A 111,857-nucleotide genomic window follows, 5' to 3' on the forward strand; every position below is an offset into this window, starting at 1 on the left:
TGTCCTTCGCTTCTTCGCGTGGTTCGTAGAGGACTGTTATATGCTCGCCTGCGCCCTCGGGCAGAAACGTGGTGAGCCTTGGGCGGTTGATTTACTGTCACTTGGAAAGCGCGCAGGTGCGCCCGTTCCAAAAACCGGTTCAAGTGACATCCTCCCATTCCCGCTGAAACTGAGTCAATGGGGATGGATGCCGCGGTGACGGAGTGCCCGACGAGGATTACAGCGAAGAGGTAAACGGGCTCTGAGAACTGATGCCCGGGCGAACCGCCTGAGAGGCACCGCACGCACGGCTACGGGTCACCCCTACAAGAGCAGGTTCAGGTCCGGGTACTGCTCAGACTGACCGCAGGCGCGTTCACGATCCCGCACGCATCGCGGCGCCTGCCCCGGTGGGCCTGTTTCTGCGCGCCATGGCTGCGTTCAGGCCTCCGATGCGCGCCAGCAGTTCGACAACCTGATCGACCCCGGTCCGATGACGCAGGGCGGTAAATACAAAGGGCCTGTCCTTGCGCATCCTGTGCGCATCCCGCTCCATCACCTCCAGCGACGCGCCCACATGCGGGGCCAGATCGGTCTTGTTGATGATCAGTATGTCGGATTTCGTGATCGCCGGCCCGCCCTTGCGGGGTATCTCCTCGCCCGCTGCGACGTCGATCACGTAGAGGGTCACATCCGCCAGTTCCGGGCTGAAGGTGGCAGACAGATTGTCGCCGCCGCTTTCGATCAAGACGATATCCAGATCGGGATGGCGTGCGCAAAGCTCGGCCACGGCGGCCAGGTTGATCGAGGCATCCTCGCGGATCGCGGTATGCGGGCAGCCGCCCGTCTCAACCCCGATGATCCGGTCCTGTGGCAGGATCTGCATCCGCATCAGGGCCTCGGCATCCTCTTGCGTATAGATGTCATTGGTGATGACACCGACGGAACAGACGTCGCGCAGGGCCTCGGCCAAGGCGGCGGTCAGGGTGGTCTTGCCCGCGCCGACAGGTCCGCCGATGCCGACGCGCAGGGGGCCGTTCATGCTGCTCATGTTCGAAAAATCCTTGAATACTGGGTTTCGTGTTTCATCGACGCGATATCGGCCAGAAACGCGGTCGAACTCAGATCGTCCAGCCCAGCCGCAAGCGACTGTTCCGCAAGCCGCGCGCAGGGCGGTGTCAGGTCACGGATCAACCGCTGCGCCTCGGTCTGGCCCAGGGGCACAAGGCGGGTGGCGCAGGCGACCAGATTGCTCATGAAGGCCTGGAGAAAAATCTGCGTCGACAGCAAGAGCGGCAGGTTCTGCAAGCGCGCCGCATGACCCACCGCGACCGGATAGGTCAGCTGATCCAGTGCCAGATCCCAGACATCACCTGTCACGGCCCCAAACGCCTGCCCCAGGAGACGGGTTTCCATCAGCCGTTCGGACGAGGCGCAAAAAGCCCGCGCGGTGGCGTCGATCCCCGCCAGCGCGCCTGCATCTCCAGCCCGGTATGCCGCGACAAGAAACAGCGCGTCATTCCAGCCAGCTCCGAACTCCAGCACATCCGCGATCCAGGCGCCGGTGTCTTGCGCGGTGGTGACCGTGCCCCTGTCGATTGCCGCCTCCAGCCCGTGGGAATAGGCAAAGCTCCCCACCGGGTAGGCCGGAGACAACCATTGGGTCAGCGTCAGGATATCGATGTCAGTGGGCGTGACCATGGGTCCTGCCGTGGCCATAGGCCCCGCCTTCCGGGGTAAAGGGTTCGACAACCTCGCGCAGTTCGGCCCCCAGTTTCAGCAACATGTCGCGCAAGACATGATCGCGCTGGATCAGCAGCCGGGTCGGCTCGATCTGGCAGGGCGTGTGCCGGTTCCCGATATGCCAGGCCAGTTGTAACAGGTTGTCGCCGCCAACCTCGAGCAGTTCTTCGGGCGCAGCGACGATCTCGACCTCGCGCCCATCCTCCAGCACCAGCACGCCACCATGGTCGAGCGAGCGGGTCTGCGCCAGATCGACCAGAAAGGTCTCTCCCGCATCCGTGGCCAGCATCTTGCGGCGCAGAAAGCGGCCGTCATAGTCCAGCGAAACCTGGGCGCAAGCCGGTGCATGAGGGTGATCGCGGTAGATGCGGGCGGTCTTTATCGCGGTGCTCATCGGGGGTCTCCTTGCGGGCTCAGAACAGGAAATAGCGCTGCGCCATCGGCAGCACCTCTGCAGGTTGGCAGGTCAGCAACACGCCATCGGCGCGGACCTCGTAGGTTTCCGGATCGACCTCGATCCGTGGGGTTGCGTTGTTCAGCAGCAGATCGCGCTTGCCTATGGCGCGGGTGTTGCGCACGGCAACTGTCTGTTTCGCCAGCCCCAGCCTTGCGCGCACCCCATCAGCCTGTGCGGCATCGGAGACGAAGATCACGGCAGAGTGCTCGACCGAGCGGCCATAGGCGCCCCACATCGGCCGGGAATAGACCGGCTGCGGTGTTGGGATCGACGCATTGGGATCACCCATCTGGGCACAGACGATGGTGCCGCCCAGCAGCACCATTTCCGGTTTCACCCCGAAAAAAGCCGGATCCCACAGGACGAGATCGGCGCGTTTACCTTCCTCGATGCTGCCGATCTCATGCGCGATGCCGTGGGCGATGGCCGGGTTGATCGTGTATTTCGCGATATAGCGGCGGACGCGGAAATTATCGTTATCGCCAGTTTCCTCAGCCAACCTGCCGCGCTGTTTCTTCATCTTGTCGGCGGTCTGCCAAGTTCGGATCAGCACCTCGCCCACCCGGCCCATCGCCTGGCTGTCGGAGGCGATGATCGAAAATGCACCCATGTCGTGCAGAATGTCCTCGGCCGCGATGGTCTCGCGCCGGATGCGGCTTTCGGCGAAAGCCACGTCCTCGGGGATCGACTTGTCCAGGTGGTGACAGACCATCAGCATGTCGAGATGTTCCTCGACCGTGTTCACGGTAAAGGGGCGCGTCGGGTTGGTGGACGAGGGCAGAACATGGTCCTCGCCGCAGATCCGAATGATGTCGGGGGCATGTCCGCCGCCTGCACCCTCGGTGTGAAAGGCATGGATCGTCCGGCCCTTCATGGCCTTGACCGTATGTTCCACGAAACCGCTTTCGTTGAGCGTGTCGGTGTGGATCATCACCTGCACGTCCATCGCGTCCGCCACTGACAGGCAACAGTCGATCGTTGCGGGCGTGGTGCCCCAGTCCTCGTGCAATTTCAGGGCACAGGCCCCGGCCAGCACCTGCTCCTCCAGCGCGGCGGGCAACGCGGCATTGCCCTTGCCCGCAAAGGCAAGGTTCATCGGAAAGGCATCGGCGGCCTGCAACATCCGCCCGATATGCCAGGGCCCCGGCGTACATGTGGTGGCCAGCGTACCATGGGCCGGGCCGGTGCCGCCGCCCAGCATGGTTGTCAGGCCCGAATGCAGCGCATCCTCGATCTGTTGAGGGCAGATGAAGTGGATATGACTGTCGAACCCGCCAGCGGTCAGGATCCGCCCTTCGCCGGCGATGATCTCGGTACCCGGTCCGATGATGATATCGACCCCCGGCTGGGTGTCGGGGTTACCGGCCTTGCCGATCTTGAGGATACGCCCGTCTTTCAGGCCGATATCAGCCTTGGTGATGCCCGAGTGATCGACGATCAGCGCGTTGGTGATCACCGTGTCCACCGCGCCCGCCGCGCGGGTGGCCTGCGACTGGCCCATGCCGTCGCGGATCACCTTGCCGCCGCCGAACTTGACCTCTTCACCGTAAACAGTCAGGTCGCGCTCCACCTCGATGATCAGGTCGGTATCGGCCAACCGAAGCTTGTCGCCCGTGGTCGGGCCGAACATGGCGGCGTAGTCGCTGCGTTTGATCTGTGTCGGCATCACAGCGTTCCCATGACCTGTTGATTGAAGCCGTAGACCTTGCGCGCCCCGCCAATCGGGATCACCGAGACCTCGCGGCTCTGCCCCGGCTCAAAGCGCACGGCGGTCCCCGGCGCGATGTCCAGCCGCATGCCGCGCGCGGCGGCACGGTCGAACTGCAAGGCGGGATTGGCTTCGGCGAAATGATAGTGTGACCCGACCTGAACCGGGCGGTCGCCGGTGTTCGATACCATCAGGGTGGTCGCCACGGCACCCGCGTTCAGAAGGATCAGCCCCTCTGCCGGGAACAGCTCCCCCGGGATCATCTGGGCAACCGTGACAACAGGGCAATAACGATGAGGGCGATCAGGGCCAGCCCCACACCCAGTCCGGCATAGTCGGCTTCATGGACGTGTATATGGGTATCGGTATGGGCCATGGCGGGGCTTGCGAACACGAGCGCGGCAAACAGCATGCGGGTCATTGGAAACTCCTTGTCAGATCAGCGGATGGGGTTGTGTACAGTGACCAGCTTGGTGCCATCCGGAAACGTGGCCTCGACCTGAACGTCGTGGATCATCTCGGGAATGCCCTCCATGCACTGGTCGCGGGTGATGACCTCGGCCCCGGCCTGCATCATCTCGGCGACCGAACGGCCGTCGCGGGCGCCCTCGACCACCGCCTCGGTGATCAGGGCAATCGCCTCGGGGTGGTTCAGCTTGACGCCCCGCGCCAGCCGCCTGCGGGCAACCTCGGCGGCCATGGCGACCAATAGCTTGTCTTTCTCACGCGGTGTCAGGTTCATGTCAGAGCATCCAGCATCGGGGTAAGGTGTCGTCATTGAGCAGGCGCAGAACCGGCAGCAGGTCGCGCCTGAGGGTGAAGCTGCTTTCGGCCAGGATCCGCATCACCAGCAGGTCCGGCGTGATCAAACTGGCACCGGCGGTGTCGGGCAGCAGCGCGCGGACCGGGGCCAAACGCGCCTCGGCGGTTGGCGCGGCAAGAACGACCAGCGCCATTGCCCCGGCGCCATTGGCGATATGCGGCCTGGCGAGATGGGCATGCAGATCGCCAGAGAACCGCATCGCGTCCAGAAAGACCGGCGCCGCGCCGCGCCGGATCTCGACCCGGTCGCGCAGGCGGATATCGGTCAGGGTCTCTCCCATCGCCGCACGCCCAAAGACCAGCGGCTCGACCATCAGCAGGGTTGCATCCGGCGCCATGTCGATGTGCAAACGACGATCAAGCGCGCTGCGGTTGAACAGGATGGTCTCTTGCGGCAGCCAGTTCAGCCTTGCGCCGGGTTCGACGGTCAGGCTGGTAGAGACCTGCCCCCAGCTATCGGGTAGCGCCTTGTAGAGGCGTTCGCAGGCCTGCGAGGTCAGGGTCAGCGTGGTGCCAGAGGCGGCCGCGCCGGTGAACCGGAACCTGTCGCCCCCGGTAATGCCACCCGCGGTGTTCAGCAGGACCACGTCCAATCCCCGGCCCGCCGGGCGGGGAAACAGGCATTTGAACGACCCCGCCTGATGCAGGTGGTCCAGAACGGACCTTTCCCCCAAAGGCTTGGTGCGCAGTCGAATCGCGCCCTTGGCGCGCGGGGTCGCCTGTGCTTTGTCGGGCGATATGCGGGAAAGGTGAGTAATGGGGCACCTTCAACGGGTTGTTTCGCACCACCTGTTTCGCCGCTGCAGCATCAGAGCGCTATTCCACCATGCGGCCAGCCGGCCCGATTCCCTCGCCCCTGATCATCTTTTAGGCAGCAGTCCGGCCCGCAGATCAAAAAACGGGCAGACACAGCCGAAATGTGGAAATGCTGAACAGGCCGGTTGCGCAAATTGCTGCAATGCAGAAACCGTATGAATGCCCACAGCGGAGAGTCATTCCGAAGGGTGTGTGACGGCTGCGCGAATTGGACCTCGGACACAACCGCCACACGGAACGCAACAACAGTTGCGGGGATCAGGTAGTAGAAGAGCACGCCGTGACGCAAGCCCTCTCTCCCGTCCTCGCCAGGAGGATCATATGACATCTTTCAAATCCACACTTGCCGGATCGGTCGTATTTGCCGCCATGGCCACCGCCGCGCTTGCGGCCGAAGACACGATCAAGGTGGGCGTGCTGCATTCGCTCTCGGGCACCATGGCCATCTCGGAGACCACGCTGAAGGACACCATGCTGATGCTGATCGACCAGCAGAACGCCAAGGGCGGGCTGCTGGGCAAGCAACTTGAGGCGGTCGTGGTCGACCCGGCCTCAGACTGGCCGCTCTTTGCCGAAAAGGCGCGCGAATTGCTGACCGTGCACGAGGTCGACGTGATCTTTGGCAACTGGACCTCGGTCAGCCGCAAATCGGTGCTGCCGGTGATCGAAGAGCTGAACGGGTTGCTGTTCTACCCGGTGCAGTACGAGGGTGAGGAATCGTCCAAGAATGTGTTCTATACCGGCGCCGCTCCGAACCAGCAGGCGATCCCGGCCACCGACTATTTCCTGGATGAACTGGGTGTCGAGAAATTCGCGCTGCTGGGCACCGACTATGTCTATCCGCGTACCACCAACAACATCCTCGAAAGCTATCTGAAGCAGAAGGGCATCGCCGACGAGGATATCTTTGTCAATTACACGCCTTTCGGCCATTCCGACTGGTCCAAGATCGTGGCCGATGTGGTCGCCCTGGGCGCGGATGGCAAGAAGGTGGGCGTCATCTCGACCATCAACGGCGATGCCAATATCGGGTTCTACAAGGAACTGGCCGCAGCCGGTGTTTCGGCGGATGACATCCCTGTCGTGGCCTTCTCGGTGGGCGAGGAAGAACTCTCGGGTCTGGATACCACCAACCTTGTCGGCCATCTGGCGGCCTGGAACTATTTCCAGTCGGCCGATACCGAGGCCAACGCCGAATTCGTCGAGACCTGGAAGGCCACGATGGGCGAGGATCGTGTCACCAACGACCCGATGGAGGCGCATTACATCGGTTTCAACATGTGGGTGAACGCCGCGACACAAGCGGGCTCGACCGAGGTCGACGCAGTGCGGGCCGCCATGTACGGGCAGGAATTCCCGAACCTGACCGGCGGCACCGCGGTCATGCTGCCGAACCACCATCTGGCCAAGCCGGTCCTGATCGGCGAAATCCAGGCGGACGGTCAGTTCGACATCATCAGCGAGACCGACGTGGTGCCGGGCGACGCCTGGACCGATTTTCTTCCGGAATCCGCCGTCCTGAAATCGGATTGGAAGGATCTGGGCTGCGGCATGTACAACACCCAGACCCAGACCTGCGTTCAGACCCTGTCGAACTACTGATACCACTTGCAAGGCGGGCGCCCTGCCCGCCTTGCCTCAGGACATCCGGGTTTCACCACATGTTTAGACTTTTTCTCGCGAGCCTCGCACTCGTGGGCACCTGCCTGACGGCCTCGGCGCAAGAGGCCGCATTGCAGACAATCCTGCAAGAACATCGGGCGACGATTGCCGAAAGCTCGCGCAAGACGATCGGACCGGCGATTGACGCGATTGCCGCCAGCGGGTTGCCGCAGGCCCAACGGATGCTCGAGACATGGGCCGCCAAGGACATGTGGATGCGCAAATCCGACGGTCTCTTCTTTGCCGGCAGAAAGGGTGAGGGGCGCACTTATGTCCTGACCGATTTCGATACCGGCGCGACCGTCGGCAGCTTTGCCTCGTCCGAATTGACGCAGCTGAAACCCAATAGCGGCATACGGGCGATGATCGGTACCGCGCTGGTGCGGTTCCAGCTGTCCGACCCCGACCGGGCCAAGCGGCTGTCGGCGCTCAATTCGATCCAGCGCGCGCCCGAAGCGGCCCTGTTGCCCCCTTTGCGCGCGTCGATCGCAGCAGAGCCCGACGTCGATATCAGGGCGCGCAAGCAGCGGCTGGAGCGGTTGCTGACCATCGGCTACGACACCGACCCCCGCGCCCGTGTTCAGGCCATCGACGACATGTCCGACGGGCTTGGCCTCGACCTGCGCGCGGCTCTGAACCCTCTGGTCGACACGACCCGGCATGCGGCGCCCGCGCTGCCGGAAGTGGCCAACATCGCCGCCGTTCTCGAACCGGGACGAGAGGGTCTGTCCGTTGTCGACGCCTATGACCTGCTCGTCGCAAGGGATCTCGCCCCGCCACGCGTTTCGCAAGACGACATTCGAAGCGCGTTGGCGGCACATATCGTTGGCGGGCGCGTCGGCGACGTGCCGGTCGCGCAACTCGATTCCGATACCGCGCGTGCTCAGGCCTATGCCGCACTGGCCCGGGCCGGCGCGGTGCCCGCGCTGGTCACCCAGGCCGATATCGCCGCCGCAGTGGCCGGGCATGTGTTCTTTGATGCCTATGTCGAACCGTCAAAGGACGTCACCGAGGCTGCCCAACAGGCATTGGACAGGATCGACCTGAAGGTCGGCATGAACCAGACGCTCGACCTGGCGCTGGATGCGGTCTCGCTGGCGTCGATCTACTTTCTTGCGGCCATCGGTCTGGCCATCACCTTTGGCGTGATGGGAGTGATCAACATGGCCCATGGCGAGTTCATCATGATGGGCGCCTATACCGGCTATGTGGTGCAACAGGTCATTCCGGATCACACGCTCTCGATCATCGTCGCGATCCCGATGGCCTTTGCCGTCACCTTTGCCGCCGGTGTCGCGATGGAGCGGCTGGTGATCCGCTGGCTCTATGCCCGCCCGCTCGAGACCCTGCTTGCCACCTTCGGTATCTCGATCGCGCTGCAACAGCTGGCCAAGAACATCTTTGGCACCCAGGCCCGGCCGCTGACCGCGCCCGGCTGGCTGGATGGGGCATGGGTGCTCAACGACGTGGTGTCGATCAGCTATATCCGCATCGCCATCTTCGCGCTGGCGCTGATCTTTCTGGCGCTGTTTCTCTATATCGCGAAACGCACCCGGCTGGGTCTGGAGATGCGGGCGGTGACGCAGAACCCGCGCATGGCAGGATCAATGGGCATCAACCCCGGTCGGGTGAACATGCTGACCTTTGGGCTCGGCTCGGGCATTGCCGGGATCGCCGGTGTCGCCATCGGTCTCTTTGCCAAGGTCACTTCGGATCTGGGCAGCGATTATATCGTGCAAAGCTTCATGACCGTGGTTGTCGGCGGCGTCGGCAACATCTGGGGCGCGCTGGCCGGAGCGGGCATGATCGGTTTCCTGCAAAAGGGGATCGAATGGATGAACCCGTCCAACACCCTGGCCGCCCAGACCTACATGATCGTCTTCATCATCATCTTCATCCAGTTCCGGCCAAGGGGCATCATCGCCCTCAAGGGCCGCGCCGCAGGGGATTGAGCCATGAACCGCAGCTTTGTTGCAAGAAACCCGTCGGTGCTGGTCTTTCTGGCCCTGCTGTCGCTGTTCACCCTTGTCATCACCGTCCTGTCCGAAGGCTTTGGCATCGGCGTGATCTCGACCAGTTTCGTCAAGACGCTGGGCAAGACACTGTGCCTGTGCCTGATCGCGGTGGCGATGGATCTGGTCTGGGGCTTTACGGGCATCCTGTCGCTGGGCCATTTCGCCTTTTTCGGGCTGGGCGGCTACATGATCGGCATGTGGCTGATGTACGAGCGCACCCGCCTGATCGTGGTCGATGCGCTGTCGCAAGCCGAGATCCCACCGACCCCGTCCGAGGTGGTCGATGCAATCGGCAGCCAGATCTTCGGTGTGGTCGGATCATCCGAGTTTCCCTTGATCTGGGCCTTTGCCGACAGTCTGGCGCTGCAGCTGATGCTGGTGGTGCTGGTGCCCGGATTGCTGGCGCTGGTCTTTGGCTGGCTGGCCTTTCGCAGCCGCGTCACCGGCGTGTACCTGTCCATCCTGACCCAGGCGATGACGCTGGCGCTGGCGCTCTACCTGTTCCAGAACGACAGCGGTTTGCGCGGCAATAACGGCCTGTCCGGCCTACAAAACCTGCCGGGTGTCACCGCCCCGCAGGATATCGTGTCGATCTGGTTCCTCTGGGCCTCGGCGCTGGCGCTGGGTCTGGGATACCTGCTGGCCGCCTGGATCGTGTCGGGCAAATTCGGCTCGGTGATCCGCGGCATCCGCGACAACGAGGCACGGGTTCGCTTTCTGGGCTACTCGGTCGAGGTCTACAAGCTGGCCGTTTTCACCCTGACCGCCTGTCTCGCGGCCATCGCGGGCGCGCTCTACTATCCGCAGGCGGGCATCATCAACCCCGAGGAGATGGCGCCCATCGCCTCGATCTATCTGGCTGTCTGGGTGGCCATAGGCGGGCGCGGGCGTCTTTATGGGGCGGTGATCGGGGCGGCCTTTGTCAGCCTGCTCAGCACCTGGTTCACCGGCGGCCAGGCTCCGGATATCCCGCTGGGTTTCTACACGATCAAATGGGTCGACTGGTGGCAGGTGCTGCTCGGGGGATCCTTTGTGCTGGTCACCCTGTTCGCGCCGCAAGGGATCGGAGGGCTTTTCGACCTCTGGTCGAACCGGCGGCACCCGGATCGCCATGGCGCCAATCTGGGCCCCGACGCCGGATCCCTGCGGGAAAAGGAGGCAACGCAATGAGTACCCTGCTGGAAGTGAGCGGCGTCTCGGTCTCGTTCGACGGATTTCGCGCGATCAACAACCTGTCATTCCGCATCGGCAGCGCCGAGTTGCGCGCCGTGATCGGGCCGAACGGCGCGGGAAAGACCACATTCATGGATATCATCACCGGCAAGACCCGCCCCGACGAGGGCCGCGTGATCTGGGGCGAGAAATCCGTATCGCTGCTGCGCCTGAGCGAGGCCGCGATCGCGCAGGTGGGGATCGGGCGGAAGTTCCAGAAACCCACCGTGTTCGAAGACCAGACGGTGCAGGAAAACCTGCTGTTGGCGCTGCAGAACACGCGCGGCTGGCTCGGGGTATTGTTCTACCGCCCAACCGCCACCGATTTGCAGAAGGTCGATGATCTGGCGACCGAAATCGGCCTGCGGCAAGAACTGACGCGCAAGTCCGGCGAATTGAGCCATGGCCAGAAGCAATGGCTGGAAATCGGCATGCTGCTGGCGCAGGAACCGCGCCTGCTGCTGGTGGACGAACCCGCCGCCGGGATGTCCCCACAAGAGCGCGAACACACGACCGACCTGCTGGTTCAGGCCGCCAGGACCCGGGCCGTTGTGGTTGTCGAACATGACATGGAGTTTGTCCGGCGCCTGAACTGCAAGGTCACCGTACTGCACGAGGGGTCGGTTCTGGCCGAAGGCAGCCTCGACCACGTGACCTCCAATCAGGACGTCATCGACGTTTACCTGGGACGCTAGACCATGCTGAAACTGACCGATCTGACCCTGCATTACGGGCATTCGCAAATCCTCAACGGCATCTCGATGGAGGCCAGACAAGGCGAGGTGACCTGTGTGATGGGCACCAATGGCGTTGGCAAGACCAGCCTGATGAAGGCGATCTCGGGCACGCATCCGCGCTCGGGCGGTACGCTGGAACTGGATGGCGAGCAAGTCGGCACCCTGCCCGCGCATGGGATGGCCTGGAAAGGCGTCGCCTATGTGCCGCAGGGGCGCGAGATCTTTCCGCTGCTGACCGTCCGTGAAAACCTGGAAACCGGCTTTGCCTGTCTGCCCAAGGATGCGCATGTCATCCCCGAGGAGGTGTTTGACCTGTTCCCGGTGCTCAAGCAGATGCAGAACCGGCGCGGCGGCGATCTGTCGGGCGGCCAGCAGCAGCAACTGGCCATTGCCCGCGCGTTGATCACCAAGCCGCGCCTGCTGCTTCTGGACGAGCCCACCGAAGGCATCCAGCCCAACATCATCCAGCAGATCGGAGAGGTCATCCGGCATCTCAGGGCCTCGGGCGACATGGCGATCGTGCTGGTCGAGCAGTATTTCGATTTCGCCTACGAGCTTGCCGACCGGATATTGGTGCTGCGGCGCGGAGAAGTCATCACCCGCGGCAGCAAGGCAGAGCTGTCGCGAGAGGCGGTCTTGGCCGGGATCTCCGTCTGAGTGCCCGAGAGCCGCCCCGCTTGCGCTGTTCGCTGCGGCGGTTCCCTGCTGCTCTTGCTGCCGCCGTCAGAGGAAAGGCAGCTCGCAAAGGGTCCCTTCGACCGCACCGGACCCACGTCGCACCAGCACACGGTCACCGGGATTTGCCATGACCGAAACAAGGGCGAAACCGATGTTCTTCTTCATCCGGTAGGACCAGACGCAGGTGGTCAGATCGCCGATCTTCTGCCCGTTCCTCTCGATGTCGTTCCAGGTGAATTCGGCCTTAACCGGTTCGGGATCGTCCAGAATCACACCCAGTTGATGCCGTTTCGGCCCCTCGGCCGCGATGCGCCGCAGCGCAGTGATCCCGATGGTGTCGTCGGGTACATGCAGATCGACATATTTGCCCATCCGCACTTCGAACGGGTTGGTCTGCCCGTCTGAATCGCCGCCATAGGACACCAGACCGCTTTCGACCCGTTCGCACCAGTTCGGGTTCCCCGGCCCGATGCCATACGGTTGACCCGCTTCCTTGACGATGTTCCAGAGCGCGGTGCCCTTGGAGCCATCCATCAGATAAATCTCGAAACCGCCCTGTTTCGACCAGCCGGACCGGGCCACCGCGACCGGAATGCCTTCTATCTCGGTCTCGCGGAACCAGAAATACTTCAGGTCCCGCACCCAATCGCCAAAGATCGAGGCGACCACGGTTTCCGCCTTGGGTCCCTGCACCGCAAGCGGCGACACGTCCGGCTCGCTCACCTCGACATTCAGACCGCGCTCGCGCGCAATCGCCTCGGCCCAGAACCAGATGTTGCTGTCCGCGATTGAGAGCCAATAGCGTTCCTCGTCCAGCTTCAACAGGATCGGGTCGTTGATCAGCACCCCATGGTGATTGCAGAGCGGAACATATTTGCCCTGCCCAACCTTGCATTTCGTCAGATCCCTGGGCGCCAGTATCTGCGCCAGCCGCCCTGCATCCGGCCCTTTCAGCTGGACCTGGCGTTCCACCGCCACATCCCACATTGAAACGCCGTTGATGATGCGCCAGTACTCCTCTTCGGGATGACCGTAAGAGGTCGGCATCAGCATCTGGTTATAGGTCGTCATGGCGCAGACACCGTCGGCCAGCGTGGCCTCGTAAAAGGGCGACGTCCGCAGGCGGGTCGAGGGCGAGATGGAGAACATGATTGCACCGGTTGTTCGGGTGGACGCAAGAAAACGGCCGCCAGTCCGGGTCGACCGGCGGCCAGGGGTCAGTCTGCTGGTGTCACTGACGGTGAGTGATCCGGATCAGGCGAGCCAGACGTTGCGCAAGGTCTGACCAAATCCACCCATCGCACCGACCGAATGCGGCGTATAGCCCATGACGTTCTTCGCGGTCGCCTCAAGCTGGTTCTGGAAGACAGGGTTCACGAACCCGCCGTCATCATTCATCATGTGCAGCATGTCGCAATACATCTGGGCGCGTTTGCCTTCGTCCAGTTCGGCACGCGCGGCAAGGATCATGGCATCGAACGCATCCGAACCCCACATGGTTTCGTTCCAGCTGCCACCTTTCATGTGCGCAATGGTCAGAAAGGCGTCCACGGTGGGTCGCGCCTGCCAGCCCGACATGGTCATCGGCTTCTGCATCCAGATGTTCGACCAATACCCGTCCGAAGGGGTCTTGATGACCTTGATATCGGCAGCGCCCTTCGCGGATTGCTGGAAGGTCAGCGCGATGTCGTTGGCCGTGCTGCCGGCGGTCTCCGAGGTGTAGAGTTCGACAGCGTTGACCCCGGCCTTGTCGAAATAGAACTTGGCCTTGTCCAGGTCGTATTCGGCGGGCATCACATCCTTGCACCAGTACTTGTAGGTTGGTCCGATCGGCGTGTCGGCCGAAATCGTGCCGATGCCCTTGAACACCTGGTTCAGGATCAGTTCGCGATCCAGCGCATGCTTGATCCCCTTGCGGAAATCCGCGTTGTCCGTCGGCGCCCGGTCAACCATCATGACGATGTTGGTGAAGCCACCCGTGGGCGTGTTGTAAAGTGTGATCGCATCATTGCCGCTCAGTTGTTCCACCGCAAAGGCGGGCACATCGCGGATGGCGTCCACGTCACCGGCCAGCAATGTGCTGAGCGTCGCATTAGCGTCCGGAACCGGGATGAAGTCGATCCCGTCGAGATAGGGCTTGCCCTCTTCGTGGTAGTTGTCAAAGCGCTCAAGAACGACACGCTCACCCGGAATGAACTCCATCACCTTGAACGGACCGGACCCGATCGCATTGGCAAAATCGGTGTGCCCCGCCGGATGAATGGCAAGGTGATAGTCCGACATGATTACCGGCAGGTCGGCATTGCCCGAGGACAGGGTGATCTTGACGGTCGAGGCATCCGGCGCCTCGATTGCCGTAACGGTGGAAAGCAGTGCCTTGGCGGGAGATTCCGAACCTTCGGCGATATGCCGCGACAGGCTTTCGACCACATCAGCCGCTGTCACCGACTGGCCGTTGTGGAAGGTCAGGCCGCCGCGCAGCTTGAAACTCCACTCGGTCGCCTGTGCATTCACGCTCCACTCCTCGGCCGCGTCGCCCTCGACCTCCAGTGTCGGAGCGAACCGGGTGAGGCGCTGATACACGCAGTTCGAGTAAATGCCGTCATCGGTGTCGACCATACGCACTGGTTCCAGCGTATTGTCGGTGTTGCCCTGCGCGATCCGCAGCCAGCCGCCGCGCTTGGGTTCTTCGGCATGTGCCGGGCCAGCCATAGTGAGGATACTGCTTGCCGCAGGCATCAGCAGGCCAAAGGCGCCTGCGCGTTTGAAAAAGCCGCGGCGGCTGAGCGCGCCGGCCTTGTATTGCCGTACCAGGCTGTCGATGTCGGACATGTCATTACCTCCCAGATGACCGATGACGGGCAGTCCCCGCTATGCCGCAAAGAGTGCGGGGCGCGCGTGCGTGGCACAAACAACCGATTTCATGACTTTGCCATAACTGTGGTTATGCATTGCATCCGCTCCTTCAGCGAGACAGGAACGAAGCGCCCGTCATACCTTCGGGAACAGAGACCCCCATCCTCGTCAGGATCGAAGGAGCAAGCGCCAGCTGGTCCAACAGGACATCTTCGGATGGCAGAGCGCTGGTGCCGAAATAGTACGAGGCCACATCCTGCTGATCTTCTCCGGCGCCACCGTGATGGCCAAGATCGTCCTGCCCGTGATCGGCGGTGACAATGACGTCATACCCCAGCTCGCGCCAGCGGGTCACATAGGGCGCCAGGGCCGCATCCAGATAATAACAGGCATCGCTCATTTCCTTTCGTCCGTGGCCAAAGCGATGTCCCATGCTGTCGAGCGTCGACGTATGCAGCAATCCGTAATCCAGGCCATTCGCCTCGCAAAGATAGGTCAGGGCGACAAAGAGATCGGCATCCGAAGGGCTCATCTGGTTTGCATCGGTCACATCCGCCATCGTGTGAAACCGACCGTGATGTATCGGGCCAAATGCGCTGTCGCTCTCGATGTCACGCACAGGGTCAAAGGGCATCCGGTCGAACAACTCGCTCCACCAGCTCAGCGCCACGGCGCCAGTTTTTCTCCCTGCGCCCGCCAGTTCCGAGAACACGCCCGGCACCTCCAGTCGCCGCCTATGCTTGTTGCCGACAACACAATGCCGATACGGCGGCAAGCCGGTGTGCATCGAGGCATAGCAAGCCGACGACGTCGATGGCAGCACCGAATGCATGCGACTTATGCGGCCCCCCCCCGAAGCGACAAGTCCTTCGAGATTGCCGAACAACCGACGGAAGTCCCTGGAAGGAACACCGCCCAGAACGATGAGCAAGAGTTTGGCAGGCATGGTCTTGGTCCTTTGCAGGTCCACTCCGTTTTGCTGCCTCGCAAACCGCCCCGACAAACAACAAAAAACCGGTCATTGCCCCAGAAGGTCGAAAACGCATGCCGTTGCCATAACGAAAACGACCCCATTCGGGTTGCTATGGTTGTTTGTCCGAACCCGGGCTTGGGCCGAATATACCGGCAGCCTTGAAGGGAGGAACAAGGTGCACCGGATCATTCTGACCCGTCTGGCGCAGGGTGTGCTCACCTTGCTCTTGGCATCCATCATAATTTTCGGCGCCACCGAGATTCTTCCCGGTGACGTGGCCGAAGCCATTCTGGGCCAAAGCCGAACCGAAGAGGCGCTCGCGACCTTGCGTGAGGAGATGGGCCTCAACCGCCCCGCGATCGTGCGCTATTTCGACTGGCTGGGCGGCATGGTCCAGGGGGACCTGGGCACCTCGCTGGCGACGAAGCGGCCGGTGGCCGACATGATCGAAAGCCGAATGTGGAACACGCTGCGGCTGGCGCTGTTGGCGGCGGCCATCTCTGTGCCGTTGTCGCTGGCGCTGGGTCTGTGGTCGGCGATGCGCGCCGGCGGGCGGGTCGACAAGACACTGGCGATGACCACGCTCGCTCTGATCGCGGTGCCCGAATTCTTTATAGGCCTGATCCTGATGAAGATCTTTGCGGTCGAGCTGAAATGGCTTTCCGCCTCGGCCAACACACGGCCCTATTTCGACTTTTGGCAGAATTTCCGCGCGCTTGCCCTGCCCGTCGCCACACTCAGCTTTGCGGTGCTGGCACATATGATGCGGATGACACGCTCCTCGGTGATCAACATCTTCACATCTCCCTATATGGAGATGGCCGCGCTCAAGGGCCTGCCGAAACGCCGCCTTGTGGTGCTGCACGCCCTGCCAAATGCGCTGTCCCCGATCCTGACCGTGATCGCCCTGAACCTGAGCTACATGGTCTCAGGCGTGATCATCGTCGAAACCGTGTTTGGCGTCCCGGGCCTGACCCGTCTGCTGGTCGATGGTGTCACCCTGCGGGACATCCCGCTGATCCAGGCCTGCGCCATGATCTTCGGCGCCGTCTATATCCTGTTGAACCTGCTGGCCGATGTCCTGTCCATCATGGCCAATCCGCGCCTGAGGTATCCGAAATGAGCGACGCAACCGAATTCGCCAAGCCGCGTGCTTCGGTCTTTGCCGGTCTGCGCCTGACCTGGACCGCCACCATCGCGGCCTCTGTCTTGCTGTTCTGGCTAGTGCTGGCCCTCTTTGGTCCCTGGATCGCCCCTCATGGCGAGGCCGAGATCATCTCGGGAACGACCTTTGCACCAATTGGCGAAGGCGGACTCTTGGGGACAGACAAACTGGGGCGTGACGTCTTCTCGCGTCTGATCTACGGGGTGCGCACGACGCTTCTGCTTGCGCTGATCACGACGGTCATTTCCTTTACATTTGGCGTCACGCTGGGCTTTGCCGCTGCCATCCTCAAGGGCTGGTTCGACATCGTGGTCAGCCGCATCGTCGAGGCCTTCATGGCCTTCCCCTCGACCCTGCTGGCGCTGGTGGTGATCGGCGCATTCGGCACCTCGATCACGGTTCTGGTGCTGACCGTCGGTCTGGTCCTGTCCACCAGCGTATTCCGGGTGTCGCGCGCATTGGGCTATGACATCGGGGTGATGGATTTTGTCGAGGCCGCCCGTGCCCGCGGCGAAGGCACCTGGTGGATCCTGACCCGCGAGATCCTGCCAAACTCGATGGCGCCTCTGATCGCGGAATTCGGCCTGCGCTTCACCTTTTCCATCCTGTTCCTGTCTGGCCTCTCCTTCCTTGGTCTGGGCGTGCAGGAACCCGCCGCGGACTGGGGCCTGATGGTGCAGGAAAACGTGGGCGGGCTGTTCCTCGGCTCCTCCGCCGCGCTGATCCCGGCCGCCTGCATCGCCTCGCTGACCGTCGCCATGAACCTGCTTGTCGACTGGTTCCAGCAGCGCCAGCAGGGTGAAACCGTTCTGGAGAAGATCGACCAATGAGCGACATCCTGACTATCAAGAATCTGCGCGTGGAAGGTCGCCCGCCCGGGGGAAGCTATGTCCCCATCGTGAAGGGCGTGTCACTCAACGTAGCCAAGGGCGAGGTGTTGGCCTTGATCGGAGAAAGCGGGTCGGGAAAATCAACGATCTCGCTGGCCTCTATGGGCTTTGCACGTCCCGGCTGCCGCATCTCGGGCGGTGAGATCTGGCTCAATGGGCGGGACATCATGAAACTGTCTCCGCATGACCGTCACTCGCTGCGCGGTGACGAAGTCTCGTATGTGGCGCAATCGGCGGCGGCCAGCTTCAATCCGGCACTGCGGATCGGCAAGCAGGTGATCGAGGCGCCGCTCTGGCATGGCGCGGGCGATGCCGCGACCCTGACCGCCACCGCCGTCGATCTATACCGCAAGCTGGATCTGCCGAACCCCGAAACCGTCGGCGACAAGTTCCCCCACCAGGTTTCGGGCGGGCAATTGCAACGCCTGATGGCGGCGATGGCCATGTCCTGCGGGCCGGATTTGCTGATCCTGGACGAACCCACCACCGCGCTGGACGTAACCACCCAGATCGAGGTTCTGAAAGCCTTCAAGGACATCATCCGCGATCAGGGAACGGCAGCAATCTATGTCACTCACGACCTGGCGGTCGTGGCGCAGGTGGCGGATCGAATTCTTGTGCTGAAGAACGGTGAAATGGTCGAGGAAGGACCAACCGCGCAGATCCTGCATGACCCGCAGCACGAATATACCCGCACGCTGATGGATGCCGTCCGGCCCGCGCCGCATCTGGTCGACCACGTTGACGCCAGCGCGGCGCAAGCGCCCGTCATCTCCGCGCGAAACATCACGGCGGGCTACGGGGCGCTGACCATCCTGTCGGATGTATCAGTTGATGTCCCTGCGGCATCGGTCGTGGGGGTGATCGGTGAAAGCGGCTGCGGGAAAAGCACGTTGGCGCGTGTCGTCGCAGGCCTTACGCCGCTGCGAGAGGGCGAGATCAAGCTTAATGGGAAGATCGCTGCTCCCAGCGTGAAAGACCGACCCCGCGAAACGCTCAGGGATTGCCAGATCGTCTTTCAGATGGCCGACACGGCACTGAACCCGCGCCAGCGGATCGGAGATATCCTGGGCCGCCCGCTGGAGTTCTATCAGGGGCTCAAGGGACGCGCGCGGGCGGACAAGGTGGGTGACTTGCTGGAACTCGTCGACCTGCCGCGGAGCTTTGCCTCGCGCTTTCCCGGTGAACTGTCAGGGGGCCAGAAACAACGGATCAACCTCGCCCGCGCGCTGGCTGCCGACCCCAAGGTGATCCTGTGTGACGAGGTCACCTCGGCGCTGGATACCGTCGTCGCGGCGGGGGTGATCGAACTTCTGAAATCGCTCAAGGACAAACTGGGCGTCGCCTATATGTTCATCAGCCACGACCTGTCCACGGTCGCCTCTTTCGCCGACGAGGTGGTCGTGCTCTATGCTGGTCGTGTAATCGAGAAAGGACCATCCAAGGCCGTCTTCGGCCCACCGTTCCATCCCTATACCAAGCTGCTGCTTTCCTCGGTGCCCGAGATGCGGCAAGGCTGGCTGGAAGGGGTGGCCGATACCGGCGAAGCCAAGGCCGCCAGCGCCGGCAGCGTCGTCATCGGGACCAAGGGCTGTCCCTTTGCCAACCGATGCACCCATACCATCAGCGGCACCTGCGACCGCGTCGCACCGCCACTGCGGACGTTACCGGGCGGACTGTCCATCGCCTGCCATCTGGACGATGCGACCCTTCCAACAGCGAACGGCTGACCCACAGTGATTTTCGTGTTACGGTCGGCGGGATGGGCGGCAGCGAACCCCGAAGGACAGCTGCGGGAAGCCCGGAAATAGAAACAAGGAACTTACGGCAACTTATTGATATTTTGATAAAAAGGGAGGAAATACCATGACCTTGAGACCCGATCCGACATTTTACCCTTCGGCCAAGCTGGCCATGGAGGGGCCGGTCGAGAAACTGGCCTTCACCTTGATGCTCAGCCCCGATGCATCGAAGCCCGACGGCTTGGCTGTCGTCGACGTTGATCCGAGCTCGGAGAAATTCGGACAGATCGTTCACCAGTTGATCATGCCCAACAAGGGCGACGAGTTTCACCATTTCGGCTGGAACGCCTGTTCCTCGGCGCTTTCCCCCCTGACAGGCCATGCCTTCCTGGAACGACGCTACCTGATCATTCCCGGAATCCGCTCGTCCCGCATCTATGTGGTCGATGTGAAAGATCCCCTGGACGCCAAGATCCACAAGATCATCGAACCCGAAGAGGTCTTTGCCAAGACCGGCTATTCCCGCCCGCACACGATCCATTGCGGCCCCGAGGGTATCTATGTCTCGACGTTGGGCGGCGGCGGGCCGGACGGCACCGACGGTCCGCCGGGCATCTTCATCATGGATTGCGAAACCTTCGACGTGATCGGCCGCTACGAGATCGACCGCGGCCCGCAGGACAAGCAATACGACTTCTGGTGGAACCTGCCGCGCGACTACATGGTCAGTTCCGAATGGGGCCTGCCGCCGCAATTCGAAAACGGTATCGTCGCCGAGGATCTGCTGTCCAACAAGTATGGCCATAGAATTCATTTCTGGAACCTGCGCGAGCGCAAGAATGTCCAGACCATCGACCTGGGCGAAAATCACCAGATGGCGCTGGAAATCCGCCCTGCCCACGATCCGGTCAAGGAATACGGGTTCTGTGGCGTCGTTGTGGACACCACCAACCTCGAAGGCTCGATCTGGACCTGGTGGCGCGAAGGTGGCGAATGGCACGCCAAGAAGACAATCACCATTCCGCCGCAACCAGCGGATCCCGACGACCTGCCCGACCTGCTAAAGGGCTTCTCGGCGGTACCTCCGCTGGTCACCGATATCGACCTGTCGCTGGACGACAAATACCTCTACGTCGCCTGCTGGGGCACCGGCGAGATGCATCAATACGATGTGTCGGACCCGATGAACCCGACATTGGCCGGCAAGGTCGAAATCGGGGGCATCGTCAAGAAGACCGCCCATCCCAGTGGCAAAACCTTTGGCTATGGGCCTCAGATGGTCGAGATCAGCCGCGACGGCAAGCGGGTTTATTGGACCAATTCGCTGTATTCCACCTGGGACGATCAGTTCTATCCCGGCGAACGCGGCGGCGCGATGGTCAAGGCGGATGTCGGCGAAAACGGCGGTCTGACGCTCGACAAGGATTTCTTCGTCGAGTTCCCGGAAGGGTATCGCAGCCACCAGATCCGGCTTGAGGGGGGCGACTGCTCGACCGACAGCTTCTGCTATCCCTCGGCCTGATCCTTGGGAGCGATAACCGACACTGCGGCGGGTCTCTGGCTCGCCGTGGTGGGGAGCGGGCTCTATCACGGGCTCAACCCGGGCATGGGCTGGCCGCTGGCGGTCTCCGCCGCGCTGATGGAAGGCCGCAGCGGCGCGCTGGGGCGTGCCCTTGTGGCGATAGCGCTGGGGCATCTTGCGGCCATGCTGGCCATCCTGATGCCGTTCGCCGTGCTGACCTTGCTGATCGACTGGCAGCGCGAAATCCGGCTGGGCGCCGGACTTGTGGTAATTGCGCTGGGGGTCTGGATTTTCGTAAGCCAGCGTCACCCCCGGTTTCTTGCACGGGTCCGGCCGGGCCGATTGGCCTTGTGGTCCTTTCTGGTCGCGCTCGCCCATGGCGCCGCGCTGATGCTGGTCCCGATCTACCTGGGCCTTTGCCGGGCCGACGAACTGGATACCGGCCACGCCGCCGCCGGATCGCTGATGTCGCGCGGCGTAGGCATCGCGTTCACGGTTGCCCTTGCCCATACGGCCGCGATGATCGCCGCGGGTGGTGCGGCCGCATGGGCTGTCTATCGCTGGCTTGGCCTGAGCTTTCTGTCGAAAAGCTGGTTCAATCTTGACCGGGTCTGGGCGGCGAGCCTTGTTCTTGTCGGCGTTATCGCGCTGGCAACCGCCTGAGCCCGTACGCGATGCGGTTCAGATCAACGCCTGATAGCTCAGCACCCTGAGTTGGCGGCGCAGCGCATGTGCGCTGGAGGGGATCAGCTGCGTCATCAGGATCACGGTCATCTCTTCGACCGGATCCACCCAGAACGCGGTCGACGCCATGCCGCCCCACGCGAATTCGCCGGGTGAGCCGACGATCCTGGCGCGGACCGGGTCCAGCATCACCGACACGCCCAGGCCAAAGCCGATCCCTTCGAAGCTCGTTTCGCTGAAATGCGCCTGCCCCCGACTGGCCAGATCGCCGCCCATCTGGTTCGACACCATCAGGTCAAAGGTCTTGCGCCCAAGCAGGTGTCCGCCCTCATATGCGCCGCGCCGCAAAAGCATGGTCGCGAAGCGCTGGTAATCGGCCATGGTCGAAACCAGCCCGCCGCCGCCGCTTTCCAGCGTGACCGGCGCGCGGCAGCGATCCTGACTGGCCGACGGTACAAATCCCCCGTCGGCGTGATCATACAGCGTCGCCAATCGTCCTGCCTTGTCCTCGGGAACCGAAAAGCCGGTATCGGTCATGCCAAGTGGATCGAAGATCCGCGACCTGAGAAAACCGCCCAACGTCTGGCCGCTGATGACCTCGATCAGGTGCCCCAGAACATCGGTCGACAACCCATAGAACCACCGCGCACCGGGGTGAAAGGCCAGCGGGAAAGCCGCCAGCGCCTCGACCGCCTCGGCCATGGTGGCAAATCGACGGTCGAAATCGAGGCCCGCCGCCGACAAGGCCTGCTCCAACGCGTTTCCCTGCGGGTCGCCATAGACGATCCCGGCCTGATGCGTCAGCAGGTCGTGGATGGTGATCTGTCGCCGCGCGGGTTCGGTCTCGTTCAGGGCATGCCCCTCCCCCTTCCAGACCAGCGGATCGGCAAAGGCGGGCAGGAAATCGGCGACTGGCTGATCAAGCTGGAACGCCCCTTCCTCGTACAGCATCAACAGGGCAAGCGAGGTCACCGGCTTGGTCATCGAATAGATGCGCCAGATCGTATCCGGCGCCACCGCCCGCCCGATCGCCGCGTCGGCATGGCCGGCCTGCTCTGAAAAGACGACCTGCCCCCGCCGCGCGATCTGCACCGCCAGACCGCTCAGGCGCCTGTTGCGCACGTGCCCCTCCATCCAGCGCGAAATGCGACTCAGGCGGTTGGGGTCGACACCGTCGATATGTTCCTGCTGCAAGACCAGCCCTCCTCGATCCTTCGCGGCTACTCTGCGGCAGATCATTCCCGGCTTTCAAGCGACGGATAATCCCCCTATAACCACAAAAGAGTTATGCATGAGTTGGCCATGAGCACCCGACGACTTCCCCATCTGACATGGTTGCGTGCCTTCGAAGCATCCGCTCGGCATCTGAGTTTCACCCACGCCGCGCAGGAACTGAACCTGACCCAGGCCGCGATCAGCAAACAGGTCAAGCTGCTGGAGCATTACCTGCGTGAACCCCTGTTCGAGCGCAAACCCCGGAGCCTGGTGTTGACCAAGGTCGGCGCCGCCTATCTGCCGAAGGTCCGCGACGGGTTCGAACGTCTGGCGGCGGGCACCGAAGAGGTGTTCGGCCTCAGGCGGTCCGAGGTTCTGACCGTCCGTGCCCCGGTGGGCTATTCGGTCAACTGGATCGCGCCCCGGCTTCAGGGCTTCTTCGACCGTCACCCGGAGACCGAGGTGCGGCTGGTGTCCAGCGTCTGGGGCGACCAGTTCGACAACGAGCGGTTCGACCTCGACATTCAGTACGGCACCGGCAGATGGCCGGGCTACACGGCCGAGCGGCTGACATGGGAGGTGATCAAACCGGTATGCGCCCCCGCGTTGCTGGACGGGGAACGGGCGCTTCGGCAGCCAGAAGACCTTGTCCATCAACGCCTGTTGCATGTTCTGGGTTACGAGGAAGGTTGGGCCGACTGGCTACGTTATGCCCAGACGACCGGGGTGAACTCCGGTCAGGGTCTGCAATTCGATACCTCGCTGCTGGCCTTTGAATTCGCGGCGCGCGGGGGCGGGGTGGCGCTGGCGCGATCCTCGATGCTGGGCGTCGAGATCGAACGCGGGCGCCTGGTCACCCCCTTCGAGATCGAGGCCCCCCTGCAAGAGGCGTTCTATCTGATCTCACCCGAGACAGGCCGCGACCATCCTGATGCGCGCAAGTTCAGCGAGTGGCTTGTCGAGACTGCGTCGAACGACCCCGAGAACCGGAGGATACGGACAACCTATCGCACCTGAGGCGTGGCGCCCTATCGGGTTCAGTCGAGTACGACGATGCCAGAGTGTTTCTGCTTGTGCTCGGGTTCGACATGGATGGTGATCTTGGCGCCCTCCACGGCCTCTTTCAGCGCCGCTTCGACGCGGTCGCAAATCTCATGCGCATCGAACACCGTAGTCTCGCCCGGGACCACCAGGTGAAAGTCGATAAAGGTGGCCTGCCCCGCGTGCCGGGTCCTGAGATCATGCGCCTCGACCGCGCCGCCTGCCTCTCTGGAAATGATGTCGCGCACCCTGGCCAGCGTATCCTCTGACACCGCTTCGTCCATCAACCCGCTGAGCGACTGGCGCACGAGGTGAAAGCCGGACCAGAGGATGTTGACCGCGACCAGCGCCGCCATCAGCGGATCAAGCAGCCACCAGCCGGTGACGATGGCCATCAATATCCCCAGCGCCACCCCTGCCGAGGTGATCACATCGGCAAAGAGATGCTTGCCATCCGCCACCAGCGCCGGAGAGCGGGCGGCGCGACCACGCCGCACCAGAACCAAGGCCCAGACCGAATTGATCACCGTTGCGGCGCCGTTGACCAGCAGCCCCTCGATCGGCAGATCCATCGCCCGGGGGGCCAGAAACCCCGCATAGGCCTCGCGCAGGATGAGCAGCGCGGCGACGATGATCATCACCCCCTCCAGCACGGCGCTGAAGAACTCGGCCTTGTGGTGCCCGTAGGGATGAGAAGCGTCCGCCGGTCGTGCTGCGATACGGATGGCAATGAGCGCCGCGATGGCCGTTGCGACATTGACGGTACTCTCCAGCGCATCCGCAAGCAGGGCGACAGACCCCGTCAGCCACCAGGCCAGCGTCTTGATGCCCAGAACAAGAGCACCGACGAAAATGCTGGTAATGGCGATCCGGATGGTCGCGGACATCGATTCCCTCCATGGCGGCAGGTGGAGTGAGTACCCCCGTCGGCGCAGACGGGCAAGCAATGCCTCGTCCGGCTCCCAATTGATGGACCGCATTGGCCTGCCTTTGGGTGTCTCGCGCTCAGGCCAGATATTCGCAAACACGCTTCAGGCAGAATGCCACCTGGGACATATAGTCCATATCGTATCCGGAATCGTTTTCCAGCACGCTGAGCAGCGCACAGGAGGTTCCGGTTTCGCTATCGACGAGCAGGAACTGCCCGCCATAGCCGGCATGGCCCAACAGGCGCCCGTCGGTCATCAGGTGCCCCGAATAGCGCAGCCAGTCGCGCGGCGGCGCCAGCCGTGGCGCGATGCGCCCCAGACAGGCACGCAGGAACTCGGCATTCGGATAGGCGGCGTTGTCCGAAATCCCCGCAAACAGCAGCCCGAACCGCGCCAGGTCGCGGGCGCTCAGGCAACCTCCCCCGGAAAAAGCGGGCAGGTGTTCGGGACTAAGACTGATGTGAAACGCGCCCTCATATCCCGCCGCATCGGCGATTTCCTCAACCATCCGAGCCAGCGGCACCGGTGACACCGCCGCCGCAATCAGGGTCAGCACATCGGTATTGGCCGACTTGTATTCGGCGAGCGCAGGTGGCGGGCCGGGCCGGAACCCGGTGATCCCGGCGGCAAACAGGGCCAGGCTCGGCTCGGGCGCACCTTCGGGCGGCAGACGCCAGCCAAGCGCGATTTCCTCGGTATAACAATCCGATTGCGGATCAGAATAATCCTCGGAGAAATCGTTGTGTACCGCCATGTCGAGCAATGCGCCCACCGGCGCATGCGCATAGCCGCTACCGATCTCCGGCAAGTAGGCCGCAACGGGCGCATCAAGCGAAACCAGTCCCTGTGCCAACAGGCGGCCAAAGATCAGGTGGATATGCAGCTTGGTCACCGACTGGATCGAATGCGGCGCTGCCGGGCTGAAATCATCCGCTGCGTCCTCGAAGATCAGAGCGTCGCCACTCAGGCAGCAAAGGGCGGAGAAAGCCGGATGCGCCAGCAGCGCGCGCAGCTCCGGCAAGGCCGCCGGCAGGTCGATCGGAGACGGCACCAACGGCAGCACATTGCGCGACCGCACCATCAGCGTGCGCCGGAACAGGTGATGCGCATTATGGAACCCGTGGCGCCGGTGGGCGGGCCTGTTCCAGCGCTGCTTGTTGCTGTCATCGACGGCCAGATCCGGGTTTGGAATGCGCATGGCTAGTCCCCGGCCACGCGATGCAACAGCACGTCGATGGCCACCACCCGGTCAGGATAGACGAAAAGCGGGTTGATCTCGACCTCGGCGATCTCGGCGCAGTCTTGCAGATAGGCATCCGACAGGGCGTGGATAGCGCCAGCAACCTGCGCCAGATCGGCGGCAGGGCGCCCACGATATCCGCCGAGCAGCGGGGCCAGGCGCAACCCCTCTAGCCCCTGCTTCACCTCATCGACACTGCAGGGCAGAAGCAATGTCACCGCATCGCGCAGAAGCTCGACCAGAACGCCGCCGCTGCCAAGCACCAGCGCATGCCCGAACTGCGGGTCGCGCCGCAGGGTCAGGATCAGCTCGGCCAGCGGGGGCGGCGACATTGCCTCGACCAGGAAACGGTCGGTGACCGCATCCGGGTCATAGGCGGCGACCGCGCCGGGCATTTGCGCAAGCGCCGCTTGCAACTCGACCGGGTTGGCAAGGTTCAGCGCGACGGCCCCGGCCTCGGTCTTGTGGGCCAGGCGCGGGCTCATCATCTTGAGCGCGACCGGAAAGCCGATTTCCGCTGCCGCGCTCTCCACCTCCCGGGCGGTAACAGCACGGCCCTCGGGCACCGCACCCCCTGCTCCGCACAGCCAGTCCTTGCCGATATCTTCGGTCTGCCCAACCAAGTTGGCTGGGGCTTGCGGAGGCAGCAGTGGCGCGGGCTTGGCGGACAGGATCCGCGCCCGCGCCGCGCTCCAGCCTGCCGCGTCACGGATGGCGTTCAGAGCCTCGTGAATGCCCTGCATCGGGGCGACGCCCTGTTCGATCAGCATCTGGCGGGTCTCGATATCCATGTTCTCGGGAATGGTGGCCAGGATCGCGGCAGGCACCTGTTGTTCAGTGGCGGCGCGGGCAAAGGCACTGGCGTCGTTCAGATAGAATACCTTGGAATCGTCCAGCCCCAAGGCGGGGTAATCCTGTACCAGCACGGTGAAATCAGGCGCCACCGCCCTCAGCGTTTGGGAAAACACCGGATAAGTGTGTTCGGCCTGACCCCAGATCGGCGTCGTATAGTCCAGCGGGTTCGAGACTGTGGCGATCTCGGGCAGAAAGGCCTTCAGTTCGGCGCGATCTGCGCCCTCAATGGCAGGAAAGCTCAGGCCGATCTTTTCGGCATGATCGGCCAGCATCGTGGCCCCACCGCCTGAACAGGTGAACCCCGCCACCCTCGCACCGCGCGGCGCGCCGGTCACGCACAAGAGCTTGAGCGTTTCCAGAAACTGCGACGGGTTGCTTACCGAGATCACGCCGCAGCGTGCAAACAGCGCCTCGTAAAGCTCGTTCGCCCCGGACAGCGAGCCGGTATGGCTGATCGTCAGTGTCGACCCGATCCGGGAACTGCCGGATTTCAGCGCCACGACCGGCACACCGCGATCCAGCGCCCGCAGTGCTGCGCGCTCGAACCGGGCGACATCCTGCAAACCCTCGATATGCAGGCCGATGGCGCGCACCGCCGGGTCACTCGCAAAAGCGTTCAGAAAATCCTCGAGCCCCAGAACCGCCTGATTGCCCGCCGACACCATATAGGCCATCGGCAGCGAGCGCTGGCTCATGGTGATATCGGACGAGAACATGCCCGATTGAGTGATGATCGCGGCTCCGTATCCCGGCGACCAACCGCCATGTTCAAACGACCACAGCGCCGAATTGCCAACATAGTTGATCAGCCCGTAACAATTGGGCCCGATCAGCGCCATGTCGCCCGCCGCCGCGATCAGCGCCCGCTCGGCGGCCGCGTCGCCGGTTTCCTTGAACCCGGCGGAGAAGCAGACAACACCGCCCGCGCCCATCGCCGCCAATTGCCCCAGCGCGCCCGTAACCGCGGCGGCAGGGATGGCCAGATAGACCGCATCGGGGGCCTCGGGCAGATCGGCGATGGTGGGAACGCAAGCCACCCCTTCCAGCGTGTCACGTTTGGGGTTCACCGCCCACATCCGCCCGGCAAAGCCGCGCCTGCGCGCCTCGCGAATGGCAATCGCCGCATCGCGCCCGCCAACAAAGGCGATATGGCGCGGTGTCAGAAGGCGCCGGAAATTCTCACGCTGCGCCGGCCTCATGCACCAAGCGGCCTCAGCATCGCACGAGTGATGATGTGGCGCTGGATCTCGCTGGTACCGTCCCAGATCCGTTCCAGCCGGCTGTCGCGCCACAGGCGTTGAACCGGCAATTCCTCCATCAGCCCCATGCCGCCGAAAATCTGCACCGCGTCATCGGCGATCCGGCCCAGCATTTCCGAGCAGAACACCTTGACCATCGCCGCGTCCTGATCGGCCATCCGGCCCGACTGGTGGCGGGCAACCGCATCCGTCACCATCAGGTTGGCAGCGCGCAGGTTCATCGCCCCGTCGGCCAGCCGGAATCCGGTGGCCTGGAAGGACCCGATCGGCTGGCCGAACTGACGGCGATTGGCAGCCCATTCCGTCGCCATGTCCAGTATGCGCTCGGCCTTGCCACAGCAGGAAGCGCCAACCCAGATGCGCCCCATGCCCAGCCACTGACCGGCAATCTCGAACCCCCTGCCCTCTTCGCCCAGGATCTGGCCGGGGCCAAGGCGGACATTGTCGAAATGCAGCTCAAACGTCTTGTAGCCGCGATAGCTGACCGATCTGGTGCCCTCGCGACAGACGAAACCGGGTGTGCCCACATCGACCAGAAAGGCGGTGACGCGCTTGCGCGGCCCGCGCGGGGTGTCATCGGCACCGGTGGCGGCGAAGACGATGGCGAAATCGGGCATGCAGGGGCCCGAGATGAAATGCTTGGAGCCGTTCAGGATCCAGTCGTCGCCATCACGCCGGGCGTTCGATTTCATGCCCATCGCATCCGACCCGGCGTCGGGCTCAGTCAGGGCGAACAATTCGCGTTTCTCGCCGCGCACGCAGGGCAGCAGGTATTTCTCGCGCTGTTCGCCTTCGCAGGCCAGCAGGATCTCGGTCGGCCGCGCGGCCCAGCTGTGCAGGGCATGGGTGGTCTTGCCGAATTCCTGCTCGATGATGCGCTGCGCCGACAGGTCAAGACCGCCGCCGCCGACCTCTTCGGGCAGGTTACAGGCAAACAGGCCAAGCTCGTGCGCGCGCGCCTCGATCTGGCGGCCGATCTCTTCGGGGACGTGGCCCAGGCGGTCGACCTCGTCCTCGTGCGGCATCATTTCGGTTTCCACGAACTTGCGAACGGTGGCGGTCAGCAATTCATGTTCGTGGCTGGTTTCCATGTTCATGTCGGAACCTTTCTCAACTTCGGCTCTCGCCTGCATTGCGCCGCGACAGGAGGGCCGAGACGACGAAGGCGATGATCGTGATGGCGATCAGAACCACGGCCGCGGCGGCCACGGTCGGGTCGGTGTTCTCGCGGATGCCGTTCCACATGCGGCGCGGCAGGGTGTAGACGCTGAACTTGGAGATGAAGAGCGTCACGACGATCTCATCCCAGCTCAGGATGAAGGCAAAGAGTGCCCCGGCAAAGACACCGGGCCGGATCGAGGGCAGGATGACCCGCCGCATCGTGGTCCAGTTCGACGCGCCGAGGTTCTTTGACGCCTGTTCCAACCGGGGGTCAAAGGTGGCGAGCGAGGCGCTGACCGTGATCAGGACCATGGGTGCTGCCAGGATCGTATGGGCCAGGATCAGTCCGGGATAGCTGTCCAAGAGGCCCAGCGGGATCCAGAGCCGGTAAAAGGCCATGGCCGAGATGATCTGGGGGATGATCAGTGGCAGCAGCAGGAAAGCGCGCACAAGCTCGCTGTATTTGGACGAGACCCGCCACAGGCCGATGGCGCAGAGCGTGCCCAGAAAAGTGGCCAGTACCGAGGTCGACAAGGCAATGACCCCGCTCTGGAAGAAACTCGACAACCATTCCTCGCTGGTGAAGAGGTGTTGGAAATGCCGCAAGGACAGCTCGTCCTTGGGCATCGACAGGAACCGTTTGGGCGTCAGTGAAACCGGGATGGCGATCAGCGCCGGTGTCACCAGGAACAGCAGCAGCACCCAGGCGCCGGCGCGGTTGAAGAGCGAAAACAGACCAGGTCTCATCGCGTGCTGCCCCCGAAGACGGCGCTGAGCTTCATGAAGCGCGACATGATCCAGAGCATGGCCAGAACCCCGGCCAGCATCAGTACAGCCAGCATCGCCGCCGTGCCCCATTTCAGGGTGACGAGCAACTGGACCGAGATGTATTCGGCCACCATCAGCACCTTGCCCCCACCCAGCACCGCCGGGGTGACGTAAAACCCGAGGCTGAGGATGAACACCAGAAGGGTCGAGGCCACGATGCCCGGCAGGGTCAGCGGCAGGTAGATGCGCCAGAAAGTCTGGCTGCCGCTGGCGCCGAGATTGCGCGAGGCATCCATGACCCGGCTATCGAGCGATTGCATGCTGACCAGCAGCGGTAGCACCGCATAGGGGATCATGTAATGCACCATGCCGATCAGCACCCCCAACTCGTTGCGCATGAAGGCGATCGGCGCCGAGACCAGGCCAAGTGTCTCAAGCGTGTTGTTGACCAGCCCGTTGCGCCCCAGCAGCATCAGCCAGGAAAAGGTCCGCACCAGGATCGAGATCCAGAACGAGACCAGCAGCAGGGTCAGCATGTAATTCTTCTGCCTCTGGTGGCAGTGCACCATCGCATAGGCGATGGAATAGCCCAGCGTCACGCTGAACACGGTCGTGATCACGCAGATGCGCAGGGTGGTCCAGACGATCCGCAACAGCGAGTCGCTTTCATAAAGCTTGCGATAATTGCCCAGCCCCGGCTCGGGATCGGTCACGCTCAGCCACATGATGTTCAGGATCGGGCCGAGATACAGCGCGACCACAAGCACCAGAAGCGGCGCGATGATGGCCCAGCCGGGATGGATATGTCTTGCCACTGCGTTCATGTCCGTGTTCCGAAGGGCCGCGCCTACCACTGGCGACAGGCGCGGCCTCAGGGCCCTAGCTGATCGCCTCGAGGAAGGCGTTCACCGCGTCACCGCCATTCTCGCCCCACCATGTCGGGTCGTTGTAGACGATCTTGTCGATGTTCATCGCCGAGGTGATCGCATAGGGCTGCTGATCCTCGGGGATTTCGCCAAAGGCCGCCGGGTTCGACGGGGTCATGCCAAGGCAGTCGAGCAGCATGAGCTGCGCCGGCACCTCCTGCGCGGTGGCGATGAACTGCATCACCGCCTCGCGGCCCGCCGGGTTGCCCTTGGGCACGATATAGGCGCCGGGCATGGCCATGGCCTGGTTGTTGACCAGCTTGAAGCGGCCATCGGTATCGTTTTCGATGTTGCGGCCGCGGTTCTGCCAGATCATGGCCATGGTGACCTCGCCGTTGACCACCATCGAATGCACTTCGGAACCCGAGCCCCAATAGATGCTGTCATCCTTGATCGACTTGATCTTGTTCAGCGCCCGCTCCATGTCGAGCGGATAAAGCGCGTCACCGGCGACGCCATCGGCCATCAGCGCCGCCTCGAGAGAGCCGTTCGCCCATTTGTACAGCGACCGCGTGCCCGGGAAATTGGCGGTGTCAAAGAAGTCCTTCCAATCCTTGGGCGGGTTGTCGCCATAGGCCTCGGTGTCATAGACGAAGGCATAGCCATAAAGGATAACCGAGACCCCGTGTTCCAGCGCATAGCCCGGCAGGGTCTTGTCCTTGCTGACGATGGAATAGTCGATGGGCTCCAGATGCCCGGTCGGCCCAAGCGACACGGCGTTGAACAGGTCGGCATCGGCCACATCGGCGGTCACGTTGCCGCTGTCCACCATCTCCTTGATCTTGCCTTCGAGCGGGCCGGAAGTGTCGAATTTCACCCCTTTGCCGGTGGCCGCGGTAAAGGCCTCTCCAATAGCCGAGCCGTGGCATTCGACCGACTGGCCACCCCAGTTCCACATCACCACATGGTCAGCCGCCGCCTGCGCGTCGCCCGCCAGTACGGCGTTCATGGCGATACCCGAGGCACCGCAAAGCGCCAGAAAGGTGCGCCGATCCATACGCCCTTCCTTGTAGGCATGGGCGCTTTCGGTGAGCATTTCCTTCATGAATTGCTTGTCTTGCATTTCGTCCTCCGTGTCAGATGCCCAAGGCTTTGCCGGGCGATTGTTGTGACGCCTTGAACGGCGTTCTTTGGATGCTCATTCAACTTTCGTTCAGCTCCACCGCCGCCGCGTCCTGCCAGCTCAGTTCGACGGTCTCGCCCTCGTGCAGGGGCTGCCGGTTGCGCCAGACGTCGATATCCACCTCGATCTGTTCGGCCTCGGTCGTCTCGACGATGATCCGCTGCATCGACCCGAAATAGGTGATGCTGGTGATGGTTCCGCTGCGACGGGCCTGCGGGTGACCGCTGCCCAGGTGAATGTCGATCTTCTCGGGGCGCAGCGCATAGGCCCGGCCGTTCTGGTGAATGAAATTCGACTTGCCCAGGAAACTGGCGGCAAAACGGGTTGCGGGCCGCTCGTACAACTCTTGCGGAGAGCCCACCTGTTCGATGGCGCCGTCGCGCATGATGACGATGCGGTCGGACATCGACAGCGCCTCTTCCTGGTCGTGGGTGACATAGATGAAGGTCGTGCCGACCCGGCGGTGAATGTCCTTGAGTTGTTCCTGCACCTCGACCCGCAATTTCTTGTCCAGCGCGCCAAGCGGCTCGTCCAGCAGCAGGACCGGCGGCGCGAAACACAGCGCCCGCGCCAGCGCCACCCGCTGTTGCTGACCGCCCGAGAGCTGGCCGGGCTTGCGGTTGGCGAAATCCTGCAACTGGACCAGTTCCAGCATCTCGTCGACACGGGCCCGGATCTCGGCCTCGGGCCGTTTGCGCACGCTCAGCGCATAGCCGATATTGTCGCGCACGGTCATATGCGGGAACAGGGCATAACCCTGAAACACCATGCCAAAGTTGCGCTTCTCGGCGGGCACTTCGGCGATCGAGCTTCCATCCAGCGCGATATCGCCGCTGGTGATGTCCAGAAACCCCGCGATCATCATCAACAGCGTCGTCTTGCCCGAGCCCGAAGGGCCCAGCAGGGTCAGGAACTCTCCCTTGCGGATTTCCAGATCGACCGAGTTGACGGCCCGGAACGCCCCGAAATATTTCGACACGCCTTCGATCCGCAGGCTGCCGCCAGAGAACGCGTCGGCCATTTACCCCTCCGCCCCGCGCAGGTTCAGCTTGGCGCGGGCCTCGTTCGGTGTCAGCAGGCGGGCGCCCATGCGCTCGATAATCTCTCGCGCGCGGGTCACCAGTTGGCCGTTGGTCGCCAGCACACCGCGATCGAGATAGATGTTGTCCTCCAGCCCGACGCGGACATTGCCGCCCAGCGCCACGGCGGCGGCGGCCATCGGCATCTGGCCGCGTCCGATGCCGAAACTGGCCCAGCTGGCCCCCGCTGGCAGTTGCGATTTCATCGCCACCATGGTTTCGACATCCTGATCCGCGCCCCAGGGGATACCCAAGCACAGCTGGAACATCGGCGGCGCGTCGATCAGCCCCTCGGCGATCATCGCCTTGGCAAAACGGATATGGCCCAGATCGAACACTTCCAGCTCGGGCTTCACCCCCCATTCCTGCACCAGCGCCGCCATCCGGCGCAGCGTCGGCGGGGTCGAGATGTAGATCATGTCGGTGTCCGAGAAATTCAGCGTCCCGCAATCCAGCGAACAGATATCGGGGCGGCATTCCTCGACATGGGCCAATCGCGCCTCGGGCCCGATCATGTCGGTGCCCGGTCCGGGCATGGCCGGGTTGGCGGGGTCGGAAATCCAGTCACCCCCCATACCCGCGGTCAGGTTGATCACCACATCGGTACCGCTGTCGCGCACACGGTCGACGATCTCCTTGAACAGCTTCGGATCTCGCGAACCCTGGCCGGTTTCCGGGTCGCGGGCATGGAGATGGACGATAGCCGCGCCCGCCCTGGCGGCCTCGATCGCGGCCTCGGCAATCGCCTTGGGCGTAACCGGGACATGCGGGCTTTTACCGGTTGTATCCCCGGCGCCGGTAACGGCGCAGGTCAGCACGACATCGTGGTTCATGCAATCATTTCCCTGTTGTTTTTTCCAGTGTGCTGGCCGGATCCCCCCAAAAACTGTCGATTATTCGCCGTATTTAGGGTGCTGATGTCGAAAAATATTGATAAGGTGCAAGTAAATGTAGTGACAGGAAATATCATGCAACTCGACTTGTTGCCCCCTCAGGAGAGAGGCCAGATCCATTCGGTTTTTGTGGTGGTGCCACGGTTCAACCTGACGACCCTGATCACGATGATCGAAACCATGCGGATCGGGAATTACCTGTCTTCCGAGCGGCTGTTCTCGTGGGAGGTGACCTCATTCGACGGGCAGAACCTTGGCGCCAGCAATGGGGTGCGGGTGCAGCTGGATGTCGAGCCGGACCAGACCGCACCGGCCGATCAGGTCTTTGTGCTGGCCAGCTGGGGCGGTGAGCATTACCAGAACAAGGCGCTTGCCTCGTGGCTGCGCAAGCGGGCCCGGCGGGGCGAGCGCATCTGCGCGGTCGAGCTTGGCTGCTATCTTGTCGCGCGCGCCGGTCTGATGGATGGCAAGGAGGCCACGACGCATTGGTCCTGGATCAACGGATTTCAGGAGAAGTTCGACCAGATTTCCGTTGTCGAACAACTGTTTACCATCGACGGACGTATCATGACCTGCGCCGGCGGCATGGCGGGGGTCGACCTGATGCTGCGGTTGATCGAGCAGTCGCACGGGGCCAGTTTCTCAGGCGAGATCGCCGACCAGATGCTGCACAACCCGATCCGCAAGGGATCGTCCTCGCAGCGCCGGACCATGGGGCGCGGGACGGAATCGATCCTGCCGCTGGTGCGGCAGGCGATGACCCTGATCGAACGCAACATCGAAGAGCCGCTGACCGTGCCCCAGATCGCCGACGCGCTGGACGTGTCACAACGCCAGCTTGAGCGGCAGTTCAAGAAACATGTGGGCTGCACCGTGGTTCAGTTCGGCCTGCTGCGCCGGTTGCAGAACGCTCGCGTCCTGCTGATCGCCACCGAACTCAGCGTACGCGAGATCGCCACCGCCTCCGGCTTCAACACGCTGTCGCATTTCTCGTATTCGTTCAGCAAGTTCTTCGGGCGCAGGCCGTCAGAGTATCGCGAAGCCTGGCCGTCGAACGAGACCGCGCCGACATGGCCCGGCACCCTGTCGGATTTCCTGCACGCGCTCAATTCGGGGGACAAGCGCTCTAAGGCGCCTCTCGCGCCGCGCGAAGGGCATTGAGCACGGCAACGATCTCGCGGTCGCGCTGTGCCGCCATGTCGGCAAAATGCCGGTCACCGGCGACGGCGTTGCAACCATCGACCATGCGGTCGCGCAACTCCTGCGTCAGTTCGGGCGCCTCAAGCCGGGTCCAGGGCAGTTTCAGCGCCGGGCCGAACTGATCCAGATTGGTGGCCATACCACCCGCGCCGCAGGCGACGTGAAACGCCATGCATTGCCCCTGGCTGACCATGCGCGGCGCCGGGCCGTTCATCAGCGCGATGTCGATATCCTCGGGCGTGGCCTCGCCATTGGCGACCATGTGCAGCGCCTCGCGCCACAGCGCCTCTTGCAGCCGCGTTGCCACGAAGCCGGGGATCTCCTTTTTCATCATCAGCGGCGCCTTGCCCGCGACGCGATAGAATTCGCCGGCCCATTCTACCGCCGCCGGGTCGGTTTTCTCGCCGCCGACAATCTCGACCAGCGGCAGCAGATAGGGCGGGTTGAACGGATGCCCGATCACCGTGCGCCCCGGCGTTTCGCAATTGGCCTGAATGTCGGTCATCATCAGGCCCGAGGTCGAGGAGCCGATCACCACTGTTTCGGGCACGATGCGCCCCAGCCGGTGATAAAGGGCCTGTTTCATCGCCAGATTTTCGGGCGCGCTTTCCTGGATGAACCCCGCCCCCTCGACCGCCGCGTCGAGGTCATGAACGACGCGCAACCGTTCAAGCGACGCGCCCGGAGCAAGCCCCAATGCGGTCAGGCTGATCCAGGCGGTATCAAGGATGGTGCGAAACGCCCCCTCCTCGGCCGGGTCGTGCAGATAGCTGGTGACGTCATATCCCCGCGCCAGAAAATGCGCGGCCCAACCGCCGCCGATGGGACCGCCACCGATACTGGCGACGCGGGTGATGGATGAGGGATCGGGATACATCATTCGCCTTTGAACCTGGGTTCGCGCTTCTCGACAAAGGCGGCCACGCCTTCGGCCGCATCGTCGGATTTCAGCATCTTGCGATAGGTCGGCATCGGGTCGGTGCGCATCTTGTGGAACGCCTGTTCCAGCGGCACGCATTCGATCTCGCGCTGAACCTCTTTCACCGATTGCATGGCCAAGGGCGCCGACCAGGCGATCGAGGCCGCCCATTCGCGGGCCGCATCCATCAGTTGTTCCCTGGGCACCACCTTGTTGACCAGACCATAATGGGCGGCCTCGGTCGCGGACATGCGGCGGCCCAGCAGGAACATCTCCATCGCGATGTTATGTGGAATGCGCCGGGGCAAACGTTGCAACGCGCCCGCATCCGGCACGATGCCCAGCGGCATTTCCGGCAGGCCGAATTCCACGTGGTCGGCGGCGATCAGCAAATCACAAGCCATCGCCATCTCGAACCCGCCGCCGATGGCCAACCCGTTGATCGCGGCGATCACCGGCTTGTTCAGCGCCCAGTTTTCGGTCAGGCCGGTAAATCCGCCAAAGCCGTAGTCGTCGCTCTCCCACCAGTTATCAAGCTGCATCTCGCCCGCGTTCAGCGCCTTCAGATCCCAGCCCGCGCTGAAGATCTTGTCGCCGCCACCGGTCAGGATCGCACAGCGCAATTCCTTGTCCTCGTGCAATTCCTGAAACGCCGCCGCCAGCGCCTGACTGGTTGGCACGTCGATGGCGTTGACCTTGCCGCGCGACAGCGTGACCTCAAGAACATGGCCGTCACGGCGGGTGCTGACGCCCTCACTCATCGGGGTATCCTCCATTACCGGAATTCCGGCATGACTTCATTGCAGAACATCTTGAGCGATCGTTTCTGCGCGTCATGATCCAGCCCCATCGAGGCGTAATAGATGAACTCGTTCACGCCCAGGTCCTCGTACTGTTTCAGCTTGCCGATGGCGGTTTCAGGCGAGCCGAACATCAGGTTCTCTTCCAGCATCTCGGGGTCGTATTGCTCGCGGCCCGCGATCTGATCCAGCGGCAGTGCGGCGGGGAAGCCGTTGACCACGTCGCCGGCATTGCGGAACAGGTTCTCGAATTGCGACAACAGGCGCCGGATGGCGTCCAGCGCCTGCTGGCGGTCGGCGGCATTGTCATAGATGCAGGCGTGACGCATCAGCGCGAAACGCGGCGACCAGCCGTTATCGGCCTTGGCGATGGCCTCATCCAGCTGCCGCTTGTAAAGCTCTGCCTCGGCAAAGGGCCGGGTCAATGGCCAGCAGTTGATGTGGCAGCGGTTGCGCACGGCATAGTCATAAGTGATGGGCGAACGCGCGGCGACCCAGACCGGCATGTCGGCCTGTACCGGCTTGGGCACCGAGGTCGAGGTCGGGAACTGCCAATACTCGCCGTCATGGGCATAATCGCCCTGCCACAGCGCGCGTACCGCCGGCAGCATTTCCTGCATGTAGCGCCAGGCATCGGATTGCTTGAGCCCCGGTTTCATCCGGTCGAACTCGCGCTGATAGGCGCCCGAGCCGATGCCGAATTCCAGCCGCCCGCCGCTGATCAGGTCGAGAAACGCGGCCTCGCCCGCGAGGTTGATGGGGTGCCAATAGGCCGCCGTGGCGACCGCGGTGCCCAGCCGGATATTGCTGGTCTCTCCGGCCCACCAGGTCAGGATCTGGAACGGGTTCGGCGCGATCGTCATCTCGATGGCGTGATGTTCTGCGGCCCAGACGATGTCGAAACCGCCCTCTTCGGCCATTTGCACCATTTCAAGCGTGTGGCGCGCGACGTCGTTCATGTCGAGACTGTCGTCGATCCGTTCCAGGTTGATGGCAAGTTGGAATTTCATTGTCCGTGTTCCTTTCCGGGCTCTCGCTCAGCGCATGACAAAGGGGTTGGCCATGGGTTCGTCGGATGTGTTCATCCAAACCGTCTTGGGCCGGGTGTAATCGTAGATCGCCTGAAACCCGCTTTCGCGGCCATAACCGGATCCCTTGATGCCGCCAAATTCGGCAATGGGAGAGACCACGCGATAGGTGTTGACCCAGACGATGCCCGCGCGCACCGCGCCCGCCATCCTGAGCGAGCGGGCGCTGTCACGGGTGAATATTCCCGCCGCCAACCCGTGTTCAGAGTCATTGGCCAGCGCCAGAACCTCTTCTTCGGTGCGGAAACGCTGGACGCTCAGGACCGGGCCGAACAGTTCGGTATCGACGATGCGCAGGTCCTGGCGCGGGCAGTCGATGATCGTAGGTTCGTAGTAGAGACCGTCCAGCCCCTCGGGCTGCTTGCCGCCGGTCAGCACGGTGCCGCCCTCGGATTGCGCATGGGCGACCTCGCGCTGGATATGCTCCAGTTGCCCGGTGGTGCAGAGCGGCCCCATCTGGGTCTCTTCCGCCAGCGGATCCCCGATCACGATGGCACGCGCCTGCGCCACCATCCCGTCGAGGAACTCATCGGCGATGTCCTCGTGCAAATAGAGCCGGGACCCGGCGACGCAGCTTTGCCCCGTGGCGCCGAAGATGCCCGCGATTGAGGCGTTGACCGCGCTTTCGATATTGGCGTCCTCAAAGACAATAAAGGGCGATTTGCCCCCCAGTTCCAGCGAGACCTCGGCAAAGTTGCGCTTGGCGTTCTCGAGCACGTGACGCGCAGCGTTCGGCCCGCCGGTGAACGAGACACGCGCCACCAGCGGATGCCCGGTGAGCGCCCGCCCGCAGGGTTCGCCGTGCCCGGTGACAATGTTCACGACCCCGGGCGGAAAACCGGCCTCTTCGATCAGCTTGCCGAATTCCAGCATCGCCGCACTGGCATGTTCCGAGGCTTTCAGAACCACCGTATTGCCCGCCGCCAGGGCCGGACCGATCTTGACCGCAACCAGGAACAGCTGGCTGTTCCAGGGCACCACAGCGGCCACCACGCCCAGCGGTTCACGCTTGGTAAAGACAAACATGTCCGGCTTGTCGATAGGCAGCGTTTCACCGCTGACCTTGTCGGCGCAGCCTGCGAAGAAGTGAAAGAACTCGGCGATGTATTTCGCCTGCCAGCGGGTTTCCTTGAGCATCTTGCCGGTATCCACCGACTCGATCCGGCCCAGTTCCTCGGACCGGTCGGCCAGCAGATCGCCCAACCGCCGCAAATGCTTGCCTCGCTCGGTCGGTGTCATTCTGGCCCACGGCCCCGAGGTAAAGGCGCGGTGCGCCGCCTCGACCGCCCGGTTCACATCCGCCTCGGTGGCCTCGGGAACCCGGCACCATACCTTGCCGTCGGCGGGGTTGGTGCTGTCGAACAGCGCCCCGTCCGAGGCATCGACCCATGCGCCGTCGATCAGCATCCGATAGCTCTGGATATCGGCCATCTCGGTCCTCCCTTTTTGTCTCTCGTCTCATACAAAGCGGCGAATCGGCGATGAGTTGTGCGAAAAATCGGCATCCATGTGTCGAAAATTCTTAAGTTGAGGATTGGGGATCAGGGCAGGCTGGCCGCAAAAGGAGATGCAAACGTGACCAGCAGCAAGAAACAGGTGATCGGCGGACCCCTCGAAATCGGTGGCAGGGTGCTGTCGTTGTCGCGCGCTATCCGGGCCGGTGATTTTGTCTTTCTGACCGGCCAGATCCCGATGCGGGACGGTGTGCCGATAACCACTGGCTCGGTCGAGGAACAGACGCGCGCCGTGCTTGACGACATCACCGCCACCCTCGCGCTCGCCGGGTGCTCCCGCGACGATGTGGTCAAGGCGATGGTCTGGCTGCGCGCGCGCAGTGATTTCCCCGGCTTCAACGCGGTTTACGGCGAGTATTTCCCGCACGATCCGCCGACCCGCTCGGCCGTGGTCAGCGACCTGCTGGTCGATGCCCGGGTCGAGGTCGAGGTGATGGCCTACAAACCGCTGGGGGGAGAGGGCTGATGCCGGTCGCACCTGACGGCACCGCCTATGAGATTACCGGCCCGGCAGATACGCCCTGCGTGGTGCTGATCCATGGTCTGGGGCTGAACCGGGCCTGCTGGCAATGGACCAGCCCGGCGCTGACCGATTGCTATCGCGTGCTCAGCTATGACCTTTATGGCCATGGCGAGTCGACGGATCCGGTCGAGACCCCCAGCCTTTCGCTTTTTTCGCGCCAATTGCAGGGCCTGCTAGATTATTGCGGTCTCGCCGATGCGGTCATCGCTGGGTTTTCGCTAGGCGGCATGATCGCGCGCCGCTTCGCGCAGGACTGCCCCGACCGCGCGCGCGCGCTGGTCATCCTGCATTCGCCGCACCAACGCAGCGCCGAGGCGCAGGCCGCGATCCTCGCACGGGTCGAGCAGGCCCGCGACGAGGGTCCGCAATCAACGGTCGAAGCAGCGCTGGAACGCTGGTTCACCGAAGGTTTCCGCAAGGCCAACCCGGCGATGATGGTGACCGTGCGCGGCTGGGTCACGGCAAACCGCAAGGAGGTTTATCACCGGATCTACCGGGTTCTGGCCGATGGCATCGACGAGATCACGGCCCCGGTGCCGCCGCTTACTTGCCCAGCATTGGTGATCACCGGGGACGAGGATTATGGCAACGGCCCCGAGATGACCCGGGCCATCGCCGCCGAGATCGATGGCGCGCAGGCGCTGATCCTGCCGGGTCTGCGCCACATGGCGCTGGCCGAGGATCCGGCCGCCGTCAACACCCCGCTGCGCCGATTTCTGGACAGCTTGCCAAAGGGGGCAAACGGATGAGCAGTACCCTCCTCAAGGGGATACGCGTGCTGGATCTCAGCCGCATGCTGTCGGGCCCCTATTGCAGCATGTTCCTGGCCGATCACGGCGCCGAGGTCATCAAGATCGAAGGCGGCAGCGGCGACACCAGCCGCAACAACGGCCCCTATCGCGCCGACGATCCGGGCCATGACTGGGCGGGTTATTTCGTCAGCCTGAACCGGGGCAAGAAAAGCATCCGGCTGGACCTGAAATCGCCTGAGGGCAAGAAGGCCTTTCGCAGGCTGGCGGCGACGGCGGATGTGGTACTGGAGAATTTCCGCCCCGGCGTGATGGACCGTCTCGACCTCTCTTATGAATCGCTCGCCGAGGCCAATCCCCGGCTGGTCTATGCCGCCATTCGCGGCTTTGGCGACCCGCGCACCGGCGCCAGCCCCTATGCCGACTGGCCCTCCTATGACGTGGTGGCGCAGGCGATGGGCGGGCTGATGGCGATGACCGGCCCCGATGCCGAGACACCCACCAAGGTCGGCCCCGGCATCGGCGATATCTTTGCCGGCATGATGATGTCCTTTGGCATTCTCGCCGCCCTGCGCGAGGCCGAGGCGACCGGCAAGGGCCGTTTCGTCGACGTCGCCATGTATGACGCGATGATCTCGATGTGTGAGCGGATGGTCTATCTGCATGACATGACCGGACAGGTGCCGGGCCCCGAGGGCAACGGTCACCCGTTGCTGGCCCCCTTTGGCCTATTTCCCGCCGCCGATGGTCAGGTGGCGTTGGGCATTGTTGATGACAGTTTCTGGCAAAAGCTGACCGCGATCATGAACCGGCCCGATCTGGGCGGTGATGCGCGATTTTCCACCCGCGCCGGGCGGTCCACCAATGCAGGCGAGATCAACCGGGTCGTCTCGGGCTGGACCGCCACCCGCAGCAAGGCGGAGCTGACCGGGCTGCTGGGCGGTCACGTGCCTTTTGGCCCGCTCAACACGGTGGCCGATATCACCGCCGATCCGCATATCGCGGCGCGGCAGATGCTGGCGCATATTCCCCATCCCGAACCCGGCCATGCCCCCTGGACCGTGGCCGCCAATCCGCTGCGCTTTGCCGGGCAGGAGGCGCCCACGCTGCCTGCCCCGCCCCGGCTGGGCGAGCATGACGCGCTGCTCGAGACGCTGGCAGAAAGCGCGCCGCTGGATGAGGACGCAAGGCGCGACCTGCGCCGCGCCTTTGGACAGTTCGCTACCGGGGTGACCGTGCTGACCACCCGGCAAGAGGATAGCACACCCCGCGGCTTTACCGCCAATTCTTTCACCTCGGTCTCGCTCGACCCGCCGCTGCTGCTGGTCTGCCTCGCCAAGACGGCGCATAGCTGCGATGTCTTTGCCCAGGCGCCGCATTTCGCGGTCAACATCCTGTCGGATGCGCAAAAAGAGATCTCGGGCCTGTTCGCCTCGCGTTCGACCGAAAAATTCGCCGGCCACCATTGGCATCCAGGCCCGCATGAGCTGCCGCTGATCAACGGGGCGCTGGCGACATTTGCCTGTGCGCAGCACAAGCTCGTCGATGCCGGCGATCACCTGATCCTGATCGGGCGCGTGCTGAACCACGCGGTGACCGAGGGCAAACCGCTTGGCTTCCACAACGGCGCCTATTTCGACCTTGGGTTGGAAAACCGGCTGGCCGACGCGGCGACCAAGGATGCCAACGGGGTCATCGCCGCTGTCCTGGCCGATGGCGACCGCATCCTGCTGGAAGAGACACAAGACGGCACCCTGACGGTTCCCAAGTCACCCGCGCGCGACAATACGGTCGCGGGCTTTGTGCGGCACATGGACAGTCGCGGCCTGACCGCCCGGCTCGACCACCTTTATGCCGTGTTCCAGAACAGCCAGACCGGCGCGCATTCGATCGTCTATCACGGCACGGTCAGCGGCGCCGCGCCGGAGGGCATGCGCTATCACGACCTGGCCGCACTGCCGCTGGATCAGGTCGCCAACGATACCGAACGCTCGATGCTGGCGCGCTATCAACGCGAATACCGCCATGGCAGTTTCGGGATTTACCACGGCACCGAACGCAGCGGCATCGTCCATTCCATTGCCGATCACACCGAATACACCGTTTGACAGGAGACCCCCAATGCTTCCGGAACTGAGAAAAGTCGTCACTTTCGACGAAGATATCCACACCGAGGGCGGCCGCGCCGCCGACCCGGTCCTGCGCATGATCGGGGTCGCGGCGGTGGTGGCCAACCCCTGGGCCGGGCGCGGCTTTGTCGAGGATCTCTCGCCCGAGATCCGCCGCATGGCGCCGGTTCTGGGCAAGCTGCTGACCGACCGCCTGATCGCGCTGGCCGGATCGGGTGACACGATCGAGGCCTATGGCAAGGCCTGTATCTCGGGCACCAATTGCGAGGTCGAGCACGCCTCGGCGCTGATCCATACACTGCAATTCGGCAATTTCTATCGCGAGGCGGTGGGCGCGAAAAGCTATCTGGGCTTTACCAACACACGCGGACCGGCCAACACCCAGATCCAGATCCCGCTGATGGACAAACACGATACCGGCCGCCGCTCGCATTACCTCACGGTGCAGTTCTCGATCTACGACGCACCCGCCTGTGACGAGTTGGTGGTTGCGCTGGGCGCCGCGACACGCGGGCGGCCGCATCACCGTATCGGCGACCGTTATTCCGATCTGGCCGCACTGGGTCGCGACGTGCAGGATCCCGCCGGCGTCGGCAAGGACGGCTAGGACCAGACCCGCTCCTCCCGAGCGCTGCCGGGAGGAGCGGGCGCGACGGCCTCAGGGCGTCACGATTGCGAAATTCGGGTCGAACGCATCCAGCGCGCCGAAAAGGGCGCCAAGTTTCGTGACATCGCCCTGCATCGACAGGACGCCTCGTCCGATCAGGTCCTCGACCCCGGCGATCTGCCCCAGCATTTGAAAGAACGCCGCCTCGGTCAGGGTCAGGACCAGGTCCGCTGTGCCATCGTGATAGGTGGTGTTGGCAAGCACCCCGTTCTGCGCGGCCAGCAGATGGCTCTGGCCGCTATCCGAGAAGTTCAGCAGAACGGTAAAGTCGCCCGGCACCTTGGCCGCGTTGAACTTCACGCCCAGGAAATCGAGCGCCATCCCCACCCCCATGTTGAACAGCACATCCGGGTTCGAGGTATTGACGGTCGAGGGGCGGATGCCCTCGCGCAGCTCCTGTGCCCCCAGCAGGAAAATGTTGCGCCATGTTCCGGCCTCGGCCTGATACCCCATCTGTTCCAGCGTATCGGCCTGAAGCTTGAGCGCCGCCGTATTCTGCGGTTCGGCAAAGACCAGCTTGTTCAGGATCTCGGCGGCCCAGCGATAATCGCCTTCGTCATAGGCGCGCTGCCCTTCGGCCAGTACCGCGTCGGCGCCGCCCATGGCGCGCACCAGCCGGGTGGCGCTTTCTGCGGGCGGCAGGCAATCATAGGTCGCCGGATTGCCGTCCCACCAGCCCAGATAGAACTGGTAGACCGCCTTGATGTTGTGCTTGAGCGTGCCGTAATAGCCACGACAGGCAAAATCGTGCCGCAACCCCTCGGGCAGTTCCACCATGTCCGGGATCTCATGGATCGTATGGCCGTGATTGGCCAGCCGCAGCGTCTCGTCATGGATGAAGCGATAGAGATCGCGTTGCCGGGTCAGGAAACCCCGAATACGCTCGGTACCCCATTGCGGCCAGTGATGCGAGGCAAAGATCAGGTCGGTCCGCTCGGCAAAAAGCGCGATCGACTCGTCGATATACTTGGCCCAACCCAGCGTATTGCGGATCTCGGCACCGCGCGGGGTCAGGATGTTGTGCATGTTATGCGTGGTGACTTCGGAAGCACAGAGCGCCCGGAACTGCGGGAAATAGAACATGAACTCCGAGGGCGCCTCGGACCCGTTGGCCATCTGGAATTCGATCTCGACCCCATCCACGATCCGGGTTTCCCCGGTCCGGTACACCGTGTCGGTGGGCGGGATCAGGCTGATCGAACCGGTCCCGGCCGCAGGCCCCAGACCACAGCCGGCATGGCCCCGGGGGCCAGCGTCCAACCCCATGCCGAACTGGTACTGCGCCCGCCGGTTCATCGCGTTGCCTGCCAGCACGTTTTCGGAGATCGCATATTCCATGAACCCGTCGGGGGCGATGATCGGCACCTTGCCCGCCGCCACATCCGCCTGATCGACGACACCGCGCACACCGCCGAAATGGTCGGCATGCGAATGGGTATAGATCACCGCCACCACCGGACGTTCGCCCAGATGCCGGTTTGCCAGTGCCAGCGAGGCGCGCGCGGTTTCCACGGTCAACAGCGGGTCGATAACGATCCAGCCGGTGTCACCTGCGATCAGCGTCATGTTCGAGATATCGGCATTGCGCACCTGATGGATGCGCGGGTGGATGGTGAAAAGCCCGTGAATGGCGTTCAACTGACCCTGCCGCCACAGGCTGGGGTTCACGGTATCGGGCGCCGCGCCCTGCATGAACGCAAAGCGCTTCAGGTCAAAAACGATCTTGCCCTCGGCCCCGGTGATCGCATCCTCGTCAAAGGTCGCGACAAAGCCGCGACTGGCATCCTCGAAATCCTGCCGGTCGCCAAAGTTCAGCAGGTCCAGTACCGCCCGGTTGGCGGCGGCGGTATGGTCGGTTGCGTGGGTCTTACACATTGGAAACCTCCTTGGCGGGATCGGCGATGCGAGGTGAGGCTCAGGCGGCGCTCAGGGCGCAGCCTTCGATTGTGATGCGGTGCATGTAGCGGCGGTACCCGTGATAGTCGTTGATCGCCTTGTGCCAGGTCGACCGGTTGTCCCACATGGTCAGATCGCCCTCGCGCCAGCGCACGCGGCATTGGAATTCCGGCTGTTGGCAATGCTGGTAGATACCGTTCAGGATCGCGTCGGATTCGGTGGGGGACATCCCGTCGATACGGGTGGTGAACTGCGGATTGACAAACAGACACGGGCGCCCAGACAGCGGATGCCGGATCACCATCGGGTGTTTCACATCCGGCTCGGGCATGGCGTTTTCGTTCAGCCGCCCCTCTTCCCGCGCCTTCTTGGCCGCCGGACTGTTGACAAAGACATGATAGGTGCCGTGCCAGGCCTCAAGCCCCTCCAGCACTTTCTTGAACCTGTCCGACAGGGCGTCATAGGCCGCCGCCATCGAGCTGAAGGCGGTGTCGCCGCCCACCGGGGGCATCTCCTTGGCGCTCAGGATCGAGCCCAGCGCCGGCTCGGCATCATAGGAATGGTCGGTATGCCAGACCTCGCCGATCGCGCCCTTCTGGTCCTTCTCCTTCAAAACAATTGCGATGTTCGGATGGGTGTCCAGCGGGGTGAAGAACCGGTTGATGTTGATCTTGCCGATCGCCTCGGCAAAGGCGATGTGCTCCTCCGGTTCGAGATTCTGATCGCGGATCGACAGGACCGAGTATTTGGCAAAGGCGTCCTTGATCCGGGCGACATGCTCGGGGTTGCGCACATCCGCGTTGTAGATGTCGGCGCCCAGCGCGGTGGTCATGGGTACGATTTCCATTGCCTTCTCCTTGCTTGTCTGTGGTGCCCGGTTCCGGGGCGTTTGAGGGTTCATTCGGATGGTTGCGTCATCAGCACGCCGCGCCGACCGACCTGCCTGTTCTCGGGGTCGATCAAGACGCCGGGGTTGAGGATGCCCGCAGGGTCGAAGCGGCTTTTCATCGCGGCAATCGCGGCTCGCATCAGGGCCGGGCTTTGCGCCTCATAGCCGCCACGGTGATCGCGGCCCACCGCGTGGTGATGGGTGACCGTGCCACCATGCGTGGTGACGGCGGCGTTCGCGGCCTGTTTGATACTGCGCCAGGCCTCCAAGGCTCCGGTCATGTCGCCGGGCGCGCCGCCATCGCAGTAGAAGGTGAAATAGGGCGCCGGGCCATCGGGGTATACATGGGTAAAGCGGCAACTCAGCCGCCCCGGCTTGCCTGTCGCCTGTTTGATCGCGGCGCCGACATCGGCCATGACATTGCGATAGAAATCCTCGAACCGGTCCCAGGTGATCGCGGATTCGAACGTATCGACGATGACCCCCAGCCGGGTCAGTCGGTCTCGGTAATACGGCATGCGGATAAAGGACTCGCGCCAGGCGCCCGCCGCGCCCTTGCGGTGTTCGTCGCCGCCCCTGAGCGAAGCCGCCACCGCCTCGACATCCCAGCGCCCGCCATGATCGGCCATAAGCTCCAGTGCCCGGTCCATCCACGGGTCCAATGCATGCTCCGCGCTCTCAAACCCCAGGACCAGCGTCGCGCTCTTGCCGTCGCCGATGCCATAAGCCGCGACCTCGGCCTCGTCCAGCAAGCGGCAGTTCGTCGGATAGAGCCCTGATTGAGAAAGCGCGCGCACGGCCTGGGCGGCCGCGAAAAAGCTGTCGAACCGCACCGAAGCCGAGGCGCGAAAGCGCGGGCGGTCCTGCAAGCGCATCCAGGCCTCGGTGATAAGGCCCAGGTTTCCTTCGGACCCGAGAACCATTCTGTCACCAGAGATGCCAGCCCCCGAGCCGGGCAGGCGCCGGGTCTCCATGATGCCTGCTGGTGTGACCATCCGGGTCGCCTCGACCAGATCGTCGATATGGGTCATCAGCGTGGCAAAATGCCCACCCGCACGGGTGGCGATCCAGCCCCCCAAGGTCGAGAATTCAAAGCTCTGCGGAAAGAACCGCAGCGTCAGATCATGCGGGCGCAGCTGCTCTTCCAGCGCCGGGCCATAGACCCCGGCCTGAATGCGCGCGGCGCGGCTCAGGTGGTCGACCTCGAGAACACGGTCGAAATTCTGCATGTCCACGCAAACGGTGCCGCGATAGTCTGGCCCCACATCAGGCTCGACCCCGCCGCAGACGCTCGACCCGCCACCATAGGGGATGACCGCGACATCATTCGAACCGGCCCAGTCGAGAAGCGCCGCGATCTGCTCTTCGGTCTTTGGGAATGCGACCAGGTCAACCGGCTCTGGCACATGGCGCATCACCATGCGGATATTGTCGGCGGTGCTTTTGCCAAAGGAGTGCGACAGCCGGTCATGGGCGCTGTCTGAAACGATTTCGGCAAGACTTTCCGGAGGGGTCACGCGCGGCGCCCGCAGCTCGAAATCGGCAATCTTGGGTTCCGGCGCAATGGCAGAAGGGTCGCGTCCGAATGCGCGCGCTATACCGTCGATCAGCGCGGTCTCGGGTTGGGTCAGGGCAAAATCCGCCCGGCCCCAGCCCCAGAACGAGCGATTGCTGCTTGCCGATATGCGGTGCATTGAACGATCCCCCCTATTGCGTAACGAAAAATAGCGACAACTGCGGCGCAAAGGTGACCAGCATCAACACCGCGAACATGATCGCGATGAACGGCAGCACGGCATGGCAGATATCCCAGAACCGCTCGCGAAAGGCGGTCATCGCCACCAGCACATTCAGCCCGACAGGTGGCGTCAGCAGCCCGATTTCCAGGTTGATCACCATGATGATACCGAAATGCACCGGGTTGATGCCAAAGCTCTGCGCAGCGGCAAACAGGATCGGACCCAGCAGCAGGATGGCCGAGACCACGTCAATCAGGCAGCCGATCACGATAAGCGCGGCGTTGACCGCCAGAAGGAAGGCAATCTTCGAGCTGACCGCCCCCTGAAGCCACTGGGCAAAATCCTGTGGGATGCCCTCGATCGCAAGGATGGTCTTGATCGACAGGGCAACCGCCACGATGGGAAACAGCGTTCCCAGCATCTGGGCGGTTTGCAGGCCGACCACAAAGAAATCCCTCGGTCCAAGCTCGCGATGGATGAGCAATTCGACAAGCATGGCATAGCCGACCGACACCGCCGCTGCCTCGGTGGGTGAGAAATAGCCCGAATAGATGCCCCCCAGCAGGATCACAGGCAGCATCAGCGACCAGATGCCGTTGCGAAACGCCGCCATGAGGCGGGACAGGGAAAACGGGGTTCGGGTGACGTGGCGGTTGCTGACCAGACTGTAGATGCCCAGTGCCGCGGTCAGCAGGATGCCGGGGATGATCCCGGCCAGGAACAGGTCGACAATCGAGGTCTCCGTGATGATGCCATAGATGATCAGCGGGATCGAGGGCGGGATGATGATCCCCAGCGTCCCCGCCGAGGTCACGGACCCAAGCGCGAATTTACGGGTATAACCCGCCTCCTTGAGGGCCGGATACATCACCGCCCCCACCGCCAGCAGCGTCGCGGGCGACGACCCCGAGATGGCAGAGAACAGCGCGCAGCTCAGGATCGTGGCAAAGCCCAGTCCGCCCGGCATCCACTCGGTTGCGGCGCGCACGATTTCGATAAGCCGTTCGGCGATCGAGCCGCGCGACATCAGGGCGCCCGCGATGATGAACATCGGGATGGCCAGCAGGACGGAATTGTCCATCGCCGTCCAGATATCTTCGATCAGGTAGACGACCAGCCCGTCGCCCCAGACTAGATGTATATAGGCGGTGGCCGACAGCAGGATCAGAATGACGCTCTGCCGCAGGATCAGAAGCGCGGCAAACAGGGCGAAAAGGCCGATAACCTCCATCACTCAGCCCTCGCCAGCGTGTTCAGGCCGGGTGCCCGGAACGAGAAAGAAGATCAGATGCCGTAAAGCGGCGGTGCCGAAGGCATAGGGAAACACCAACTGGATTGGCCAGAGCGGGATATGGATCACCTCCGCTTTGTCCTTGAACTGAATGGATTCACTGACAAATTCGATGGCGTACCAGCACAGGCCGCCAAACAGGGTCGCCGATACCAGATCGCCCAGACGGTCGACCCAGGGATAGGGCAGCACGCGGTCGGCGAAATTGGCGCGCAGGTGGGCATTGTTGCCCACCGCGATGGTCAGGCCCAGAATGCCAGCGACGATGGCGCCGAAAACAGCGATTTTCTGGGCGCCCCAGATCGCCTGGGACAGGAACTCGCGGGCAAAGACATCCGCCAGGAGCAGGCCGCAGGTCACCGCATAAGCAGTGACCGCGACCATGCCTTCGACCCGCAAGAGCAGTGTAAGATAGCGCTGCATCATGTCAGCCCCAGGTTCCGGCCGGGGTCACGACCCGCAGGCGGCCTTGGCCTGCGCAATCCGGTCGGCGACGGTTTGGGCATCGCCACCGGCCTCCTCGATGATTGCCGCAAGCACGCCATCAGCGGCAGCCTTCCACACGGCGCCTTCCTCGGCGCTCAGATGCTTGACCGGCACGCCCGCGCCTTCGAGTTGCCCAAGGAGCGCAGGCTCGGCCCCGAGAATACCTTGTGTCAATTGCGGCCCGGCGGCGGTGAACACACCCAGCCATTGCTTTTCCTGGTCAGAGAGCTTGGCCCAGGTCCGCCCCGATACAGCGACGGTGCCGATCAGGCGCGCGTGATTGGTGACGGTGACATGAGGCGCTACCTTGTGGGTCCCGATCCCGATCCCGAACAGCGTCGGGAACCAGGCCGCATCGACAGTTCCGGTCTGCAAGGCCGGGATCGCATCCGACGTACCCATCGGAACCCCCTGAACGCCCCAGGCCTTGGCCAGCGCCGCATCGGCGATCGAGGGGGCGATGCGCATCTTTTTGCCGGCCAGATCGGCCGGGCTGGAAACAGGATCCTTTGAGAACAGGATATAATGGCCGACCTCCATCCAGGTCAGAGGCACCACGCCGGCGCCTTCCATGATACCGCCCAGCGTGTCCGAGAGATGTTCATAGGTGACGCAGGTGCCTTGCTCGGGGCTGTCAAACATGTAGGCCGCCGAAGGGATCGCCATTTCCTGGCTCAGCAGGGTCAGCGGGACATTGGACACAAAGGCGATGTCCAGACGGCCCTTGGCAGTCTGACGCAACACCGTCTGTTCGTCACCGGCCTGCGCATCCAGCAGCAGTTCGATCTTCAACTCGCCACCCGAAACCTCTTCGATCTTGGCGGCGACCCCGGTCGCCCATTTGCCCCAGGGCGAGCCGGATGGCGCCACCGAGCCGAGCTTGAGAACCGTTTCCGCAACGGCTGGTGCGCTGATGGCCGCCAGACCGCACGCAAGGGCAAGGCCCTTGAGCATGGACTTTTTCATTACTCTCTCCCTGATTGAACGTTTTCGTTCATGTTCCGGCTCTCCCCTCCTCCGGGAATCGCCGCCCGACAGGAAGCAAACAAAATTTCTGGACTTTTGTCCAATAAATTCGCTTAATCTTTTTCGAGGAGATGGATCGGACTGGGATTCGCCCTGCAAAGGGCAAGAATGGCAGGGCAACGGGCACGGTCCGATGGGGAGAACCAGGGAGTTGGAAATGAGCTATGATTTCGTGATCGTGGGAGGCGGGTCCGCCGGGGCGACGATCGCATCGCGCCTGAGCGAGGATCCGAGTGTCAAAGTCTGCCTGCTCGAGGCGGGCGGCGGCGGCCGGGACATCCTGATCCGTGCCCCCATGGGCGTGGTGGCGATGCTGCCCGGCTATGGCAAGATCAACAACTGGGCCTTCAAGACGGTACCGCAGCCAGGGCTGAACGGGCGCCAGGGCTATCAGCCGCGCGGCAAGGCACTGGGCGGGTCGAGCGCGATCAACGCGATGCTCTATGTGCGCGGCCAGAAAGAGGATTACGACAGCTGGGCCGATCTGGGCAACGACGGCTGGGATTGGGACAGCGTCCTGCCCTATTTCAGACGGGCCGAGAACAACGTGCGCGGCGCCGACGCGGAGCATGGTGACAGCGGACCGCTCCAGGTCTCGGACCAGAAGGCACCACGCCCGATCTCCGAGGCATTCATCGAGGCCAGCACCCAGATGCAGATCCGCCGGACCGAGGATTTCAACCGGGGCGACAACAGCGGCGCGGGCTATTGGCAGGCGACCATCCACCACAGCCCCGACAAGAATGGCGAGCGCTGCTCGGCCGCGGCGGCCTATCTGTTCCCGGTGATGGACAAGCGCCCCAACCTGACAGTGATCACCAAGGCGCGTACCACGCGTGTCCTGTTCGAAGGCAAGCGCGCCATCGGCGTCGAATACAGGGTCGGCAAGGCGACGCATCGCGCCATGGCGGGCAAGGAAGTGATCCTGAGTGCTGGTGCCTTCCAGTCACCGCAGATCCTGCAACTGTCGGGCGTCGGTCGGGCACAGGACATCACCCCGCACGGGATCGGCATGGTGCACGAGCTGCCGGGCGTCGGCCAGAACCTGCAAGATCACCTCGATTTCATTCTCGGCTACACCACCAAGGATACCGACAATATCGGCATCGGCCTGCGCGCGACGGGAAAGCTGTTCGGCGAGATTCTGAAATGGCGCAAGCACGGCAATTCGATGGTGGCCTCGACCATCACCGAGGCGGGAAGTTTCTTCAAGACCGACCCAAGCCTCGACCGGCCAGACGTGCAGACCCATTTCGTGATCTCGATCGTCGACGATCATGCGCGCAAGCTGCATCTGGGCCATGGCTATTCCTGCCATGTCTGCGTGTTGCGCCCCCATTCGCGCGGCGAAGTGTTCCTGCAATCGGACGACCCGATGGCCGATCCCGGTATCGACCCGAAATTCCTCAGCGACGACCGCGACCTGCAAACCCTGATCAAGGGTGCCAAGATGACCCGCGCCGTTCTGGAGGCGCCCGCAATGGCAAAATACAAGCACAAGGAACTGTTCGGGGTGCATGACAACACCACCGATGCCGAATGGGAACAACATATCCGCAACCGCGCCGATACGGTCTATCATCCAGTCGGCACCTGCAAGATGGGCGTCGATGACATGGCCGTTGTCGATCCGCAGCTGAAAGTGCGCGGGCTGGACGGGCTGCGCGTGGCCGATGCCTCGATCATGCCGCTGCTGGTCTCGGGCAATACAAACGCGCCCTCGATCATGATCGGTGAGAAATGCGCCGATATGATCAAGGCCGAATACAGCGCCGCCGCTGCGGCCGCCGAGTGAACATAGATATTGGCCTCGCTTGCGGCGAGGCCTGAGCAACAACACAGGGAGATCACCCATGCTGGGTTCGATGATGCGAAAAGAGCTGCTGATCAGCGATCTGATCGTGCATGCTGGGAAATACCATGCCGATACCGAAATCGTCAGCCGCGAGACCACCGGCGAATTGCATATCACCAACTGGGGCGATGTGGCGGTTCGGTCGCGCAAGCTCGCCTCGGCCCTTGGCACATTGGGCCTGTCGCAGGGCGACCGGGTGGCGACACTGGCCTGGAACAACCACCGTCACCTGAAAATCTGGTTCGCCGTATCCGGCAGCGGCATGGTCTGCCACACGCTGAACCCGCGCCTTGCACCGCAGCAGTTCATCTTCATCTGCAACGATGCCGGCGACAAGGCGATGTTCTTTGACAAGACCTTCATGCCACTGATCACCGGAACACGTGACCACCTGAAGACGATCGAGCATTTCATCTTCATGGGGCCGCGCGAAGCAGAGGTTCTAGCGGCGATCCCGGACGTGATCTTCTACGACGAGTTGATCGAACAGGGCGCCGACGATTACGAATGGCCGCAGATCAGCGAGGATAGCCCCTGTTCGCTCTGCTATACCTCGGGTACCACGGGCAACCCCAAGGGTGTGCTATACAACAACCGCTCGACGATGATCCACACATTCGCAATCTCGCTGCCCGACGGGTTGAGCCTGTCGAGCGAGGAAACCATCCTGCCGGTGGTGCCGATGTTTCACGCCAACGCCTGGGGCATTCCCTATGCCGCCGCGATGACTGGCGCCAAGCTGGTGATGCCGGGGCCGATGCTGGACGGTGACAGCCTGCTGTGGCTGATCGACAGCCAGAAGGTGACGCTGGCCCTGGGTGTGCCGACGATCTGGATGATGCTGCTGGCGGCGGCGAAGAAATCAGGTTCCAGAATGGAGACCCTGCGCCGCAACGTGATCGGCGGATCGGCAGCCGCGCCGTCGATGATTGCCACCTTCCGCAACGATTATGACTGCGACACGATCCACGCCTGGGGCATGACAGAGACCTCGCCGTTGGGCACAGCCAACCGGCCCAAGGGCAAGCATGCCGATCTGGACGCCGATGCGATGGCGCTGTTGCGTCTGGGCCAAGGCCGTCCACCCTTTGGCATCGACCTGCGCATCGTCGATGACAAGGGCACTCCCCTGCCCCATGACGGCAAGGCCGAGGGCGCACTGCAGGTGCGCGGCCACTGGGTGGTCGATACCTATTTCGGCAAGGAGGCACCGTCAACCACCGGTGACGGCTGGTTCGATACCGGAGATGTCTCGACCATCGACGCCGACGGGTTCATGGTGATCCGCGACCGCACCAAGGACATCATCAAGTCGGGCGGCGAATGGATCTCCTCGGTCGACCTCGAAGGGATCGCGGTGGCGCATCCGGGTGTCGCCATGGCCGCCGCCATCGGCGCGGTCCATCCAAAATGGGACGAGCGCCCGATCATCATCGCGGTCAAGGCCGAAGGCGCCGACCCGAGCGAAGAAGAGATCCTCGCGCTTTACAAGGGCAAGGTTGCCAGCTGGCAGGTGCCCGACGCGGTGGTATTCACCGATGCGATCCCTCTCAATGCCACGGGCAAGATGCTCAAGAACCAGTTGCGGGATCAATTCGCCAATACCCTGATCGAGAGAGGTATCCAGGATGCTTGACGCCGCACAACTGACACTCGACGATCAGGACGCCCTGTTCGATCACTACGACCGCGCACTGGAAGATCTGGACGCGAACAAGGACAAATGGGCGCAATTGCCCGTCCCCGACCGGATCCGACTGTTGTCGAGCATGAAGGACGGGATCATGAAGGTCGCCAAGGGCTGGGCCGACGAGGCCGCCCGCCGCAAGGGGCTGAAACCCGGCACGGCGGTAGCGGGCGAGGAATGGATCGCGGGGCCCTATGCCTGCATGGCGGGCTGCAACGCCTTGATGGCAACGCTGTCGCAGATGCAGGGCAAGGCCTTTATCGACCATCTGCCCACCCGTGAACTGGTCACAGGCCAGCTGGCGGTCAAGGTGCTGCCGCATTCGATCTGGGACAGGTTGCTGCTCAGCGGAGTTTCGGCCGAGGTCTGGATGCAACAGGGCGTCACAGCCGGCAACCTCAAGGATCACGCCGCCATCGCCTATGACACGCCGGAGAAACAGAGGCGCGGCAAGGTGGCGCTGGTGCTGGGCGCGGGCAACGTCAACGCGATCACGCCGCTGGACGTGCTGCAAAAGCTGATCCTGGAAAACCAGGTGGTGATCCTGAAGATGAACCCGGTCAACGATTACCTGACCGACTACTACAAGATCGCCATGAAACCCTTTGTCGACGAGGGATATCTGCGCATCGTCAAAGGCGATGCCAAGGGGGGCGCCTATCTGTGCGATCATCCGATCATCGAAGAGCTGCACATCACCGGCGCCGAAAGCACCCATGACGCCATCGTCTGGGGCGTGGGCGAGGAAGGTGCGAAGAACCGCAAGGCGGGCACGCCCAGAAATACCAAGCGGTTCACCTCCGAACTGGGTTCGGTCAGTCCCACCATCGTGGTGCCCGGCCCCTGGTCCGCCGCCGATATCCGGTTCCAGGCGGAAAACATCGCAACGATGAAGCTGCACAACTCTGGCCACAACTGCATCGCCTGCCAGGCGCTGGTGATGCCGCGCGGCTGGGACAAGGGCGCGCAGCTGATCGAAGAGGTCAAGCGCGTTGCGGCAGGGTCCACCCGCCCGGCCTGGTATCCCGGCGCCCAGCAACGACTGGACACTTTCGCCGAACATGCCGGCAAGGCCGACAAGGTCGACCGTGGCCCGCTTGCCCCGGCACTCATCGTGGGCGAACTGGGCGTGGACCAGTTCAACGCCTCGTGCGAGGTCTTTGCCCCCGCTTTGAGCGTCAAGGAACTGGAGGCCCCCGATCCCGCCAGCTATCTCGAAGCGGCCATAGACTATGCCAATGACGACCTCTGGGGCACGCTGGGCTGCCAGATCCTGATCCACCCGAAAACCATCCGCCAGATCGGCCGGGAACGGTTCGAGGAAATCATCGCCAAGCTGCGCTATGGCACCATCGGGATCAACGGCTGGTGCGGACTGGGTTTCCTGATCACCGCCTGCCCCTGGGGCGCGTTCCCGGGGCACACGCTGGAGAATGTCGGTTCGGGCATCGGGACGGTGCACAACTCCTTCATGCTGGAGAAGACCGAGCGCACGTTGGTACGCGCACCCTGGCGGCCGTTCCCGCGCGGGCTGCTGTCGGGGCAGTTCTCGCTGCTGCCGCGCCCGCCCTTCTTCATCACCAACAAACGCCAGCACAAGATCGGCGCCGCGCTGACCGGATTCCAGTACAAGCCCAACTGGCTGAAACTGCCCGGTATCTTCTACCACGCTCTTCTGGGTTGAAAGGAGACAGTGGGCGGAAAAAGTTGCATTCCGCCCAAATCAAAGCCATGTGAGTGCCATGAACGAGATGCCAGCCAAACTGAAGGCCCGCGCCGCGCGCAAGAACGCAAAGCGGGACGAGAAAAAGCGCCAGATCGCCACCAGCGCGATCGAGGCGCTCAAAGAGCTTGGCTATGCCAATACCTCGCTGCGTGACATCGCCGAGAAAAGCGACCTGTCGCTTGGCATGCTGCATTACTATTTCGAGGACCGCACCGACCTGATCATCTACTGCGTGCAACTCTACAAGCAGGAGTTCGTGCGCAACATTACCGACGCGCTGAAAAAGGCGCAGGGCCGCGAGCGAGTCATCGAGGCCTTTTCCGAGGCTCTGGTAACCTCGATCGTGGACGACAACATGACCCACCGGCTGTGGTATGATATTCGCACCCAGGCCATGTTCGACGCCACCTTTCGCCCGGTCGTGGCCGAAATCGAAGGGATGCTGATCGACATCGTGCGGGCCGCATTCGAGAAGGCGGGCCATGACGCCCCCGAGAATGTCGAAATCTCTTATGCGCTGCTCGACGGCGCCTTTCGGTTTCTGATGCAGAACCAGATCGGCAAGGATCAAGGCAATCGCGAAGAGTTGACGGCCACGTTCAGGGCCTTGCTGACACGGTTCCTCTAAGCCGCCGGTCAATCGCACGGGGACAGAACCGCCAGGGTCCGCCCGCAAAGTGATCCAGAAGGGCAATCAGTAAGAGAGAGGCGGCTCAGGCCGCCTGAATACGTGAGGTGCGGACTTTCTCGACCCAATCGACCAGCGCATCCGCTTCCGGGTTCAGCTTTACGGCGGCACCCTCGGTAAAGGCCAGGAACCGTTCTTCGTTCAGGCCGTTCACTCCCAGAAGAACCGGGATATCCCGCGCCAGCGCCTCGGCGATCAAGGGGCGAAAGCCGCGCCCATCGGCCTCGTGCTTGCCGAACTTGTTGACGATCAGCAACTCGGGGTCCTCGGCCAGCGCCGCCGAGACCAGACCCACCGCGCGCTCCAGCTCTCCGGGATCCAGCCGGCAGCCGCGCGACCCGGCGCCCAGCGTCTGCGAGATGCGGATGACCTCGGTCCCCGGCATCACCCGCAGGTCCATGTCACAACGGGCGTTATCGGCGCACTCCGTGTTGGTCTGCACCACCCCGGCCAGGCGCACGCCCTTGGCATCCAGACGCGCGGCCACTTCGCTGAGCAACCGGTCGGTGGCGCCGCGTGCGGTGGTGGTGACATAGGCCAGATGCATGGGGAGCGTCCTCTTTACAGCGTCGGTGATGATCTAGCACGCCGATCCGGGTTCGACCAGTTAGGGCAGCGGAGAGACACCGATCACCGGCGCATGGGCCAGCAGAAGGGCCAGATAAAGCAGCGCGGCAGGCAGCAAAATGCGCGGCGCCAACAATGCAGACAGCCCCCTTGGCGACAGCCGCGCCGTACCCGCCGCCAGCCGCGCCCAGTCGGCGCCCAGCTCGCGCCGTTTGCGCTGGTCGATCAGGGCCATGCCCATCACGGCGAACCCGGCAAAGAGGCCGAACAGGATCACATGCGCCAGCGACCCGTTGACCAGCAGATGCGCCCCCGACCAGAGCGCCAGCGCCAGCAGCAGCGGATGGCGCGACAAGGCCAGGATGCCGGGCCGGGCCGGATCGAACGCCCCCCGCCCCAGCCCGCCAAAGGACAGCGGATTGACCGCGCGCAGCCCGGCCACCGCCAGCAGGCAGACCGGCAGCATGAGCAGGATCGGCACCCAGCGCAGCGCGGGCAAGGGCGGAATCACCTCGACATAAGGCGCGCGGGCGGCGGCCAGGATCAGCCAGCCCAACACCGCGATGGAGAACAGGGAATAGGCGATGCCAAAGCCGCGCGCACCCAGCCGCGCCACCAGCCAGGGCCGCACCGGCGGGCGAACTGGGATGACATGGCTGAGCAGGAACACCGCCAGCGCCGCCGCAAATTCCGCCCATCCGCCCATCGCTGCCCCTCGCTTGTTCCGCCGCCCCGGTCTAGGGCGGCAGCAAAGGCCCGGCCTTAACCGAAGTCAAGCCGGGCCCGCGCGGGTTCACAGGCCCAGCGCCTTGCGCCGCTCTTCGGCAAAGCCCTGCACCAGCCGGTCGGCGATCAGCGCCAGAATGGCCATCGCCGCACCCGCCGAGATGCCCAGCCCCACATCCGCCTGTCCCAGCGCCAGATAGATCGACTGGCCCAGACCGGTGGTCCCGATCAGCGCCGCGATGACCAGCATCGAAAAGGCATAGAGGATGGTCTGGTTCAACCCCAAGAGGATGGTCGGCGCCGCATAGGGCGCGCGCACATCGCGCAGGATCTGCCAGTCGGTGGCGCCGCTGGAAATCGCGGCCTCCATCATCTCGTCCGGCGTGTCCACCAGCCCGTGGCGGGTGTAGCGGATCATCGGCACGATCGCATAGGCGCAGATCGCCAGAAAGGCCGAGAACTCGCCGATCTGGAACACCATCAGCACCGGGATCAGGAAGACGAACAGAGGGATGGTCTGCAACATGTCGCAGATCGGACGCACCACGCGCCAGACCGGGGACCAGACCGCGCTGGCCACGCCGATGCCGCCGCCTAGCACCGCGCAGGCAAAGACCGAAGCGCCGCAGAGATAGAGCGACAACAGCGCCCGGTCCCACAGGCCCGACACAAGGATGGTGCCCAGCAGGATCACCACCATCAGCGCCAGCCGCCGACCACCCGCAACGTATCCCAGCGCCGCCGCACCGGTCAGCACGAAGGGCCAGGGCAGATTGGTGATACCGGTCTCGATCATGCCCAGCGCGATCAGGATCATCAGCCCGGCGCTTGCGCGCCCCGACCAGGCCATGCCCAGCGCCAGAACCGCGCCCAGTGCAAACAGCGCGCCGCTCATCTGCGGGGTCCAGGAAAAGCCCCAGGTAAAGGGCAGAACCGCCTGATCCAGCCCGATCCTGAGCGGCAGCAGCACGTAGTAGAGCGTGTTGTTCTTCAGCGCATCAAGCGCCGCGCCATTGGCCTGGGTGAACCGGGTCAGCCCCTGATCCAGCGAAACCGCCACCGGGTCGAGCAGGGTCAGATCCGAGGCCGCCGGCAGCCGGGTCCAGAACAAGAAGGTAAAGATCAGAGACAGCGCAAGCAGCCCCCAGACCACGCGGATGTCATAGCGTTTGCGCTCGGTCGCCAACACCGCACTCATCCGGTCGATGATGACCGCAAAGGCCACGATCACCATCCCCGCCAGCAAGGCCGCACCGAACTGCGCCTTGCGCATGGTCAGCAGCACTTCCCAGCCGATATCGTTGAACCCGCCGATGACGGCGGCGATGATCACCATGCTCAGCGCCGCCATCAGGCACTGGTTGAACCCCACCATGATCTGGCGCGAGGCCGAGGGGATCTCGACCTGGAACAGCTGCTGCATGCGGGTGCCGCCGGACATGATTGCGGCTTCCTTGACCTCGGCCTCGACCCGCTCCAGCCCCAGCATCACGTTGCGCGCCATCGGCGGCGCGGCATAGATCGCCGAGGCGATCAGCCCCACCACCGGGCCAAAACCGAACAGCGCCAGCAATGGCGTGAGATAGGCAAATGTCGGCACCGTCTGCATGATATCCAGCACCGCCTGCACCGCGCTCCGGATGCGCGGCACCTCGTTGGCGAGGATACCGATCGCCCCGCCCACCAGCAGCGCCAGCGGCACCGAAACCGCCACCAGCGCGAGCGTGTTCATCCCCTCGTGCCAATAGCCCGAGGTCAAAACAAAGCCCAGACCACCAAGCCCCAGCGCCGCCATTGCCGCACCGCCCAGATACCAGCCCAGCGCGGTGACGATACCGATCACCAGCGGCCAGGGGGTCGCGTTCAACACCCAGTTGGCGGCATCCATCGGATAGACCATCACCGCCGAAAAGAGCCGCGCCACCGGTTTGAACCAGGCCAGAAAGGCGGTCATCACCGTCCCGACCCAATCGGTGGCGGGCAGTACCCAGGCCTTGGGCCAGGCGCCCAGCCAGGGCGCCACCGGCTCCAGCGCCAGGCAGAGCGCGCCGACCAGCGCCGTGATCAGCGCGGCCTTTGTTCCCACCGTCAGCCCTGCCGCGCGCGGGACCGGGATATCGACGGCGCTCATGTGTCGTCCACCTGCAATGCAGCCGCCAGATCCGAGGGTTGCACCGTGCCCACGATGGCACCGCTGGCATCGCGCACCGGCACAGGTTGATACAGTTGCATGCAGCGCGCCAGCGCGGTGTCCAGCGTCATGCCCGCGGTCAGGCCCGGATCGTCCGGCCCCTGTTCCTCGACCCCTGCCCGCATGACCGAGGCCACCTTGGCATGGCGGCCCTTGGCCACGTCCTTGGAAAACTCGCGCACATAGTCGTCGACCGGGTTCAGCACGATCTCGGTCGGTGTGCCGATCTGCACGATCTTGCCGTCACGCATGATCGCGATGCGATCGGCCAGTTTCAGCGCCTCGGCAATGTCATGGGTGATGAAGACGATGGATTTCTTCAGCGTCGCCTGAATGCGCAGGAACTCGTCCTGCAATTGCCGCCGGATCAGCGGATCCAGCGCCGAGAACGGCTCGTCCAGGAACCAGATATCGGGGTTCACCGCCAGGCTGCGGGCGATGCCGACGCGCTGGCGCTGGCCACCGGACAGCTGGCGGGGGAAACTGTCCTCGCGCCCGTCGAGCCCTACCAGCGAGATCACCTCTTGCGCCCGGGCCCGGCGTTCCTTGCGCCCCACCCCCTGCACCTTGAGCGGATAGGCCACGTTCTCGGCCACCGTCATGTGCGGGAACAGTCCGAAATGCTGGAACACCATGCCCAGCTTGCGCCGGCGCAGCTCGGTCAGGCGCTTTTTCGACGCGCCGACAACATTGTCGCCCTCGATCCGGATCTCGCCGCCGGTGCCCGGCAGCAGTTGCGAGATGCAGCGGATCAGGGTGGACTTGCCCGACCCGGACAGGCCCATGATCACGAACAGCTCGCCCTCGCGGACCTCGAAACTGGCGTCCTGCACGGCGGGGATCAGACCCTTGCCGCGCAGCTCTGCCGCCGCGGCCTCGGCATCGCCGCCCGACCGGGCCAATGCCTCGGCCAGGGCGTCGTTTGCACCGGGCCCAAACACCTGCCAGAGATTCTGGCAGGTGATGGCCGGCGTTGTCGCCTCAGTCACGTCTGCGGCTCACTTGGTGGCGGCGTCGACGACCGGGCGCCAGCTGCCCTCGTTCTCGGTCATCCAGGCGGCAACCACCTCTTCGACCTTGCCGCCATCGACGTCGATCGCGCCCATCATCGGCTGCTGCGCCTCGACGCTCAGCTGATAGTTCGAAAGGATCTCGTGCGCGGCGGGCCATTTCTCGGCAAAGCCCGACCAGGACGCCTTGAAGATGCGGCTGGGCGAGAAATCGCAATCGTTGACCGCGTTGGGGTTCGGACCCCATGACGCATCACTGAAACAGGCCTCTTCGCCCGGCGGCAGGTCGATGAACTTCACGTCATAGGCCGACATCGCCCAATGCGGCTGCCAGAAGGTGATGAGCAGCGGCGACTTGCGCTCGGTCGAGGCGCGCAGTTCCGCGATCAGCGCCCCTTCAGAGCCCGCGGGCACCGCCTTGATCGGCAGGTCCAGACCGGTCATGCGGTCAGCGCCCGGCGTGCCCCAGTCGGCGGGATAGTCGACCAACCGCCCCATCGGCAGGGTCTCGGCGGTGGCGAAGACCTGCGCGCAATCCTTCAGCGCCTCCCAGGCCGGCAGGCCCGGGCACAGATCGGCCACATGCGCCGGATAAGCGATGCCTTCGCGCGCGTTCAGCCCCAGATCGCCGATCTCGGTCACCGTGCCCTCGGCAACCTTCTTGGCGTATTCGTCCGATACGTTCGACGACCAGATTTCCAGCGTGGCGTGGATATCGCCATCGGCCAGTGCCTGGAACTGGTTCATCATGCCGGCAGTCACATATTCCACCTTGTAGCCCGCGGCCTTGAGCATCTCGCCCGCGACATGCGTGGTCACGTGCTGCCCGGTCCATTCGTTGATCGCCAGCTTGATCGGTTCGTCCGATGCGCCCATTTCGGCGGCGTTCACGCCTCCTGCCAGCGCGGCCAGCGCAAGTCCAAGTCCTACCCGTTTCATCTCAGTTCTCCCTGTTGATCCGATTGGGTGCACTATCCGCCGATTCCGGGGAACTGTCACCAGTCCCTCGCATGGCGGTTTATTGATTGGTCAGTCAATAATCATCACCTCGCCCCGCCTTGTCGAGCATTTTTTTTGCCATGCGAGCGACGGGCCAGATCGAGACGCAGCACAAGGCCCTTGGCGGCGGGCGCTCTGTCTGCCTATCCTCGCCCGATCTGCGGGTCTCGGCCCGCTCCAAAAGGAGACGCGCCCCATGTTGACCCCGGACACCGCCCAGACCTTGCTCAGCGAGCATTTTGCCGATTGGGTTCAGGCCTTGGCGCCCGAGGTGCTGGCCATCGACCGCGAACATGCGCTGGTTCGGATGCCGCTGGGGCCGCATCTGGCGCGCACAGGCGGCATCGTCTCGGGTCAGGCGCTGGCGGCGCTGGCCGATACCAGCATGGTGCTGGCCGCGATCGCGCAAGAGGACGAGTTGCGCCTGTTTGCCACCACCGACCTGCACACCCAGTTCCTGCGCCCCGGCGTTGGCCGGGCGATCCTGTGCCGGGCCCAGGTCGTGCGCGCGGGCAAGGCGCTGGTCTTTACCCGCGCCGACATGCACGAGGAAGACAGCGGCAAGCTGGTCGCAACCGCCACCGCAACCTTCTACGCGCCGTGACACGGGCGCCTTGCCCAACCTTGGGCAGAGTGGCACCATGCCCCCGATCACGGAGGTGAGACATGCACCATTTTGACGAGATCTTCGGCCTTGCCGCCGCCCGTCATGGCGGCAAAGCGGCGCTGGAGGCCAAGCTGACCCGGCCCAAACCCCCAGCCGAACTGACCGCCATACCCGAGGACCGCTGGCTGTCGGTGATTACCAAATGCGTATTTCAGGCCGGTTTCAACTGGAAGGTGATCGAGGCGAAATGGGACGGGTTCGAGGCCGCCTTTGACGGGTTCGACATCGGCCGCTGCGCCCTGATGGATGACGAGAAATTCGACGCCCTGTTGCAGGACACCCGCATCGTGCGCAACGGCATAAAAATCACCTCCGTGCGTGACAACGCGGCCTTTCTCCTGGAATTGCGGGACGAAGGCGGCGCCGGTCGGGTGCTGGGCGGCTGGCCGTCAACCGACTATGTGGGCCTTCTCGACCTGCTCAAGCGCCGGGGCAGCCGGTTGGGCGGCACCACCGCGCAATATGCGATGCGTTTTGCCGGGCGCGACAGTTTCATCCTGTCGCGCGATGTTACCGCCCGGTTGATCGCCGAAGGAGTTGTGGACAAGGCGCCCACCTCGAAAAAGGCGATGACGCAGGTCCAGGCCGCCTTCAACACCTGGATGGACCAATCCGGCCGTTCGCTGACCGAAATCAGCCGCGTGCTGGCGATGAGCCTTTGAGGCCACCGCGCGACATTTCCCTTGCCCGACCCGCGGGCGCTTGGCTAGCGTCCGGGACAGGGCCGGACGGCATCGTCCCCGCCCTTTCACCCCTGCGCGCGGCGGGACCGTGCAAGGGTGATCCAGTTCTTTCCCGAACCGCAAGAGGCCCGCACGCATGATCCTCCGCCTGTTCTGCCTGCTGCTGCTGGTTGCCGCCTGCGGCCGTCCGCTGACCGAGGCCGAGCGCGCCTTTGCCACCCGCCTGCACGGCGACGCGCTCGATATCTCGCGGGTGCGCCTCGTCGAGGGCGCGCCGGTGGGCGCGGTGACCTTTCACCGCAAGCCGCGTCCGCGCGTGACCTGCCGCGAACGGATCCTGCCGCCGCAGAAGGAAGAGATCGTCACGGTCAAACCCGCTGCCGTAACCTTGTTCCACAAGGTCTATTTTGCGCGCGACTGGTATCTGGATGACTACATGCCGGACTATCCCGGTCGGGTGAACCTGATTGCCGCGATGCTGCTGGCACATGAGCTGACCCATGTCTGGCAATGGCAGAACCGGCGCGCCACCGGTTATCACCCACTGCGGGCGGCGGCGGAACATGGGGCCAGCGACGATCCCTATCTGTTCGACCTGCGCGAAGCACCCGATTTCCTGAGCTACGGCTACGAGCAGCAGGGCGCCATCGTCGAGGAATATGTCTGTTGCAGGGCGCTGGCCCCCGAAGCGCCGCGCACGCGTCGGCTGCATGACATGCTGGCGGCGGTGATGCCAGTGAGCGCCCTGCCGCAGTCGGGTCGAGAAAGCGACGTGCTGCTGCCCTGGCGCGATGCGGAGCTGAACGGGATCTGCGACTGACCTCGCAACGGAGCGCCAGAGAAGAAAATTCGTCGAATTTTCTTCGCCACCGCCTCAGTCGCGCGGATTACCCCGCCTCGGACACCTGGATACTTTCCAGATAGGCCAGCAACGCCGCCAGTGGCCGCGGCGTCGGCGTCATGACCCCGTCGATCTCGACCGGAACCAGTTCACCCTCGAGGAGGGCGCCAAAGGCCGGCATGATCTCTGCCGACACCTTGCCCCGCCCGTAGCCATCAATCTTGGTCAGGATCTCGGCCCGGGGAAAGTCTCCATCCCGCCGTTCCGCGATCCGGGTCAGGTCTGGCGCCTCGCCACCGCCAGACAATTCCGCTCCCTGCCCGCGATAATCGTGACAGGCCACGCAATTTGCGGCAAAGACCTGTTCGCCTTCCGCGGGGCCGGGCATGGCGTCGATCCGGGCACAGGCCGCAATCACAGCCAATATCAGAGCGGTTGCGGATATGGCGCGCATGGCCTGTCTCCCATTCATTTCTCTTGCAGCGTCGCGATATAGGCCAGCAGATCGACAATCGGCTGGCTGGTCAAGATCGGCTGACCGGTTTCCGACCTAATAGCCACGTCGCGCCCTTCGAAATAGGGGCCGTAGACCGGCATAGGGCTGCCATGGCTGACCAGCGGGTCTCGCCCGTCGATGCGTCGTACTATTCGTACGATAGGCAGCTCTCCATCCTCGGACAGACGCGTCAGATCCGCCGGGCTGATCACCAGAACGCCCGCCATCGGTCCGTGCCCGGTGGCCTCGATCCCGTGGCAGGTCGCGCAATGGTGGCGGTAGAGTTGCTCTCCCTCGGTCACATCCTGCGCCAAGGCGGGTGCGGCGAGGGTCGAGATCAGCAGGGCAGGCAGAAACGGCTTCATCAGGGTCTCCTCCAGTTTGCGCGCCTCAGGGCGTTTGCAGCGTTTCGACATATGCGGTCAGATCTACTATTGCGCGCGGTGCTGCGATGACATTTCCATCAGTTGTGGTAACGGCGACCGTCTCGCCGTCGAACAAAGGCCCGAATTCTGGCATCGCGCCCAGATGCCCCTTGCCGGGATAGCCATGGATCGTGGCCATCACGGACGCCGCCGGAAACCGCCCGCCATGCGCGTCTGCAAGGCCACGCAAATCTGCGGGCGGCACCGGCAAGCGCGACGCTTCGGGTCCGTCCCCGGCGCCGGTCGGCCCATGGCAAGCCGCGCAATGCCGGGCATAGAGCCGCGCACCACCCGATCCTTCGGGGGCGCATGCAGCGAGCAGGAGCAAGGCCGGTAACAGAAGGCGCATGTTCAACGGACCACTATGATTACCCTGCCAGCCTGCCCCGGCGCGACACCCGGCGCCATGATCCAAATCAACGTGTGGCGCCGCCTCAGCCTTCGGCCGACAATCGCCCTTCGGTCAGGCGCACCACCCGGTCCATGCGCGCGGCGAGTTCCAGGTTATGAGTAGCGATCAGCGCCGACAGGCCGGTGCCGCGCACCAGTTCGACCAGCGCGTCAAACACCTGCTCCGAGGTTGCGGGGTCGAGGTTGCCGGTCGGCTCATCCGCGAGCAACAGGCGCGGCGCATTGGCCAGCGCCCGGCAGAACGCCACACGCTGCTGCTCTCCCCCCGACAGCGCCGCCGGGCGATGATCCGCGCGCCCTTCCACCCCGACGCGGGACAAAAGCTCGCGCGCGCGCGCCTCAGCCTGACGTTCACTCTCGCCATTGGCCAGCTGCGGCAGCACCACGTTTTCCAGCGCGGTGAATTCGGGCAGCAGATGGTGGAATTGATAAACAAAGCCCACGTCCCGCCGCCGCATCCCGGTGCGGGCGCGGTCGCCGCGCCCGGTCATGTCCTGTCCGGCGATCTGAACCTGACCCGCATCGGGCACGTCCAAAAGGCCCGCGATATGCAGAAGCGTCGACTTGCCCGCCCCCGAGGGCGCGACCAGCGCCACCATCTCTCCCTGCCCGACGCTCAGATCGACGCCGCGCAGCACGCGCACCTCGCCAGGTGTCCCCCTCAGATAGGTCTTTTCGATACCGCTCAGGCGCAATGTCGGCTCACTCATAGCGCAGCGCCTCCACCGGGTTCAGCCGCGCCGCGCGGCGGGCTGGAAAATAGGTCACGACACAGGAGAGGCCCAGCGACAGACCCGCCGCCTTGAGCACGTCAGCCAGCCGCAGTTCCGCCGGCAGCGCATAGATGCCGCGAATGGCCGGGTCCCAGACGCCGCCACCCATCACGAAATTCACGAAAGAGAAGATCGGGTCGATATAAATGGCAAAGAGGCAGCCCAGCACCACGCCCATCAGCGTGCCCAGGATGCCGGTAAAGGCGCCGCAGATGAAGAACACGCGCAGGATGGACCCCTCGCTCAGGCCGATGGTGCGCAGGATGCCGATATCGCGGCCCTTGTTCTTGACCAGCATGATCAGGCCCGAGACGATGTTCATGGTGGCGATCAGCACGAGGATCGACAGGATGATGAACATCACGTTGTCCTCGACCTCGAGCGCGCGCAGGAAACCGCCCGAGGCGTCCTGCCAGGTCCAGACCTGGGCGCCATCCCCGGCGGCACTAAGGATCGGGATCAGCACCCGGTCCAGCCGCTCGGGCTCGCTCACCATCACCTCGATCTCGTCGGCCACGCCTTCACGGTTGAAATAGGCCTGCGCCTCGGCAAAGGGCATGTAGGCGCGGGTGCGGTCGATATCATAACGCCCGGCCGAGAACACATAGACAACCTCATAGGCGTTCACCCGGGGCGAGGTGCCCATCGGCGTGCGGGCACCGTTGGGCGAGATCAGCTTGATCCGGTCGCCCACGGTAACCCCCAACTCGCGCGCCACGCCCGAGCCCAGCGCGATCCCCTGATCGAAGCGGGACAGGTCGCCATAAGAGCGGTCGGTATTCACGATGCCGGGCAGCGCGGCCAGATCGGCCGCAGCGATCCCGAACACCTCGACACCTGCGTTGCGGTTCTGGGCAGAGGCCATCACCTGCCCCTTGACCAGCGGCGCGGCGCGGGTCACGCCCGCGACCCCGGCGACCCGGACGGCCATCTCGGCATAGTTGGGGATGGTCCGGTCGATGCGGCCATTGGCGTCGATTTCGCCGGGATTATAGACCGTGACATGGGCGTTGGCGCCCAGGATGGTGCCCACGAAATCGGACCGGAAGCCCGAGCGCACCGCCAGCGTCGCGATCAGCGCGAACACCGCCAGCGTGATGCCGATCAGGCTGATCCATGTCATCACACTGACCCCGCCCTCGGCCCGGCGGGCACGCAGGTATCGCCAGGCGATCTTCCATTCAAATGCGGCAAAGGGGGCCGGTTGTCTGGCCATTTGTGGCTCCTGCTCGGGTTTGGCGCGGAGAGTGCGTTGCCCGCGCGGCGCGGTCAACCTCTGGCGACAGGCGCTTGTGCCGCGCAGCGAAGCGCCGCCCAGCCGCCGCATCGTTTCGTGGGTGGAAACAGTAAGGCGGTTCCACACTGTTTCGCCACCGAAATACCCAAAGTTTTAACCAAAATTACCACAAGGCTCCGTCAGGTTTTGTCTCGTCAACCAACGTCTGCCAGCATCGCAACACTGGGGCATATGAGCTGAGGTGATCATGACCATGACACGACCGATGTCACCGTCCACCAAGACCGCGCCGCAACCGGCAAGTTTCGACTGTGAAACCGCAGCCTTGCTGCGGGCGGTCATGTTGCCCCTGTTCCACGGCTCTGCAACCTGGGCCGAACTGATCGAGGCGATGCAACGGCGCGGCTATGGCCTTGCCTTTCGCGGCGGGGCCTTCTGCGTCATCGAGCGCGCCAGCGGCCAGCGCCTGTGCGGTTTGCGCTTTCTCGGGCTGGCGATGGAGGATCTGGTGACCCGCATGGGGCGGCCCTGCGTTCTGGCCCGTCCCGGCGCCTGTGCGGATGGCGATCTGCTGAGCCACCCGCCAACCCGGTCACCGGTTCACTGACCCGTCACAGCCAGGTGTGAAACGACCGCCCCGCCATCGGTTCCTCGCGGGACAGATGAGGGTGGTGCGGTGCATAGATGTCCGCCACTTTCTTCACCGCCTCTTCGGGGCTCAGCTCGACGCTTTCGCCGGTCTTGCGGCTGGTCAGCTCCACCACCCCATTCTTAAGCCCGCGCGGGCCCACGGTGATCCGCCACGGCAGACCGATCAGGTCCATGGTGGCGAACTTGCCCCCTGCCCGTTCGTTGCGGTCGTCATAGAGCGGTTCCAGACCGAGCGCTGTGAGCGCATCATAAAGCTTGTCGCAGGCCGCATCCGCCTCGTCGTCACCCTGCTTCAGGTTCACGATACCGCAATGGAAAGGCGTCACGCCCTCGGGCCAGATGATGCCCTTGTCGTCATGGCTGGCCTCGATGATGGCGCCGATCAGGCGGCTGACACCGATCCCGTGGCTGCCCATATGCACCGGCACCGGCTTGCCGTCGGGGCCTTGCACGGTGGCGCCCATCGGCTCAGAATACTTGGTGCCGAAATAGAAGATCTGCCCCACTTCGATGCCGCGCGCGCTGCGGCGGCGCTCCTCGGGGATCTGGTTGAACACCGCCTCGTCATGGGTCTCATCCGTGCGGGCGTAGAGCGAGGTGAACTCCTCCATCACCGCGCGGCACTGATCGACACTGTCATAGTCGATCTCGCGTTCGCCCAGGCGGATGTCGGTCACCTTGCTGTCATAGAAGACCTCGCTCTCGCCGGTTTCGGCCAGCACCAGGAATTCATGGGTGTCGTCGCCGCCGATCGGGCCAGAGTCGGCGCGCATCGGGATCGCCTGAAGGCCCATCCGCTCGTATGTGCGGATATAGCTGACCAGATGGCGGTTATAGGCGTGCAACGCGTCCTCTTTGGTGAGGTCGAAGTTATAGCCGTCCTTCATCAGGAACTCGCGGCCGCGCATGACGCCGAAACGTGGGCGGATCTCGTCGCGGAACTTCCACTGGATGTGGTAGAGCGTCAGCGGCAGGTCCTTGTAGCTGCTGACATGGCCGCGGAAGATGTCGGTGATCAGCTCTTCGTTGGTGGGGCCGAACAGCATGTCGCGCCCGTGCCGGTCGGTGATGCGCAGCATCTCCTGGCCGTAATCGTCATACCGGCCCGATTCGCGCCACAGGTCGGCCGATTGCAGGGTCGGCATCAGCATCGGGATATGACCGGCGCGGATCTGTTCCTCGTGCACGATGTTTTCCAGCTTGCGCAGCACCTTGAACCCCAGCGGCAGCCAGGAATAGATGCCGGCCTGGGCCTGCCGGATCATGCCGGCGCGCAGCATCAGGCGGTGACTGACAATCTGGGCCTCGGCGGGGTTTTCCTTCAATACGGGCAGAAAATATCGCGACAGGCGCATCGTGCTGGGTCTTTCATGAGTTTGGCGTTTGCAAGCGGTCTATGACATCGACGTGCAACAGGCAATCGCCCAGGCGCGGTTTCGCTGCGAGGATGAACCGGTCAGAGCGCGAAAGATAGCGCACCGACCCTTGGGGAAGGGTCGGTGCAGGTCGCTCCACCGGCTAATCGGCCGGTGCCCCGAGCGGGTGTTCTAGATTGCCCGCGCGGCACAATTTCCGCGTGGGCACCCGCAGTCGAAGATTCACTCACGGAGCCGTGATACCCTGCCCCGAGCATCCACCGCTGGCCAGTGCGGGAATCCTCAACCCCTGGTCTCGACCACGTCCGAGGTAACAAAGATCAGGTTGAGAAAAGCCGCCTTTGCCACCGCCTGTGCGGTGGTTTCCACCCCAAGCGCGTCGCGCGCCTTGCGCAGGTGTTTCTCGATGGCGCTGACCGACAGGCCGGTCAGGACCTGGATATCCTGCATGGTCTTGCCATCCGCGACCCATTCCAGCAATTCGCGCTGCCGTTGGTTCAGACAGGCACTGCGCACTGGCAGCGGCAATTGCGAGAATTTCAGATGCGCCATGTTGCAGATCGCCAGCACCCGCGCCGAGATCTCGGGCCAGCGGGCATCCAGTGCCTCCTGGCTTTCATGCGTATGCGCGGCCAACCCCATGGCGCCCTTGTAGCGGCGCCCACCCTCGGCGAAACTGATCGAGATACCCGCCCGCCTGCGCCGGGCCTGCATGGAATCCATGGCCGCGCACTCGCTGTCCGACAGGCGCCCGGCGGCGCGTTCTTGCGCGACCCATCCCCATGACACCGCGCCGACATTCTCCAGCACCCAGCGATATTCCGCCGTCCGCAGGTAACGTCCGGTTTCGTGATGCGCCCGCACCCGTTCGGGGGAATGGGTGCTGCGGATATAGACGTCATGCGGATCGCCGATGCTTGCCCCCGAAAGCCCGCGTGTCAGGGCGTAGTTGACACGCTCGAATCCAAAAGGCGCCATCGCGTCGACCAACAGGGTCCAGACCGTTTCGGTCTCGGTCGCCTCGGCCATCCGGTTGAGGAGGTCGAGCACCCCGGACGCGGGCAAGCCGCCGTTCTTTGAATTGTTCTGTACGGCCACGGATGTTCCTTTGTATCTTTGCCCGCCTACCGTTGACAGGTTGCCAGAGGGCGCGATGCAAGTGCGGAAATCCTCATCCTTGCAACCCACAGGCCAAGGCAGCGCTTGCAAGCCCAGACACCATAAGCCAAAACCGAAGCATGAGTGAAATCTTCGCGCCGGAGGCCGCATGGCTCTGCCCGTAAAGGATCAACTGCGTTACTGGGGTGTTGCAACGGTGGTCTTTGTCGCCGTGCTCTACCTGCTGGGCGACGTGCTGCTGCCGTTTGTGATCGGTGGTGCGATTGCCTATTTCGTCGATCCGGTGGCCGACCGGCTGGAGCGTCTGGGCCTGTCGCGCTCGGCGGCCACCGCGGTGATCACGGTCGCCTCGGTGCTTCTGTTCGTGCTGATGGTGCTGATGGTGGTGCCGGCATTGATCGCGCAGATGATCGACCTCATCAATGTGCTGCCGCAACTGTTCCAGGACCTGCGCAGCTTTGTCAGCACCCATTTCCCCTCGGTGCTGGATCGCGAATCGAACGCGCATCAGATGATCGCCTCGGTGATGGAAACGCTGAAGTCGCGCTCGGGCGACCTGCTCAAGACCCTGGCCGGTTCGGTCGGCTCGGCCATCAACGTGGTGCTGCTGTTGGTGATCGTGCCGGTGGTTGCGGTCTATCTGTTGCTCGACTGGGACCGGATGATCGCGCGCATCGACCAATTGCTGCCGCTCGATCATGCACCGGTGATCCGGCGTCTGGCCGGAGAGATCGACGCTGTGCTGGCCTCTTTCGTGCGCGGCATGGGCACGGTCTGTCTGATCCTCGGAACCTATTATGCGGTGGCGCTGATGATCGTCGGCCTGCAATTCGGGCTGGTGGTCGGGCTGATCGCCGGGCTGGTGACCTTCATCCCCTATCTTGGGGCGCTGATCGGGGGTGCACTGGCCATCGGGCTGGCGCTGTTCCAATTCTGGGGCGACTGGCTGTCGATCGGGCTGGTGGCGGCAATCTTTGCCTTGGGTCAGGTGGTGGAAGGCAACCTGTTGACCCCGAAGCTGGTAGGGAGTTCGGTCGGGCTGCATCCGGTCTGGCTGTTGCTTGCATTGTCGGTCTTTGGCGCGCTGTTCGGCTTTGTCGGCATGCTGATCGCGGTGCCCGTCGCGGCGGCGCTGGGGGTGCTTGCGCGTTTCGCCACGGGACAGTATCTGGGCAGCCGCCTCTATCGGGGCCTCACCGGACAGGACGACGACTGAATGGCCCGACAACTCAGCTTCGACCTCCCCGCGATGACCGCGCTGGGACGCGAGGATTTTTTCGTCTCGCCCGCCAATGCGCTGGCGGTGGCGATGATTTCCGCACAGGTCTGGCCCGGCGGCAAGCTGGTGCTGACCGGCCCGGCGGGCGCGGGCAAGACCCACCTGGCCCATGTTTGGGCCGCCGAGACCGGCGGGCGTATCATCGCCGCAACCCACCTGGCCGAGGCCGATATTCCCGAGTTGGCATCCGGCCCCGTCGCGGTGGAGGATGTGCCGCTGCTGGCAGGCGACGATGCGCGTCAGGCACTGCTCTTTCATCTGCACAACCTGACCTTGGCCAATGGCCATCCACTGCTGCTGACCGGACAGCAGGCGCCCGGATTCTGGGGCCTGGCCCTGCCTGACCTGCAAAGCCGGATCGAGGGTGCACAGCATGTGGCGCTAGACCCGCCGGACGACGCCTTGCTGGGCGCTGTACTGGCCAAACTGTTCGTCGATCGGCAACTCAGCCCCGGCCCCGAGGTGATCTCGTATCTGGTGAAACACATGGACCGCAGCTTCGAGGCTGCCGCCCGTACCGTCGAGGCGCTGGACCGCGTCGCGCTGGCCGAAAAGCGCGACATCACCCGTGCCCTGGCCGTTCGGCTGCTGAACGACCAGCCCGGTGCGGCCGGACACCGCAATTGACCCCAATGCCTCAATCCCGCATTCTGCCCACGCGAAGACAGGGGGCCGCATGAACCTGCAAACGGAAACATCCGTCCCGGACTGGGGGCCCTTCGGCAGACCACTTTTCGACGATCCCGGCGTCCGGGCGCTGTCGCGGATCGGCGTGGTGGATGTCGGCTCGAACTCGGTCCGCATGGTGGTGTTCGATGGGGCCGCGCGTTCGCCCGCCTATTTCTACAACGAAAAGATCATGTGCGCCCTGGGGGCCGGCCTTGCCGAGACCGGGCGGTTGAACCCCGAAGGCCGGGTGCGGGCGCTGGCCGCGCTACGCCGGTTCCAGCATCTGGCCGACGACCTGGACCTGCCGCCCCTGCGGGTAGTGGCTACCGCTGCCGTCCGCGAGGCCGCGGATGGCGCCGATTTCTGCGCCGAGGTAAAGCGCGAGACCGGCCTTGTGATCCAGGTGATCGACGGTGAAGAAGAGGCGCGGCTGTCGGCGCAAGGCGTACTGCTGGGCTGGCCCGGCGCCTATGGGCTGATCTGCGATATCGGCGGCGCCTCGATGGAACTGGCCGAAATCGGCAGCGGCAAGGTGGGACGCCGCCTGACCTCGCCGCTCGGGCCGCTGAAACTGCGCGACGTGCCAGGCGGTCGCCGGGGCCGCAAGGCACATATCAAACAGGTGATGAACGACCTGCGCGCCCAGCTTGGCCCCCAGCGCGACCGCCTGTTCCTGGTCGGTGGCAGCTGGCGCGCCATCGCACGTGTCGACATGCTGCGGCGGAACTATCCTCTCAAGGTGCTGCACGAATACCGCATGACTGTGCGCGACGTGCATGAAACCGCCCGCTATATTGAGCGGGCCGACCTGGACAAACTGCGCAGCAAGGCCGGCGTATCCGCCTCGCGCATGGCGCTAGTGCCCTTTGCGATCGACGTGCTGGCCCGGCTGATCCGCGAGTTCAAGCCCAAGGATATCGCCATCTCGTCATACGGGATCCGCGAGGGGCTGCTTTATGAACAGATGCCGCAGCGGCTGCGCGACCGTGACCCGCTGATCGAGGCCTGCTATTTCGCGGAATCCAAGGACGCCCGCCTGCCCGGTTTCGGCAAGCAGCTCTTTGAATTCGTGATGCCGCTGTTCAAATCCGCCCCCCGCCCGCGGGTACGGCTGATCAAGGCCGCCTGCCTGCTGCATGATGTCAGTTGGCGCGCCCATCCCGACTACCGCGCCGAAGTCTGTTTCGACAACGTGACCCGCGCCAACCTGGGCGGGCTCAAGCATTCCGAACGGGTCTTTATCGGCCTTGCCCTTCAACACCGCTATCGCAACAAGCGCGAGGGCAACCGGTTCGACCCGATATATGACCTGCTGGACGAGAAGAGCCAGACCCAGGCCGAGATCCTGGGCAAGGCAATGCGCTTTGGCGCCATGCTCTGGCTGAAACGCGACGCGCGGATGGGGCGGCTGACCTGGTACCCCAAGAAGCGCAAACTGGAACTGCACCTGCCGCAAGAGGCCGCACCCTTGTTCAGCGAAGTGGCCGAGGCCCGGTTCCAATCGCTGGTCTCGGCGCTGGGGGCCACGTCCGAGGTGTTGATCGAGGAGTGAGGGCGCGCGACAGTGCGGCAATCGCCCCGGTTTGTGGCAAGCTGCCGCTTGGGGGAAGGCGCCATTCATCATGCGTTTCGATCAAGCACGCGCGCTCTGCTGGCGGTCAAAAACGTGACAAAACCAAAGCGAGTATTGCCATGGGTTTGTGACACGAGGTTTTTCAACAGTAGTAGTTGAGTGGTCTCGTGTGACAAAAACGACCGTTTTTGGCTGGGAGGTTTTGTCAGAGGGTTATTGGTACGTGCCTTGATTGAGGTTGCAGGGATTCCCTGACAGGCACGGAATCACTTCAAGGGCTTTTCCATCAGCAGCCAGTCTTTCGCCGTCGTTTTCCAACCCCTCCTTACGACCGGTTCTGAGGCTGTCGTCTCGAAACCCCTCCGCTCATAAAACTGGATTGCCTGCAAGTTAGTGTCGATCACCAACAAGCTGATCCGCGACTTTCCGTTGGACCTTCCTAGACGTTCGGCAACATTCATCAACTGCGACGCGATACCCTGGCCTTGGAAATCCGGAGCGGTCGCGATGCCATGCAAATACCAACTCCCTTTGGCTTTGGTGAATAGCGTGATGAGGGGTCTTAGCAGTTCATCCATCCCAGGAACATGCGGATTGGGTGCGTCCGCCATAGGATAGGAAATCAGCACAGCGCCGATCTTACCGTCAAAATCGGCAACGATAGTTTGTCTCTCTGCAATGAATGCTTCTTGAGCGCGCCGACCGAAATCGTCGGCAGTTTCATCCTCGTTGGCCAGCCGAGACCAGAGATGTTCGACAAAGCCAGGAACGGTTGCCCTAGCAAGCGGCAGGACTTCCGGGAGGTCACCGGACACGGCGAGTCTGAATGGTTGTTCGAGTTCTACATCAATGTGGGTCATCGAACTCCGGCATCCTGAATGGCGATCGCTCTTCAGAGCACATCAACATAATAGCAAGAGCAGCCATACCTGCAAATACCGGCCCAAAATGACTGCCTTCTGCATTGATGGATTGGCCAAAACTCATAGGTTTCTGTCACCGGCAATAACCACCGTTTATGGCGAAAACGTTATGGCGGTAGTTTTTGGGAAGTTCACAATGAAGGAGAAGCGAGCATACGCGAGACCCGTGACACGCCGCCATGTTGGTTACAACGTCAATCCAACTCCGACGCTTTAGCCTTTCACAATCAATGGAAGCGACAGAAACATGAATTTTGAGGAGAAGGTCGCAACCCACTATGGCCATGGTAATCTCACAGCTGCAATTCGCAGTGGCCTGCAAGCTCAGGGTATCACACCGGAACAAGCAAGTGTCGAAGACCTCGGCCCCGTCGATGAGTTTCACATTGGCGGGCGCGCGGCAACCGTTCACTTCTTCGACCAAATTGATCTGTCCGAAACAAGCAAAGCGCTCGACATTGGCTGCGGTTTAGGTGGCGCGGCCCGCTATGCCGCACACACCTTCGGTTCACAGATCGAAGGCATAGACCTGACGCCGGAGTATGTCGAAACCGGTGACGCCTTGTGCCAATGGGTGAACCTTTCGGACAAGGTAAACCTCTCGGTCGCGAGCGCTCTCTCCATGCCTTTTGAGAGCGGCGATTTTGATGTTGCCTACATGATGCATGTCGGGATGAACATCGAAGACAAACATACACTCTTCAAGGAGGTCGCCCGGGTGCTGAAGCCTGGCGGGACGTTTGCCATCTACGACATTATGAGGTCGATTGATGAAGACCTTGTCTATCCTGTGCCCTGGGCGTCGTCTGCTGAGACATGCTGTTTGACAGACCCGGCAACCTATCGCGCTGCGCTTGAAGAAGGCGGGTTCTTGGTGCGACAGGAAAACGACCGACGGGACTTTGCGATTGATTTCTTCGCAAAGATGAAAAAGGCAAACATAGGTAAGAAATCTCCGCCACCGCTGGGATTGCATGTCCTCATGCAGCAAACGACCGCAGAGAAAATTCCCAACATGATTGCCAACCTGCAAGCGGGGCGCATCAAACCGGTCGAGATGTACGCCGTCAAACAGTAGTTTCGTCAAAACCTAACCGTCCATTCAACCGGCGGAAAGAACCGTTTGTGGCGCATAGGTGTTGGCAAGGGGTTTGTGTTCGGTGTGCGGGACGAAGCGAGCGTTGAAATTTGCAGACCGAAAGGCTGCTATTGCAGCCGTTCCATGGTGATATCGCACAAAAATCACAACCTACTTAGGAAGTTCGCGCCAGACCGTCGGATCAATGCTGGCCGCAGCGAAGATTCCGCCCCATAGCGCTCCGGGAATGCCCGGGCTCAAGACGTCCTGACCTGAAAGGATGAGACCCGGCACCGGGGTTTTTGCCTGGAGTGCGTCGCTCAGCACGCGTTCGGGGGTGACGTCTATGCCGTAGAAACCGCCGTGATGATGTCCCGTGATCGCCTCGGTGGAGAGGGGCGTCGATAGGTTGCGAAACACCACGAGCTTGGCGAGGTCAGGGAAATATGTCTCGAACTGCTCGAACAGGATATTCTCGACCTTTTCCTTGAACTCCCGGTAGTCCTCGCCTCGCGCACCCGGCTCCAGCCCGGCCCATTTCTCCACCACCGACCAGTCGGCCCAGGCAACGATCTCCCCCGCGTATTTCCTGGACGGGCCGGGATCGTGGGCGGAGTCCTTGAGCGAAACGAAGGAAACGAACATGCCTTCGGGCGGATTGTCGGGCGCGTCCGTCCAGAGGACGTCAACTTTTCCACTGGGGTATATCCAGTGGTTTGAGCGGGTCGCCCCGGCACCCTCGATATCGCCCTCGAACCCCATGAACAGGCTGAAATGGGCGACCGAGTGCGGTAGGGCGTTGATTTCGTCAATCCACTCCTGGTGTCCGCATCCCTCCGGAAGAAGATGGTTTACGGTTTCGCGCGCCCCTATATCGGAGATCACGAACCTGGCGCGGATTTCCTCTCCGTCTGCCGTGCGCACGCCCACTGCCCGCCGATCCTCGATGACCAGCGTTTCGACTTTGTTGTTTGCCCGCGCCTCTCCGCCGGCCTTCGTGATCGTCGGCAGGATGTGCTCGGCAATGGCAGCGCCACCACCCTCCGGATACCAGGCGCCACTCTCAAGGTAGGACCCGGTGATCAGGGCATGCATTGCAAAGCTTGCTTTACTTGGTCTGCCTCCGTGGTCGAACCATTGAGCGGCGAAGACTGCGGCGAGGTCGGGGTTGTCGGTGATCTCGTCAATCACCTCTTGCGTCGTCCGCTTGCACCAGCGGTCGATGGCATGGCTGTGCCACCACTTCATCGCCGAGCCGATGATTTCGGGCATAGCGCGGGTCGAAGTGGCCGTGAACGACGCTTGCCGACCATCCCTGAGCGCGGCGATCCAAGCCTCGATTGCCTTGGCCTCGTCCGGAAACCGGTCTTTTAGATCGCGCTCTTGCGCCTCCCATGGTCGGGACAGGGACAGCGGTGCGGCGTCTCCGATATGCAAGTTATCGTAAATGGAGCCCATAGAGGCGAACTTAATCGGCGTGTCTGCCAGCCAGTCGAGCATGTGGCGCTCGCGATCTTCCGGGGCGAGGCAGTTGAGGTAGTGGATGCCCGCATCCCAAGAGAACCCTTCCATGGAGAAACTGTGGGTCAGCCCGCCAAGCGTCTGGTACTGCTCCAGTAAGAGTACCTTGTGCCCGAGCTTGGACAACGCGGCGGCTGCGGCCATGCCCCCCATGCCCGAGCCGATGACGATGGCGTCCAAACCCTTGTCTTCAGAGGTAGCCAAATCTGCTCTCCTTTGTATCAAAATGGTTAGGCTAGAAAATCTGTCTGCGCGTAAGGCTAACGATTGGTCGCAACATCCGACTTGATCGCGATCAATTTAGTTGTTGGGCCCAGTTTCTCGCTTCGCCGTGCCACCGCCATGTGCGGCAGGGCTTTCAGGTAATTCAGTAGCTGTTGCGGTTTTCGGTCATTCAAACTTCGTGCGGCGATGGCAAATAAGGGCTCTTTCCCGACCTTCTCTGCACCGCAGGATGCGCCAAAACCCATACGTTTCTGTCACAGGTAATAACGACCGTTTTTGGCCGGGAGGTTTTGTCTAGGGGTTATTGCCCACTGGGCAGCATTCAAGCAAACAAGCCGGGTCGCGGGATCGAGTTTCTTGGCTAAGCCTGGCCGAACGAAATCAAGTGACTCCCCATCTTGGGCCATGCAAGAGTTGTTTATGGCAACAGCGAACAGATACTTCGGGAACCCGGACCAACAGGCACTCGAACGCCGAGCCGATCTTCTATGGCAGATTGTCAAGGGTGATCCGCGCTATTCATGCCACGGGCGTGCGGTCGCCTTGATCGAAGACGGCGCTGAAGATGTCGATCTTCAAATCGCACTGGCACGGATGCAAGGTGTCGGCCCATCTCCACGCCTAACCCCGGAGGTTATGCAGTCCCGCAAGAACGCAATTGAGGAGGCTGGCCTTGTTACCGATGTCTATGAGCATTGGACCGGAGATGCTTCTTCAGTCTCAATTGCCAAAGAACTGCTCGCCCACCGTACATTTCCAGCCGAACTCGCTGTCATGGAGGTCGGAGCGGACACCTCAAACGAGGAATACGAGAAGCTAGACGCTTTAACTCAATCCTGTGGAGTGCTGTTGCCTGCCTCAAACTTCCTGTGTGGTGACGAGCGGCCTGCGGTTTGTTTGTATGCAAGAACAGTGGAAGGCGAAGCGGTTGGTGTGGCCGCTGCGATCGCAGAGAATCCTTCATCGTCATCGGAAGCAGGCAGAGTGTGGTGGGGCATGCTTTCGACGGCCGAACACTGGCGCGGGCGCGGTATTGCCAAACTCCTCGGCGCGATGACATTGGTCGCCATGGCAGAAAGGCAAAGCGTGCAATACTTCGGAACAGGCATTCGTGCTGGAAACACTGGGTCGGCGCGACTGTGCGAGGGTCTTGGATTTTCACCCTCAGGTTTGCTGGACTTGATGGCGATTGATCCTGTCACGATGTCGGGCGGACGAATGACCAAATAGCTTTCGGTCCCCACACATTGTTCCAGGCAACCACATTTCACGAAATTGCCAAAAACCCACATGTTTCTGTAATGGACAAGAACCACCGTTTTTGACACTGGACCAGAGTTCCAACCACGGAAACCTTGCGGCAAGCGCCAGGTTTGTCCTCACCCAGTACCTGTGGCACCTGTCTAGATATCTGTCATCCCCGGCGGGGTCGGCTCTACAGGTGCAACCGGCTGCGCCTCGGGCAAAGGTGTTTTGCGGCGGATGAGGATGTCGCCGTTGGGAAGCATCTCGGGCATCTCATAGACCGACCAGTCCTCGACCCGCTGAGCCAGATCGGCCAACGCCGGACCCATCTGTTCGAGGAAACTCAACACCGAGGGGCCGACGCTACCCGCCATGTCGCGCAGGTCCCTGAGCGCCGGTTCCATCTCCTGGCTCAACCCTTTGAGAAACAGTTCGGCTCCGCGTTCCATCAGCGAGCGGCCTTCCTCCTCGTCCTGCGCGGCGGCGGAAAGCGGGGCGGTCAGCATCAGGCCAAGGGCGATGAAAAGGATCGGTTTCATATGCCCAAGATAGGCATTCACGCGCGCAATTTCAAAGCTCAGATGTCGATATCCAACGACACCGGGAAATGATCGGACGCGGTCAGCAGCGCCTCGCGCAGCTCGACCATCTGCCAGCATTCGGCATCGTCGAACGGATGCCAGATGCGCCAGGCCGGACGCCGCGCCATAAGGCCCCGGCTGATCATCACGTAATCGAGCAGCGCCGACAGGTACCGCCCCTCGCCCGGCAGCTGGAACCGCGCCGTCGCCGGCAACGGCCCCGGGCGCACCTGCCGCGCCTTGTCGGCATGCGGGTCGTAGAGTCCCGCCTCAAGCAGGATCTCGACAGAGGAACGGCCAAAGAGATGTTCGAACTCGTCAAGACCGGGCCCGTCGTTCAGATCGCCCAGCAATACCACCTCGTCGCCGCGCGCCAGATGATCCTCGACCCGCTCGCGCAGCCAGATCGCCTGTGCCAACTGTTTGCGCCGGTTCAGGATCGAGATGCGGATCGCCTCGTCACGGGATTCGGCCCCGTGCGGCGCCTTGGATTTCAGATGCGCCCCGATCATGCGGAACCTAGTGCCCGTGGCGGTCTTGATCTCCAGTTCCAGCGGCGGTTTGGAAAAGCGCACCAGATCCTCGGTCGCGTCGATATCGAGGTCGATCCGGTAGGTGCCGTCGAACCGGGGCGGTGTGGCGCTGCCGCGCTTGCCGGTCTCCTCGCCCAAGGGATCGTGCCGCGCCTCAAGCCGGGCCGGATCGTAAAGCAGCGCCAGTTCCTGGTGTGTCTCGTTGACAAAGCCCATCGCTGCGGCGCGGGTTCGCAGGTCGAATGCTTCGGCAAAGGCGGTCAGCGCCCGAACCGTGTTCTGCGTCCGCCCGGTATTGGGCGCCTCGATGATCATCACCGCATCGGCGTCAAGCGCAGTCAGCACCTTGGCAATCGCCTCGACCTGCTGGGCGCGGGTGACATCGTGGCGCCCCGACCAGCGGTCATCCACCAACAGCCGGTCATTGCGGTCGAACAGGTTGGCGAACCACTCGATATTCCAGGTCGCCAGCCGCATCGCCCTAGACCCGCGCGCCGTTGAGTTCGTCCCAGGCGCGGTTGATGTCGATCATCTTCTTTTCGGCCAGGCGGATCGCCTCTTCGGGTACGCCGCGTGCCATCATCGCGTCCGGGTGTGTCTCGCGCACCAGCTTGCGCCAGACCTTGCGGATCTCGGGCATCGGCATGTCCGGCGACACGCCCAGCACCGTATAGGGATCCTTGGGGGCATCGGGTACGAAACGGGCACGCAGGGCATGGAACTGGCGGTCGGTCTGCCCGAATATCTGCGCCACGTCGGCCAGGAACTCGTTCTCGCCCGGATGATAGAACCCGTCTGCCATGGCGATGTGAAAGAGCCCCTCCATCAGGTCACACAGAACGGTGCTGTCCTCGGAGAACATGCCTTTGATCTTGCGGGCATAATCCTGATAGCCGGCAACATCGGTGCGGGCCATGTCAAAGACTCGCGCCGCGCCTGCCTCGTCGGCGCGGGCGATCTGGAACACCTCGCGAAAGGCGGTCACCTCGTCACGCGTGACCCGGCCATCGGCCTTGGCCATCTTAGCACCCAGTGCGATCACGGCGATGGCAAAGGCCACCGATTTCTCGGGCGGCGTGCGCAGGCGTTCGAACACGGCGCTCAGGCTTTCGCCCTGAGCCAGCGCGCTCAGCGCGTCGGTTATGCGGGTCCAGAGTGACATGGCGCCACACTAGCGCCTTCGCCCGGCGGTGTCAGGTGCGTCAATTTGGGTCAGCATCGAGAATTTTCTGCATCAGGATCAGGTCGAGCCAGCGCTCCTTCTTGTACCCGACCTGCGGCAGGCGCCCCACCTCGGCAAAGCCCAGTTTGCCATGAAACGCCACAGCACCCGGATTGGCGCCCGAGATACCTGCCACCAGCACATGCACCCCCTGGGCGCGGGCGACGCGCTCCAGTTCCGTCATCAGGGCGCGCCCCGCCCCCTGCCCCCGCGCGCCTGGGTCGAGCAGGATCGAATGCTCGCGGGTGCAAGCATAACCGGGCCCGGCACGAAACGGGCCATAGGTGGCAAAACCCAGAATCGCACCCGCCGCTTCGGCCACCTGATAGGCGGGCGCGCGGGCGGCGATATCACCGGCCACAGCCTCGGGCCTGCGCAATTCGGTGGTAAAGGTCACCAGCGTGTCGCCGATGTAATGATTGGCGATCCCGGCGATATCAGCCGCATCCTGCGCCCGCGCCGGCCGGACCCTCACGCCAGCACCCGTACCCCGTGCGGGGTGTCGATCTCGGCGCGCAGGCCCGATGGCCCGCTCTCGAACACCACCCTCTCCAGCGCTCCGCACAGCGCTGCCAGCGCCCGGGCCTCGGGATGGGTCACCACCAGTCGGCGCAGCGCGCAGCCCGAGGGCGCCAGCATCGCCGCCGGATGCAGATCGCCCTGCCACTCGATCAGCGCCGGAAACCGGTCGTCATAGGGCAGAACGCCGCTTGCCGGAACCGCCATCCGCCAGCTGAGCGCACCGCGCTCCAGATCGACGATATCCCCCGCCCCCGCCGGCGCCGCGCTCAGGGCCGCCTGCAGATCGGGCACCCGGCAAATCCAGTTGTTCAGCCGCGCCGGGCCCGAAAAGCGGTCCAGGTCGAACCAGCGCGGCCGCTCCGGCCCCGGCGCGCCGGGGTCGATGGCAATCGCCTCCAGATAGAGCCCGTCCGCCAGGCCCAGAAGCGTGTTATGGGTGCCAAACCGCGCATGCTGGCCACCGGGTTGCATCGCCACCCCCAGCGCCGCCTCCACATGCGCCTGCGCCGCCTCCAGCGTCTCGCCCGCCACCGCGATATGATCCAGTTCCATCACCATCCTCCTGCCTGGGCAGAGACTGACAGCAAAAAAGCGGCAAGCCAACGCCTGCCGCTTCTTTCTGGTTCGAAATACTCCGGGGGGAGGCCGCAGGCCGGGGGGCAGCGCCCCCTAGCCCCTGCCCTCAGCCCGCGCGCGCGTCGCGCACCAGCTTCAGGATATCCTGTGCCGCCTCGGGGATATTGGTGCCCGGACCAAAGATCGCCTTGACCCCGTGATCATAGAGGAACTGGTAATCCTGCTGCGGAATGACCCCGCCGCAGATCACGATGATATCGCCGGCACCGGCCTTTCTCAGCTCTTCGACCAGTTGCGGCGCCAGCGTCTTGTGGCCCGCCGCCTGGCTGGAGATGCCGACCACATGCACATCGTTGTCGATGGCATCCTGCGCCGCCTCGGCGGGGGTCTGGAACAGCGGGCCCACATCGACGTCAAAACCAATGTCGGCGAAGGCGGTGGCGATCACCTTGGCGCCCCGGTCATGGCCGTCCTGGCCCATCTTGACCACCAGCAGACGCGGGCGGCGGCCCTCTTCCTCGGCAAAGGCCTCGATCGACTTCTGGATCGCGGCAAAGCCCTCGTCGCCCTCATAGGCCGCGCCATAGACACCGGCCAGGGTCTTCACTTCGGCGCGGTGGCGGCCGAATTCCTTTTCCATCGCCATGCTGATCTCTCCTACGGATGCCCGGGCGCGAGCCGCCTCGACGGCCGCTTCGAGCAGGTTGCCGCCTTCCTTGGCGCGGCGGGTAAGCTCGTCGAGCGCGGCGACACAGGCCGCCTCGTCGCGAGTGCTTCGGATACGCTCCAGCCGGGCGATCTGGGCGTCGCGCACCGCCATGTTGTCGACGTCGAGAATGTCGATCGGGTCTTCCTTGTCCTTGCGGTACTTGTTGACGCCAACGATCACCTCTTCGCCGCGGTCGATCATCGCCTGACGGCGGGCGGCGCTTTCCTCGATGCGGAGCTTGGGCATGCCGCTGGCCACGGCCTTGGTCATGCCGCCCATCTCCTCAACCTCCTGGATCAGCGCCCAGGCTTTCTCGATCAGGTCGTTGGTCAGGCTTTCGACATAGTAGGAGCCCGCCAGCGGGTCGACCACCTTGGTCACGCCGGTCTCTTCCTGCAGCACCAGCTGGGTGTTGCGCGCGATGCGCGCCGAGAAATCGGTGGGCAGCGCAATCGCCTCGTCCAGCGCATTGGTATGCAGTGACTGGGTGCCGCCCAGCACCGCGCTCATCGCCTCATAGGCGGTGCGGATCACGTTGTTATAGGGGTCCTGTTCCTGCAGGCTGACGCCCGAGGTCTGGCAATGGGTGCGCAGCATCTTGGAGCGTTCGGATTTGGCGCCGAACTCGGTCATGATCCGATGCCAGAGCGTGCGCGCGGCGCGCAGCTTGGCAATCTCCATGAAGAAGTTCATGCCGATGGCAAAGAAGAACGACAGGCGGCCCGCGAACTTGTCCACGTCCATCCCGGCCTCGATGGCAGCGCGCACATATTCGCGCCCGTCGGCCAGGGTATAGGCCAGTTCCTGCACCAGGTTCGCCCCGGCCTCTTGCATGTGATAGCCCGAGATCGAGATCGAGTTGAATTTCGGCATGTGATCGGAGGTATAGCCGATGATGTCCGAGATGATCCGCATCGAGGGCTCGGGCGGGTAGATATAGGTGTTGCGGACCATGAACTCTTTAAGAATGTCGTTCTGGATGGTCCCCGACAGCACCGATCTGTCATGGCCCTGCTCCTCGCCCGCGACGATGAAACTGGCCAAGATCGGGATCACCGCGCCGTTCATCGTCATCGAGACCGACACCTTGTCGAGCGGGATGCCGTCGAACAGGATCTTCATGTCCTCGACGCTGTCGATGGCAACACCGGCCTTGCCCACATCGCCCACCACGCGGGGGTGGTCGCTGTCATAGCCGCGGTGCGTCGCCAGGTCGAAGGCGACCGAAACGCCCTGCTGACCGGCGGCCAGGTTGCGGCGGTAGAAGGCGTTCGATTCCTCGGCGGTGGAGAAGCCGGCATATTGCCGGATGGTCCAGGGGCGGCCCGCATACATGGTTGCCTTGACGCCGCGGGTGAACGGCGCAAAGCCCGGCAGCGAGGCCATGTGCGGCAGGTCCGCGGTGTCCTCGGCGGTATAGAGCGGCTTGACCCCGATGCCTTCGAGCGTGTTCCAGGTCAGGTCGTCAACGGGGCGTCCGCGCAGCTCTTTCTCAGCCAGCGCTCGCCAATCGTCGGTCTTGGTCATTGCGTTTTCCTCTTGTCAAATCGGGGGTTGGCGGGGTTTGCCCCGCCGTTTTCTTGTTCAGATCGTCGACCAGCCAGGCCAGGCCATCAGCCCCGGCGGCCAGCCACATCAGGTCGTCGGCATAGGCCTCGCGCAGGGCGGCGGCCTGATCCGGGGCGAACGGGGTCCAGCGCCCCTCGCCCTTGGGCAGCTGCGCCGCCAGAGCGGGAGGCAGCAGGCCGCGCAGCGCGGCCAGGTCCGGCGTGGGGTTCAGGCGCTCGCGGCTGTGTTCGCGCGGCGCCGGGCGACCGGTGACGGTGGCCAGCTGCGCCTCGGGGCGCCCGGCGAAGATTTCGAACGGCAGCACCCAGATGCGCGCGCCCGGTAGGGCGCAGGCGACATCGGTGATCACGTCGCGCCAGCCGCGCGGATTGCGCGCGATCCAGTCCAGCGCCACCTGCGACGGCAGGCCGAAGCCGCGCGCCAGACCATAGCCCAGCGCCGAGGCCCACCACAGATCCTGAGACCGGATGTTGAGCAGCACGTCAGTGACCTGCCCGTCAAAGGCCTGGCCATAGCGCGCCAGCCGCTCGCCTGCCGAGGGATAGAGTGCCGCCTGGCGCAGGTTCTCGCGCATCGAGCCCAGCATGTTCTCTTCGCTGACCAAGAGCCGCCGGGTCCCCGAAAGCGCGCTGCGGGACAGGTTCAGGCGCACGCGTCCCACGGCGCGGCGGCACGGGTCGCGGCCGGTGGCGATGGATGGTCCGGGCAGGATGCCGCGAAACAGGCCCGTGCGGGTGCGGTGCGGCCCCCAGAAACCGGTGCCGTCGCGGGCCAGACGCTCGGCGTTCTGGCGCATGTAATGCTGAAAGGTGGTGGTGGCGCAGCGGTGCGCGCCGAGATGCAGGATAACGTCCATGGCTTCGCCTTTCTGGCCGGCCATGCGGGCCGGTCGCGGGTTGGGGAACGTGACGACAGTCATGCCGAACCCCTGACGAAGCGATTAACGTTAAACTTTTTGAGGCCCCCGCACATCTGGACAGTCGCAATCGCGCCGTCCACGTCTATATTGAACAGGACAGGAGACCGCATGAAACGACTATTCGCCCTTGTTTTCCTTGCCTTACTTCCGGTGTCGGGTTGGGCCGCGGATGCCGCGCAACCTGCCGAGCAGGACCTCATCCGGCCCGCCGGTGACAGCGATTTGAGCGAATTTTTATGGATAAAGCGGCCCATCGTCGTGTTTGCCGATACCGATGCCGACCCACGGTTCCACCAGCAGATGGAAATGCTGCGCGACGGGCTGATGATGCTGGAGGAGCGCGATGTCGTGGTGCTGACCGATACCGATCCGTCGGCGCGCGCACCATTGCGGCAAAAGCTGCGTCCGCGCGGCTTTGCGCTGGTGGTGATCGACAAGGATGGCGGCGTGAAGCTGCGCAAGCCCACGCCCTGGAGCGTGCGCGAGCTGACCCGCACCATCGACAAAATGCCGACCCGCGAACAGGAAGTGCGCGAGCGGCGCGGTCTGAACTGAGGCGCGCGGGCGGCCATCACACGTCCCCCCGGGCAAAGAAGACTTGCCGCCGGTCCCTGTCGAGGATCACCAGCGCGTTGTTTTCCGGAGCAAAAACCAGCAGCGCGGCAGGCGATTGCAAAGCGCCCAGATAGGCCGATTTGCTGGCCTCGTCCATGCAGGCGCGGGCGCTGAGGCCCGAGGCCAGGATGCCCAGGCCCTTGGGCAGATCCGCCGACATCACCGCCTGCGAGACCTGATCGGGCGTCTCGCCCTCAAGGTCAAAGGCAACGATGGCCTCGCGCGACAGTACCGCCAGCCCATCTCGCAGGGTCGAAACCGTGCGCACCTTGGTTTGCAGGATATCGGCCGGGGTGGCAAACACCCCGGCGGTGCATTCCAGCTTGGACTCGAAATAGAGTGTATCGCCCAGCGGCATCCAGCCGCCGAGCTGGGCACGCACCTCGGCCTCGCGGTCCAGCGCACAGGCCGCCAACCCGATCAGGGCCAGCGCGGCGAACGACCGCGATGCGCGAGGATATGTGCGTGCCCCGAACATGGGGTTATTCGAACTCCATGATCACGTCATCAACGGCCAGGCTGTCGCCCGCACTGGCATTGATCTTGGCGACCACACCCTTTTTCTCGGCGCGCAGGATGTTCTCCATCTTCATCGCCTCGACGGTGCACAGCGCCTGACCCTCCTGCACCTCTTGCCCCACTTCGACATCGACCTTCACGATCAGGCCCGGCATCGGACAAAGCAGCATTTTCGAGGTGTCGGGCGGCAGTTTCTCGGGCATCAGCCGCGCCAGTTCTGCCTGACGCGGGGTGCGCACATGCACCTTGAGGTCGGCGCCCCGGGTGCGGATGCGGAACCCGCCCGAGATCTTGCCCACCTTCAGCACCAGCGGCGCGCCGTCCACCATCAGGTTGGCCAGTTGGTCGCCCGGGGTCCAGTCGCTGGTCACCCGCATCGAACTGCCATCGTCAAAGCTGACGGTCGATCCGTCGTGATCGGCGGCGATGGTGACCGGGAAGTCGGCACCTTGCAGCGTGACCACCCAATCCGTACCCACCCGGCGCTCGTGATTGTCCATCCGGCCCGAGACACGGGTGCGCCGGATCTCGGCCACACGGTGCATCGCGGCCGCGGCAGCGGCCACCCGGCGCAGATCGGTTTCAGGCAAGGTCACCCCTTCGAACCCTTCGGGATATTCCTCGGCGATAAAGGCCGTGGTCATGTCGCCCGAGATGAATTTCGGATGGTCCATCACCGCGCTCAGGAAGGGCAGGTTGTGACCGATGCCCTCGACCTCGAAACTGTCGAGCGCGATACGCATCGCCTCGATCGCGGCGGCACGGGTCGGTGCCCAGGTGCAGAGCTTGGCGATCATCGGGTCGTAATACATGCTGATCTCGCCGCCCTCATAGACGCCGGTATCGTTGCGCACGGCCGCCTCACCCGAGGGCGCATCCCCCTGCCATTTGCCATTGACCAGCATCGGGCCGGCAGCGGTTTCCGCCGGCGGACGATAGCGGGTCAGACGGCCGATCGAGGGCAGGAAGCCGCGATAGGGATCCTCGGCATAAAGCCGGTTCTCGATGGCCCAGCCGGTCAGTTTCACATCATCCTGGGTGATACTCAGCGGTTCGCCTGCCGCCACGCGGATCATCTGCTCCACCAGATCGACACCGGTGATCAGCTCGGTCACCGGGTGTTCCACCTGCAGGCGGGTGTTCATTTCGAGGAAGTAGAAGTTCTTGTCGCCGTCGACGATGAATTCCACGGTGCCCGCGCTGGCATAGCCCACGGCCTTGGCCAATGCCACGGCCTGTTCGCCCATGGCGCGGCGGGTGGCCTCGTCGAGGAAGGGGCTGGGTGCCTCTTCGACGACCTTCTGGTTGCGGCGCTGGATCGAGCATTCGCGCTCGCCCAGATAGATGCCGTTGCCATGGCTGTCGCACAGCACCTGAATCTCGATATGGCGCGGCTGGGTGACGAATTTCTCGATGAAGATACGGTCATCCCCAAAGGAGTTCGCCGCCTCGTTCTTGGAGCTTTGGAAGCCCTCGCGCGCCTCCTGATCGTTCCACGCGATCCGCATGCCCTTGCCGCCGCCCCCGGCAGAGGCCTTGATCATGACCGGATAACCGATCTCGTTCGAGATCTTGACCGCCTCGTCGGCATCCTCGATCAGGCCCATGTAACCGGGCACGGTCGAGACATTTGCCTCCTGCGCGATCTTCTTCGACGTGATCTTGTCGCCCATTGCCTCGATCGCCCCTTTCGGGGGGCCGACAAAGATCACGCCCTCGGCCTCGAGCGCCTCGGCGAATTTCGAGTTTTCCGAAAGGAAGCCATAGCCCGGGTGCACCGCCTGGGCGCCGGTGGCGCGAATGGCGGCCATCACCTTGTCGATGACGATATAGGACTGGTTCGCGGGGGGCGGGCCGATATGCACCGCCTCGTCGGCCATCTGCACATGCAGCGCCTGCTTGTCGGCATCCGAATAGATGGCAACGGTAGAAATGCCCATCTTGCGCGCCGTCTTGATGACCCGGCAGGCAATCTCGCCCCGGTTGGCGATCAGGATCTTGTTGAACATGCGATGTCCTCTGTCTTGGAAGGGTCGGAACGCAAAACGCCGCCCCCGGCCGGATGGCCAGGAACGGCGTATCGCGCGATGTCAGCCGGGCGGTTAAGTGCCCGGAGAGAATTCAGTGCGTCAGTTACAGGTGCCTTGCACCTTGCAATAAAGGATGTTGCCAGCGGCGCCGGCCGCTGCGCCGACAACCGGGTTTCCGTCCAGCGCGAGCGAGCCCAGAAGCCCCGCGCTGCCGCCGTAAAGCGCCTGTTCGGTCGGGTTGTCACCACAGGCGGCCAGACCGGCGACGAGCGCCAGACCGGCAAAGAGTTTCGATTTCTGCATCCTGCCCTTCCTTCGGATTGGTCCGTCTTATGGGCAGATAGATGGGCCCGCGAGCTGGGGGAAATCAAGCGCAGCCCGGCGTCCGTCAGATGCTCAGCGGCAGGCCGCGCAATTGGGGGGAAATCCGCCGATCCACCCCTGCCGGGTACGCGCAAAAAGACGGGCGGTTCGAGGTCAGCGACATCAAACCGCCCGCTTAGGGAAGGGGTACGGAATAGTAGGTGCGCGCACGACGCAGGCAGATTTGTGCCGCACGCCTGAACAAGGCTGCCGTATCCGTGGCAAGCCGCCAAGCCCCGGTTCGCGGGACGCCGGATTTGAGCCGGATTCTGCCGGGCGCGGAGCAACCTTGGCGGGAAAGTGCCGACAGGGCGCTTCTCCGCCGCGGGCATATCCTCTGTCACATAACCGTTACGCAAGGCCGCGCGATCCCGACCCAACCCACAGGCGCGGAGAATGCTTTCACGCGAACTGCACGCGTTCGTGCCCACCAAGCCCTGTACCGGCGAGATACCGGGTGCGACAGGCAAAAACTCAACTCCCGAACGATCACCATCGCGGCAATTTCCGCTCACGGCCAATCGCCCGCTTGTCATTTGATCACACCGGGGCCGCGTGGAACCCAAAGCCTCGCCACACATACGAGGAGATGGGTAGAAATGGTGAGGAGACTTGACGCAATATCGGCGCTGGCGCTGATGGCGGCCCTGGGGGGCGCCGGAGCGGCGATGGCCGGCGATGCCGGAAGCCAGGCCGAACTGGACGCACTGCGCGCCCGTGTCGAAGCGCTGGAGGCCGGCCGCGCCGCCGGTGCACGCGGCGAACTGCATGTCGGTCGCACCGCGATCGACATTTACGGTTATGCCAAGGCCGATTTCTTTTACGATTTCGACTTTGTGCAGGGCGACACCGCCTTTGTGAACAATATCGGCGAACCGGCGAATGCCACCGACGGCACCTTTGGCGCCACCGTGCGCCAGTCGCGCCTGGGCATCCGCACCAGCACCGAGACCGATATCGGCACCTTGGGCGGTCAGCTGGAGTTCGACCTGTTCGCCTCGGGCGGCCGGTCGGAACTGCGCCTGCGCCATGCCAATATCCGCATCGGCGATCACTGGCTGATCGGTCAGACCTGGACCAACTTCATGCCCATCGGCCATTACCCGACCAGTGTCGAGTTCAACGGCCCGGTCGGCGTGACCTTTGCCCGGGTGCCGCAGGTGCGCTACAGCCATGCCTTCGGCAAGGCGCTGTTCAGCGCCTCTATCGAGGAAAACAGCGCCCGCTCGGACGATCCGGTCGTCACCGCCGCGCTGGAATACAATGACGATCTGTTCTCGGCCCGTATCGCGGGCCTGGTCGGCACCGTCATTTCCGGCGGTACCGAGGTCGACCAGACCGGCGTCACCGTGTCGGGTGCCCTGCGCCCCTGGCATGGCGGCCTGTTCCAGGCGACCTTCGTCACCGGCGAGGCGCTGGGCCCGCTGCTGATCGGTGGCGGAGCCTCGGCGGTTGGCGGCGTGGCCAACGATGTCGATGGCTTTACCGTCGAATTCCGGCAGGATGTCGGCGAGAAGTGGAACTTCGGCATCGCCTATGGCAGCGAGGAATACGACCTGCCCACCTCGACCGGTACGCTCGATTTCACCGAGCTTGAAACCATCCATGTCAACGCGTTCTACAAAGCCACCGACAACCTGACGCTGAGCGGTGAATACATCTTTGGCGAACGCACCACCTCGACCGGCGCCAGCTTCGAAGGCGACCGGGTTCAGCTTGCGGTACAGCTGAACTTCTGAGAGCCGCGGCACGCCCTGTCCTCCCTCGGTCAGGGCGTGTCCGGTATTCCCCGAACGGGCCATATGCGCCGCCAGTTGGATCATTCCCAATCGTCCCCGTCGAACGCATCGGGGAAAGCGGCCCGCGCCACCGTCACGTCGATGACAAGAAGTGCCTCGTAGCTTGCCGGATCGAACGGATCCTCTGCTGCCACCACCTCGCGACCGAACAGCCAGCTGAGGCGCCCGGCATCCAGGTTGCCGCGCTCGAAGGGTTGGTCGCCAAACTGCTCCCACAGGGCCTGCATGAACAGGGCATCGGCACGGCGATCGACCGCCTTGCGGTCGCGATAGCGCTCGCGCCGGACCAGCGGTGTCACGCCCTTGGGATTGGCGCGGCGAATGGTGAACTGGAAATCAGAGCCGGGCATGCGGCTGGGGAAACCGCGATGTTTCAGCATGACACGCCCTCCCGGCCAGAGAGCGTGGCGAAACGCGGGATCGGCCGCAGGGCCGATCCCGCGGTGTTCTTACTTGTACTTGCCGGTGAAGGTCGGCTCAGTCGAGATGGGCTCGATGATGACGAATTCTTCTTTCGGCGAGTTGTCACAAGCAGCAACGGCACCGACGAAGGCGACCATTGCCACGAATTTGATGCATTTCGACATCTGTTTCTCCTACTGACACAATAGAAACGAACAGAAGCTGCTGCTTCTGCCTGCCTCACCCTTTCGGGATTGGACGCACGTTGGCGACCGTGCCGGAGCATAGTGGAAATCGGGCCGGAAATACATCCGGGATGGGGCAAGTTCATGGCCTGTGACTCCAAAGTCGCAAAACTCCGCTGATGTGAAGTTTGACCCGCAACATGTTGTGGCATCGTCAAAACTCCTCCCAGATACAGCGAGAGTCGCGGAGGCGGTAGGCCTCAAAAAATTGTGTAGCTCCGGGTTGCGAGGTGCCGAAGGCGACCGGGCGGTCCGACATCGAGATGATCACGCGCGCCGGTGTGATCTGGCGGCTTTCCACATATGGGACCGCCAGGATGGTGCACAGATGCTCCATGTCGATGGCCACCACGTCATAGGGAATTTGCCCTGCCTGGTCGCCGATCTTGGGCGCGATGAAGCGGAAGCGGATCCACAACTCGCCCGGATTATTGTCGAGCAGCACATCGGCCAGTTCCACCGGCTGGCCCGAGGGCACCGGCAACAGCGCCTGCGCCCGAACAGGTGCGGCAAAGGCCGTGGCAAGCGCCAGGACATAGAGGCAACCCCGGCCCCGCAAGCGGGCTCCTCTCGCCGGGGTTGCTTGCGCATCGCACGTGGCATGCGCTGTTCCATGTCGGGCGCACAAGGTCATGGGGCGGTCTCGTCCCGTGTCTCGAACGTGGCGGGAGAGATGATCTCGATCAGCTCCATATCGTCGGAATGACGGCATTCGCGATGCTTGATACCGGGCGGCTGCAAAACGCAGGAGCCCGCGCGCAAAACATGCTCGCCCTGCCCCTCGTATTCGAAGACGACCCAGCCCTTGGTGACATAGACCATCTGGAAATCAAGGTCGTGGCTGTGCCAGGCGCCGGGGCTTTCCATGCCCGGCACCGCGCGGATCACATGGGCGCCAAACCGGCCCTTGGTGGCCTCGTCGATGCCCAGATCGCGATATTCGAAGAAGGCCCGCAACCCCTGCCCGACAAAGGGGGAACCGTCGGCGTGGCTGATGGTGAAGGCCTGGTTTTTCCAGAAGTTGTTCATCTCATTTCCCCATACATGCGAGTACAAAATCACGACCCAAAGGGGTTAGCGCGAATGCTGAAACGATCAGCAAGCCACGCTTGTTACTTTTCCCACCCGCTTCAAATTCTCTAAAGTACTTTGGGCAAATTAGTTCCAGATGAAAATTTACCGAATGAACGAGACCCAGAGAAATCAATACGTCAGAAACATAACCTCGGTCTGCGTCTAAAATATCGTCATATTTAGATTCACATATTCCCTCGTCAGGCATCGCAATAATGGACGAAGTGGCCCACATCTGAATAGAACGGAATTTGATTCCGGGCCCCTCCAAATTTTCAATATTTTCAACTATTGCGTCAAAGTTCACATCCTCCAAATGGATCTTCTTTTGATCGAAGTACGCATTTACCCTTAGCGCCGTTTCTTTGAAATCATCCAGAGACAGCTCCTTGAATTGTCTCGGCAAAAGCAGCTCTATGAATTCTGCGTGCTCGCCAGAAAGCTCCGTTAGAATCCTGCGATAGTAGTGATGACCAGGTTTCAACCCTTGCGAAGTTGAAACCAAAAGGCCCGCCCAAAGGCTTTCAAGCGAACCTCCTCCATCGCCCTCTTCTAGAGAAGCACCCTCAACCCAATTGATTAGAAACTTTGGCGGTACGGGTTGCAGAGCTATCCCCCGTTCTCGAGCTATAATTCTCGCGCGGTCCAACGCTCTAATCGCGTTCTCTTGGCGATATGTCCGTATTACATCACCCAGCATTCCGAGACTGTTCGTGAAAGGGCTGAGCGCATCGGCAAACGCATTGGAAAGGCGCCCAGCGCCATCGCCCTCTCCAGCAACCTTCATGCCATCCGGCTTCAATTCAAATCCGAACTTGTCGTTCATCAGTTCGCACCATTTACCAAGGAAAACTGTTGCGGTGTTTTCGGGTGTTTTTCCGAACCGTCCTTCCAAAGCTGGGTCATAGGCTTACCAGGTGATGCTGATCATAGACCGCCGGGTCCTGGGGCGCGCCGTCAAGATCGGTTGCGTGCTGGGCGTAGACCGCAAATCCGGCCTGCACCAGCGTCCCCTTCTGGGCGCATTCGGTGAAGATGTAGCGGGCGTTTTCCGGCGTCCGGTCGAACCAGTCCGGGTCGTCCAGGGTGCCCGCCATGACCCCCGTGAAACCGGGGAACCGCTCCAGTTCCACAAACACGGTGGTGGAACAGGTCGGGCAGGACTTCAGGTAGATCTCCTTGCCGCTGCCTTCGGAAACGTGGGTGTACGTTCGCGGCGCGCCCGACACCAGCCGGAACGCGGTGCCGGAAAACCCGGCAAGCGCATTCATCGGTGTCCCGGTCATCTTCTGGCAGAAGCGACAGGTGCACCATGTCAGACGCAGGGGCGGTTCGCTGACTTCGTAGCGAAGCGCGCCGCACAGGCATCCACCGGCGTGGGTCTGGCCCATCATTGACCTCCTAGAGCGGTATGTTGTCGTGCTTCTTCCACGGGTTCTTGAGCGACTTGCCCCGCAGCGAGGCAAAGGCGCGGCTGACGCGCTTGCGGGTGCTGCGCGGCGTGATCACCTCGTCGATGAAGCCCTTTTCGGCGGCCACGAAGGGGTTGGCGAAGCGGTTTTCATAGTCCTTGGTATGCGCGGCGATCTTTTCGGCATCGCCCAGGTCGGCGCGGTGGATGATCTCGGTCGCGCCCTTGGCGCCCATCACCGCGATCTCGGCGGTGGGCCAGGCATAGTTGAAATCGCCGCGCAGATGCTTTGACGCCATCACGTCATAGGCGCCGCCATAGGCCTTGCGGGTGATCACGGTGACCTTTGGCACGGTGGCCTCGCCATAGGCGAACAACAGCTTGGCGCCATGCTTGATGACACCGCCGTATTCCTGGCTGGTACCAGGCAGGAAGCCCGGCACGTCGACCAATGTTAGGATCGGGATTTCGAAACAGTCGCAGAAGCGCACGAAGCGCGCCGCCTTGCGGCTGCTGTCGATGTCCAGACAGCCCGCCAGGATCATCGGCTGGTTTGCCACGACACCCACGGTCTGTCCTTCGAGCCGGATGAAACCGGTGATGATGTTCTTGGCGAAATCCTCCTGGATTTCATAGAAATCGCCCTCATCCGCGATCTTGTTGATCAGCTCTTTCATGTCATAGGGCGTGTTGGCGTTCTCCGGCACCAGCGTGTCGAGACTGGCCTCGATCCGGCCCGGCTCGTCGAAGAAGGGGCGCACGGGCGGCTTCTCACGGTTGTTGAGCGGCAGGAAATCGACCAGGCGGCGGACCTCGGCCAGCGCCTCGACATCGTTTTCAAAGGCGCCGTCGGCGACCGAGGACTTGCGGGTATGGGTCGAGGCCCCGCCCAGTTCCTCGGCTGTCACCACCTCGTTGGTGACGGTTTTCACCACGTCGGGACCGGTCACGAACATATAGGATGTGTCCTTGACCATGAAGATGAAGTCGGTCATCGCGGGCGAATAGACCGCACCACCGGCGCAGGGCCCCATGATCACGCTGATCTGGGGCACCACTCCGCTCGCCATGATGTTGCGCTGGAACACCTCGGCATAGCCCGCAAGGCTGGCGACGCCTTCCTGGATACGCGCGCCGCCCGAATCGTTGATGCCGATCACCGGGGCACCGTTCTGTACCGCCATATCCATGATCTTGCAGATTTTCTGGGCATGGGTTTCCGACAGCGAGCCGCCAAAGACGGTGAAATCCTGGCTGAACACATAGACCATACGGCCATTGATCGTGCCCCAGCCGGTGACCACGCCATCACCCGCAGGCTTTTGTTTTTCCATCCCGAAATCGGTGCAGCGGTGGCTGACGAACATGTCGAATTCTTCGAAACTGTCCTCATCCAGCAAAAGCTCGATCCGCTCGCGCGCCGTCAGCTTGCCCCGGGCGTGCTGGGCGTCGATCCGCGTTTGCCCGCCCCCCAGCCGCGCGGCCTCGCGGCGGGTTTCCAGCTCGGAAAGGATGTCTTTCATGGCGATTGTCCCCTTTGAAATTTGAACGGACCATAAAGACAATGCAGCACGCGCCAAAGGGGAATTCGGCAAATTTGCAAATCATTGGCAACGATGCGAAAGCAAAACGCAAAGTTGCTAATTAACACCTTAACCCACGGCCAAAGATGGACTTGCCCGCCGCGCGCGCCTAGATCGAGACCATGCAGACCCCGCCCAACTCCTTGCAGCGCAGCCCGCCTGCGCTTGCCACGCTGATCCTGTTGTCGGGCCTTTCCGCCCTGGGCATGAACATCTTTCTGCCCAGCCTGCCCAACATGACCGAATATTTCCAGACCGATTACCGCCTGATGCAGCTTTCGGTCGCGCTGTATCTGGCGGTGAACGCGGCGATGCAGGTAGTGATCGGGCCGCTGGCGGACAAGGCCGGGCGGCGCCCGGTCATCCTGTGGGGGCTGGTCCTGTTCCTGATCGTCACGCTGGGCTGCATCTATGCGCCCACGGTCGAGGTATTCCTGTTCTTTCGCATGTGCCAGGCGGTGATCGCGGTGGCCATCGTGCTTAGCCGCGCCGCGGTGCGCGACATGTACGAACAAGACAAGGCCGCCTCGATGCTGGGCTGGGTCACCATGGGCATGGCGGTGGTGCCGATGATCGGCCCCGCGCTGGGCGGCGTGCTGGACCAGTATTTCGGCTGGCAGGCCAATTTCTGGATCCTGTTCGTGCTGGGGGCGGCGGCGCTCATTCTCACCTATGTCGATTTCGGAGAAACCGCGCTGAAAAGCGGCAAGACGCTGGTCCAGCAGTTTCGCGAATATCCCGCCCTGCTGACCTCGCCCCGGTTCTGGGGCTATTCGCTGGCAAGTGGCATGTCGTCGGGGGCGTTTTTTGCCTATCTGGGCGGCGCACCCTTTGTCAGCACCGAGGTTTTCGGGATGGAACCCGCGCGGATGGGCCTGTTCTTTGGCGCCCCGGCGCTGGGTTATTTTGCCGGCAACTTCGTCAGCGGCGCCTTTTCGGTCCGGTTCGGTGTCGACAGGATGGTGCTGTGGGGCTGCCTGATGAACGCGCTTGGCATAACCCTGTCGCTGGCAACCATGCTCTCCGGATATGGATCGGAATACAGCTTCTTTGGACTGATGACGCTGGTCGGGCTGGGCAACGGCATGTCGATCCCCAACGCCACCGCCGGCGCGCTGTCGGTGCGACCGCATCTGGCAGGCAGCGCCTCGGGGCTGAACGGCGCCATCATGCTGGGCGGCGGCGCCGCGCTGAGCGCCTGGGCCGGCGCCCTGCTAACGCCCGAATCCGGTGCGCTGCCGCTGCTCTGGCTGATGCTGGGCACCGCCCTGCTAGGGGTTGTCGCCATCCTCGCCGTGATCTGGAGAGCACGTCGGCTGGGCCTGTGACATTCGCGCGGACAGAACGCCTTCGATCCAATCCGTGACCAGGCGTACGCGCTTCAGTTCACGCAGTTCGCGACGCAACATCAACCAGAGTTCGCGCCTGGGCGGCGCTCCATGCTGAAACGGCAACTCGACCAGGCGCGGCTCGGCACCGCCGATGATCCGGGGCATTAGCGTTTTCCCGTGGCCGGAGCAGACAAGCCGGAACAGGGTCTCGGCATCGTTGGCCGAGACCTGGGCCGCGCCCTCGATCTCTGCGGCCCGTGAGAGGGCCGCCGCCTGGGGCAGGTATTGCATACGTGTTTCATAGCCGATCCAGGGCAGATCCCTTGCGGCATCGCGCAGGGCAAAGGCAGCATAGTCGATATCGCCCAGCTTGCGCGCCATCACGCCTTGCCCGCCCTCTGTCGGACGCGCGAGACGCAGGGCGATATCGGCCTCGCCGCGCAACAGGCTCAGATCGCGGGCCTCGGCAATCAGTTCCAGCCTCACCCCCGGAGCCACCGCGCGCAGATCGCCCAGCGCAGGTACAAGGATATGGTTGATCATCATCGGCACCGCTGTCAGGCGCACCGTTCCAGACATACCATCGCCACTGGCCCCGGCCAGGGCGCCGACCCCCTGCATTTCGTCCCGCATGACCTCGGCATGGCGGTACAGTCGGCGCCCGAAATCGGTAAGACCCAAGCCCTGCCCGCCCATCTCGACCACCTGGCGCCCCAGCGCCGCCTCGAGCGCACGCAGGCGCCGCGATACGGTGGTCTTGTCCACGCCAAGAGAGCGGGCCGCCGCTTTGAGGCTGCCCGCCTGCGCAACCGCCAGCAGATACCGCATGTCATTCCAGTTCATGACTGCAATCTTGCATCTCCTGACTGCAATTTTCCACTCTGAGCAGCGAATTTGCAGCATGTCATCCTGTTCACATTAGCACCGAAAGGACAGATCATGCTCTACCGTGTCACGTTTCAGGATAATCCGGGAAAGGAACATCTGCGCCAAAGACACATGGCCGAACACCTTGCGTTTCTTGCCGCTCACCGGGCCGCCATTCTCGGCGCCGGACCGCTGTTCGACGGGACCCAGGGACGCGGCGGCATGTGGTTGATCGAGGCCGCGACCCGCGCCGATGTCCAAAGTCTGGTCGAGAAAGACCCGTTCTGGCCCACGGGCCTGCGCCAGAGCGTCGACATTCTGGAATGGCGGCAAGTCTTTCGCGACGGCCAGCCGGTCTGAGCTTGCCGCGCGCGCTTTGCAAACGTAACCTTGCATCTAGGTAAATTTGCAAAGAGTCGGCATCCGATGGCCACCCAGAAACTCTATGCCGGCGCCAAGCTGCGCGAGATCCGCAACCGCCTGTCGCTGACGCAAAAGGATTTTGCCGCCAAGCTGGGCGTGTCGCTGCCCTATCTGAACCAGATGGAGAACAACAACCGCCCGGTCTCGACCTCGGTGGTGCTGGCACTGGCGCAGGAATTCGGGCTGGACGTGACCGAGCTCAGCACCGGCGACAGCGAGCGGCTGGTCAGTGACATGCGCGAGGCGCTGGCCGACCCGATTTTCGCCGACGCGATGCCGCCGCTCGCCGATCTGCGCCTGACCGCGTCGAACGCACCGGCACTCGCGCGCGCCTTTATCGAGCTGCACCGCACATACCGGCAGACCCATGAGCGGCTGGCCTCGCTGGATGAGGCGCTGGGGCGCGAGGATGCCCGCATCCAGGCCAGCCCCTGGGAGGAAGTGCGCGACTTCTTCCATTATTGCGACAACTATATCGACGCGGTCGATCACGCGGCAGAGCGGTTCGCGGCCCGGGCCCAGACCGACGGTGTGCGCGGCGCGGCGCTGGCCGCGCTGACCGATCGCGGTATCACGGTCGAGCTGGCCGATATCGAGGCGCTGCGCCAATACGATCCCGCAACGCGCCTGCTGCGGCTGTCCACCCGCAGCGCGCCGCAGACCCAAGTGTTTCAACTGCTGTTGCAGGTGGCGCTGCTGAGCCAGAACTCGCTGCTCGAGGCAACGCTCGATTTCGCCCGTTTCCACAGCGAAGAGGCGCGCGCCATTGCCAAGATCGGGTTGGCCAATTACTTCGCCGGTGCCGCGCTGATGCCTTATGGCATTTTTTTGGAGACTGCCCAGCAGACCCGCCATGATCTGGAGCGGCTCAGCACCCGCTTCGGCGCCTCGATCGAGCAGGTGGCGCACCGCCTCTCGACCCTGCAAAGACCAGGTGCCAAGGGTATCCCGTTCTTCTTTGTTCGGGTCGATCAGGCGGGCACGATCACCAAACGCCACTCGGCCACGCGGCTGCAATTCGCCCGCTTTGGCGGCGCCTGCCCGCTCTGGAACGTGCATCGCGCCTTTGAAACCCCCGGCCATTTCCTGCGACAACTGGCGGAAACGCCTGACGGCGTCCGGTATATCTCGTTGGCCCGCGACGTGTCCAAGACAGGGGGATCCTTCGGGGCACCGGTGCGGCGCTATGCGATCGGGCTCGGCTGCGAGGTACGCCATGCCGATCAGCTGGTCTATGCCGATAATCTCGATGTCAGCAACGCCAGCGCCTATGAGCCGATCGGCATTTCCTGCCGCATCTGCGAGCGCAAGACTTGCCACCAGCGCTCGGTCCCGCCGCTCGAGCGGCGCCTGACCATCGACAGCGACCATCGTGGCACCCTGCCCTACGAGGTCAACTGATCTTCATTTCGCTGAAAATACTCCGGGGGAGTCGCCGACAGGCAACGGGGGCAGAGCCCCCGTCCCTTTGGGTCAGGCCTTGGACAGGATGCCCCAGATCTCATCCTTCAGCGCCGCACGCTTCTTGCGCAACTCGACCTCGGCCAGTTCCTCCATAGGTTCCACGTTGGTTTCGGCCCGGTGCACAGCCCGGTTGATCTCGTGATACTCGTCCGCCAGTTTGGAAAAATGCGCATCCGTCTGCTTGAGCTGGCTCATCAGATCGACCTTTTCGGGAAATTCCTCGGCCAGTTCATGCGGGGTATGGGACATCCGTTCGCTCCTTTTCAATGTCAACCCAGAGGCTAGACGCCCGCCACAAGGCCGACATTGACAGGGATCAAATCGGGTGCGGCAGGAGAGATTTTTCGACGAAAAATCTCTGCCCCCGCCTCAGCGTTGCGACGCCTCCCAGCGGGGGTTGATCCAGGGGATGTCATTGGCGCGCGGCAGGGGGGCGCGGCCCAGGATGTGGTCCGAAATCTTCTCGCCCACCATGATCGAGGGCGCATTGAGGTTGCCATTTGTGATCTGCGGAAAGATCGAGCTGTCGGCCACACGCAGCCCCTCGACCCCGATCACCCGGCCTTGCCCGTCCACCACCGCGTTCGGGTCATCTGCCCGGCCCATGCGGCAGGTGCCGCAGGGGTGATAGGCGCTTTCGGCATGTTCGGCGATAAATGCGTTGAGGTCCTCGTCGCTCTGCACCGCCGCGCCCGGCTGGATCTCTTTTCCGGCATAGGGTTTGAACGCGTCCTGGCCAAAGATCTCGCGCGTCAGCCGGATACAAGTTCGGAAGTCGGCCCAGTCTTTCTCATGGCTCATGTAGTTGAAGCGGATCACCGGAGCGTCCTCGGGCTGGTTCGAGCGCAGCGTGACCGCCCCGCGCGAGGGCGAGCGCATCGGCCCCACATGGGCCTGGAAGCCATGGCCCTCGGCGGCGGCCTGCCCGTCATAGCGCACCGCGATAGGCAGGAAATGGTACTGGATATCCGGATAGGGCACGCCGGGCTGCGAACGGATGAAAGCGGCGCTTTCGAACTGGTTCGAGGCGCCCAGACCGGTCTTGGTGAACAGCCATTGTGCGCCGATGGCCGCCTTGCCCAACAGGTTCCAGTACTTGTAGAGCGTCACCGGCTGGATCGCGGCCTGCTGGATGTAAAGCTCCAGATGGTCCTGCAGATTGGCCCCCACGCCGGGGCGGTCGGCCACGACCGCGATGCCATGTTCGGCCAGATGCGCCGCAGGGCCGATGCCCGACAGCATCAGCAGTTTCGGCGAGTTGATCGACGAGGCCGCGATGATCACCTCGCGCCGCGCGCGGATCACCTCGGCCTTACCGCCCCGGATGATCTCGACCCCGGTGGCGCGCCCCTCTTCCATCACCACACGGGCCGCCAGCCCGCGCAGGATATCGCAATTCTCGCGCTTGAGCGCCGGTTTCAGATAGGCATTGGCCGCGGACCAGCGACGCCCCTTCCAGACGGTCTGCTCCATCGGGCCAAAGCCCTCTTGCTTCTCGCCGTTATAGTCGCCAGTGACCTCGTACCCGGCTTGCTTACCCGCATCGACAAAGGCCTTGAACAGCGGGTTGGTGCGCGGGCCTCGGGTCACATGCAGCGGCCCGTCGGTGCCACGCCAGTTGGCATCGCCACCATGGCCGCCATCGTGCCAGGTCTCCATCCGCTTGTAATAGGGCAGCACGTCAGCATAGGCCCAGCCATCGGCGCCCATCTCGGCCCAGGTGTCGAAATCCATCGCATGGCCGCGCACATAGACCATGCCGTTGATCGAGGAGGACCCGCCGATCACCTTGCCGCGCGGGCAAGCCAGGCGGCGGTTGTTCAGATGCGGCTCGGGCTCGGACAGATAACCCCAGTCGTAACGCGACATGTTCATCGGATAGCTGAGCGCGGCGGGCATCTGGATGAACGGCCCGGCATCGGTGCCGCCATGTTCGATCACCAGCACCGAGGCCCCCGCCCCGCTGAGCCTGTAGGCCATGGCGCAGCCCGCGCTGCCGGCCCCCACGATGACAAAATCCGCTTCCATCCGTCTGTCTTTCCTTGCTGCCGGCGTCGCCTTGCGCACGCCAAAGGGGGACCCCGGCCAACAAGGGCCGGGTCCGGTTGTGTCAGTGCACGCTCTCAACCTTGTGGAAATCGAGCGCGCGGTCTTCGGGAGATGTCCTGATCGCCATCACCGTGCCGCGGTGACGCAGCGCAATGAACAGGACGCAGGCCAGGTACAGGCCGATCACGATCGAGCCGACCCACTGGATCTGGAGCCACTGGCTCTGGAACAGCAGGGTCAGCGCGAACAGCACACCGACATTGCCCGCGATATAGACCGGACGGCCCAGCCGCTCGACCGTGATCGACAGGTTGTCGGTGTAAAGCCGGATCAGAGAGTCGAGCGAGTTGATGACAAAGGTGATACCCACCACGATCATCGCGACATTGGTCAGCCCGGCGGTGCTGATCCCGTTCTCGTGATAGAAATAGAGAACCGAGAACCAGATCGCCAAGGGGATCGAGGGAAAGACCAGGAGCGCGATCAGCAACTGCCAGGTCTTCAGCCCGCCGACAAAGCGCGAGGTGAACTGACCGATCATGATCGACCATGCGAACCACCAGAACAGGTAGAAGGCGTGGTAATCGGTCAGCGGCAGAACGAATTCCTGCAGGTTGCCGAAATAGGCGCCGAGCAGGCCAAGGTTCTGGCCGACCCCGCCCAGCCCCATGCCCGCCGCTGCCCACATGCCCAGGATCAGCGCCAGGAACAGAAAGGTCGAGCCGACCGAGAGCACGCGCACATATTTCAGATCGGTAGAGGAATAAGCCGCTGCCAGAATGGTCAGGAACACGATGACGTAGAAGGCGGGCACCACCGTCTCGCCATCGCCGATCTCGGGAATGTAGCCGGGCAGGTAGATCAGGAACAGGCTGGCGGTAAAGGCGCAGGTGCCGATGATGACGATGTTGTTGATCAGCTTCACCAGCGGGATCTCGAAAAAGCCGACGCGCGGTTCGATGACGCAAAAATAGAAGGCGGTCAGGAAATAGAAGGCCCAGATCAGAAAGCCCCAGAACCCGAACTCAATCGCCAGAGGGTTGGCAAAGGCATAGGCCGGATCGTCGGCATAACTGCCGAATTCAGCGAGCGGGAACATGATCAAACCGACATCCAGACCGGATGTGAACAGGATCGCAATGAAGGTGAACAGATGCACCGGCGTCGGGCCGATACAGTCTACATCACGCCATTTGATGACGCAAAAGGCCACCAGACCAAAGGTCAGCAGCAGCCCAAAGCTCAAGATCGAATTCAGGATCATGGTCCCTCCCTGGGGTCACGCCCGCCCTCTCCTCGGGGCCGGGTCGAATGATGCGGGAAATTAGCACAATAACCTGACCAAAAGAACCAAAACTTGTATTGCCATTCAGGTTTTTCGATAATCCTTTAAACTTGAACCCTTTGGCCGATTGACCAATATGGCCACATGAGACGCAAACGCATTCGGGACATCCGCAATGACGAGTTGGTCGCCGCTGCGATCCGGTCGTTGCATCACAGGGGATTCGGCTCGGTCACCATGGCCGAGATCGCGGGCGAGGCCGGGGCTTCGGCGGCGTCGATCAACTATTACTTCGGGTCCAAGGACCGGCTGATGGAGGAAACGATGCGCCGTCTTCTGTCGATCCTGCACACGGCATTGCTGACCCGACTGGCCGAGGCACGAACACCGCGCCAGCGGCTGCTGGCCATTGTCGAGGCCAATTTCGACGATACGCTGTTCACGCCCGCCCAATGTTCGGTCTGGGTGCAATTCTGGGCCAACGCACCCTATACCAGCAGCCTGTCGCGGCTGCACCGGATCAACCGGGCGCGGGTCGCCTCGAACCTGCGGCACGAATTGCGTGCACTACTGCCCGAAGCCACACGCGGATGGGTCCAGAGCAGCATCCAAGCCTATATGGACGGCATCTGGATCGAAGCGGCGCAGGGGGGGGCGGCACCGGATGCGGCGATGGCGCGGGCCGATGCGCGGGCCTTGACGGAACTGTTGCTGGACCGGCGGTGACAGGCGCGCGCGTCATCGCAGGATTGCCGTTCCTTTTGCGCCCGAGGCCGATATGCTCATCGGGCCGCCAGATCAATGAGGAGTGCCATCATGCGCCGCGATGAATTGACCAAGCGTTTTCGGGACCTGCACGTTCCGGGTGATCCTCTGGTGATGCCGAATCCGTGGGATGTAGGGTCGGCCAAGGTCATGGCCGGTTTGGGCGCGCGAGCGCTGGCGACGACATCGTCCGGACATGGCTTTACCCTGGGTCTGGCGGATGGCGGGCAGATCAAGCGCGAGGTCGCGCTTCAGCATGCCGCCGATATCTGCGCCGCCGTCGATGTGCCGGTGAATGGCGATTTCGAGAACGGGTTCGGCGACAGCCCCGACACCGTGGCCGAGACGGTACGTCTGGCGGCGGAGGCGGGGCTGGCCGGGGTTTCGGTCGAGGATACCGAAATGCCGTCCAAGGGATCGTACCCCTTCGACCTCGCCCTGGCCCGGATCGAGGCGGCGGTGGCCGCCGCCCGCGCGGCGGGCATCGTGCTGACGGCGCGCGCGGATGGCTGGCTGATGCGAAACTATGATCAGGCCGAGGCCTTGCGCCGGTGCCTAGCCTTTGCCCGGGCGGGTGCGGATGTGATCTATGCGCCGCTTGTCGATGCCGATACCACCCGGGCGCTGGTGGCCACCGGGACGCCGGTCAACCTGCTGGCGGCGGGGGAAACGCGGGATCTGACGACTGAACAGATGGGCGCGCTGGGGGTTGCCCGGATCTCGATTGGCGGCGGCCTGGCCCGGGTGACGCAACAGATCCTTCTGGACGGCACCCGCGCCATGCTGGAGCGCGGCGATTTCACCCTGCTGAAGGGTGCGGCAAGCGTGGCCGAGGTCGAGGCTTTGCTGAACGGGTGAGGTCCGGCAATCCGGGTCATTCAGCGGATGCGATAGATTTTCGACACGATGCGCCAACTGCCATCGTGCAACAGCAGCGTAAGGAAATCGTCAAAGCGCATGCCGGCCCAGTCGTTTTCGACATGGACCATCGCGATGTCCCCCTGCACCGAAACTGAGCTGATCGCCCAGAACGGATCGGTTACCGCGTCAGCCGCGTCCTCGCACATGGCGATGAAAGCGTCACGGGAATTCCAGAGCAGCTCTCCTTCGTAATGGCCAACCTCGCTGGCCCGGTCGAAGAATATCCGCTCCAGCGCGGGCCGGTCGCCACGGGTCATCGCCATCACGTAGGTTTCGACAAGCGCGGTCAACGCGGCGATGTGTTCTGATGTGGTCATGACCTCCCCCTTTTGGGGACAAAAGTCTAGCCGATCAGGACCCGAAATGCATGCCCGAAGAGAACCGTCTTGCCTATGAAAAACCGCTTGGCAGGGCGTCGAGAGATCGGAGCCACCGCCACTGTGGCCGTGGCCCGATATCGTTGAGGGATAAGGCTACTCCCCCCTCGGGAACCTCTGGCTTTCCTCCAGATTATCCAGGTTCATGTGGTTGCGCATATAGCGTTCCGAGGCCTTTTGCAGCGGCTGGTAGTCCCAGGGGTAATACCCGCCCTGGCGCAGCGCCTCGTAGACCACCCAGCGGCGGGCCTGGCTGGCGCGCACTTCGGCATCGAAGCGGTCAAGGTCCCAACGGGCCTGGGATTTGGCGCGCAGGCTCTGTACCGTGCCCTGATGGTCGGGGTGATCGGCGAGGTTGGTCATCTCATGCGGGTCAGCGTCCAGATCGAAGAGCTGGTCGGGGTCAAGCGCGCAGCGGTTGTACTTCCATTTGCCGTACCGCATCGAAACCAGCGGCGCATAAGAGGCCTCGGCGGCGTATTCCATCAGCACCGGCGCGGTACGCTCGGTGCCGTTGGCTAGCGACACTAGGCTGGTGCCATCGGTCCAGGGCGCGATTTCGGCCATGTCCACACCGGCCAGTTCGCCCAGCGTCGGGGTCACGTCGATGGTCGAAACCGGCGTGTCGATGCGGCCCGGTGCCATGCCCGGCGCGGCCACCATCAGCGGCACCCGGGCGGAGCCTTCGTAGAAGTTCATCTTGAACCACAGCCCGCGTTCGCCCAGCATGTCGCCATGATCCGAGACAAAGAGGATGATCGCCTCTTGCCGGGTGGTTTCCAGCACCTCGAGGATCTCGCCCAGCTTGTCGTCGAGATAGGAGATATTGGCGAAATAGGCCCGGCGCGACTTGCGGATATCCTCTTCGGTGATGTTGAAATTGCGCCGGTCATTGGCATCGAAGATGCGCTTGGCATGCGGGTCGTGATTGTCATAGCCCAGATCGCCCACCTCTGGCAGCAGGTGCTCGCAATCCTCGTAGAGGTCCCAGTATTTGCGCCGCGCCACATAGGGGTCATGCGGATGGGTGAAGCTGACGGTGACGCACCAGGGGCGGCCGTCCTTGCCGCGCGCCAGATCGTAAAGCTTGGCCTTGGCGTGATAGGCGACCTCGTCGTCATATTCCATCTGGTTGGTGATCTCGGCGACGCCCGCGCCGGTGACGGATCCCATGTTGTGATACCACCAGTCGATGCGCTCGCCCGGCTTGCGATAATCGGGCGTCCAGCCGAAATCAGCCGGATAGATATCGGTGGTCAGCCGCTCCTCGAACCCGTGCAGCTGGTCGGGGCCGACGAAATGCATCTTGCCCGACAGGCAGGTGTAATAGCCCGCGCGGCGCAGGTGATGGGCATAGGTCGGGATATCGCTGCGGAACTCGGCGGCGTTGTCATAGACCCCGGTGCGCGACGGCAACTGGCCGGACATGAAACTGGCCCGCCCCGGCGCGCAGAGCGGGCTGGCGGTATAGGCATTGGCAAACCGGGTCGAGCGCGCCGCCAGCCGTTTCAGGTTGGGCGCATGCAGCCAGTCGGCGGGACCATCGGGAAAGAGGGTACCGTTGAGCTGATCCACCATCAGGATCAGGATATTGGGTTGGGTCATCTACCAGCCTCGATCAGGGTCTCAAGAACACGCAAAGCATGGGCGCAGGCAAGGTCGGGCTCTCCGGGTGCGCCCAGCGCGGCCTGGATGTAGAGCCCGTCGATCAGCGCCCGGATATCACTGGCAACCTCCCCCGGATTGCGCACCACAGGGCGCAGGGCATGGACCAGATTGGAATACAGCCGCGACTGATAGATTCGCCACAGGCGCAACGCGTCAGCGTTGGTCTGCGACAACACGTAAAAGGTCATCCAAGCCGCAATCACATCCGGGGTGAAACAGGAATGCGCGAAACAGGCCCGCACAATGGCTTGCGGCCGGTCGGCTGGCGTGCTGGCCTTCATCTCGGCCCGCGCCTCATCACCGAATTCGGTCAGGATATGACGCATGGCGGCCAGAAAGATCTGGTCCTTGCCACCGAAATAGTGATGCGCCAGCGCGCTCGACATGCCCGCCCGGCGGGCGATCTGGCTGACGGTGACATCGAGGCTTTTCTGCACGCCCAGTTCTGCTATCGTCGCCTTGACGATCGCGTCGCGCCTGATCGGTTCCATTCCGATTTTCGGCATGCCCTCTCCTCAGCGCCAATGGATTCCAGAAAACGCTAGGGAGTTTTTATTGACGCGTCAATCAATCATCGGCAAGTCGAACCAGAGGTGACAGCTCTAACCGGAAACCATTCGCCGTGGGGCCGGTATCAACCTCGCGAAACAAGTTGGTGATAAGGCCGCGTTCCCGACAGTGTTCGGCGCCGACAATGTCAAAGACACCCTGCTTGACGCAAAAGGCGATGTCATGGTGGTCAAACACCCACCCCTCGGCCAGCGCGGTCACGTAATAATAGCGATTGGTCAGATCGCCCTCCAGCACGGTCTGGCATTGATCCGGTGCGAACACATACCAACCCTGGCTGACCCAGTCCTCGCCGCCACGAAAGGCGAGCGCCACCGATTGCACAACCGGCGTGTCGTTGCAGATCTCCAGCCCAGCCTGCGCCGTTCCGGGCGCCAGCAACAGGCAAAGAATGGCAATCGCGCGTTTCATGCGCCCTCCTTCTTTCGCGCCCGAGCCAATGCAATTGTCGGGCAACCGCGCAAGCGGCTCAAAGCTTGGGCGCGATGCTGGGCGGGGTGATCGGGCGTCGTTTCAGCACCGCCTCGCGCCAGGTGATGAAACTGACCGAAGCGAGGATTAAAGTGCCACCCGCAACCACCCAGATATCTACCCCCTCGCCAAAGACCAGCGCGCCCAGCAAGGTGGCCCAGATCAGTTGCAGGAAGGTAACCGGCTGGGTCACCGCCACCGGCGCCGCCTTGAGTGCGAGGGTCATGAAGTAATGCCCGGCAGTGGCAAAACTGGCTATGGCGAACAGCACCCCCAGCTGTTGCCAGCTTGGGGTCTGCCAGACCGCCACCGCAAAGGGGATCATCGCTACCGTGACCCAGATCGACAGATGCGCCACCACCACGGCTGGGCTGAGATCCTCGACCGCCGCCTTGGCCAGCAGATAGGAGCCGCCCAGCGTCAGCGTGGTCCCGAGCATCGCCAGATGGCCCGGCGAGATCTCTCGAAAACCGGGACGCAGGATGATCGCGGCGCCGATCAGCGCCACGAAGATGGCGGTGATCCTTCGTGCCGCCAGCGTCTCGCCCAGGAACAGGGCCGCGCCGAGACTGACATAGACCGGGGTGAGATAGTTCATCGCGGTGACCTCGGCCAGCGGGATGCGGGTCATGGCAAAGAACCACAGCATCACCCCCACCGCATGGATGGCCCCGCGCAGGCCGAACATGGTCCAGTGGCGCCGGGTCAGCCGCGCCGCCAGCAGGCTGCGCAGCGCGGGCAGCACAAAGACGATGCCCAGCAGATAGCGCAGAAAGGCCGACTGGATCGGGTGCATGCCCTGCCCCATCGACTTGACCAGCGCGGTCATCACCACAAAGGACAGTCCCGCCGCCAGCATCCAGAGGATGCCAGCCAGCGGACGGGAGTCTGGGGTCTCGGGCAGAGGCATATCAGGGTTGAACACCCATTCCTGCGCCGGGGCAACCCTTCACATGCGAACCACCCGCGATTGCCCGGTCACATCAGCAGCAGCTTGGCCGCGATGGTCCACATGGTCAGGGCGATCACCGTGTCAAGCACCTGCCAGGCGCGGGGGCGTGCAAAGACCGGCGCGAGTAGACGTGCCCCGTAACCAAGCGAGAAGAAGAAGGTGAAACTGGCCAGAACAGCGCCAAGCCCAAAGCCGAGCCTGTCGCCATATTGCGCCGAGATCGAGCCGATCAGCACAACGGTATCCAGATAGACATGCGGGTTGAGCCAGGTGAAGGCCAACACTGTCAGCAGCACCGGGCGCAGGGCGGCTCCTCCGCCGCTGCGGGCATCGTCGCCGGTCATCAGCGCCTCGGTCTTGGTCAGTGCCGCAAACAGGCTGCGCGCACCGTACCAGATCAGGAAAGCCGCCCCGCCATAGCGCATCAGCGGCTCGAACCAGGGCACGGCCGTGGCCAGCCCTCCGAACCCGGCCACGCCCGCGGTGATCAGCACCGCGTCCGACAGCGCACAGGTCATGCAGACAGCAAAGACATGCTGACGCCGCAGCCCCTGCCGCAGGACAAAGGCGTTCTGCGCCCCGATAGCAAGGATCAGGCCGAAACCAAGGGCAAAGCCGGCGACAATGGCAGAGGACATGGGGCGGATTCCCGTGAGGTTGCCAGGTTTGACTAGAGAGCGGCGCAGGTTTACTCCAGTTAAAGATTGTTAGCCTGAATTAGGAACTCTAATGCAGTTCGACCCGCAACAGCTTGCCGCACTGGCCGCCATCCTGCGGCTGGGCAGTTTCGAGGCCGCCGCCGGAGCGCTCTCGGTCACACCATCGGCAGTGTCCCAGCGCATTCGCGCGCTCGAGGAGAAAGTGGGCCTGGTGCTGATCCATCGCGGTCCACCCGCAACGGGCACAGCCGCCGGTCTGCGGCTGGCGCGACATGCCGAGGATGTGGGTTTGCTGGAGGCGCAAGTGAGCCGCGACCTTGCCCTCGACCAGGGTGCCGGGCCGGTAAGGGTCCGGATCGCGGTCAATGCGGACAGCCTGGCAACCTGGTTTCTGGAGGCGATGTTTGGCGTCAAGGGCGTGTTGTTCGATCTGGTTATCGACGATCAGGACCATTCCGCCGAATGGCTGCGGCGCGGCGAGGTCAGCGCAGCGATCACAGCCCACGGCAGACCGATTCCGGGCTGCGACGCTCATCCGTTAGGCGCGCTGCGCTATATCGCGACGGCCAGCCCTAGCTTCATGAAACAGTGGTTCGCGGGCGGGGTCACACCCGAGGCGCTGTCTCTCGCGCCCTGCCTGACATTCAATGCCAAGGACCAATTGCAACAGCGCTGGATCGGAGCGCAGACCGGGATGCAACTGGCACCCCCTACGCATTTCCTTCCCTCCTCGCAGGGCTTCGTCGATGCCGCGCTGGCAGCTATGGGATGGGGAATGAACCCGCGCGCGTTGGTCCGAAAGCATATCGACCACGGCGACCTGGTACCGCTAATCCCTCACCAGCCGCTGGATGTACCGCTGTCCTGGCAGGTAAGCCGGGTATTGACGCCTGCGCTTGCCCCACTCACCCGCGCGGTCCGACAGGCCGCAAGCCTGGGCTTGATCCCTGGTTGAGCGCACCGGATAAAGAAGTGCCGGACAAGGAGAAACCATGTTTACCCGCACCCAACTCAGCTATCGCGCCATTCCGCTTCCCGACCGGACCGAATTGACCGATGCCCAGATGCTGGCGGCGGCAGAGGCATTTCACGACACCATGCGTCGGCGCCACACGGTACGCAATTACTCGAACCGGCCGGTGCCGCGCGCGGTGATCGAGTCGTGCCTGCGAACGGCGGGCACCGCACCTTCGGGCGCCAATCACCAACCCTGGCATTTCGTAGCGGTGGCCGATCAGGAGTTGAAGGCGCGGATCCGGGAGGAGGCCGAGGAGGAGGAGCGGCGGTTCTACGCGGGCGGCGCGGGAGATGAGTGGATCAAGGCGCTGGAGCCGATCGGAACCAATGCGGTGAAAGAGCATCTGACGGACGCGCCCTGGTTGATCGTGGTCTTTGCCCAGCGCTGGGGCCAGTTCGACGATGGCACCCGCTACAAGAACTATTACGTGCCCGAGAGCGTGAATATCGCCACCGGATTCCTGCTGGCGGCACTGCATCATGCGGGGCTGTGCGCACTGACCCATACGCCCAACCCGATGCGGTTCCTCAACGACGCGCTGGGGCGGCCCGCCTCCGAGAAACCCACGATGATCATCGCGGTGGGTCACCCGGCAGAGGACGCGACCGTGCCCGAGGTAGCCAAGATCAAGAAGCCGCTGAGTGAGATCGCCAGCTTC

Annotated in this window: 111 protein-coding genes (1 of these 111 running past the window's edge); 38 read left to right on the top strand and 73 right to left on the bottom strand. The window is 63.2% G+C overall.

From position 1 onward, the window contains the following. Positions 1–355: 355 nt before the first annotated feature. The 8 genes from ureG to AC2FNA_RS04765 are packed head-to-tail and all read right to left on the bottom strand — an operon-like array spanning position 356 to position 5,467. Positions 356–1,030 (bottom strand): urease accessory protein UreG, encoded by a 675-nt coding sequence (gene ureG, locus AC2FNA_RS04730; RefSeq protein ID WP_496824851.1) that lies wholly within the window; start codon positions 1,028–1,030, stop codon positions 356–358. Further along, positions 1,027–1,680, bottom strand: coding sequence for an urease accessory protein UreF (locus AC2FNA_RS04735; protein ID WP_496824853.1), 654 nt, complete (start codon positions 1,678–1,680; stop codon positions 1,027–1,029). The genes ureG and AC2FNA_RS04735 overlap by 4 nt, the downstream gene beginning before the upstream one ends. Further along, positions 1,664–2,116 carry an urease accessory protein UreE gene (gene ureE, locus AC2FNA_RS04740; protein ID WP_234143322.1) on the bottom strand — a complete coding sequence of 151 codons (453 nt, stop codon included), beginning with the start codon at positions 2,114–2,116 and terminating at the stop codon, positions 1,664–1,666. The genes AC2FNA_RS04735 and ureE overlap by 17 nt, the downstream gene beginning before the upstream one ends. 19 nt (positions 2,117–2,135) lie before the next feature. Next, a complete protein-coding gene (gene ureC, locus AC2FNA_RS04745; protein ID WP_496824855.1) occupies positions 2,136–3,845 on the bottom strand; it encodes an urease subunit alpha in 1,710 nt (569 codons plus the stop codon). After that, positions 3,845–4,150 carry an urease subunit beta gene (locus tag AC2FNA_RS04750; RefSeq protein WP_496824857.1) on the bottom strand — a complete coding sequence of 102 codons (306 nt, stop codon included), beginning with the start codon at positions 4,148–4,150 and terminating at the stop codon, positions 3,845–3,847. The genes ureC and AC2FNA_RS04750 overlap by 1 nt, the downstream gene beginning before the upstream one ends. Next, positions 4,147–4,308, bottom strand: coding sequence for a hypothetical protein (locus AC2FNA_RS04755; RefSeq protein ID WP_496824859.1), 162 nt, complete (start codon positions 4,306–4,308; stop codon positions 4,147–4,149). The genes AC2FNA_RS04750 and AC2FNA_RS04755 overlap by 4 nt, the downstream gene beginning before the upstream one ends. Before the next feature lie 18 nt (positions 4,309–4,326). Continuing rightward, positions 4,327–4,629 carry an urease subunit gamma gene (locus AC2FNA_RS04760; protein ID WP_496824860.1) on the bottom strand — a complete coding sequence of 101 codons (303 nt, stop codon included), beginning with the start codon at positions 4,627–4,629 and terminating at the stop codon, positions 4,327–4,329. Between the two features lies 1 nt (position 4,630). Then, entirely contained in the window at positions 4,631–5,467 is an 837-nt protein-coding gene (locus AC2FNA_RS04765; RefSeq protein ID WP_496825044.1) for an urease accessory protein UreD, read from the bottom strand. Positions 5,468–5,846: 379 nt separating this feature from the next. On the opposite strand from AC2FNA_RS04765, the gene urtA reads away from it, so the two are divergent. The 5 genes from urtA to urtE are packed head-to-tail and all read left to right on the top strand — an operon-like array spanning position 5,847 to position 11,808. Next, the gene (urtA, locus tag AC2FNA_RS04770) at positions 5,847–7,127 is read left to right on the top strand and encodes an urea ABC transporter substrate-binding protein (RefSeq protein WP_496824861.1); all 1,281 of its coding nucleotides are present in this window, start codon (positions 5,847–5,849) and stop codon (positions 7,125–7,127) included. A gap of 59 nt (positions 7,128–7,186) precedes the next feature. Next, positions 7,187–9,139 carry an urea ABC transporter permease subunit UrtB gene (gene urtB / locus AC2FNA_RS04775; protein WP_496824862.1) on the top strand — a complete coding sequence of 651 codons (1,953 nt, stop codon included), beginning with the start codon at positions 7,187–7,189 and terminating at the stop codon, positions 9,137–9,139. A gap of 3 nt (positions 9,140–9,142) precedes the next feature. After that, on the top strand, positions 9,143–10,372 hold the full coding sequence (gene urtC / locus AC2FNA_RS04780) for an urea ABC transporter permease subunit UrtC (protein WP_496824864.1): 1,230 nt from the start codon (positions 9,143–9,145) through the stop codon (positions 10,370–10,372). Next, positions 10,369–11,109: an urea ABC transporter ATP-binding protein UrtD gene (gene urtD / locus AC2FNA_RS04785; protein ID WP_496824866.1), complete on the top strand. Its 741-nt coding sequence runs from the start codon at positions 10,369–10,371 to the stop codon at positions 11,107–11,109. Before urtC ends, urtD begins: the two co-directional genes overlap by 4 nt. A gap of 3 nt (positions 11,110–11,112) precedes the next feature. Then, complete coding sequence (gene urtE, locus AC2FNA_RS04790; protein WP_496824868.1) at positions 11,113–11,808, top strand: urea ABC transporter ATP-binding subunit UrtE; 696 nt, start codon at positions 11,113–11,115, stop codon at positions 11,806–11,808. Positions 11,809–11,874: 66 nt separating this feature from the next. Here the strand turns inward: urtE and AC2FNA_RS04795 are convergent, their stop codons facing one another. The 3 genes from AC2FNA_RS04795 to AC2FNA_RS04805 all read right to left on the bottom strand — a co-directional run bounded on the left by AC2FNA_RS04795 (position 11,875) and on the right by AC2FNA_RS04805 (position 15,631). Then, the gene (locus AC2FNA_RS04795) at positions 11,875–12,978 is read right to left on the bottom strand and encodes a glycine cleavage T C-terminal barrel domain-containing protein (protein WP_496824870.1); all 1,104 of its coding nucleotides are present in this window, start codon (positions 12,976–12,978) and stop codon (positions 11,875–11,877) included. 105 nt (positions 12,979–13,083) lie between these two features. Further along, entirely contained in the window at positions 13,084–14,661 is a 1,578-nt protein-coding gene (locus tag AC2FNA_RS04800; protein ID WP_496824872.1) for an ABC transporter substrate-binding protein, read from the bottom strand. A gap of 133 nt (positions 14,662–14,794) precedes the next feature. Further along, a complete protein-coding gene (locus AC2FNA_RS04805) occupies positions 14,795–15,631 on the bottom strand; it encodes an alkaline phosphatase family protein (RefSeq protein ID WP_496824874.1) in 837 nt (278 codons plus the stop codon). 202 nt (positions 15,632–15,833) lie between these two features. On the opposite strand from AC2FNA_RS04805, the gene AC2FNA_RS04810 reads away from it, so the two are divergent. The 5 genes from AC2FNA_RS04810 (at position 15,834) to AC2FNA_RS04830 (ending at position 21,640) form a co-directional block, all read left to right on the top strand. Next, positions 15,834–16,781, top strand: a complete 948-nt coding sequence (locus tag AC2FNA_RS04810) for an ABC transporter permease (protein ID WP_496824876.1) — start codon at positions 15,834–15,836, stop codon at positions 16,779–16,781. Next, entirely contained in the window at positions 16,778–17,653 is an 876-nt protein-coding gene (locus AC2FNA_RS04815; protein ID WP_496824877.1) for an ABC transporter permease, read from the top strand. The genes AC2FNA_RS04810 and AC2FNA_RS04815 overlap by 4 nt, the downstream gene beginning before the upstream one ends. Then, a complete protein-coding gene (locus AC2FNA_RS04820; protein ID WP_496824879.1) occupies positions 17,650–19,443 on the top strand; it encodes an ABC transporter ATP-binding protein in 1,794 nt (597 codons plus the stop codon). Before AC2FNA_RS04815 ends, AC2FNA_RS04820 begins: the two co-directional genes overlap by 4 nt. Before the next feature lie 136 nt (positions 19,444–19,579). Continuing rightward, positions 19,580–20,977 (top strand): selenium-binding protein SBP56-related protein, encoded by a 1,398-nt coding sequence (locus tag AC2FNA_RS04825; protein WP_496824881.1) that lies wholly within the window; start codon positions 19,580–19,582, stop codon positions 20,975–20,977. Positions 20,978–20,980: 3 nt separating this feature from the next. Further along, a complete protein-coding gene (locus AC2FNA_RS04830; RefSeq protein ID WP_496824883.1) occupies positions 20,981–21,640 on the top strand; it encodes a hypothetical protein in 660 nt (219 codons plus the stop codon). 18 nt (positions 21,641–21,658) lie between these two features. Here AC2FNA_RS04830 and AC2FNA_RS04835 read toward each other — a convergent pair whose 3' ends face one another. Next, positions 21,659–22,855 carry a serine hydrolase domain-containing protein gene (locus AC2FNA_RS04835; protein ID WP_496824885.1) on the bottom strand — a complete coding sequence of 399 codons (1,197 nt, stop codon included), beginning with the start codon at positions 22,853–22,855 and terminating at the stop codon, positions 21,659–21,661. 108 nt (positions 22,856–22,963) lie between these two features. Between AC2FNA_RS04835 and gcvA the strand changes: the two genes are divergently transcribed. Continuing rightward, positions 22,964–23,893, top strand: a complete 930-nt coding sequence (gene gcvA / locus AC2FNA_RS04840) for a transcriptional regulator GcvA (protein WP_496824887.1) — start codon at positions 22,964–22,966, stop codon at positions 23,891–23,893. 20 nt (positions 23,894–23,913) lie between these two features. Here the strand turns inward: gcvA and AC2FNA_RS04845 are convergent, their stop codons facing one another. The 9 genes from AC2FNA_RS04845 to AC2FNA_RS04885 form a co-directional block, all read right to left on the bottom strand. Beyond that, positions 23,914–24,804: a cation diffusion facilitator family transporter gene (locus tag AC2FNA_RS04845; protein WP_496824888.1), complete on the bottom strand. Its 891-nt coding sequence runs from the start codon at positions 24,802–24,804 to the stop codon at positions 23,914–23,916. A gap of 118 nt (positions 24,805–24,922) precedes the next feature. Beyond that, complete coding sequence (locus AC2FNA_RS04850) at positions 24,923–26,044, bottom strand: serine hydrolase (RefSeq protein ID WP_496824890.1); 1,122 nt, start codon at positions 26,042–26,044, stop codon at positions 24,923–24,925. 2 nt (positions 26,045–26,046) lie between these two features. Further along, the gene (locus AC2FNA_RS04855; RefSeq protein ID WP_496824891.1) at positions 26,047–28,140 is read right to left on the bottom strand and encodes an acetate--CoA ligase family protein; all 2,094 of its coding nucleotides are present in this window, start codon (positions 28,138–28,140) and stop codon (positions 26,047–26,049) included. Further along, positions 28,137–29,297 (bottom strand): acyl-CoA dehydrogenase family protein, encoded by a 1,161-nt coding sequence (locus tag AC2FNA_RS04860; protein WP_496824893.1) that lies wholly within the window; start codon positions 29,295–29,297, stop codon positions 28,137–28,139. Before AC2FNA_RS04860 ends, AC2FNA_RS04855 begins: the two co-directional genes overlap by 4 nt. A 13-nt stretch (positions 29,298–29,310) precedes the next feature. Further along, positions 29,311–30,108, bottom strand: a complete 798-nt coding sequence (locus tag AC2FNA_RS04865) for an ABC transporter permease (RefSeq protein WP_496824895.1) — start codon at positions 30,106–30,108, stop codon at positions 29,311–29,313. Then, on the bottom strand, positions 30,105–30,953 hold the full coding sequence (locus tag AC2FNA_RS04870) for an ABC transporter permease (RefSeq protein WP_496824897.1): 849 nt from the start codon (positions 30,951–30,953) through the stop codon (positions 30,105–30,107). The genes AC2FNA_RS04865 and AC2FNA_RS04870 overlap by 4 nt, the downstream gene beginning before the upstream one ends. Before the next feature lie 55 nt (positions 30,954–31,008). Then, on the bottom strand, positions 31,009–32,100 hold the full coding sequence (locus AC2FNA_RS04875) for an extracellular solute-binding protein (protein ID WP_230981742.1): 1,092 nt from the start codon (positions 32,098–32,100) through the stop codon (positions 31,009–31,011). 97 nt (positions 32,101–32,197) lie between these two features. Then, positions 32,198–33,199, bottom strand: a complete 1,002-nt coding sequence (locus tag AC2FNA_RS04880; protein WP_496824899.1) for an ABC transporter ATP-binding protein — start codon at positions 33,197–33,199, stop codon at positions 32,198–32,200. Then, positions 33,200–34,090 (bottom strand): beta-keto acid cleavage family enzyme, encoded by an 891-nt coding sequence (locus AC2FNA_RS04885; protein WP_496824901.1) that lies wholly within the window; start codon positions 34,088–34,090, stop codon positions 33,200–33,202. It abuts the gene before it with no gap. Positions 34,091–34,225: 135 nt separating this feature from the next. Here AC2FNA_RS04885 and AC2FNA_RS04890 point away from each other — a divergent pair, with 135 nt between their 5' ends. Continuing rightward, positions 34,226–35,311 carry a GlxA family transcriptional regulator gene (locus tag AC2FNA_RS04890; protein WP_496824903.1) on the top strand — a complete coding sequence of 362 codons (1,086 nt, stop codon included), beginning with the start codon at positions 34,226–34,228 and terminating at the stop codon, positions 35,309–35,311. Here the strand turns inward: AC2FNA_RS04890 and AC2FNA_RS04895 are convergent. The 4 genes from AC2FNA_RS04895 to AC2FNA_RS04910 are packed head-to-tail and all read right to left on the bottom strand — an operon-like array spanning position 35,277 to position 39,588. Further along, positions 35,277–36,230 carry a 3-hydroxyacyl-CoA dehydrogenase NAD-binding domain-containing protein gene (locus tag AC2FNA_RS04895; protein WP_496824905.1) on the bottom strand — a complete coding sequence of 318 codons (954 nt, stop codon included), beginning with the start codon at positions 36,228–36,230 and terminating at the stop codon, positions 35,277–35,279. The two genes, AC2FNA_RS04890 and AC2FNA_RS04895, sit on opposite strands and share 35 nt — an antisense overlap. Beyond that, positions 36,227–37,030, bottom strand: a complete 804-nt coding sequence (locus AC2FNA_RS04900; protein WP_496824907.1) for a carnitinyl-CoA dehydratase — start codon at positions 37,028–37,030, stop codon at positions 36,227–36,229. The genes AC2FNA_RS04895 and AC2FNA_RS04900 overlap by 4 nt, the downstream gene beginning before the upstream one ends. A gap of 14 nt (positions 37,031–37,044) precedes the next feature. Further along, a complete protein-coding gene (locus AC2FNA_RS04905; RefSeq protein ID WP_496824909.1) occupies positions 37,045–38,079 on the bottom strand; it encodes an LLM class flavin-dependent oxidoreductase in 1,035 nt (344 codons plus the stop codon). Between the two features lie 27 nt (positions 38,080–38,106). Continuing rightward, a complete protein-coding gene (locus AC2FNA_RS04910; protein WP_496824911.1) occupies positions 38,107–39,588 on the bottom strand; it encodes an aldehyde dehydrogenase in 1,482 nt (493 codons plus the stop codon). A 144-nt stretch (positions 39,589–39,732) separates the two neighbouring features. On the opposite strand from AC2FNA_RS04910, the gene AC2FNA_RS04915 reads away from it, so the two are divergent. Genes AC2FNA_RS04915 through AC2FNA_RS04930 form a run of 4 tightly spaced genes read left to right on the top strand, consistent with a single transcriptional unit; the run spans position 39,733 to position 43,679 of the window. Continuing rightward, positions 39,733–40,137, top strand: coding sequence for a RidA family protein (locus AC2FNA_RS04915; protein ID WP_496824913.1), 405 nt, complete (start codon positions 39,733–39,735; stop codon positions 40,135–40,137). Continuing rightward, complete coding sequence (locus tag AC2FNA_RS04920; RefSeq protein ID WP_496824914.1) at positions 40,137–40,943, top strand: alpha/beta fold hydrolase; 807 nt, start codon at positions 40,137–40,139, stop codon at positions 40,941–40,943. The genes AC2FNA_RS04915 and AC2FNA_RS04920 overlap by 1 nt, the downstream gene beginning before the upstream one ends. After that, positions 40,940–43,051, top strand: a complete 2,112-nt coding sequence (locus tag AC2FNA_RS04925) for a CoA transferase (protein WP_496824915.1) — start codon at positions 40,940–40,942, stop codon at positions 43,049–43,051. Before AC2FNA_RS04920 ends, AC2FNA_RS04925 begins: the two co-directional genes overlap by 4 nt. Before the next feature lie 13 nt (positions 43,052–43,064). Continuing rightward, entirely contained in the window at positions 43,065–43,679 is a 615-nt protein-coding gene (locus AC2FNA_RS04930) for an amino acid synthesis family protein (RefSeq protein ID WP_496824917.1), read from the top strand. Between the two features lie 51 nt (positions 43,680–43,730). Here AC2FNA_RS04930 and AC2FNA_RS04935 read toward each other — a convergent pair whose 3' ends face one another. Genes AC2FNA_RS04935 through AC2FNA_RS04960 form a run of 6 tightly spaced genes read right to left on the bottom strand, consistent with a single transcriptional unit; the run spans position 43,731 to position 51,006 of the window. Further along, positions 43,731–45,614, bottom strand: a complete 1,884-nt coding sequence (locus AC2FNA_RS04935) for an alkyl/aryl-sulfatase (protein ID WP_496824919.1) — start codon at positions 45,612–45,614, stop codon at positions 43,731–43,733. A gap of 40 nt (positions 45,615–45,654) precedes the next feature. Then, complete coding sequence (locus AC2FNA_RS04940) at positions 45,655–46,482, bottom strand: TauD/TfdA dioxygenase family protein (RefSeq protein ID WP_496824921.1); 828 nt, start codon at positions 46,480–46,482, stop codon at positions 45,655–45,657. A gap of 50 nt (positions 46,483–46,532) precedes the next feature. Next, the gene (locus tag AC2FNA_RS04945; protein WP_496824922.1) at positions 46,533–48,218 is read right to left on the bottom strand and encodes an FAD-binding oxidoreductase; all 1,686 of its coding nucleotides are present in this window, start codon (positions 48,216–48,218) and stop codon (positions 46,533–46,535) included. A gap of 13 nt (positions 48,219–48,231) precedes the next feature. Next, positions 48,232–49,494 carry a TRAP transporter large permease gene (locus AC2FNA_RS04950; RefSeq protein WP_496824924.1) on the bottom strand — a complete coding sequence of 421 codons (1,263 nt, stop codon included), beginning with the start codon at positions 49,492–49,494 and terminating at the stop codon, positions 48,232–48,234. 3 nt (positions 49,495–49,497) lie between these two features. Continuing rightward, positions 49,498–49,977 carry a TRAP transporter small permease gene (locus AC2FNA_RS04955; protein WP_496824926.1) on the bottom strand — a complete coding sequence of 160 codons (480 nt, stop codon included), beginning with the start codon at positions 49,975–49,977 and terminating at the stop codon, positions 49,498–49,500. Positions 49,978–50,004: 27 nt separating this feature from the next. After that, positions 50,005–51,006, bottom strand: a complete 1,002-nt coding sequence (locus AC2FNA_RS04960) for a TRAP transporter substrate-binding protein (protein WP_496824928.1) — start codon at positions 51,004–51,006, stop codon at positions 50,005–50,007. Between the two features lie 217 nt (positions 51,007–51,223). Here AC2FNA_RS04960 and AC2FNA_RS04965 point away from each other — a divergent pair, with 217 nt between their 5' ends. The 4 genes from AC2FNA_RS04965 to AC2FNA_RS04980 are packed head-to-tail and all read left to right on the top strand — an operon-like array spanning position 51,224 to position 56,962. Beyond that, positions 51,224–52,861 (top strand): GMC family oxidoreductase, encoded by a 1,638-nt coding sequence (locus AC2FNA_RS04965; protein ID WP_496824930.1) that lies wholly within the window; start codon positions 51,224–51,226, stop codon positions 52,859–52,861. Between the two features lie 58 nt (positions 52,862–52,919). Then, complete coding sequence (locus tag AC2FNA_RS04970; protein WP_496824932.1) at positions 52,920–54,557, top strand: long-chain-fatty-acid--CoA ligase; 1,638 nt, start codon at positions 52,920–52,922, stop codon at positions 54,555–54,557. After that, positions 54,550–56,292 (top strand): aldehyde dehydrogenase family protein, encoded by a 1,743-nt coding sequence (locus AC2FNA_RS04975; protein ID WP_496824934.1) that lies wholly within the window; start codon positions 54,550–54,552, stop codon positions 56,290–56,292. The genes AC2FNA_RS04970 and AC2FNA_RS04975 overlap by 8 nt, the downstream gene beginning before the upstream one ends. Positions 56,293–56,350: 58 nt before the next feature. Continuing rightward, positions 56,351–56,962 (top strand): TetR/AcrR family transcriptional regulator, encoded by a 612-nt coding sequence (locus tag AC2FNA_RS04980; protein WP_496824936.1) that lies wholly within the window; start codon positions 56,351–56,353, stop codon positions 56,960–56,962. Between the two features lie 85 nt (positions 56,963–57,047). Here the strand turns inward: AC2FNA_RS04980 and AC2FNA_RS04985 are convergent, their stop codons facing one another. From AC2FNA_RS04985 to AC2FNA_RS05005, 5 genes are all read right to left on the bottom strand, one after another. Further along, the gene (locus AC2FNA_RS04985; protein ID WP_496824938.1) at positions 57,048–57,569 is read right to left on the bottom strand and encodes a DUF2478 domain-containing protein; all 522 of its coding nucleotides are present in this window, start codon (positions 57,567–57,569) and stop codon (positions 57,048–57,050) included. Between the two features lie 60 nt (positions 57,570–57,629). Further along, entirely contained in the window at positions 57,630–58,295 is a 666-nt protein-coding gene (locus tag AC2FNA_RS04990) for an NnrU family protein (protein WP_496824940.1), read from the bottom strand. Positions 58,296–58,382: 87 nt separating this feature from the next. Then, entirely contained in the window at positions 58,383–60,446 is a 2,064-nt protein-coding gene (locus tag AC2FNA_RS04995) for an ABC transporter permease (protein WP_496824942.1), read from the bottom strand. After that, entirely contained in the window at positions 60,443–61,495 is a 1,053-nt protein-coding gene (locus AC2FNA_RS05000) for a quaternary amine ABC transporter ATP-binding protein (protein WP_496824944.1), read from the bottom strand. The genes AC2FNA_RS04995 and AC2FNA_RS05000 overlap by 4 nt, the downstream gene beginning before the upstream one ends. Positions 61,496–61,504: 9 nt before the next feature. Next, positions 61,505–62,455 (bottom strand): ABC transporter substrate-binding protein, encoded by a 951-nt coding sequence (locus tag AC2FNA_RS05005; protein ID WP_496824945.1) that lies wholly within the window; start codon positions 62,453–62,455, stop codon positions 61,505–61,507. 256 nt (positions 62,456–62,711) lie between these two features. On the opposite strand from AC2FNA_RS05005, the gene AC2FNA_RS05010 reads away from it, so the two are divergent. The 3 genes from AC2FNA_RS05010 to AC2FNA_RS05020 all read left to right on the top strand — a co-directional run bounded on the left by AC2FNA_RS05010 (position 62,712) and on the right by AC2FNA_RS05020 (position 64,685). Beyond that, positions 62,712–63,119, top strand: coding sequence for a PaaI family thioesterase (locus AC2FNA_RS05010; protein WP_496824946.1), 408 nt, complete (start codon positions 62,712–62,714; stop codon positions 63,117–63,119). Positions 63,120–63,181: 62 nt separating this feature from the next. Beyond that, a complete protein-coding gene (locus AC2FNA_RS05015) occupies positions 63,182–63,844 on the top strand; it encodes a DNA-3-methyladenine glycosylase I (protein ID WP_496824948.1) in 663 nt (220 codons plus the stop codon). A 157-nt stretch (positions 63,845–64,001) separates the two neighbouring features. Further along, complete coding sequence (locus AC2FNA_RS05020) at positions 64,002–64,685, top strand: hypothetical protein (RefSeq protein WP_496824950.1); 684 nt, start codon at positions 64,002–64,004, stop codon at positions 64,683–64,685. Positions 64,686–64,752: 67 nt separating this feature from the next. Here AC2FNA_RS05020 and AC2FNA_RS05025 read toward each other — a convergent pair whose 3' ends face one another. The 5 genes from AC2FNA_RS05025 to AC2FNA_RS05045 form a co-directional block, all read right to left on the bottom strand. Continuing rightward, positions 64,753–65,160 carry a c-type cytochrome gene (locus AC2FNA_RS05025; protein WP_496824952.1) on the bottom strand — a complete coding sequence of 136 codons (408 nt, stop codon included), beginning with the start codon at positions 65,158–65,160 and terminating at the stop codon, positions 64,753–64,755. Between the two features lie 14 nt (positions 65,161–65,174). Continuing rightward, positions 65,175–65,567: a c-type cytochrome gene (locus AC2FNA_RS05030; RefSeq protein WP_496824954.1), complete on the bottom strand. Its 393-nt coding sequence runs from the start codon at positions 65,565–65,567 to the stop codon at positions 65,175–65,177. 25 nt (positions 65,568–65,592) lie between these two features. After that, positions 65,593–65,976: a c-type cytochrome gene (locus AC2FNA_RS05035; RefSeq protein WP_496824956.1), complete on the bottom strand. Its 384-nt coding sequence runs from the start codon at positions 65,974–65,976 to the stop codon at positions 65,593–65,595. A gap of 85 nt (positions 65,977–66,061) precedes the next feature. Continuing rightward, complete coding sequence (locus tag AC2FNA_RS05040) at positions 66,062–66,748, bottom strand: ABC transporter ATP-binding protein (RefSeq protein ID WP_496824958.1); 687 nt, start codon at positions 66,746–66,748, stop codon at positions 66,062–66,064. Then, positions 66,741–68,027 carry a lipoprotein-releasing ABC transporter permease subunit gene (locus AC2FNA_RS05045; RefSeq protein WP_496824959.1) on the bottom strand — a complete coding sequence of 429 codons (1,287 nt, stop codon included), beginning with the start codon at positions 68,025–68,027 and terminating at the stop codon, positions 66,741–66,743. Before AC2FNA_RS05045 ends, AC2FNA_RS05040 begins: the two co-directional genes overlap by 8 nt. 268 nt (positions 68,028–68,295) lie before the next feature. Here AC2FNA_RS05045 and AC2FNA_RS05050 point away from each other — a divergent pair, with 268 nt between their 5' ends. Continuing rightward, positions 68,296–68,655, top strand: a complete 360-nt coding sequence (locus tag AC2FNA_RS05050; protein WP_496824961.1) for a hypothetical protein — start codon at positions 68,296–68,298, stop codon at positions 68,653–68,655. Between the two features lie 4 nt (positions 68,656–68,659). Here AC2FNA_RS05050 and proS read toward each other — a convergent pair whose 3' ends face one another. Beyond that, entirely contained in the window at positions 68,660–70,054 is a 1,395-nt protein-coding gene (gene proS / locus AC2FNA_RS05055) for a proline--tRNA ligase (RefSeq protein ID WP_496824963.1), read from the bottom strand. Between the two features lie 303 nt (positions 70,055–70,357). Beyond that, positions 70,358–71,173: a helix-turn-helix transcriptional regulator gene (locus AC2FNA_RS05060; protein WP_496824965.1), complete on the bottom strand. Its 816-nt coding sequence runs from the start codon at positions 71,171–71,173 to the stop codon at positions 70,358–70,360. Between the two features lie 169 nt (positions 71,174–71,342). Between AC2FNA_RS05060 and AC2FNA_RS05065 the strand changes: the two genes are divergently transcribed. The 3 genes from AC2FNA_RS05065 to AC2FNA_RS05075 are packed head-to-tail and all read left to right on the top strand — an operon-like array spanning position 71,343 to position 74,694. Continuing rightward, the gene (locus AC2FNA_RS05065) at positions 71,343–72,410 is read left to right on the top strand and encodes an AI-2E family transporter (protein ID WP_496824967.1); all 1,068 of its coding nucleotides are present in this window, start codon (positions 71,343–71,345) and stop codon (positions 72,408–72,410) included. Next, the gene (locus tag AC2FNA_RS05070; protein ID WP_496824969.1) at positions 72,411–73,100 is read left to right on the top strand and encodes a P-loop NTPase family protein; all 690 of its coding nucleotides are present in this window, start codon (positions 72,411–72,413) and stop codon (positions 73,098–73,100) included. A gap of 49 nt (positions 73,101–73,149) precedes the next feature. Further along, positions 73,150–74,694 carry a Ppx/GppA family phosphatase gene (locus AC2FNA_RS05075; RefSeq protein WP_496824971.1) on the top strand — a complete coding sequence of 515 codons (1,545 nt, stop codon included), beginning with the start codon at positions 73,150–73,152 and terminating at the stop codon, positions 74,692–74,694. A gap of 287 nt (positions 74,695–74,981) precedes the next feature. On the opposite strand, the gene AC2FNA_RS05080 is transcribed toward AC2FNA_RS05075, so the two are convergent. Further along, on the bottom strand, positions 74,982–75,575 hold the full coding sequence (locus AC2FNA_RS05080) for a GNAT family N-acetyltransferase (RefSeq protein ID WP_496824973.1): 594 nt from the start codon (positions 75,573–75,575) through the stop codon (positions 74,982–74,984). Between the two features lie 310 nt (positions 75,576–75,885). Here AC2FNA_RS05080 and AC2FNA_RS05085 point away from each other — a divergent pair, with 310 nt between their 5' ends. Beyond that, on the top strand, positions 75,886–76,716 hold the full coding sequence (locus AC2FNA_RS05085) for a methyltransferase domain-containing protein (RefSeq protein ID WP_496824974.1): 831 nt from the start codon (positions 75,886–75,888) through the stop codon (positions 76,714–76,716). Positions 76,717–76,887: 171 nt separating this feature from the next. Here the strand turns inward: AC2FNA_RS05085 and AC2FNA_RS05090 are convergent, their stop codons facing one another. Further along, positions 76,888–78,441: a phytoene desaturase family protein gene (locus AC2FNA_RS05090; RefSeq protein WP_496824976.1), complete on the bottom strand. Its 1,554-nt coding sequence runs from the start codon at positions 78,439–78,441 to the stop codon at positions 76,888–76,890. 56 nt (positions 78,442–78,497) lie between these two features. Beyond that, the gene (locus AC2FNA_RS05095) at positions 78,498–78,707 is read right to left on the bottom strand and encodes a hypothetical protein (protein ID WP_496824977.1); all 210 of its coding nucleotides are present in this window, start codon (positions 78,705–78,707) and stop codon (positions 78,498–78,500) included. A gap of 160 nt (positions 78,708–78,867) precedes the next feature. On the opposite strand from AC2FNA_RS05095, the gene AC2FNA_RS05100 reads away from it, so the two are divergent. Continuing rightward, positions 78,868–79,692 carry a GNAT family N-acetyltransferase gene (locus AC2FNA_RS05100; protein ID WP_496824979.1) on the top strand — a complete coding sequence of 275 codons (825 nt, stop codon included), beginning with the start codon at positions 78,868–78,870 and terminating at the stop codon, positions 79,690–79,692. Positions 79,693–79,865: 173 nt separating this feature from the next. On the opposite strand, the gene AC2FNA_RS05105 is transcribed toward AC2FNA_RS05100, so the two are convergent. The 7 genes from AC2FNA_RS05105 to AC2FNA_RS05135 form a co-directional block, all read right to left on the bottom strand. Beyond that, entirely contained in the window at positions 79,866–80,246 is a 381-nt protein-coding gene (locus AC2FNA_RS05105) for a hypothetical protein (RefSeq protein WP_496824981.1), read from the bottom strand. A 38-nt stretch (positions 80,247–80,284) separates the two neighbouring features. Then, a complete protein-coding gene (locus tag AC2FNA_RS05110) occupies positions 80,285–81,298 on the bottom strand; it encodes an endonuclease/exonuclease/phosphatase family protein (RefSeq protein ID WP_496824982.1) in 1,014 nt (337 codons plus the stop codon). Positions 81,299–81,302: 4 nt separating this feature from the next. Then, a complete protein-coding gene (locus AC2FNA_RS05115; RefSeq protein WP_496824984.1) occupies positions 81,303–81,983 on the bottom strand; it encodes a TerB family tellurite resistance protein in 681 nt (226 codons plus the stop codon). 40 nt (positions 81,984–82,023) lie between these two features. Continuing rightward, positions 82,024–82,518 carry a GNAT family N-acetyltransferase gene (locus tag AC2FNA_RS05120; RefSeq protein ID WP_496824986.1) on the bottom strand — a complete coding sequence of 165 codons (495 nt, stop codon included), beginning with the start codon at positions 82,516–82,518 and terminating at the stop codon, positions 82,024–82,026. Continuing rightward, positions 82,515–83,117: a VOC family protein gene (locus AC2FNA_RS05125; protein WP_496824987.1), complete on the bottom strand. Its 603-nt coding sequence runs from the start codon at positions 83,115–83,117 to the stop codon at positions 82,515–82,517. The genes AC2FNA_RS05120 and AC2FNA_RS05125 overlap by 4 nt, the downstream gene beginning before the upstream one ends. A gap of 130 nt (positions 83,118–83,247) precedes the next feature. After that, complete coding sequence (gene scpA, locus AC2FNA_RS05130; RefSeq protein WP_496824988.1) at positions 83,248–85,377, bottom strand: methylmalonyl-CoA mutase; 2,130 nt, start codon at positions 85,375–85,377, stop codon at positions 83,248–83,250. After that, the gene (locus AC2FNA_RS05135; RefSeq protein ID WP_496824989.1) at positions 85,343–86,338 is read right to left on the bottom strand and encodes a hypothetical protein; all 996 of its coding nucleotides are present in this window, start codon (positions 86,336–86,338) and stop codon (positions 85,343–85,345) included. The genes scpA and AC2FNA_RS05135 overlap by 35 nt, the downstream gene beginning before the upstream one ends. A 108-nt stretch (positions 86,339–86,446) precedes the next feature. Between AC2FNA_RS05135 and AC2FNA_RS05140 the strand changes: the two genes are divergently transcribed. Next, positions 86,447–86,893 (top strand): DUF4174 domain-containing protein, encoded by a 447-nt coding sequence (locus AC2FNA_RS05140; RefSeq protein WP_496824990.1) that lies wholly within the window; start codon positions 86,447–86,449, stop codon positions 86,891–86,893. Between the two features lie 16 nt (positions 86,894–86,909). Here the strand turns inward: AC2FNA_RS05140 and AC2FNA_RS05145 are convergent, their stop codons facing one another. The 3 genes from AC2FNA_RS05145 to AC2FNA_RS05155 all read right to left on the bottom strand — a co-directional run bounded on the left by AC2FNA_RS05145 (position 86,910) and on the right by AC2FNA_RS05155 (position 89,805). Beyond that, a complete protein-coding gene (locus AC2FNA_RS05145; RefSeq protein ID WP_496824991.1) occupies positions 86,910–87,431 on the bottom strand; it encodes a hypothetical protein in 522 nt (173 codons plus the stop codon). Positions 87,432–87,435: 4 nt separating this feature from the next. Continuing rightward, positions 87,436–89,481, bottom strand: a complete 2,046-nt coding sequence (locus AC2FNA_RS05150; protein ID WP_496824992.1) for an acetyl-CoA carboxylase biotin carboxylase subunit — start codon at positions 89,479–89,481, stop codon at positions 87,436–87,438. Positions 89,482–89,601: 120 nt separating this feature from the next. Continuing rightward, positions 89,602–89,805, bottom strand: coding sequence for a hypothetical protein (locus tag AC2FNA_RS05155; RefSeq protein WP_234137590.1), 204 nt, complete (start codon positions 89,803–89,805; stop codon positions 89,602–89,604). Between the two features lie 659 nt (positions 89,806–90,464). Between AC2FNA_RS05155 and AC2FNA_RS05160 the strand changes: the two genes are divergently transcribed. Continuing rightward, entirely contained in the window at positions 90,465–91,604 is a 1,140-nt protein-coding gene (locus tag AC2FNA_RS05160; protein ID WP_496824993.1) for a DcaP family trimeric outer membrane transporter, read from the top strand. A gap of 80 nt (positions 91,605–91,684) precedes the next feature. On the opposite strand, the gene AC2FNA_RS05165 is transcribed toward AC2FNA_RS05160, so the two are convergent. From AC2FNA_RS05165 to AC2FNA_RS05195, 7 genes are all read right to left on the bottom strand, one after another. After that, positions 91,685–92,044, bottom strand: coding sequence for a hypothetical protein (locus AC2FNA_RS05165; RefSeq protein ID WP_496824994.1), 360 nt, complete (start codon positions 92,042–92,044; stop codon positions 91,685–91,687). A 69-nt stretch (positions 92,045–92,113) separates the two neighbouring features. After that, on the bottom strand, positions 92,114–92,251 hold the full coding sequence (locus tag AC2FNA_RS05170; protein WP_203583153.1) for a hypothetical protein: 138 nt from the start codon (positions 92,249–92,251) through the stop codon (positions 92,114–92,116). A gap of 214 nt (positions 92,252–92,465) precedes the next feature. Beyond that, positions 92,466–92,870 carry a DUF6497 family protein gene (locus tag AC2FNA_RS05175; RefSeq protein WP_496824995.1) on the bottom strand — a complete coding sequence of 135 codons (405 nt, stop codon included), beginning with the start codon at positions 92,868–92,870 and terminating at the stop codon, positions 92,466–92,468. 71 nt (positions 92,871–92,941) lie between these two features. Then, the gene (locus AC2FNA_RS05180; protein WP_496824996.1) at positions 92,942–93,340 is read right to left on the bottom strand and encodes a cupin domain-containing protein; all 399 of its coding nucleotides are present in this window, start codon (positions 93,338–93,340) and stop codon (positions 92,942–92,944) included. Position 93,341: 1 nt separating this feature from the next. Continuing rightward, positions 93,342–94,211, bottom strand: coding sequence for an Abi-alpha family protein (locus AC2FNA_RS05185; protein WP_496824997.1), 870 nt, complete (start codon positions 94,209–94,211; stop codon positions 93,342–93,344). Positions 94,212–94,287: 76 nt separating this feature from the next. Beyond that, positions 94,288–94,776: a GFA family protein gene (locus tag AC2FNA_RS05190; RefSeq protein ID WP_496824998.1), complete on the bottom strand. Its 489-nt coding sequence runs from the start codon at positions 94,774–94,776 to the stop codon at positions 94,288–94,290. Positions 94,777–94,786: 10 nt separating this feature from the next. Further along, complete coding sequence (locus AC2FNA_RS05195; RefSeq protein ID WP_496824999.1) at positions 94,787–96,319, bottom strand: acyl-CoA carboxylase subunit beta; 1,533 nt, start codon at positions 96,317–96,319, stop codon at positions 94,787–94,789. 182 nt (positions 96,320–96,501) lie between these two features. Between AC2FNA_RS05195 and AC2FNA_RS05200 the strand changes: the two genes are divergently transcribed. Continuing rightward, a complete protein-coding gene (locus AC2FNA_RS05200) occupies positions 96,502–97,707 on the top strand; it encodes a multidrug effflux MFS transporter (RefSeq protein WP_496825000.1) in 1,206 nt (401 codons plus the stop codon). Here the strand turns inward: AC2FNA_RS05200 and AC2FNA_RS05205 are convergent. Further along, entirely contained in the window at positions 97,651–98,553 is a 903-nt protein-coding gene (locus AC2FNA_RS05205) for a LysR family transcriptional regulator (protein WP_496825001.1), read from the bottom strand. The genes AC2FNA_RS05200 and AC2FNA_RS05205 overlap by 57 nt on opposite strands. 96 nt (positions 98,554–98,649) lie before the next feature. Here AC2FNA_RS05205 and AC2FNA_RS05210 point away from each other — a divergent pair, with 96 nt between their 5' ends. Beyond that, the gene (locus AC2FNA_RS05210; protein WP_496825002.1) at positions 98,650–98,937 is read left to right on the top strand and encodes a YciI family protein; all 288 of its coding nucleotides are present in this window, start codon (positions 98,650–98,652) and stop codon (positions 98,935–98,937) included. A gap of 66 nt (positions 98,938–99,003) precedes the next feature. Then, complete coding sequence (locus AC2FNA_RS05215; RefSeq protein WP_496825003.1) at positions 99,004–100,401, top strand: helix-turn-helix domain-containing protein; 1,398 nt, start codon at positions 99,004–99,006, stop codon at positions 100,399–100,401. A gap of 72 nt (positions 100,402–100,473) precedes the next feature. Here the strand turns inward: AC2FNA_RS05215 and AC2FNA_RS05220 are convergent, their stop codons facing one another. The 3 genes from AC2FNA_RS05220 to AC2FNA_RS05230 form a co-directional block, all read right to left on the bottom strand. After that, positions 100,474–100,713, bottom strand: a complete 240-nt coding sequence (locus AC2FNA_RS05220) for an HP1242/YdcH family protein (RefSeq protein WP_234137578.1) — start codon at positions 100,711–100,713, stop codon at positions 100,474–100,476. Between the two features lie 120 nt (positions 100,714–100,833). Beyond that, the gene (gene betA, locus AC2FNA_RS05225) at positions 100,834–102,492 is read right to left on the bottom strand and encodes a choline dehydrogenase (protein ID WP_496825004.1); all 1,659 of its coding nucleotides are present in this window, start codon (positions 102,490–102,492) and stop codon (positions 100,834–100,836) included. Between the two features lie 82 nt (positions 102,493–102,574). After that, a complete protein-coding gene (locus tag AC2FNA_RS05230) occupies positions 102,575–103,777 on the bottom strand; it encodes a BCCT family transporter (RefSeq protein ID WP_496825005.1) in 1,203 nt (400 codons plus the stop codon). A 165-nt stretch (positions 103,778–103,942) separates the two neighbouring features. Here AC2FNA_RS05230 and betI (AC2FNA_RS05235) point away from each other — a divergent pair, with 165 nt between their 5' ends. Both betI (AC2FNA_RS05235) and AC2FNA_RS05240 read left to right on the top strand, forming a co-directional pair. Then, positions 103,943–104,524 carry a choline-binding transcriptional repressor BetI gene (gene betI, locus AC2FNA_RS05235; protein WP_496825006.1) on the top strand — a complete coding sequence of 194 codons (582 nt, stop codon included), beginning with the start codon at positions 103,943–103,945 and terminating at the stop codon, positions 104,522–104,524. 90 nt (positions 104,525–104,614) lie between these two features. Next, the gene (locus tag AC2FNA_RS05240) at positions 104,615–105,421 is read left to right on the top strand and encodes an isocitrate lyase/PEP mutase family protein (protein WP_496825007.1); all 807 of its coding nucleotides are present in this window, start codon (positions 104,615–104,617) and stop codon (positions 105,419–105,421) included. A 20-nt stretch (positions 105,422–105,441) separates the two neighbouring features. On the opposite strand, the gene AC2FNA_RS05245 is transcribed toward AC2FNA_RS05240, so the two are convergent. The 6 genes from AC2FNA_RS05245 to AC2FNA_RS05270 all read right to left on the bottom strand — a co-directional run bounded on the left by AC2FNA_RS05245 (position 105,442) and on the right by AC2FNA_RS05270 (position 110,160). Then, positions 105,442–105,801, bottom strand: coding sequence for a nuclear transport factor 2 family protein (locus tag AC2FNA_RS05245; protein WP_496825008.1), 360 nt, complete (start codon positions 105,799–105,801; stop codon positions 105,442–105,444). A gap of 156 nt (positions 105,802–105,957) precedes the next feature. Further along, complete coding sequence (gene betC / locus AC2FNA_RS05250; protein ID WP_496825009.1) at positions 105,958–107,466, bottom strand: choline-sulfatase; 1,509 nt, start codon at positions 107,464–107,466, stop codon at positions 105,958–105,960. Next, positions 107,463–108,035: a choline-binding transcriptional repressor BetI gene (gene betI / locus AC2FNA_RS05255; RefSeq protein WP_496825010.1), complete on the bottom strand. Its 573-nt coding sequence runs from the start codon at positions 108,033–108,035 to the stop codon at positions 107,463–107,465. Before betI (AC2FNA_RS05255) ends, betC begins: the two co-directional genes overlap by 4 nt. 61 nt (positions 108,036–108,096) lie before the next feature. Next, the gene (locus tag AC2FNA_RS05260; RefSeq protein ID WP_496825011.1) at positions 108,097–108,510 is read right to left on the bottom strand and encodes a DUF1036 domain-containing protein; all 414 of its coding nucleotides are present in this window, start codon (positions 108,508–108,510) and stop codon (positions 108,097–108,099) included. A gap of 58 nt (positions 108,511–108,568) precedes the next feature. Beyond that, positions 108,569–109,480: a DMT family transporter gene (locus AC2FNA_RS05265; protein WP_234137570.1), complete on the bottom strand. Its 912-nt coding sequence runs from the start codon at positions 109,478–109,480 to the stop codon at positions 108,569–108,571. Between the two features lie 68 nt (positions 109,481–109,548). Next, positions 109,549–110,160, bottom strand: a complete 612-nt coding sequence (locus tag AC2FNA_RS05270; RefSeq protein WP_496825012.1) for a LysE/ArgO family amino acid transporter — start codon at positions 110,158–110,160, stop codon at positions 109,549–109,551. A gap of 91 nt (positions 110,161–110,251) precedes the next feature. Between AC2FNA_RS05270 and AC2FNA_RS05275 the strand changes: the two genes are divergently transcribed. Both AC2FNA_RS05275 and AC2FNA_RS05280 read left to right on the top strand, forming a co-directional pair. Next, complete coding sequence (locus AC2FNA_RS05275) at positions 110,252–111,136, top strand: LysR family transcriptional regulator ArgP (protein WP_496825013.1); 885 nt, start codon at positions 110,252–110,254, stop codon at positions 111,134–111,136. A gap of 37 nt (positions 111,137–111,173) precedes the next feature. Continuing rightward, positions 111,174–111,857: the 5' portion of a nitroreductase family protein gene (locus AC2FNA_RS05280; RefSeq protein ID WP_496825014.1), read on the top strand. It continues 9 nt past the right edge of the window; the window shows 684 of its 693 coding nt (coding positions 1–684); it begins with the start codon at positions 111,174–111,176; its stop codon lies off the right edge, out of view.

It is taken from the genome of Ruegeria sp. YKSD163 (assembly GCF_059612905.1).

Coding starts and splice junctions, on each gene's coding strand:
- ureG (WP_496824851.1), bottom strand. CDS start 1,030: ATGAGCAGCATGAACGGCCCCCTGCGCGTCGGCATCGGCGGACCTGTC.
- AC2FNA_RS04735 (WP_496824853.1), bottom strand. CDS start 1,680: ATGGTCACGCCCACTGACATCGATATCCTGACGCTGACCCAATGGTTG.
- ureE (WP_234143322.1), bottom strand. CDS start 2,116: ATGAGCACCGCGATAAAGACCGCCCGCATCTACCGCGATCACCCTCAT.
- ureC (WP_496824855.1), bottom strand. CDS start 3,845: ATGCCGACACAGATCAAACGCAGCGACTACGCCGCCATGTTCGGCCCG.
- AC2FNA_RS04750 (WP_496824857.1), bottom strand. CDS start 4,150: ATGATCCCGGGGGAGCTGTTCCCGGCAGAGGGGCTGATCCTTCTGAAC.
- AC2FNA_RS04755 (WP_496824859.1), bottom strand. CDS start 4,308: ATGACCCGCATGCTGTTTGCCGCGCTCGTGTTCGCAAGCCCCGCCATG.
- AC2FNA_RS04760 (WP_496824860.1), bottom strand. CDS start 4,629: ATGAACCTGACACCGCGTGAGAAAGACAAGCTATTGGTCGCCATGGCC.
- urtA (WP_496824861.1), top strand. CDS start 5,847: ATGACATCTTTCAAATCCACACTTGCCGGATCGGTCGTATTTGCCGCC.
- urtB (WP_496824862.1), top strand. CDS start 7,187: ATGTTTAGACTTTTTCTCGCGAGCCTCGCACTCGTGGGCACCTGCCTG.
- urtC (WP_496824864.1), top strand. CDS start 9,143: ATGAACCGCAGCTTTGTTGCAAGAAACCCGTCGGTGCTGGTCTTTCTG.
- urtD (WP_496824866.1), top strand. CDS start 10,369: ATGAGTACCCTGCTGGAAGTGAGCGGCGTCTCGGTCTCGTTCGACGGA.
- urtE (WP_496824868.1), top strand. CDS start 11,113: ATGCTGAAACTGACCGATCTGACCCTGCATTACGGGCATTCGCAAATC.
- AC2FNA_RS04795 (WP_496824870.1), bottom strand. CDS start 12,978: ATGTTCTCCATCTCGCCCTCGACCCGCCTGCGGACGTCGCCCTTTTAC.
- AC2FNA_RS04800 (WP_496824872.1), bottom strand. CDS start 14,661: ATGTCCGACATCGACAGCCTGGTACGGCAATACAAGGCCGGCGCGCTC.
- AC2FNA_RS04805 (WP_496824874.1), bottom strand. CDS start 15,631: ATGCCTGCCAAACTCTTGCTCATCGTTCTGGGCGGTGTTCCTTCCAGG.
- AC2FNA_RS04815 (WP_496824877.1), top strand. CDS start 16,778: ATGAGCGACGCAACCGAATTCGCCAAGCCGCGTGCTTCGGTCTTTGCC.
- AC2FNA_RS04820 (WP_496824879.1), top strand. CDS start 17,650: ATGAGCGACATCCTGACTATCAAGAATCTGCGCGTGGAAGGTCGCCCG.
- AC2FNA_RS04825 (WP_496824881.1), top strand. CDS start 19,580: ATGACCTTGAGACCCGATCCGACATTTTACCCTTCGGCCAAGCTGGCC.
- gcvA (WP_496824887.1), top strand. CDS start 22,964: ATGAGCACCCGACGACTTCCCCATCTGACATGGTTGCGTGCCTTCGAA.
- AC2FNA_RS04845 (WP_496824888.1), bottom strand. CDS start 24,804: ATGTCCGCGACCATCCGGATCGCCATTACCAGCATTTTCGTCGGTGCT.
- AC2FNA_RS04850 (WP_496824890.1), bottom strand. CDS start 26,044: ATGCGCATTCCAAACCCGGATCTGGCCGTCGATGACAGCAACAAGCAG.
- AC2FNA_RS04855 (WP_496824891.1), bottom strand. CDS start 28,140: ATGAGGCCGGCGCAGCGTGAGAATTTCCGGCGCCTTCTGACACCGCGC.
- AC2FNA_RS04860 (WP_496824893.1), bottom strand. CDS start 29,297: ATGAACATGGAAACCAGCCACGAACATGAATTGCTGACCGCCACCGTT.
- AC2FNA_RS04865 (WP_496824895.1), bottom strand. CDS start 30,108: ATGAGACCTGGTCTGTTTTCGCTCTTCAACCGCGCCGGCGCCTGGGTG.
- AC2FNA_RS04870 (WP_496824897.1), bottom strand. CDS start 30,953: ATGAACGCAGTGGCAAGACATATCCATCCCGGCTGGGCCATCATCGCG.
- AC2FNA_RS04875 (WP_230981742.1), bottom strand. CDS start 32,100: ATGAAGGAAATGCTCACCGAAAGCGCCCATGCCTACAAGGAAGGGCGT.
- AC2FNA_RS04880 (WP_496824899.1), bottom strand. CDS start 33,199: ATGGCCGACGCGTTCTCTGGCGGCAGCCTGCGGATCGAAGGCGTGTCG.
- AC2FNA_RS04885 (WP_496824901.1), bottom strand. CDS start 34,090: ATGAACCACGATGTCGTGCTGACCTGCGCCGTTACCGGCGCCGGGGAT.
- AC2FNA_RS04890 (WP_496824903.1), top strand. CDS start 34,226: ATGCAACTCGACTTGTTGCCCCCTCAGGAGAGAGGCCAGATCCATTCG.
- AC2FNA_RS04895 (WP_496824905.1), bottom strand. CDS start 36,230: ATGATGTATCCCGATCCCTCATCCATCACCCGCGTCGCCAGTATCGGT.
- AC2FNA_RS04900 (WP_496824907.1), bottom strand. CDS start 37,030: ATGAGTGAGGGCGTCAGCACCCGCCGTGACGGCCATGTTCTTGAGGTC.
- AC2FNA_RS04905 (WP_496824909.1), bottom strand. CDS start 38,079: ATGAAATTCCAACTTGCCATCAACCTGGAACGGATCGACGACAGTCTC.
- AC2FNA_RS04910 (WP_496824911.1), bottom strand. CDS start 39,588: ATGGCCGATATCCAGAGCTATCGGATGCTGATCGACGGCGCATGGGTC.
- AC2FNA_RS04920 (WP_496824914.1), top strand. CDS start 40,137: ATGCCGGTCGCACCTGACGGCACCGCCTATGAGATTACCGGCCCGGCA.
- AC2FNA_RS04925 (WP_496824915.1), top strand. CDS start 40,940: ATGAGCAGTACCCTCCTCAAGGGGATACGCGTGCTGGATCTCAGCCGC.
- AC2FNA_RS04930 (WP_496824917.1), top strand. CDS start 43,065: ATGCTTCCGGAACTGAGAAAAGTCGTCACTTTCGACGAAGATATCCAC.
- AC2FNA_RS04935 (WP_496824919.1), bottom strand. CDS start 45,614: ATGTGTAAGACCCACGCAACCGACCATACCGCCGCCGCCAACCGGGCG.
- AC2FNA_RS04940 (WP_496824921.1), bottom strand. CDS start 46,482: ATGGAAATCGTACCCATGACCACCGCGCTGGGCGCCGACATCTACAAC.
- AC2FNA_RS04945 (WP_496824922.1), bottom strand. CDS start 48,218: ATGCACCGCATATCGGCAAGCAGCAATCGCTCGTTCTGGGGCTGGGGC.
- AC2FNA_RS04950 (WP_496824924.1), bottom strand. CDS start 49,494: ATGGAGGTTATCGGCCTTTTCGCCCTGTTTGCCGCGCTTCTGATCCTG.
- AC2FNA_RS04955 (WP_496824926.1), bottom strand. CDS start 49,977: ATGCAGCGCTATCTTACACTGCTCTTGCGGGTCGAAGGCATGGTCGCG.
- AC2FNA_RS04960 (WP_496824928.1), bottom strand. CDS start 51,006: ATGAAAAAGTCCATGCTCAAGGGCCTTGCCCTTGCGTGCGGTCTGGCG.
- AC2FNA_RS04965 (WP_496824930.1), top strand. CDS start 51,224: ATGAGCTATGATTTCGTGATCGTGGGAGGCGGGTCCGCCGGGGCGACG.
- AC2FNA_RS04970 (WP_496824932.1), top strand. CDS start 52,920: ATGCTGGGTTCGATGATGCGAAAAGAGCTGCTGATCAGCGATCTGATC.
- AC2FNA_RS04975 (WP_496824934.1), top strand. CDS start 54,550: ATGCTTGACGCCGCACAACTGACACTCGACGATCAGGACGCCCTGTTC.
- AC2FNA_RS04980 (WP_496824936.1), top strand. CDS start 56,351: ATGAACGAGATGCCAGCCAAACTGAAGGCCCGCGCCGCGCGCAAGAAC.
- AC2FNA_RS04985 (WP_496824938.1), bottom strand. CDS start 57,569: ATGCATCTGGCCTATGTCACCACCACCGCACGCGGCGCCACCGACCGG.
- AC2FNA_RS04990 (WP_496824940.1), bottom strand. CDS start 58,295: ATGGGCGGATGGGCGGAATTTGCGGCGGCGCTGGCGGTGTTCCTGCTC.
- AC2FNA_RS04995 (WP_496824942.1), bottom strand. CDS start 60,446: ATGAGCGCCGTCGATATCCCGGTCCCGCGCGCGGCAGGGCTGACGGTG.
- AC2FNA_RS05005 (WP_496824945.1), bottom strand. CDS start 62,455: ATGAAACGGGTAGGACTTGGACTTGCGCTGGCCGCGCTGGCAGGAGGC.
- AC2FNA_RS05010 (WP_496824946.1), top strand. CDS start 62,712: ATGTTGACCCCGGACACCGCCCAGACCTTGCTCAGCGAGCATTTTGCC.
- AC2FNA_RS05015 (WP_496824948.1), top strand. CDS start 63,182: ATGCACCATTTTGACGAGATCTTCGGCCTTGCCGCCGCCCGTCATGGC.
- AC2FNA_RS05020 (WP_496824950.1), top strand. CDS start 64,002: ATGATCCTCCGCCTGTTCTGCCTGCTGCTGCTGGTTGCCGCCTGCGGC.
- AC2FNA_RS05025 (WP_496824952.1), bottom strand. CDS start 65,160: ATGCGCGCCATATCCGCAACCGCTCTGATATTGGCTGTGATTGCGGCC.
- AC2FNA_RS05030 (WP_496824954.1), bottom strand. CDS start 65,567: ATGAAGCCGTTTCTGCCTGCCCTGCTGATCTCGACCCTCGCCGCACCC.
- AC2FNA_RS05035 (WP_496824956.1), bottom strand. CDS start 65,976: ATGCGCCTTCTGTTACCGGCCTTGCTCCTGCTCGCTGCATGCGCCCCC.
- AC2FNA_RS05040 (WP_496824958.1), bottom strand. CDS start 66,748: ATGAGTGAGCCGACATTGCGCCTGAGCGGTATCGAAAAGACCTATCTG.
- AC2FNA_RS05045 (WP_496824959.1), bottom strand. CDS start 68,027: ATGGCCAGACAACCGGCCCCCTTTGCCGCATTTGAATGGAAGATCGCC.
- AC2FNA_RS05050 (WP_496824961.1), top strand. CDS start 68,296: ATGACCATGACACGACCGATGTCACCGTCCACCAAGACCGCGCCGCAA.
- proS (WP_496824963.1), bottom strand. CDS start 70,054: ATGCGCCTGTCGCGATATTTTCTGCCCGTATTGAAGGAAAACCCCGCC.
- AC2FNA_RS05065 (WP_496824967.1), top strand. CDS start 71,343: ATGGCTCTGCCCGTAAAGGATCAACTGCGTTACTGGGGTGTTGCAACG.
- AC2FNA_RS05070 (WP_496824969.1), top strand. CDS start 72,411: ATGGCCCGACAACTCAGCTTCGACCTCCCCGCGATGACCGCGCTGGGA.
- AC2FNA_RS05075 (WP_496824971.1), top strand. CDS start 73,150: ATGAACCTGCAAACGGAAACATCCGTCCCGGACTGGGGGCCCTTCGGC.
- AC2FNA_RS05080 (WP_496824973.1), bottom strand. CDS start 75,575: ATGACCCACATTGATGTAGAACTCGAACAACCATTCAGACTCGCCGTG.
- AC2FNA_RS05085 (WP_496824974.1), top strand. CDS start 75,886: ATGAATTTTGAGGAGAAGGTCGCAACCCACTATGGCCATGGTAATCTC.
- AC2FNA_RS05095 (WP_496824977.1), bottom strand. CDS start 78,707: ATGGGTTTTGGCGCATCCTGCGGTGCAGAGAAGGTCGGGAAAGAGCCC.
- AC2FNA_RS05100 (WP_496824979.1), top strand. CDS start 78,868: ATGCAAGAGTTGTTTATGGCAACAGCGAACAGATACTTCGGGAACCCG.
- AC2FNA_RS05105 (WP_496824981.1), bottom strand. CDS start 80,246: ATGAAACCGATCCTTTTCATCGCCCTTGGCCTGATGCTGACCGCCCCG.
- AC2FNA_RS05110 (WP_496824982.1), bottom strand. CDS start 81,298: ATGCGGCTGGCGACCTGGAATATCGAGTGGTTCGCCAACCTGTTCGAC.
- AC2FNA_RS05115 (WP_496824984.1), bottom strand. CDS start 81,983: ATGTCACTCTGGACCCGCATAACCGACGCGCTGAGCGCGCTGGCTCAG.
- AC2FNA_RS05125 (WP_496824987.1), bottom strand. CDS start 83,117: ATGGAACTGGATCATATCGCGGTGGCGGGCGAGACGCTGGAGGCGGCG.
- scpA (WP_496824988.1), bottom strand. CDS start 85,377: ATGACCAAGACCGACGATTGGCGAGCGCTGGCTGAGAAAGAGCTGCGC.
- AC2FNA_RS05135 (WP_496824989.1), bottom strand. CDS start 86,338: ATGACTGTCGTCACGTTCCCCAACCCGCGACCGGCCCGCATGGCCGGC.
- AC2FNA_RS05140 (WP_496824990.1), top strand. CDS start 86,447: ATGAAACGACTATTCGCCCTTGTTTTCCTTGCCTTACTTCCGGTGTCG.
- AC2FNA_RS05145 (WP_496824991.1), bottom strand. CDS start 87,431: ATGTTCGGGGCACGCACATATCCTCGCGCATCGCGGTCGTTCGCCGCG.
- AC2FNA_RS05150 (WP_496824992.1), bottom strand. CDS start 89,481: ATGTTCAACAAGATCCTGATCGCCAACCGGGGCGAGATTGCCTGCCGG.
- AC2FNA_RS05155 (WP_234137590.1), bottom strand. CDS start 89,805: ATGCAGAAATCGAAACTCTTTGCCGGTCTGGCGCTCGTCGCCGGTCTG.
- AC2FNA_RS05160 (WP_496824993.1), top strand. CDS start 90,465: ATGGTGAGGAGACTTGACGCAATATCGGCGCTGGCGCTGATGGCGGCC.
- AC2FNA_RS05165 (WP_496824994.1), bottom strand. CDS start 92,044: ATGCTGAAACATCGCGGTTTCCCCAGCCGCATGCCCGGCTCTGATTTC.
- AC2FNA_RS05170 (WP_203583153.1), bottom strand. CDS start 92,251: ATGTCGAAATGCATCAAATTCGTGGCAATGGTCGCCTTCGTCGGTGCC.
- AC2FNA_RS05180 (WP_496824996.1), bottom strand. CDS start 93,340: ATGAACAACTTCTGGAAAAACCAGGCCTTCACCATCAGCCACGCCGAC.
- AC2FNA_RS05185 (WP_496824997.1), bottom strand. CDS start 94,211: ATGAACGACAAGTTCGGATTTGAATTGAAGCCGGATGGCATGAAGGTT.
- AC2FNA_RS05190 (WP_496824998.1), bottom strand. CDS start 94,776: ATGGGCCAGACCCACGCCGGTGGATGCCTGTGCGGCGCGCTTCGCTAC.
- AC2FNA_RS05195 (WP_496824999.1), bottom strand. CDS start 96,319: ATGAAAGACATCCTTTCCGAGCTGGAAACCCGCCGCGAGGCCGCGCGG.
- AC2FNA_RS05200 (WP_496825000.1), top strand. CDS start 96,502: ATGCAGACCCCGCCCAACTCCTTGCAGCGCAGCCCGCCTGCGCTTGCC.
- AC2FNA_RS05205 (WP_496825001.1), bottom strand. CDS start 98,553: ATGAACTGGAATGACATGCGGTATCTGCTGGCGGTTGCGCAGGCGGGC.
- AC2FNA_RS05210 (WP_496825002.1), top strand. CDS start 98,650: ATGCTCTACCGTGTCACGTTTCAGGATAATCCGGGAAAGGAACATCTG.
- AC2FNA_RS05215 (WP_496825003.1), top strand. CDS start 99,004: ATGGCCACCCAGAAACTCTATGCCGGCGCCAAGCTGCGCGAGATCCGC.
- AC2FNA_RS05220 (WP_234137578.1), bottom strand. CDS start 100,713: ATGTCCCATACCCCGCATGAACTGGCCGAGGAATTTCCCGAAAAGGTC.
- betA (WP_496825004.1), bottom strand. CDS start 102,492: ATGGAAGCGGATTTTGTCATCGTGGGGGCCGGCAGCGCGGGCTGCGCC.
- AC2FNA_RS05230 (WP_496825005.1), bottom strand. CDS start 103,777: ATGATCCTGAATTCGATCTTGAGCTTTGGGCTGCTGCTGACCTTTGGT.
- betI (WP_496825006.1), top strand. CDS start 103,943: ATGAGACGCAAACGCATTCGGGACATCCGCAATGACGAGTTGGTCGCC.
- AC2FNA_RS05240 (WP_496825007.1), top strand. CDS start 104,615: ATGCGCCGCGATGAATTGACCAAGCGTTTTCGGGACCTGCACGTTCCG.
- AC2FNA_RS05245 (WP_496825008.1), bottom strand. CDS start 105,801: ATGACCACATCAGAACACATCGCCGCGTTGACCGCGCTTGTCGAAACC.
- betC (WP_496825009.1), bottom strand. CDS start 107,466: ATGACCCAACCCAATATCCTGATCCTGATGGTGGATCAGCTCAACGGT.
- betI (WP_496825010.1), bottom strand. CDS start 108,035: ATGCCGAAAATCGGAATGGAACCGATCAGGCGCGACGCGATCGTCAAG.
- AC2FNA_RS05260 (WP_496825011.1), bottom strand. CDS start 108,510: ATGAAACGCGCGATTGCCATTCTTTGCCTGTTGCTGGCGCCCGGAACG.
- AC2FNA_RS05265 (WP_234137570.1), bottom strand. CDS start 109,480: ATGCCTCTGCCCGAGACCCCAGACTCCCGTCCGCTGGCTGGCATCCTC.
- AC2FNA_RS05270 (WP_496825012.1), bottom strand. CDS start 110,160: ATGTCCTCTGCCATTGTCGCCGGCTTTGCCCTTGGTTTCGGCCTGATC.
- AC2FNA_RS05275 (WP_496825013.1), top strand. CDS start 110,252: ATGCAGTTCGACCCGCAACAGCTTGCCGCACTGGCCGCCATCCTGCGG.